Source organism: Psychrobacter pacificensis (assembly GCF_018336615.1).
In the GTDB taxonomy this organism is placed as follows: domain Bacteria; phylum Pseudomonadota; class Gammaproteobacteria; order Pseudomonadales; family Moraxellaceae; genus Psychrobacter; species Psychrobacter pacificensis.
This window is the reverse complement of record NZ_CP048752.1, coordinates 1,038,086-1,153,428: the sequence shown is the minus strand read 5'-3', so window position 1 is coordinate 1,153,428 and position 115,343 is coordinate 1,038,086. Positions and strand designations below refer to the sequence as shown.

At 44.9% G+C, this 115,343-nt stretch carries 100 protein-coding genes and 2 riboswitches; of the genes, 57 read left to right on the top strand and 43 right to left on the bottom strand.

Annotated elements, in window-relative coordinates:
• Positions 1–59: 59 nt before the first annotated feature.
• A complete protein-coding gene (locus GYK50_RS05005; protein WP_071001857.1) occupies positions 60–824 on the top strand; it encodes an IclR family transcriptional regulator in 765 nt (254 codons plus the stop codon).
• 8 nt (positions 825–832) lie between these two features.
• Here the strand turns inward: GYK50_RS05005 and GYK50_RS05000 are convergent, their stop codons facing one another.
• The 3 genes from GYK50_RS05000 to GYK50_RS04990 all read right to left on the bottom strand — a co-directional run bounded on the left by GYK50_RS05000 (position 833) and on the right by GYK50_RS04990 (position 3,767).
• On the bottom strand, positions 833–1,048 hold the full coding sequence (locus tag GYK50_RS05000; protein WP_071001858.1) for a hypothetical protein: 216 nt from the start codon (positions 1,046–1,048) through the stop codon (positions 833–835).
• A gap of 102 nt (positions 1,049–1,150) precedes the next feature.
• A complete protein-coding gene (locus GYK50_RS04995; protein ID WP_093068186.1) occupies positions 1,151–2,368 on the bottom strand; it encodes a CaiB/BaiF CoA transferase family protein in 1,218 nt (405 codons plus the stop codon).
• Positions 2,369–2,582: 214 nt separating this feature from the next.
• Positions 2,583–3,767 (bottom strand): acyl-CoA dehydrogenase, encoded by a 1,185-nt coding sequence (locus tag GYK50_RS04990; RefSeq protein WP_075105926.1) that lies wholly within the window; start codon positions 3,765–3,767, stop codon positions 2,583–2,585.
• A 204-nt stretch (positions 3,768–3,971) separates the two neighbouring features.
• On the opposite strand from GYK50_RS04990, the gene GYK50_RS04985 reads away from it, so the two are divergent.
• Complete coding sequence (locus GYK50_RS04985; RefSeq protein ID WP_223335235.1) at positions 3,972–4,802, top strand: IclR family transcriptional regulator; 831 nt, start codon at positions 3,972–3,974, stop codon at positions 4,800–4,802.
• A gap of 44 nt (positions 4,803–4,846) precedes the next feature.
• On the opposite strand, the gene dld is transcribed toward GYK50_RS04985, so the two are convergent.
• Together dld and GYK50_RS04975 are read right to left on the bottom strand one after the other, a co-directional pair.
• Positions 4,847–6,589, bottom strand: a complete 1,743-nt coding sequence (gene dld / locus GYK50_RS04980; protein ID WP_212564504.1) for a D-lactate dehydrogenase — start codon at positions 6,587–6,589, stop codon at positions 4,847–4,849.
• A 26-nt stretch (positions 6,590–6,615) separates the two neighbouring features.
• Positions 6,616–8,319: an L-lactate permease gene (locus tag GYK50_RS04975; RefSeq protein WP_186474243.1), complete on the bottom strand. Its 1,704-nt coding sequence runs from the start codon at positions 8,317–8,319 to the stop codon at positions 6,616–6,618.
• A 236-nt stretch (positions 8,320–8,555) separates the two neighbouring features.
• On the opposite strand from GYK50_RS04975, the gene GYK50_RS04970 reads away from it, so the two are divergent.
• The gene (locus GYK50_RS04970) at positions 8,556–9,461 is read left to right on the top strand and encodes a LysR family transcriptional regulator (RefSeq protein WP_083328836.1); all 906 of its coding nucleotides are present in this window, start codon (positions 8,556–8,558) and stop codon (positions 9,459–9,461) included.
• 96 nt (positions 9,462–9,557) lie between these two features.
• Here the strand turns inward: GYK50_RS04970 and GYK50_RS04965 are convergent, their stop codons facing one another.
• From GYK50_RS04965 to GYK50_RS04950, 4 genes are read right to left on the bottom strand one after another with little or no spacing between them, the layout of a single operon-like run.
• Positions 9,558–10,253, bottom strand: a complete 696-nt coding sequence (locus tag GYK50_RS04965) for a haloacid dehalogenase type II (RefSeq protein ID WP_071001863.1) — start codon at positions 10,251–10,253, stop codon at positions 9,558–9,560.
• A 57-nt stretch (positions 10,254–10,310) separates the two neighbouring features.
• Positions 10,311–11,294 (bottom strand): Hint domain-containing protein, encoded by a 984-nt coding sequence (locus GYK50_RS04960; RefSeq protein ID WP_212564570.1) that lies wholly within the window; start codon positions 11,292–11,294, stop codon positions 10,311–10,313.
• Between the two features lie 18 nt (positions 11,295–11,312).
• Positions 11,313–12,974, bottom strand: coding sequence for an RNA repair transcriptional activator RtcR (rtcR, locus tag GYK50_RS04955; RefSeq protein WP_071001868.1), 1,662 nt, complete (start codon positions 12,972–12,974; stop codon positions 11,313–11,315).
• Between the two features lie 45 nt (positions 12,975–13,019).
• Entirely contained in the window at positions 13,020–13,907 is an 888-nt protein-coding gene (locus GYK50_RS04950) for an alpha/beta hydrolase family protein (RefSeq protein ID WP_167669370.1), read from the bottom strand.
• Between the two features lie 286 nt (positions 13,908–14,193).
• Between GYK50_RS04950 and GYK50_RS04945 the strand changes: the two genes are divergently transcribed.
• From GYK50_RS04945 to GYK50_RS04920, 6 genes are all read left to right on the top strand, one after another.
• Positions 14,194–15,426 (top strand): RtcB family protein, encoded by a 1,233-nt coding sequence (locus tag GYK50_RS04945; protein WP_212564372.1) that lies wholly within the window; start codon positions 14,194–14,196, stop codon positions 15,424–15,426.
• Positions 15,427–15,501: 75 nt separating this feature from the next.
• Positions 15,502–16,230: a hypothetical protein gene (locus tag GYK50_RS04940; RefSeq protein ID WP_071001871.1), complete on the top strand. Its 729-nt coding sequence runs from the start codon at positions 15,502–15,504 to the stop codon at positions 16,228–16,230.
• 11 nt (positions 16,231–16,241) lie between these two features.
• A complete protein-coding gene (locus GYK50_RS04935; RefSeq protein ID WP_071001872.1) occupies positions 16,242–16,700 on the top strand; it encodes a DIP1984 family protein in 459 nt (152 codons plus the stop codon).
• 343 nt (positions 16,701–17,043) lie between these two features.
• Positions 17,044–18,147, top strand: coding sequence for an RNA 3'-terminal phosphate cyclase (rtcA, locus tag GYK50_RS04930; protein ID WP_212564371.1), 1,104 nt, complete (start codon positions 17,044–17,046; stop codon positions 18,145–18,147).
• Positions 18,148–18,268: 121 nt separating this feature from the next.
• Positions 18,269–20,092, top strand: coding sequence for an FMN-binding glutamate synthase family protein (locus GYK50_RS04925; RefSeq protein ID WP_093068160.1), 1,824 nt, complete (start codon positions 18,269–18,271; stop codon positions 20,090–20,092).
• A gap of 74 nt (positions 20,093–20,166) precedes the next feature.
• The gene (locus GYK50_RS04920) at positions 20,167–20,976 is read left to right on the top strand and encodes a phosphodiester glycosidase family protein (RefSeq protein ID WP_071001875.1); all 810 of its coding nucleotides are present in this window, start codon (positions 20,167–20,169) and stop codon (positions 20,974–20,976) included.
• Positions 20,977–21,132: 156 nt separating this feature from the next.
• Here the strand turns inward: GYK50_RS04920 and GYK50_RS04915 are convergent, their stop codons facing one another.
• From GYK50_RS04915 to GYK50_RS04900, 4 genes are all read right to left on the bottom strand, one after another.
• On the bottom strand, positions 21,133–22,356 hold the full coding sequence (locus GYK50_RS04915; protein WP_071001876.1) for a vWA domain-containing protein: 1,224 nt from the start codon (positions 22,354–22,356) through the stop codon (positions 21,133–21,135).
• Positions 22,357–22,413: 57 nt separating this feature from the next.
• Complete coding sequence (locus GYK50_RS04910; RefSeq protein WP_420070476.1) at positions 22,414–23,262, bottom strand: AAA family ATPase; 849 nt, start codon at positions 23,260–23,262, stop codon at positions 22,414–22,416.
• A gap of 308 nt (positions 23,263–23,570) precedes the next feature.
• The gene (locus tag GYK50_RS04905) at positions 23,571–24,239 is read right to left on the bottom strand and encodes a hypothetical protein (protein ID WP_227674256.1); all 669 of its coding nucleotides are present in this window, start codon (positions 24,237–24,239) and stop codon (positions 23,571–23,573) included.
• 276 nt (positions 24,240–24,515) lie between these two features.
• Positions 24,516–24,836 (bottom strand): YcgL domain-containing protein, encoded by a 321-nt coding sequence (locus tag GYK50_RS04900; RefSeq protein ID WP_071001878.1) that lies wholly within the window; start codon positions 24,834–24,836, stop codon positions 24,516–24,518.
• A 260-nt stretch (positions 24,837–25,096) separates the two neighbouring features.
• Positions 25,097–25,235: riboswitch (glycine riboswitch) on the top strand.
• A 66-nt stretch (positions 25,236–25,301) separates the two neighbouring features.
• A riboswitch (glycine riboswitch) is annotated at positions 25,302–25,446 on the top strand.
• A gap of 165 nt (positions 25,447–25,611) precedes the next feature.
• Here GYK50_RS04900 and gcvT point away from each other — a divergent pair.
• The 4 genes from gcvT to gcvP all read left to right on the top strand — a co-directional run bounded on the left by gcvT (position 25,612) and on the right by gcvP (position 31,344).
• Positions 25,612–26,793 (top strand): glycine cleavage system aminomethyltransferase GcvT, encoded by a 1,182-nt coding sequence (gene gcvT / locus GYK50_RS04895; RefSeq protein ID WP_071001879.1) that lies wholly within the window; start codon positions 25,612–25,614, stop codon positions 26,791–26,793.
• A gap of 117 nt (positions 26,794–26,910) precedes the next feature.
• A complete protein-coding gene (gene gcvH, locus GYK50_RS04890; RefSeq protein WP_071001880.1) occupies positions 26,911–27,291 on the top strand; it encodes a glycine cleavage system protein GcvH in 381 nt (126 codons plus the stop codon).
• A gap of 311 nt (positions 27,292–27,602) precedes the next feature.
• Entirely contained in the window at positions 27,603–28,361 is a 759-nt protein-coding gene (locus GYK50_RS04885; protein ID WP_212564370.1) for a nitroreductase family protein, read from the top strand.
• An 85-nt stretch (positions 28,362–28,446) separates the two neighbouring features.
• A complete protein-coding gene (gene gcvP / locus GYK50_RS04880; protein WP_093068138.1) occupies positions 28,447–31,344 on the top strand; it encodes an aminomethyl-transferring glycine dehydrogenase in 2,898 nt (965 codons plus the stop codon).
• A 113-nt stretch (positions 31,345–31,457) separates the two neighbouring features.
• Here the strand turns inward: gcvP and GYK50_RS04875 are convergent, their stop codons facing one another.
• Positions 31,458–31,841: a hypothetical protein gene (locus tag GYK50_RS04875; protein WP_093068134.1), complete on the bottom strand. Its 384-nt coding sequence runs from the start codon at positions 31,839–31,841 to the stop codon at positions 31,458–31,460.
• 349 nt (positions 31,842–32,190) lie between these two features.
• Between GYK50_RS04875 and GYK50_RS04870 the strand changes: the two genes are divergently transcribed.
• Positions 32,191–32,895, top strand: coding sequence for a lipase family alpha/beta hydrolase (locus GYK50_RS04870; RefSeq protein WP_227674255.1), 705 nt, complete (start codon positions 32,191–32,193; stop codon positions 32,893–32,895).
• A gap of 54 nt (positions 32,896–32,949) precedes the next feature.
• The gene (locus GYK50_RS04865) at positions 32,950–33,108 is read left to right on the top strand and encodes a hypothetical protein (RefSeq protein ID WP_156770969.1); all 159 of its coding nucleotides are present in this window, start codon (positions 32,950–32,952) and stop codon (positions 33,106–33,108) included.
• On the opposite strand, the gene GYK50_RS04860 is transcribed toward GYK50_RS04865, so the two are convergent.
• The 4 genes from GYK50_RS04860 to GYK50_RS04845 form a co-directional block, all read right to left on the bottom strand.
• The gene (locus GYK50_RS04860; RefSeq protein ID WP_227674254.1) at positions 33,101–34,453 is read right to left on the bottom strand and encodes a ribonuclease D; all 1,353 of its coding nucleotides are present in this window, start codon (positions 34,451–34,453) and stop codon (positions 33,101–33,103) included. The two genes, GYK50_RS04865 and GYK50_RS04860, sit on opposite strands and share 8 nt — an antisense overlap.
• A gap of 136 nt (positions 34,454–34,589) precedes the next feature.
• Complete coding sequence (recR, locus tag GYK50_RS04855) at positions 34,590–35,183, bottom strand: recombination mediator RecR (RefSeq protein ID WP_071001884.1); 594 nt, start codon at positions 35,181–35,183, stop codon at positions 34,590–34,592.
• Between the two features lie 118 nt (positions 35,184–35,301).
• Entirely contained in the window at positions 35,302–35,631 is a 330-nt protein-coding gene (locus GYK50_RS04850) for a YbaB/EbfC family nucleoid-associated protein (RefSeq protein ID WP_025651278.1), read from the bottom strand.
• 80 nt (positions 35,632–35,711) lie between these two features.
• Complete coding sequence (locus GYK50_RS04845; RefSeq protein ID WP_071001885.1) at positions 35,712–37,004, bottom strand: O-succinylhomoserine sulfhydrylase; 1,293 nt, start codon at positions 37,002–37,004, stop codon at positions 35,712–35,714.
• A 437-nt stretch (positions 37,005–37,441) separates the two neighbouring features.
• Here GYK50_RS04845 and GYK50_RS04840 point away from each other — a divergent pair, with 437 nt between their 5' ends.
• The 3 genes from GYK50_RS04840 to dusA all read left to right on the top strand — a co-directional run bounded on the left by GYK50_RS04840 (position 37,442) and on the right by dusA (position 41,705).
• Positions 37,442–39,085 carry a phospholipase D family protein gene (locus tag GYK50_RS04840; protein ID WP_071001886.1) on the top strand — a complete coding sequence of 548 codons (1,644 nt, stop codon included), beginning with the start codon at positions 37,442–37,444 and terminating at the stop codon, positions 39,083–39,085.
• A gap of 222 nt (positions 39,086–39,307) precedes the next feature.
• Positions 39,308–40,612 (top strand): MFS transporter, encoded by a 1,305-nt coding sequence (locus GYK50_RS04835; RefSeq protein ID WP_212564369.1) that lies wholly within the window; start codon positions 39,308–39,310, stop codon positions 40,610–40,612.
• Between the two features lie 109 nt (positions 40,613–40,721).
• A complete protein-coding gene (gene dusA / locus GYK50_RS04830; RefSeq protein ID WP_212564368.1) occupies positions 40,722–41,705 on the top strand; it encodes a tRNA dihydrouridine(20/20a) synthase DusA in 984 nt (327 codons plus the stop codon).
• A 66-nt stretch (positions 41,706–41,771) separates the two neighbouring features.
• On the opposite strand, the gene GYK50_RS04825 is transcribed toward dusA, so the two are convergent.
• The 4 genes from GYK50_RS04825 to GYK50_RS04810 form a co-directional block, all read right to left on the bottom strand.
• Positions 41,772–42,560: a CPBP family intramembrane glutamic endopeptidase gene (locus tag GYK50_RS04825; RefSeq protein ID WP_071001889.1), complete on the bottom strand. Its 789-nt coding sequence runs from the start codon at positions 42,558–42,560 to the stop codon at positions 41,772–41,774.
• A 69-nt stretch (positions 42,561–42,629) separates the two neighbouring features.
• Entirely contained in the window at positions 42,630–43,520 is an 891-nt protein-coding gene (locus GYK50_RS04820) for an alpha/beta fold hydrolase (RefSeq protein ID WP_071001890.1), read from the bottom strand.
• Between the two features lie 154 nt (positions 43,521–43,674).
• Complete coding sequence (sppA, locus tag GYK50_RS04815; RefSeq protein WP_071001891.1) at positions 43,675–44,730, bottom strand: signal peptide peptidase SppA; 1,056 nt, start codon at positions 44,728–44,730, stop codon at positions 43,675–43,677.
• A gap of 196 nt (positions 44,731–44,926) precedes the next feature.
• Entirely contained in the window at positions 44,927–47,884 is a 2,958-nt protein-coding gene (locus tag GYK50_RS04810) for a ComEC/Rec2 family competence protein (RefSeq protein ID WP_420070475.1), read from the bottom strand.
• Between the two features lie 298 nt (positions 47,885–48,182).
• On the opposite strand from GYK50_RS04810, the gene GYK50_RS04805 reads away from it, so the two are divergent.
• The gene (locus GYK50_RS04805; protein WP_223335218.1) at positions 48,183–48,758 is read left to right on the top strand and encodes a DUF2062 domain-containing protein; all 576 of its coding nucleotides are present in this window, start codon (positions 48,183–48,185) and stop codon (positions 48,756–48,758) included.
• Positions 48,759–48,826: 68 nt separating this feature from the next.
• Here GYK50_RS04805 and GYK50_RS04800 read toward each other — a convergent pair whose 3' ends face one another.
• The 3 genes from GYK50_RS04800 to GYK50_RS04790 all read right to left on the bottom strand — a co-directional run bounded on the left by GYK50_RS04800 (position 48,827) and on the right by GYK50_RS04790 (position 51,261).
• Positions 48,827–49,132 (bottom strand): hypothetical protein, encoded by a 306-nt coding sequence (locus GYK50_RS04800; RefSeq protein ID WP_058024771.1) that lies wholly within the window; start codon positions 49,130–49,132, stop codon positions 48,827–48,829.
• Between the two features lie 168 nt (positions 49,133–49,300).
• The gene (lolD, locus tag GYK50_RS04795; protein ID WP_093068124.1) at positions 49,301–49,981 is read right to left on the bottom strand and encodes a lipoprotein-releasing ABC transporter ATP-binding protein LolD; all 681 of its coding nucleotides are present in this window, start codon (positions 49,979–49,981) and stop codon (positions 49,301–49,303) included.
• A gap of 44 nt (positions 49,982–50,025) precedes the next feature.
• Positions 50,026–51,261 (bottom strand): lipoprotein-releasing ABC transporter permease subunit, encoded by a 1,236-nt coding sequence (locus GYK50_RS04790; protein ID WP_071001894.1) that lies wholly within the window; start codon positions 51,259–51,261, stop codon positions 50,026–50,028.
• A gap of 449 nt (positions 51,262–51,710) precedes the next feature.
• Between GYK50_RS04790 and GYK50_RS04785 the strand changes: the two genes are divergently transcribed.
• On the top strand, positions 51,711–52,682 hold the full coding sequence (locus tag GYK50_RS04785; protein ID WP_212564367.1) for a hypothetical protein: 972 nt from the start codon (positions 51,711–51,713) through the stop codon (positions 52,680–52,682).
• 141 nt (positions 52,683–52,823) lie between these two features.
• On the opposite strand, the gene GYK50_RS04780 is transcribed toward GYK50_RS04785, so the two are convergent.
• A complete protein-coding gene (locus tag GYK50_RS04780) occupies positions 52,824–53,213 on the bottom strand; it encodes an SCP-2 sterol transfer family protein (RefSeq protein WP_071001896.1) in 390 nt (129 codons plus the stop codon).
• A gap of 855 nt (positions 53,214–54,068) precedes the next feature.
• Between GYK50_RS04780 and ccoN the strand changes: the two genes are divergently transcribed.
• The 6 genes from ccoN to GYK50_RS04750 all read left to right on the top strand — a co-directional run bounded on the left by ccoN (position 54,069) and on the right by GYK50_RS04750 (position 60,128).
• Entirely contained in the window at positions 54,069–55,550 is a 1,482-nt protein-coding gene (ccoN, locus tag GYK50_RS04775; RefSeq protein ID WP_071001897.1) for a cytochrome-c oxidase, cbb3-type subunit I, read from the top strand.
• A 9-nt stretch (positions 55,551–55,559) separates the two neighbouring features.
• Positions 55,560–56,198: a cytochrome-c oxidase, cbb3-type subunit II gene (gene ccoO, locus GYK50_RS04770; protein ID WP_071001898.1), complete on the top strand. Its 639-nt coding sequence runs from the start codon at positions 55,560–55,562 to the stop codon at positions 56,196–56,198.
• Positions 56,198–56,377 (top strand): CcoQ/FixQ family Cbb3-type cytochrome c oxidase assembly chaperone, encoded by a 180-nt coding sequence (locus GYK50_RS04765; RefSeq protein ID WP_058024764.1) that lies wholly within the window; start codon positions 56,198–56,200, stop codon positions 56,375–56,377. The genes ccoO and GYK50_RS04765 overlap by 1 nt, the downstream gene beginning before the upstream one ends.
• Positions 56,377–57,522 carry a cytochrome-c oxidase, cbb3-type subunit III gene (gene ccoP / locus GYK50_RS04760; RefSeq protein WP_071001899.1) on the top strand — a complete coding sequence of 382 codons (1,146 nt, stop codon included), beginning with the start codon at positions 56,377–56,379 and terminating at the stop codon, positions 57,520–57,522. Before GYK50_RS04765 ends, ccoP begins: the two co-directional genes overlap by 1 nt.
• Positions 57,523–57,940: 418 nt before the next feature.
• Positions 57,941–59,353, top strand: a complete 1,413-nt coding sequence (gene ccoG / locus GYK50_RS04755) for a cytochrome c oxidase accessory protein CcoG (protein WP_071001900.1) — start codon at positions 57,941–57,943, stop codon at positions 59,351–59,353.
• Positions 59,354–59,546: 193 nt separating this feature from the next.
• Positions 59,547–60,128, top strand: coding sequence for a FixH family protein (locus GYK50_RS04750; protein WP_058024761.1), 582 nt, complete (start codon positions 59,547–59,549; stop codon positions 60,126–60,128).
• Between the two features lie 104 nt (positions 60,129–60,232).
• Here GYK50_RS04750 and ttcA read toward each other — a convergent pair whose 3' ends face one another.
• The gene (ttcA, locus tag GYK50_RS04745) at positions 60,233–61,375 is read right to left on the bottom strand and encodes a tRNA 2-thiocytidine(32) synthetase TtcA (protein WP_071001901.1); all 1,143 of its coding nucleotides are present in this window, start codon (positions 61,373–61,375) and stop codon (positions 60,233–60,235) included.
• Positions 61,376–61,684: 309 nt separating this feature from the next.
• Between ttcA and queC the strand changes: the two genes are divergently transcribed.
• The 11 genes from queC to GYK50_RS04690 all read left to right on the top strand — a co-directional run bounded on the left by queC (position 61,685) and on the right by GYK50_RS04690 (position 74,110).
• On the top strand, positions 61,685–62,434 hold the full coding sequence (queC, locus tag GYK50_RS04740; protein WP_197496773.1) for a 7-cyano-7-deazaguanine synthase QueC: 750 nt from the start codon (positions 61,685–61,687) through the stop codon (positions 62,432–62,434).
• 275 nt (positions 62,435–62,709) lie between these two features.
• A complete protein-coding gene (locus GYK50_RS04735; RefSeq protein ID WP_071001903.1) occupies positions 62,710–63,039 on the top strand; it encodes a hypothetical protein in 330 nt (109 codons plus the stop codon).
• 187 nt (positions 63,040–63,226) lie between these two features.
• Complete coding sequence (locus GYK50_RS04730) at positions 63,227–63,724, top strand: redoxin domain-containing protein (protein ID WP_212564366.1); 498 nt, start codon at positions 63,227–63,229, stop codon at positions 63,722–63,724.
• Between the two features lie 116 nt (positions 63,725–63,840).
• On the top strand, positions 63,841–65,331 hold the full coding sequence (locus tag GYK50_RS04725) for a dihydrolipoyl dehydrogenase (protein ID WP_071001905.1): 1,491 nt from the start codon (positions 63,841–63,843) through the stop codon (positions 65,329–65,331).
• 147 nt (positions 65,332–65,478) lie between these two features.
• Positions 65,479–66,663, top strand: coding sequence for a mechanosensitive ion channel family protein (locus GYK50_RS04720; protein ID WP_340050056.1), 1,185 nt, complete (start codon positions 65,479–65,481; stop codon positions 66,661–66,663).
• 242 nt (positions 66,664–66,905) lie between these two features.
• On the top strand, positions 66,906–69,200 hold the full coding sequence (gene rlmKL / locus GYK50_RS04715) for a bifunctional 23S rRNA (guanine(2069)-N(7))-methyltransferase RlmK/23S rRNA (guanine(2445)-N(2))-methyltransferase RlmL (RefSeq protein WP_071001907.1): 2,295 nt from the start codon (positions 66,906–66,908) through the stop codon (positions 69,198–69,200).
• 259 nt (positions 69,201–69,459) lie between these two features.
• On the top strand, positions 69,460–70,035 hold the full coding sequence (locus GYK50_RS04710) for a TerD family protein (protein ID WP_058024753.1): 576 nt from the start codon (positions 69,460–69,462) through the stop codon (positions 70,033–70,035).
• A gap of 222 nt (positions 70,036–70,257) precedes the next feature.
• On the top strand, positions 70,258–71,319 hold the full coding sequence (locus GYK50_RS04705) for a DUF475 domain-containing protein (protein WP_071001908.1): 1,062 nt from the start codon (positions 70,258–70,260) through the stop codon (positions 71,317–71,319).
• Positions 71,320–71,905: 586 nt separating this feature from the next.
• Positions 71,906–72,481, top strand: a complete 576-nt coding sequence (locus tag GYK50_RS04700) for a TerD family protein (RefSeq protein ID WP_071001909.1) — start codon at positions 71,906–71,908, stop codon at positions 72,479–72,481.
• Between the two features lie 210 nt (positions 72,482–72,691).
• Positions 72,692–73,444 (top strand): TIGR00266 family protein, encoded by a 753-nt coding sequence (locus GYK50_RS04695; protein ID WP_071001910.1) that lies wholly within the window; start codon positions 72,692–72,694, stop codon positions 73,442–73,444.
• Positions 73,445–73,501: 57 nt separating this feature from the next.
• Complete coding sequence (locus GYK50_RS04690) at positions 73,502–74,110, top strand: TerD family protein (protein WP_071001911.1); 609 nt, start codon at positions 73,502–73,504, stop codon at positions 74,108–74,110.
• Positions 74,111–74,390: 280 nt separating this feature from the next.
• On the opposite strand, the gene GYK50_RS04685 is transcribed toward GYK50_RS04690, so the two are convergent.
• Positions 74,391–75,638, bottom strand: a complete 1,248-nt coding sequence (locus GYK50_RS04685; RefSeq protein WP_212564364.1) for a TerD family protein — start codon at positions 75,636–75,638, stop codon at positions 74,391–74,393.
• Positions 75,639–75,932: 294 nt separating this feature from the next.
• Between GYK50_RS04685 and GYK50_RS04680 the strand changes: the two genes are divergently transcribed.
• The 6 genes from GYK50_RS04680 to GYK50_RS04655 all read left to right on the top strand — a co-directional run bounded on the left by GYK50_RS04680 (position 75,933) and on the right by GYK50_RS04655 (position 83,000).
• The gene (locus tag GYK50_RS04680) at positions 75,933–77,081 is read left to right on the top strand and encodes an ATP-grasp domain-containing protein (RefSeq protein WP_212564363.1); all 1,149 of its coding nucleotides are present in this window, start codon (positions 75,933–75,935) and stop codon (positions 77,079–77,081) included.
• A gap of 63 nt (positions 77,082–77,144) precedes the next feature.
• A complete protein-coding gene (locus GYK50_RS04675) occupies positions 77,145–78,368 on the top strand; it encodes a S1 family peptidase (RefSeq protein ID WP_212564362.1) in 1,224 nt (407 codons plus the stop codon).
• A 44-nt stretch (positions 78,369–78,412) separates the two neighbouring features.
• On the top strand, positions 78,413–79,705 hold the full coding sequence (locus GYK50_RS04670; protein WP_212564361.1) for a phosphoribosyltransferase domain-containing protein: 1,293 nt from the start codon (positions 78,413–78,415) through the stop codon (positions 79,703–79,705).
• Between the two features lie 42 nt (positions 79,706–79,747).
• Positions 79,748–80,566 (top strand): HAD hydrolase family protein, encoded by an 819-nt coding sequence (locus GYK50_RS04665; RefSeq protein WP_186474205.1) that lies wholly within the window; start codon positions 79,748–79,750, stop codon positions 80,564–80,566.
• Positions 80,567–80,668: 102 nt separating this feature from the next.
• Positions 80,669–81,850, top strand: a complete 1,182-nt coding sequence (locus GYK50_RS04660) for a cysteine protease StiP domain-containing protein (protein WP_212564360.1) — start codon at positions 80,669–80,671, stop codon at positions 81,848–81,850.
• Between the two features lie 70 nt (positions 81,851–81,920).
• Positions 81,921–83,000: an HpcH/HpaI aldolase/citrate lyase family protein gene (locus GYK50_RS04655; protein WP_212564359.1), complete on the top strand. Its 1,080-nt coding sequence runs from the start codon at positions 81,921–81,923 to the stop codon at positions 82,998–83,000.
• A gap of 135 nt (positions 83,001–83,135) precedes the next feature.
• On the opposite strand, the gene GYK50_RS04650 is transcribed toward GYK50_RS04655, so the two are convergent.
• Positions 83,136–83,948: an alpha/beta fold hydrolase gene (locus GYK50_RS04650; RefSeq protein ID WP_212564358.1), complete on the bottom strand. Its 813-nt coding sequence runs from the start codon at positions 83,946–83,948 to the stop codon at positions 83,136–83,138.
• A 372-nt stretch (positions 83,949–84,320) separates the two neighbouring features.
• On the opposite strand from GYK50_RS04650, the gene GYK50_RS04645 reads away from it, so the two are divergent.
• Complete coding sequence (locus tag GYK50_RS04645) at positions 84,321–85,118, top strand: enoyl-CoA hydratase/isomerase family protein (RefSeq protein ID WP_093068033.1); 798 nt, start codon at positions 84,321–84,323, stop codon at positions 85,116–85,118.
• A 120-nt stretch (positions 85,119–85,238) separates the two neighbouring features.
• Here the strand turns inward: GYK50_RS04645 and GYK50_RS04640 are convergent, their stop codons facing one another.
• Both GYK50_RS04640 and acnB read right to left on the bottom strand, forming a co-directional pair.
• A complete protein-coding gene (locus GYK50_RS04640) occupies positions 85,239–85,682 on the bottom strand; it encodes a PACE efflux transporter (protein WP_212564357.1) in 444 nt (147 codons plus the stop codon).
• A gap of 243 nt (positions 85,683–85,925) precedes the next feature.
• Positions 85,926–88,529: a bifunctional aconitate hydratase 2/2-methylisocitrate dehydratase gene (gene acnB / locus GYK50_RS04635; protein WP_212564356.1), complete on the bottom strand. Its 2,604-nt coding sequence runs from the start codon at positions 88,527–88,529 to the stop codon at positions 85,926–85,928.
• Between the two features lie 335 nt (positions 88,530–88,864).
• Here acnB and GYK50_RS04630 point away from each other — a divergent pair, with 335 nt between their 5' ends.
• Entirely contained in the window at positions 88,865–89,275 is a 411-nt protein-coding gene (locus GYK50_RS04630; RefSeq protein WP_093068025.1) for a carboxymuconolactone decarboxylase family protein, read from the top strand.
• Positions 89,276–89,392: 117 nt separating this feature from the next.
• On the top strand, positions 89,393–90,436 hold the full coding sequence (gene lipA, locus GYK50_RS04625) for a lipoyl synthase (RefSeq protein ID WP_186474195.1): 1,044 nt from the start codon (positions 89,393–89,395) through the stop codon (positions 90,434–90,436).
• 144 nt (positions 90,437–90,580) lie between these two features.
• Here lipA and GYK50_RS04620 read toward each other — a convergent pair whose 3' ends face one another.
• The 4 genes from GYK50_RS04620 to GYK50_RS04600 all read right to left on the bottom strand — a co-directional run bounded on the left by GYK50_RS04620 (position 90,581) and on the right by GYK50_RS04600 (position 95,857).
• Positions 90,581–92,623: a TRAP transporter permease gene (locus GYK50_RS04620; RefSeq protein ID WP_201587703.1), complete on the bottom strand. Its 2,043-nt coding sequence runs from the start codon at positions 92,621–92,623 to the stop codon at positions 90,581–90,583.
• Complete coding sequence (locus tag GYK50_RS04615; protein ID WP_212564355.1) at positions 92,595–93,155, bottom strand: DUF1850 domain-containing protein; 561 nt, start codon at positions 93,153–93,155, stop codon at positions 92,595–92,597. Before GYK50_RS04615 ends, GYK50_RS04620 begins: the two co-directional genes overlap by 29 nt.
• Positions 93,133–94,152, bottom strand: a complete 1,020-nt coding sequence (locus GYK50_RS04610) for a TAXI family TRAP transporter solute-binding subunit (protein ID WP_212564354.1) — start codon at positions 94,150–94,152, stop codon at positions 93,133–93,135. Before GYK50_RS04610 ends, GYK50_RS04615 begins: the two co-directional genes overlap by 23 nt.
• 565 nt (positions 94,153–94,717) lie before the next feature.
• Positions 94,718–95,857: an alkene reductase gene (locus GYK50_RS04600; protein ID WP_212564353.1), complete on the bottom strand. Its 1,140-nt coding sequence runs from the start codon at positions 95,855–95,857 to the stop codon at positions 94,718–94,720.
• A gap of 164 nt (positions 95,858–96,021) precedes the next feature.
• Between GYK50_RS04600 and GYK50_RS04595 the strand changes: the two genes are divergently transcribed.
• The 7 genes from GYK50_RS04595 (at position 96,022) to GYK50_RS04565 (ending at position 102,954) form a co-directional block, all read left to right on the top strand.
• On the top strand, positions 96,022–96,906 hold the full coding sequence (locus GYK50_RS04595; RefSeq protein ID WP_058025278.1) for a LysR family transcriptional regulator: 885 nt from the start codon (positions 96,022–96,024) through the stop codon (positions 96,904–96,906).
• A gap of 365 nt (positions 96,907–97,271) precedes the next feature.
• Entirely contained in the window at positions 97,272–98,228 is a 957-nt protein-coding gene (locus tag GYK50_RS04590) for an alpha/beta fold hydrolase (protein WP_212564352.1), read from the top strand.
• 247 nt (positions 98,229–98,475) lie between these two features.
• Positions 98,476–99,297 (top strand): 2,3,4,5-tetrahydropyridine-2,6-dicarboxylate N-succinyltransferase, encoded by an 822-nt coding sequence (gene dapD / locus GYK50_RS04585; RefSeq protein WP_071001928.1) that lies wholly within the window; start codon positions 98,476–98,478, stop codon positions 99,295–99,297.
• A 245-nt stretch (positions 99,298–99,542) separates the two neighbouring features.
• Positions 99,543–100,274, top strand: coding sequence for a 7-carboxy-7-deazaguanine synthase QueE (gene queE, locus GYK50_RS04580; RefSeq protein ID WP_212564351.1), 732 nt, complete (start codon positions 99,543–99,545; stop codon positions 100,272–100,274).
• 92 nt (positions 100,275–100,366) lie between these two features.
• Positions 100,367–101,479 (top strand): multidrug resistance efflux transporter family protein, encoded by a 1,113-nt coding sequence (locus tag GYK50_RS04575; protein ID WP_186474188.1) that lies wholly within the window; start codon positions 100,367–100,369, stop codon positions 101,477–101,479.
• Positions 101,480–101,581: 102 nt separating this feature from the next.
• Positions 101,582–102,217: a trimeric intracellular cation channel family protein gene (locus GYK50_RS04570; protein WP_186474187.1), complete on the top strand. Its 636-nt coding sequence runs from the start codon at positions 101,582–101,584 to the stop codon at positions 102,215–102,217.
• 71 nt (positions 102,218–102,288) lie between these two features.
• Positions 102,289–102,954: a trimeric intracellular cation channel family protein gene (locus GYK50_RS04565; protein WP_212564350.1), complete on the top strand. Its 666-nt coding sequence runs from the start codon at positions 102,289–102,291 to the stop codon at positions 102,952–102,954.
• Positions 102,955–103,022: 68 nt separating this feature from the next.
• Here GYK50_RS04565 and recJ read toward each other — a convergent pair whose 3' ends face one another.
• Positions 103,023–104,864, bottom strand: a complete 1,842-nt coding sequence (gene recJ, locus GYK50_RS04560; RefSeq protein ID WP_212564349.1) for a single-stranded-DNA-specific exonuclease RecJ — start codon at positions 104,862–104,864, stop codon at positions 103,023–103,025.
• A 353-nt stretch (positions 104,865–105,217) separates the two neighbouring features.
• On the opposite strand from recJ, the gene GYK50_RS04555 reads away from it, so the two are divergent.
• On the top strand, positions 105,218–105,733 hold the full coding sequence (locus GYK50_RS04555) for a hypothetical protein (protein WP_186474184.1): 516 nt from the start codon (positions 105,218–105,220) through the stop codon (positions 105,731–105,733).
• A gap of 181 nt (positions 105,734–105,914) precedes the next feature.
• On the top strand, positions 105,915–106,304 hold the full coding sequence (locus GYK50_RS04550; protein WP_071001935.1) for a hypothetical protein: 390 nt from the start codon (positions 105,915–105,917) through the stop codon (positions 106,302–106,304).
• A gap of 122 nt (positions 106,305–106,426) precedes the next feature.
• On the opposite strand, the gene GYK50_RS04545 is transcribed toward GYK50_RS04550, so the two are convergent.
• The 3 genes from GYK50_RS04545 to uvrB all read right to left on the bottom strand — a co-directional run bounded on the left by GYK50_RS04545 (position 106,427) and on the right by uvrB (position 109,591).
• Positions 106,427–106,804, bottom strand: coding sequence for a hypothetical protein (locus GYK50_RS04545; RefSeq protein ID WP_071001936.1), 378 nt, complete (start codon positions 106,802–106,804; stop codon positions 106,427–106,429).
• Between the two features lie 222 nt (positions 106,805–107,026).
• Entirely contained in the window at positions 107,027–107,299 is a 273-nt protein-coding gene (locus tag GYK50_RS04540) for a hypothetical protein (RefSeq protein ID WP_237182787.1), read from the bottom strand.
• 180 nt (positions 107,300–107,479) lie between these two features.
• Positions 107,480–109,591 (bottom strand): excinuclease ABC subunit UvrB, encoded by a 2,112-nt coding sequence (gene uvrB / locus GYK50_RS04535; RefSeq protein ID WP_186474183.1) that lies wholly within the window; start codon positions 109,589–109,591, stop codon positions 107,480–107,482.
• Between the two features lie 455 nt (positions 109,592–110,046).
• On the opposite strand from uvrB, the gene dps reads away from it, so the two are divergent.
• On the top strand, positions 110,047–110,529 hold the full coding sequence (dps, locus tag GYK50_RS04530) for a DNA starvation/stationary phase protection protein Dps (RefSeq protein WP_071001938.1): 483 nt from the start codon (positions 110,047–110,049) through the stop codon (positions 110,527–110,529).
• A gap of 189 nt (positions 110,530–110,718) precedes the next feature.
• On the opposite strand, the gene GYK50_RS04525 is transcribed toward dps, so the two are convergent.
• From GYK50_RS04525 to GYK50_RS04510, 4 genes are all read right to left on the bottom strand, one after another.
• Positions 110,719–111,807 carry a cation diffusion facilitator family transporter gene (locus GYK50_RS04525; protein ID WP_083328842.1) on the bottom strand — a complete coding sequence of 363 codons (1,089 nt, stop codon included), beginning with the start codon at positions 111,805–111,807 and terminating at the stop codon, positions 110,719–110,721.
• A gap of 171 nt (positions 111,808–111,978) precedes the next feature.
• Positions 111,979–112,530: an acyl-CoA thioesterase gene (locus GYK50_RS04520; RefSeq protein WP_071001939.1), complete on the bottom strand. Its 552-nt coding sequence runs from the start codon at positions 112,528–112,530 to the stop codon at positions 111,979–111,981.
• Between the two features lie 154 nt (positions 112,531–112,684).
• The gene (locus GYK50_RS04515; protein ID WP_071001940.1) at positions 112,685–113,095 is read right to left on the bottom strand and encodes a DUF2177 family protein; all 411 of its coding nucleotides are present in this window, start codon (positions 113,093–113,095) and stop codon (positions 112,685–112,687) included.
• Between the two features lie 39 nt (positions 113,096–113,134).
• Entirely contained in the window at positions 113,135–114,022 is an 888-nt protein-coding gene (locus GYK50_RS04510) for a LysR family transcriptional regulator (protein ID WP_071001941.1), read from the bottom strand.
• Positions 114,023–114,130: 108 nt separating this feature from the next.
• On the opposite strand from GYK50_RS04510, the gene GYK50_RS04505 reads away from it, so the two are divergent.
• Entirely contained in the window at positions 114,131–115,303 is a 1,173-nt protein-coding gene (locus GYK50_RS04505; RefSeq protein WP_071001942.1) for an MFS transporter, read from the top strand.
• The last annotated feature ends 40 nt before the right edge of the window (positions 115,304–115,343 follow it).

Below are 115,343 nucleotides of genomic sequence, written 5' to 3'. Positions count from 1 at the left end.
GCATTATTTTGATAATTATCTTGTGCTTTTTCATTTTATTTTACTTTTATAGGTTACTTATGAGCTCGACTGCCGTACCTGCCTTAGACAAAACCTTTCAGATTTTGGACTTGATTACCGATAGCGCCCAGCCGCTGACAGCCGCTCATATTGCCAAAGAATTGGGGCTTCCTCGCAGCTCTACGCATAATATTTTGCAGAGCCTACTGTCCAAGCACGTCATTTATAAAGATCCTGAAAGCCGCTTTTATTTGGGCTCATATCTAATGTATTGGGCGGGAAAGTACGAGCAGCAGCAAGGCGTTGTACGATTGTTTAAGGATTTGATCGTGCAGTATCCGGTGCTACTGCAACACACGGTGACGTTGTCAAAACTGGATTTGGGAGAAGTGGTGTTTTTGGCCTGCCATGAATCACCTGCCCCGCTTGGTTTTACCTTTCGTGCAGGCGTGCGCGTGCCTGCGGTATTTTCGGCGACAGGCAAAGCCATGCTATCCACATTGTCGATGGATAGCATAAAGTCACTGTATAAAGAAAAGTTCCCCACACCCATGACCCAACATGGCGTCAAAAACTTTGCGGATTTATCCACTGAGCTTGCGGTGATTCAGGAAAGTCGAGTGTCGCTCGATAATGGGCAGTTGCGTGATGGGATGTACTGCTTGGGCACGTATATTCGTAATGCATCCGGCACGGCGGTCGCTGGCATGGCAGTGAGTTTTCTGCAAGGAGAGTATGAGTCCAAACGGGCTGAGGTCAGTGCGGTATTGATTGAATTGGCCGAACAGATTGAGCGGCATTTGGGCTTTATAGCTGACTCATAATTGATTGCTTATGTGACGTAGTTGCAAGATTCATTATCATGAACGGCTAATATGGGCGCGATACCGATATCGGTGACAGCGGTAACCTCTAAACCCAATGCTGCTGGTTCTTTTAACAATTCCACCATACGCTCTGGTATCTCCAGCGGCTCAAACATCTTGCCATAAGAAAAATAGGGCAACGGTCTATACAGACTTAGGTTTTCATGGCTATATATTTTCATGCTTAACATTCCTTGTTTTACACTACTTGGTTTAGCTTGTTTTGTTTAAAAATTCCATTTTTTAGTATTTATCACTGTAAAGATACTGTGGCAAGCATTGAACTAAACAATGCCGTCCGCCTTTAGCTTGGCGATTATCTCGCTGTCGTAGCCTAAATCAGCAAGCGTACTATCGGTATGCTCGCTCAAACGCGGTGGCGGTGTGCGATAGCTGACAGGGGATGCCGATAATTTGATGGGATTGCCAAGGGCGCGAACGGGGCTGCCTTGCTGAGCGAAACTCACGATCATTTCTCGCGCTTGTGCTTGCGGCATCGCCAAAGCTTCGGCGACGTTGTGAATCGCACCGCAAGGTACGCCGACCTGATCCAAAGCTGCAAGCCAGTAAGCCCGAGGCTGTTTGGCAAATATTTTAGTCAGCTCAGCACAAAGCAGCCCACGATTGGCAACGCGATTAGGATTGGTCGCAAAACGCGTATCAAGATGCCAATCAACTGACAATACGTTGCACAGTTTGGCAAATTGATGATCATTACCGCACGCTAAAATAAAGTGCGCCTCCCCTTTAGCCGCAAATACTTGATAAGGCACAATGTTGGGATGCTGATTGCCCAGTCTTGGTGGAATCTTATCTGAAGCCAAATGATTCATGCCGACATTGGCCAGCATAGACAGCGCACTGTCTAAGAGTGCGACATCGACATGTTGACCGACGCCAGTATGTTGACGCGCCAATAGCGCCGCTTGGATACCAATCGTCAGCTGTAAACCTGCAAATAAATCAATCACTGCGACGCCAACTTTGTGTGGTTCGCCATCACTTGGTCCTGTGATACTCATCAACCCTGACAACCCTTGAATAATATAATCATAACCGGGACGCTTGGCATCTGGTCCTGTCTGCCCAAACCCTGTCAAAGACGCATAAATCAGGCGCGGATTGTCTTGCTTGAGGCTGTCGTAATCTAAACCGTATTTTTTGAGACCACCGACTTTGAAATTCTCTACCAAAATATCACTGTCAGCGATGAGCTGTTTGATTATGGTCTGCCCTGCTGGCGTGGTGATGTCTACCGTGAGTGATTTTTTGTTACGATTGATGGTAGCGTAATAAGCGGAGGTGTCATCGCTGAAGGTTGGCGGTGCCCAGTGGCGCGTCTCATCACCGATATGTGGACGCTCAACTTTGATGACGTCTGCGCCCAGATCGGCGAGCACTTGCGTACAAGAAGGACCTGCCAACACTCTTGATAAATCGAGGACCTTGATACCATGCAATGCACCTTTTGGTATATCCATCATATCAGTTATATCTGCCATGAAATCCCCTTACTCTGTGGCGTATTCTTCGATTTTCTGATTAGAAAATTGCTATTCATCATTTAGTTTTTTGCGTTGTTTAATGACCCACTGTTAAATAAATGGTGAGTAACAACTGAAAAACGTACGCCACTGTCTATACTCTTTACAAAAAGCCAAGCAGCAACGTACGTCATGAAGTACCACTTTGTTAAATATTCTTAGCTAAAAGCAATTAAAAGAACGCCTGAATGCCTGTCTGTGCACGGCCTAAGATAAGCGCATGAATATCATGCGTGCCCTCGTAAGTATTGACGGCTTCCAAGTTCATCACGTGACGGATGATGTGGAACTCATCAGAGATGCCATTACCACCATGCATATCGCGGGCAATACGAGCGATATCGAGCGCTTTACCGCAGTTGTTACGCTTAATCATGGAGATCATCTCAGGTGCAGCGTTGTCTTCATCCATCAAACGACCGACACGTAGCGCGGCCTGTAGACCTAAGCTGATTTCGGTTTGCATATTGGCAAGCTTTAACTGCACCAGTTGAGTGGCAGCAAGCGGACGACCAAACTGCTTGCGATCTAGCGTGTATTGACGCGCCGCTTTCCAGCAAAACTCTGCCGCGCCCATACTGCCCCAAGCGATACCATAACGCGCTTTATTCAAGCAGCCAAACGGCCCTTTTAGACCGCGGATATCTGGGAAAGCATTGGCTTCAGGAACGAACACTTTGTCCATGACGATCTCACCGGTGACCGAAGCACGTAGTGAGAACTTGCCTTCGATTTTCGGCGCAGATAGGCCTTTCATGCCTTTTTCTAAGACAAAACCACGAATCTCGCCTGCATCATCTTTTGCCCAGACCACGAACACATCCGCGATAGGACTGTTGGTAATCCACATTTTATTACCCGTCAGCTCATAACCACCATCAACGGCACGCGCACGTGTCGACATTGAGGCAGGATCAGAACCCGAATCTGGCTCAGTCAGACCAAAGCAGCCGACGTACTCACCTGTGGCAAGTTTTGGCAGATATTTTTCTCTTTGCTCTTCAGTGCCATATGCCCAGATCGGATGCATCACAAGGCTTGACTGCACACTCATCGCTGAGCGGTAGCCTGAGTCGACCGCTTCCACTTCCTTGGCAATCAGACCGTAAGCCACACTCGATAGACCTGCGCAGCCGTAGCCCTCGATGGTCACGCCAAGCAGACCCATCTCACCCATTTGACGCATGATATTACGATCAAAATGCTCATTACGGTTGGCATTGATAATACCGGGCATCAATTCCTTTTGAAAAAATTGACGGGCGCTGTCGGTGACCATGCGCTCTTCTTCAGTGAGCTGGTCGCGTAATAAGAAAGGATCTTCCCAATCAAAGCGTGGGCTGGTCGATGTTGCCATATGTCTCTCCTTGATATCAGTCATCCTGACTGACGAATAGTGGTTGATACATATTTGGTTTAACAAGTTATTGACTTTGTTATTCCGCTATGCGAAACTTTGTTTCATAATATAAAACTATTTAAACAAACTTTCGCCGTCCTGTAAACCTTTATTAAAAAATAGGCATCAAAAGAGATAATCATTAAGGGAAATGGAGATAAAATGACAACATCTACATCGGCAGCTATTTCACTACTCGAACGAATGGATCACCTGATGGGTCAAAGCAAGGATGATAATGACCGACAGTTTGTGACGGCACTAGGTCGTGGATTGGTTATACTGGCTGCCTTTGAACACCATGAGCGCCTTACCCATCAGCAACTATGTCAGATGACCAAACTGCCAAAAGCGACCATTAGTCGCCTGATTCATACCTTGACCACGCTTGGGTTTTTGCGTACTAATGAGCACGGACAGTATCAACTGGGCAGTAGTGCAGTACGTCTCAGTGCGACCGCATGGAGTCGTCATGACATGGTGGCCTATGCTGAGCCACTATTACGGCAGTTCGCTAGCGAAAATGAGGTATCGGTAAATCTAGCGACCGAAGTTGGAGGAGAGATGCGCTATCACGCCTGCTGTCGTAGTCCTGCACGCCTATCGGTCAACTTGCAGGTTGGCTCAGCGGTGCCGGTGGCACGTACTGCCATTGGACGGGCTTTTTATGCAGTAAGCTCTCAAGCGAGACAGGCAATGATTATTAGCAATTTGAAAGAGAATTTATCTGATGAAGATTACATTCACGCACAGTCAGCGCTCACTCAAGCAGCCCAGCACTATGAGCAGTACGGCTATACCGTCTCTGATGGGGAGTTCTCTACTGATATCTTGGCAGTCGCGGTTGGCGTCTATGATGTCGCGACTGGGCAATACGCCTATTCGCTCAATGCCAGTGTACCAAGCGCTAATTGGGAAGCGGACGACTATGCGGCAATCATAGTGCCAAAATTGCAGGCATTGGCGGAGCGGATTGGCGGTGGTGATGCGTAAAAGTAAGCGACTGTCACTTCAAGTTTCATCACCATTATAAATGGCTATAAACAGCACGCGCAGTTGCGTTTGGTTTTTGGCATTTGACCGATACCAGGGTTAAAAGTATTGGTAGGATCTAGGCGCTCATAAAATTGCTGCAAGTCAGGTTCGGCTTCATATAAGTGGCCGACATTATGCTCAGCAGGGTATTTGGCACCGCGCTTGTTTAATAGCTCAAGCATCATCTTTTTGACCTGCTTGGCATCACTGCCCTTTTTTAAAATATAATCTTGATGAAACACATAACAAAAAAAGTGACCGTAATACAGCTTTTTTTCTAAGTGCTGAGTGATGCTCTCAGGCAAATTTTCCAGCCAATCAAGCGTGTTACGCGGGATAGCAATATCGAGCGCCAGTATCTCTCCGGCGGTCTCTTCATGCATGACTTCATAACGTATGGCGGCCCCTGCAGCAGCAAAGCGATGCAAAAAGGCGCTGTCTGACTCAGCTTGCGTGCAGGTAAAATAACTGCCCGTTTCTGAATCTGCAAAAAACGACTCTAAAAAAGACTGCGCCTCATAGATGCCATCATCGCTCATTTTGATAATCAGGTGATGCTCATACTGGTTGCGGTACTCAAGCATGCGCTTGGGCAAATGCTGCGGCAATACTTGGGCGATCATTTGCATGACTTTATCGGTCAAATGATTGGGCACCCATGACCATTTACTCAGTTTGGCATCAATACTGCCTTTGATAGAAAACAGCTTGGGCAAAGCATTGGTACCCAGATGCTTGATGCTCAAAAAGGTGTCTTTGCCGTACTTGGCAGACACATCAAATATATCGCGGTGCATATATTCGCCCACTTCAGGGACGTTTTTAAAGCTCGATAGTATTTGTCGTCTCAGTAGTGCCAACTCCTGCACACTATTGCTACCGACATAAAAGGTTTGCTCTTTGGTTGCGGTGGGATATGTATCCAGACGAACGGCAAAAACGGCCAACTTGCCTGCACAGCCACTGGCTTCATACAGCCTGCGCTTATCCGCATTAAAGCGGCTCGGCGTGTCGGCATTGACATCCTGTATTCGGGCGACATACTCTTTGTCTGAGGCCAGTTTGTTGCTTTGGGATAACTGTGACTTGTCAAAATAGCCGTTTTGTAAATTGGTGAGGATTTCTTCGGGCGTATCGCCCAATTCAACCTCTAAATGATTCACCAATACCAGCTGACCGTGTTCATTAATCTGAGCAAACAGCGACAGCTCCGTGTAAGCAGGGCCTCGTTTGACCAGCGCGCCGCCTGAATTATTGGAGACACCGCCGACGATTGACGCGCCCAAAGTCGATGAGCCAATCACCGAGTGCGGCGCTCGATTGACCGCTTTTAACTCGTTTTGCAGTTGATGCAAAGTCGTACCCGGTAGGCTGATAATTTGCTCATTATCATTGATCAAATACAGCTTATTTATCGCCAGCGTATTGATGACCACCACGGGTCTATCGTAGTCATCACCGCTGGGCGTTGAGCCTTCTGTCAGACCTGTTTTGGCCGCCTGCATGATGATGATACAGTTGCCCTCAACACACACTTCCAGACATTGCCAAATTTCAAGCAGCGTTTGCGGAAACAACACTGCCAGCGCGCTACCGCCGCCTGAGCGCCAGCCCATGCGGTAGTGCTCATTTTTAGCTGGATCTGCCTGTATATTGGCGGCGCCCAGTATTTTGGTCAATTTAACCAACACCTGATCTGATGGTAGCTGGCTTGTATAGGAGGCGGTTGATCGATAACGGTTCATTACTTGCTCTTTTTTTTGCTGTACATTCATAAGGTTAGCGGTCCTTGAAAGCCAAAGAAATAAATGGCTGCCATAACGATGATGCCACTGAACAACACATAATAGATGGTTGGTAAGATGGTGCGTCTCAGCGTCGCACCCTCCATCCCAAGCAGCCCAACGGTTGCTGATGCGGCCACCACATTGTGAATGGCAATCATATTACCCGCCGCGGCGCCAACCGCTTGTGCTGCGATGATGAGTGAGGGCGAGATGTGCAAGCTCATGGCCGCTTCATACTGAAACTGACTGAACATCATGTTTGACACGGTATTCGAGCCTGCGATAAACGCACCTAGGGCACCGATGGTTGAGCTGATCAGCGGAAAGGCGCTGCCAAACGTGCCTGTAAACAACTCAGCACTGGCAACTGGCATACTCGCGACATCGGATAGATTGACCCCAGAGTTGATAAAAATACGCACCATAGGGATGGTAAAAATAAGCACAAACCCAGCGCTTAAGACGGTTTTGCTTGATTCGCTCAAAGCATCACCCAGCGCACGCGTTGGATTTTTAGTTTGTACAAAAGCTGCGATTAAGGCGCTGATTAACAACAGGCCGCCGGGCAAGTATAAAGGACTAAAACCTGCACTGATATCGGCCTCGCCCAAAATCGTATTAAAGTCTAGCGTGGCGCTGCTGAGCAAGTCCTTAAAGCCAGCAAACATTCTCGAACACACCAGTAGCAGCGCCACTAGCAAGTAAGGAAACCATGCCATCAGCGTAGACATGGTCTTGCCTGCTGGGGTCGCCACATCTTCTTTGCTGACCACCAGTTTACCCATCCAATCGCTTGGCCAGCTGCTTTTGGCTTCAAAGTCCCACGTGGTCTTTGGTACCAAAAATCCTTTTTTAGCCGCCTGAATGACAATCGCCACACTGACCAGTCCACCAACCAACGATGGAAATTCAGGACCCAAGAAAATGCCCGTTAAAGCGTAAGGTACAGTGAAGGCCAACCCTGCAAAGATGGCAAAGGGCCAAATGGCTAAGCCTTCTTTCCAGCTTTTATTTTTACCAAAAAAGCGGGTGAGCATCATCACCATCAGCAGCGGCATAAACGTCCCAATCACACCGTGAATAATCGCCACTTGGGTGGTAATCAGTTGTAAAAATTCTTCCCATTGCATGCCTTCTTGCGCCAGCAGCGCACTGATGGCCACGGTATCTAGACCCTTATTCACCCCAATAACAATCGGCGTACCGACCGCCCCGAACGATACGGGCGTGCTTTGGATCATCATCCCCATAAGCACCGCACCCAATGCAGGAAACCCTATCGCGACCAGCAGCGGTGCCGCAATTGCAGCCGGTGTGCCAAAGCCCGATGCACCTTCCAAAAACGTACCAAAACACCATGCAATGATGATGGCTTGCACTCGGCGGTCAGGCGATACGTTGATAAAACCTGCACGAATCACTGCTATAGCGCCCGTGTGTTTTAGAGTATTTAATAAGAACAGCGCACCAAATACGATCCACAATACCGATATCGTAATCACGGTCCCTTGAAGAATAGAGGACGACACGCGGTTAAACGTCATGTCCCAAATAAAAAGTGCGAGCGCGGCAGTCACCGCCAAAATGATCGGCATGGTTTTTTTGGCCGACCATTGTAGACCAATAAGAAATATGCCACTGAGTATGATTGGCAATAGGGCAAGTAACCCATAGACAGTCTGATTCAAAATTCCCTCTCCCTGTTATCGTCTGTGCATCCTTGAACACCACTCTTAAACGCCGCCCTTAAACACAGTCCTTACATACAGCCACTCAATCGCTCAGATTAACAGCCTCATTGTGCTTAGGGTAGAATTCACACACTCTACGCTTTACAAGTGCAAAGATAAACAGCATGATCAGACAAGGTTATTTTCCTTTTTTGCTATAATACGAAATATATTACCCTGATTAGAGAATCGGTATGATTAAAGCTGATGACATGGTTTTGTTTGTTTTGGTAGTCGATGAAGGCTCTTTTTCCAAAGTTGCTGACAAACTGGCGCTGACCAATTCTGTAGTGAGCAAACGTATCGCGCGCCTAGAAGCCAACTTAAATGCACAACTGCTCTACCGAACCACCCGAAAACTCAGCTTGACCGATGCCGGCCGAACGCTGTATCACAAAGCCAAATTGGCTCAGCTTGCCTTTCAAGAAGCGGAAAATGCTGTCACAGGCTACGGCGAAAACATGAAAGGCTATATCCGCGTCACCGCCCCTGTGGTCTCTTCTGACTTACTACTCAGCACGGCTATCGCTGAATTTTGTAAAAAATATCCTGAGATAACCGTAGAGCTATACATCACCAACCGTTTGATTGATTTGGTCGAAGATGGCTTTGATTTGGCCATCCGAACGGCGGAGCTTGAAGACTCCTCCTTGATTGTCAAACGCCTGATAGACAGTCAATGGGTGATTTGCGCCACCCAAAATTACCTCAACAAATATGGTACGCCGCAAACCCCCGCCCAACTGCAAAATCATGATTGCCTGATTTATAAATTTGATAACACCAGTAGCGACTTGTGGCCGTTATATGAGGATGGTGCTGAGCTGCTGTTGCCTGTCTATGGACGCTTTTATAGCAATCATTTAAGCGCTATCAAGCACGCCGCGCTTAGTGATTTGGGCATTGCTTTTTTGCCGCAAGCCTTGGTCTATAACGCGTTACAAGAGCAGCGCCTCACGCAGATTTTGCAGCCCTTCACGCGCAAGCGCATGGGTATGTACGCGGTGTATCCCAAAGCGCGCCAGCCTGACCAAAAGCTCAAACAACTGGTTGCTTATTTGCAAGACGCGCTAAAAGACAAAGAAGCCTACTACTGCTAAAGCACTAGTTTTATAAGCGGCCTCACACCCAACTGTTTTATCAGATATAAAAAAGCCACCTGTTTGGATGGCTTGTTTGATGTTTCTTTTTGGGCGTTATGAGTCGGTGTTTTGCGCAATGATTTGCTGCGCTAATGTGCGTAAGTCATCCGCCATATAATCGGGCGTTGGTACGTTGTTGGCGGGCAATAACGCATTGTGCGGACGCAATAAAAACGCGCCCTGACAGCCTGCTGCCTGCGCGCCTATCGTATCCCACAGATGGCAAGCGACCAAACACAGCTCGGATGTAGGCACAGACAGTGCCTCGGCGACCAGATTGTAAGTCGCAGGTGCGGGTTTAAACTGACGCACCGCCTCAATATGAAATGAGCGCTCAAAAAATTCGCTCAACCCCGCCTTTTCTAGCGGTGGCGGTGACTCGCTGGACTCTGAATTGGTCAAGGTCACCAGTCGAAAGCCTGCCTCCTTAAGCAGCGTCAGCGCGGGCACGACATCGGCATACGCGGGCATCTTGCCCATGCGCGTCTTTAGCTCGTCAATATCGGCATCGGCAATCTCAACGCCATGAATATCAGCAACCATCCGCAGCGCGCCGACCCCAATCTCACCAAACGGCGTATACAGTCCTGATAAGGTCAGGGTTTGCGAGTACAGCACCAGCTGGGCGAACCATTCGCGCAGTATGCTGCCATCATTAAAAAGGCGGCTAAATAAAGGCGTAAGGGTACTGATATCGAGCAAGGTTTCATTAACATCAAAGACGAGAATCGGGCGGGTGTCGGTGGGCATGCGTTTTCCTATTATTATTGTTATTGTGGTTTTGGGTTAGGTTAGCATGGATGATGCCTACGAGTTTGTAGCGTTTACACACACCGCATCGTGTCCAACAAAATATGTATGATGATCTGCCACTTCTATATTATAGACATGATCCTCATAAGGGTTAGGACAGACATCGTTATAGCGTTGCATCTGCTCGTGAATACTGCTCTCTAACAATCCTGTTGCATTACCATATCTTTCAATGTTAGCTAGAGCCTTTTCAAATAACTTTTCATCACCAATACTGTTATCCTTGACTACCCTTCCATCAAAAATTAAAGGCGAATACATTTCTTTTATAAACTTACCAATTGTGTGTGTAGCAGGATCTTTATCTTGACTAAACCTCACATTCAATGTTTTATAAAGCTCAGGGTCTACAATAAAAGGTGCCCTTTCATTAATAACCAACTTGGCATCGGAAGTTTGCATATTAACGGTTTTGATCTCTTCTTTGAACGCTTCTTCTGTATTGGCTAAACTGACAAACTGGTAGCCATCATCCGTAAATCTCACAAACTGAACCAGACCGTCTGTCTCCCATAAGTCATGTTCCTCAATACTTTGAGTATAAGCTGTACCTTCAGGGAAGTTCGGCAAGGTACGCACAGGGATGAACGAGTAATCATCAAGCGCAATCGTATCACCATGAGCAGAGGTTAGATATCCAGCTGGCAAGCGCTCCGCCGATAGCCATTCACCCTCTAAATCTTTAGGCTGGCGAGTTACCCAGAATGGGTGATTGCTGGTGCATAAGATATAATTGCTACCCTTTTCTCCTCGCGCATCAGCGGTCTCATTAAAATACTCAACTTTAAAGATGCGTTTCTTACTGGGTGATTTAAAAGTGCTGAGTACGGGTTTGTACTCTATATCACCACTACCATCTTCAGACTTAGAGGATACAGGCTTTGATAAAATGAGGTCGCCCACTTTGATATCCTGAATCGGCACTAACCCTTTATCCGTATGAACGAGCGTTCCTGCGACAAATCCTGTGTTATTCATATCCTCTCCTTTTTAATATTATCGTTTTAATCCATCAAACCTCAGCCCAAACTTTAGCAGATACTTCCGCAGTCGGTCGCTGTCATTGTTACTTTTTAGCTGGTTTCTGGAGTTGGCATACAGATAGCGCCCTGCCGCCGCTTGGCTGCTGTGCTGATAGCAGACCTCAATCACATACGCCAGCTGCACCGCATCAAACGGGTCGAGCGCGTCTTTGTCGTCGCTTGATAGATGGCGGCTCAGCACCGTATCTGCGTGCGCTTGCTGCTCAGTTAGGCTGGGCGTATCCGCCTTGTCCACTTGATGTTGCGCGCTACTAGGTAATGCCCACAGATGCTTAAGGCGGGTGATTTCTGCCTTAACATCGGGCATACGAATCACTTTGCCCTCGCACAATGTCGTTAAGCGCGTCATACTGGCGCTTAAATCACGAAAGTTGCCCTGCCACGTCGCCTCAGAACTCATGGCAAAGTCTTCAAAGTACGCACGCGCCTCAGGCTCAAAGCGGTACTGGTACTGCTGCTCGCTGCCCAGACGCGCCAGCTCGTAATCAATATTGGCGGGTAAGTCCTCGATACGGTCTTTTAACGACGGTAAAAAAAACGTCCACGTGTTCAGACGCGCAAACAAGTCGGCACGAAATTCGCCGTCCGCGACCGCTTGGCGCAAATCCTTATTCGTCCCTGCCATCAGCTGAAACGACACATCAATGGGCGTATCGCTACCGAGCGGATAAAAGCGCTGCGCCTCAAGCGCAGTCAAGAGCATCGCCTGTTCGTCCAGCCCCAGCTCGCCGATTTCATCCAAAAACAGCAAGCCACCGTCCGCTGATTTGAGTAGCCCCTCACGGCTCGACGCCGCGCCCGTAAACGCGCCTTTGACATGACCAAACAGCACGCTCATTGCCGTATCGCCGCGCAAGGTGGCGCAGTTGACTTCGACGAACGCGCCGAGTGCCTGTTTGTTGTTGGCTTTGTTTTTCTTGAGCGTATAGATTTGCGTTGCCAGTTGCGACTTGCCCGCCCCTGTCGCGCCCATCAATAAAATCGGCGCGTTGGAGCGCGTGGCGACTTTTTCAATATCAGCAATCAGCTGTTGATAGGCGGCGTTTTGGGTAACAAGATTGGCTTGTAAGGTTTGCCAATGCTGGGCTTTTTCGGCCTCAAAACGCGCGCGCAAACTGTCATAACGCGACACGTCCAAATCAATGACTTGATAGCGCCCTTGTGGGTCGTATTGGTCAGGCTTGGGACACGGCGAGGTCTGAATCAAATCGGCAGGCAAAAACCCCGCCTCAACCAGCAAAAACCAGCAAATCTGCGCCACATGCGTCCCTGTGGTCAGATGCAGCAGATAGTCTGTGTCTTCACGAAAGGCGAAGCCTGTGACAAAGTCATACAGCTCAGCATAGACATCGGCAAAATCCCACGGACTCGCCAGCGTCACCCGATGCCCAATGACTTTGGTATTGGCGCTGACCTGCGCCACATCATCAACGATGACGTTGAACAGTCGCTTGTCGCGCTTGCTATAGAGGATATGCAGCTCATCGACCAGCAGGTCATCATGCAGGCACAGGCTGACGCTCGGCCGCCAGCGCTGCCAACGTTTGTCATTAAAGCCGTTGTCCAAGGTCGTACCGAGAAAGCCGATAACGGCGGTTTTATGACATTTAATCATGTTGCTTTTACTCATAATAATGCGCTTGGCTTATTGGTTTTGATGTTACTTTTTGATTGCCCACGACTTCATACTGTCAATAGACAACGGCTCGTCTGCCATAATCTGCTGCGCAAGGTGACGATTCAACGGATACAGCACGCTAAAGTGCTCGTGCCGTGCAATAAACGCACAGTGCAGCATGGGGCTTTTGTTCTTATCACACATCGGCTTTAGGTCGCGATAGTTACCGTCACGCTTGCCCTCAATAATCCACGTCGGCATGCGAATATCATTCGTCCAGTTTGCAGGCGCACGCAAATCCATTTCGCGTTGCTCATCACCAGTAAAGTCAACCTCTTGCAAAAACATCGTCTCTTGCGTAGCGCCAAAGCTAATCACTTCTTTAAACAACTCAGGATGCGTGCTGCTCGCCACCTCACTGACCAATAGCGCGAGCGTGCCGCCCGTACTGTGCCCGCCCAAATAGATACGGCTGCTATCGACATATGGCAGGGTCGCCAAATATTCTGCCGCCGCGATGACATCATCGACTTCACCATAATTCACTTCGATATTGCCCGCATTGTCATTGCCACCGCGCAAGGTGGGAAACATCATGATCACGCCAGCATCACGATATGGGCTGGCGGTTTGGTCATTTTGCCTTGAGCCTTTGCGCCAAAAGTCCGCCAGCGTGTTGGACTCACCGCCCGTTATCCAAACGATAGCAGGATGCTTGTCGCCATCGTTTGGATCGGGCGTGACAAAGGCGGCGAGCGACATGCCGTCACTGTCATAGCGCACGCTGTCAAATAGGGCTGCGGGCGGCTTGGGCAATGGCATTTGCATGGTGGGCGCAACTTGTATCGAGGTCTGATAATTGCCGCGTAGCGATGCCAAAGACGGCGCAGCAAAACAACTGCTGATGCTCACGCCTAGTAAAATCGCCATGCTGAATAAGCGTTTGTTAGAGACAACGTTATGCTTTGTTTTATATTGAACCTTCACCATTACACACAATTCCTTTATAGAATAAAAGCTATATTTATAGAATAAATTATATCTTTATTTACTTGATTAAAGTCCATTTTTTTATAAAAAAAGAATTTAAAATGTTTTTTATTATTCAATATCAAATGCTTATAAAAATAAAAACTATCTTTCCCAAAAACTGGCACACCCTTAGCAGTATATAAAGTACAGACAGAACATTTTTATAAAAAACTAAGGAGACACTATGCAGCCTATCAATCACAATATCATTCAAGACGGTGGCACCCCTATCCGCCTATGGACCAAAGGCGTGCCTGTCGACCCAAGAGCCCACGACCAGCTGATTAAAGCCTCACAGATGCCCTTTATTTATAAGTGGCTCGCGGTGATGCCTGATGTCCATGTCGGTATCGGTGCGACCATCGGTACGGTGCTGCCGACCAAAGAAGCGATTATCCCAGCAGCGGTCGGCGTGGATATCGGCTGCGGCATGATGGCGGTGCAGACCACGCTGTCCGCAGATGATTTGCCCGACAACCTGCACGGTCTGCGCACCGAGCTGGAAAAAGCCATTCCGCATGGACGCAGCAAGACACGCGGTCGCGGCTCGCGCCGTGACGTGGGCGCGTGGGCGAACCCTGATGATACCGTGATGAATGGCTGGGGTACGCTGGTCGATGATTTTAATTATCTGACCCAAAAGCATCCCAAACTAAAAAACACCAACAATCTAAAGCATTTGGGCACTCTGGGTACAGGCAATCACTTTGTTGAGGTGTGCCTTGATGAGACCAATCAGGTGTGGATTATGCTGCATTCAGGCTCACGCGGCGTGGGCAATGCCATCGGGCGCTACTTTATTGAGCTGGCGCGTGAGGACATGCGCAAATGGTTTATTAACCTGCCTGATAAAGATTTGGCGTATTTTGCTGAGGGGACTGAACATTTTGACGATTATTGGTTTGCGGTTGGCTGGGCGCAGCGCTTTGCCTTTAAAAACCGCGAAATCATGATGGAAAAAGCCATCCAAGCGCTACGCACCATCGTGCCAAAACCGTTCGATGCTGCGGTAAAAGCGGTCAACTGTCACCACAACTATGTGGCAAAAGAAGAGCACTACGGCGAGGAAGTCTTTGTCACGCGTAAAGGCGCAGTGCGCGCACGCGTCGGCGAATACGGCATCATCCCAGGGTCGATGGGCGCAAAATCCTTTATCGTCAAAGGTAAAGGCAACGAAGAATCGTTTTGCTCTTGCTCGCATGGCGCAGGTCGCGTGATGTCACGCACTGAGGCGAAAAAAGTCTTTACTATTGATGACCAAATCGCCCAAACCAAAGGCGTAGAATGTCGTAAAGACGCAAACGTGATTGACGAAATCCCAGCGGCGTACAAAAATATTGAAGACGTGATGAGCGCACAAAGTGACTTGGTGGAAGTGGTACATACCTTGCGGCAAGTGGTTTGTGTGAAGGGTTAAACCAAAATATTTAAAAAAATCAGTTAATTATATTACTTTAACCTATATTAATTAATCCAAAAAATAAGGCTAAATATGATTCCCCAGACATTTATTGAAACAGCAGGTGATATTCTAGGTAGCACCGAGAAAGGCTTATCAGGCTCTAAAATTGCTAGTTTATTTGCAGCATACGCAGTTGACTATAACACTGATATTCCTTATACAAGTTATCCCTTTACAGTATCCACACCTAATAAAAGGTATGCCTTAAAGAAAAACTTAAGCTCGTTTAACCCTAAACAACAATTTAAAATCATAAAAGAACTTTGCGAGCATCCGGAAATTAAAGACTTACCTGAAGTTAGAGATCTTAAGATCAAGCTGTTGACACGCTTTAAAGGTTTGAATACTGACATAGACACGGTCAATGAAATTTTAGTAGATGAAACTAGATTTTGGTTAGATGACTATACTAAATCCCTAGAACAATATAACTATGCTTTAGAAAAATATAAAGGAAATATATTTGAGAGAAACTTGTTAGATGACCTTCGACTATCGTTAGAGCTATTAGTAAAAGAAATACTAGGAAATTCCAAGTCTTTAGAAAATCAGCTTACTGATATTGGTACATTTATTAAGAGGAATAATGGCTCCCGAGAACTAGTAAATATGTTTGTAAAGCTAATTGATTATTTTACTAAGTATCAAAACGATTACGTCAAACATGACTCTCAAGTTATCGAAGAAGAAGTTGAGTTTATCCTTGAAATAACCTCTTCATTTATGAAACATTTCATTAGAATGAAAAATAGAATTTAAGGAAAACTAAAATGAAACTCGCAGAAGCCCTACTTATCCGCAGTGATATGCAAAAAAAGCTGGCGCAAATCAAAGGACGCATTCGCAGCAATGTAAAAGTCCAAGATGGCGATACGCCAAGCGAAGACCCCAATCAGCTATTGATGGACGCAAGCCAGCTGATTACCGAGCTGTCCGCGCTTATCGCCCGTATCCAGCGTACCAACGCGGTGGCGCTGACGGACAACAATCAATCGATGCTGGCGCTGCTCGTTGAGCGCGACACCCTTGAGATGCGCCACAAGCTATTGACCGAGTCGATAGCCGCGACCGAAACCGAGGTCGATCGCTATAGCCCGCGTGAGATTAAATGGCAAGTGATGGTCTCGGTCGGCGCATTGCAAAAGCAGGCGGACGATATTGCCATGAAGCTACGTCAGCTTAACATTGTCATTCAAGCCAACAACTGGCAAATTGACCTTGTGGACTAGGCGCTTACCTAGCTCATTAAACCTTTTTTAGCTTTGTCTGTCTGATAATGGACAGACCACCCTTTTGAAATCGACTGGGCGAGTGTCAGACCCCGCGACCCACAGCAGGGGGTTGAAAATATACTGTCGTGGCTGCTACGCGTTGTGGGCAGGCGCATTTTTTACCACTTATGCCCCGCACATGGCACTTGGCACAATGCACCATTTAGACCTTACCACCAGACACTGACAGTCGGTTTCAATCTTATTTTAAATGCGACCCGAAAAGTATTGGGAAGCATTTTATTATGCCCATTAACGACACTACCAATCAATAGTCTTACAAATCATAAAGACATTTATCATGCCAGCATCAACACGTAAAGCCCTAAAAATCAACGGCAGCACAGGCGAAGGCGGTGGACAAATCATTCGTACGGCACTGTCATTATCGATGCTCACAGGCACACCGATTGAAATCACCAATATTCGTGCTGGACGCGCCAAACCCGGATTGATGCGTCAGCATTTGATGTGTGTACAAGCGTCACAACAGATATCAAACGCTAGCGTATCGGGCGCTCATTTAGGTAGTATGGCGTTCACCTTTACGCCAAGCACCGTGCAAGCGGGCGATTATACCTTCGATATCGGCTCGGCAGGCAGTACCAGTCTGGTGTTACAGACGCTACTGCCTGCCCTACTCTTTGCCAATGCTGACTCAAGCAACAAGTCCACCGTTACCATCATAGGCGGCACGCACAATCCGTTAGCGCCAACCACCGACTTTTTGCAGCACGCCTTTGTGCCGCTACTTGCCAAGCTCGGCATGCAGGTCGAGATTGAGTGCGTGCAAGCGGGCTTTGCCCCTATCGGCGGCGGCGCGATTAAAGCAACTGTTGCGCCATTTGTGCGCCGTGCTAATGCTTCACGATTAGACCTCACGGAACGCGGTAAGCTTGTCAGCACGGAGCTGGTCGCAAGCGTGCTCAATCTAGAATACGATATCTGCCTGCGTGAGCTTGCCAGCGCCAAAGCCGCGTTGATTGAAGCGGGTATGGATGAGGCGCTTATCACAACACGCGGTAATAAATTATACGGCATTGGTGAAGGCAATACCTGCTATGCAAAAGTCACTCACGAGAGTATTAGTATCCAAAATCACAAAGAATATCACTCTGAAATATTTACATTACTAGGAGAAAAACGCAGCTCAGCAGAAAAGATAGGTGGTCGTTTGTCAGGCTTAGTAAAGCGTTATTTGTTTGACACCGATGCGCTGATTGATGAATATTTGACCGATCAGCTGCTATTACTGTTAGCCTTAGCAGGCGGCGGTGCGTTTAGCGCGCGGGTTATTAGCGAGCATAGCAAAACCCAAGCATGGCTCATTGAGCAGTTTTTACCCGTTGCGATCACGTTTGATGCTATAGAGGATGAGCAAATATTAGTCAGAATCACCTGCTAAAATTTGCCAGCATTAGTATACTGTTACCCAATGATACCGACTTGGCGATAGCATCAGTGTATGATGTACGCGACAAATTTGAACGTATTATCTATATTTACAGTGACTGTTGAGCCTCGTTATGCCTGAATCCCGTACCAATCTGAACCCTGAACCCAAAACCAGCTCGCCGTATTTTGTCGGGCTGCTGCTGCGCTATAGCACACTGGGTGCAGCCATTTGTCTATTATTAGCCGGATTGCTGCTGATGCACGGTTGGCTAATTGTGATTGGAGGTTTTGGCGTAGGACTCGGTATTTATGATCTGATTCAGTCCAAGCATTCAGTGCTAAAAAACTACCCGATAGCAGGACATATACGCTACGTACTAGAGGATTTTCGTCCTGAGATTCGTCAGTATTTGCTTGAAGATGACAAAGAGCAGGTGCCATTTTCACGCCAGCAGCGCGCGCTAGTGTATCAGCGGGCAAAGAACGTCAGCGATACCAATGCGTTTGGTACGCTAGACAATCTTTATACTCATGGTAAAGAATGGTTTTTGCAATCCGCCGTTAGCCAGCCGTTAGAAAACAAAGACTTTCGTATCACTGTTGGCGGCGAGCGTTGTAAGCAGCCGCATGATATGTCGGTATTCAACATCTCCGCGATGAGTTTTGGCAGTCTGTCCGCAAACGCCATTATGGCACTCAATCAAGGCGCAAAAATAGGCGGATTTACACATGATACGGGCGAAGGCGCGATCAGCCCTTATCATCGTAAGTTCGGTGGTGATCTGATTTGGGAGTTAGGTACAGGGTATTTTGGCTGCCGTGATGCCGAAGGCAATTTTGACCCACAGTCTTTCGCCGAAAAAGCTGTCGATCCACAAGTCAAAATGATCGAGATCAAGCTGTCGCAAGGTGCCAAACCGGGTAAAGGCGGCGTGTTGCCATCGAGCAAAATCACTCAAGAGATTGCCGATACTCGCCAAGTGCCGACGGGTCAAGACTGTATTTCGCCCGCTTCGCACACCGCGTTTAGTACACCGCGTGAGCTTGTCGCCTTTTGGCAGCAGCTACGCGAATTATCTGGTGGCAAGCCTGTTGGCTTCAAGCTATGCGTGGGTCAGCCTTGGCAGTTTATGGCGATTGTCAAAGCCATGATCGAGACGGACAACTATCCTGATTTTATTGTTATTGATGGTGCCGAAGGCGGTACAGGTGCGGCGCCTGTTGAGTTTATGGACAATGTCGGCATGCCGATGGTCGAAGGGTTTTTGCTTGTTCACAATACTTTGGTCGGTGCAGGCATTCGTGACAAGATCAGACTTGGCGTCAGTGGCAAGATTGTCTCAGGGTTTGATATTGCACGGATGATTGCGCTAGGTGCCGATTGGTGTAACTCGGCGCGTGGCTTTATGTTTGCGGTTGGTTGTATTCAGTCGCGCTCTTGCCATACCAATACGTGCCCAACGGGCGTCGCTACCCAAGACCCTTACCGTCAAAAGGCGCTCGATGTCCCTAGCAAAGCAGAGCGTGTGGCAAGCTTCCATAAAAACACACTCAAATCATTGGCCAGTATCGTCGGCGCGGTGGGCTTACAGCATCCGAGTCAGCTACAACCTTATCATATCGCCCGCCGTCTAGATGACGGGCAGATTAAGCTACTGTCTAAGTTTTTCTACTTTACGGATAAGGGCGCATTACTTGATAATAGCGCGCGTGCGGATATTTTCAATCAAATGTGGGTGATGGCCAATCCTGATAGTTTCTTAGCCAATAATGATGCGCTCATTGCTTATAACAAAGACTCTCGTGATAAAGGTAAAGAGACTGGCGCACCAACCGAACATCGCGCTGGATACAGCTCCCCCTACAGCACCGATCATACGATCACAACCGATGGCGGGCAGCTCATCGGCAATGTGAATAACACCTTCCGTGACTATCCGCCCAGTAGCGACTAAAAGCGAGTACCCAAGATTTATATATGAATCAGTAGCAAACCACAAATACCACTATGTTAAAAGACGTGTGATTGATGCCAACCTCCATTTTGACCTTATTGTTATCATTGATAGTGCTTGCGCTTGGCCTTAGCGCTTGCCAGCAGACCAATACTGAGACTGTCAATAGCGACACAGACAACTGGTCATGTCAGACAAAAGACTCGCCATTTACTTATAGCGTGTGCCGCGTGGATGCAAGTGGATTAACAAGCGATCGTTATTCACTGCAGCTGTTTTGGCAAGCCTCTAATGACCAATCACTACTAACCTTTGATACGTTGCTATCTACTTTACCAAAGACTGAAACTCTAAACTTTGCCATGAATGCAGGAATGTACAACGAAAACTATGCACCAATTGGTTACACCGTCATCAAAGGCAAAGAAGTCAAATCGCTCAATCTAAAAGAAGGTGGTGGCAATTTTCATTTATTACCCAATGGCGTTATGTGGTGGGACAAAACTGGTCACGTACAAATCACCGAAAGCCACGCTTTAGATGAACAGATAAACAATGGCAACGCACAGCCTTGGTATGCGACGCAATCTGGTCCTATGCTAGTCATCAATGATGAGATACATCCCGAGTTCAATCCTGATAGTACCTCCATCAAACTGCGTAATGGTGCAGGCATTTGTGACGATGGCAGCATACAATTCGTCAATACAGATGAGCCTGTGACGTTTTATCAGTTTGCGACTCTATTCAAAGACGAGTTAGATTGTCCAAATGCGCTGTTTTTGGATGGCGGCATTGCCTCAGCACTGTATGCACCCAGTATCGATAAGCAAGACAAAAAAGAGATGGGCGTAATGATTGGACTGGTTGAAAACAAAAGCTAGCATCTATCGTCACCATAGCATTTGTCACTAATATGCCTTCTCAAAATTGGCACTACTTAACATAAAAAAGCATTTAAATTAACATAAAAAAGCACTTAAAACGATCACATCGTCTTAAGTGCTTTTTTCATATTACTCGTCCAATGTAGACTAATACTACCGCGCCATGTACTGGGTCATTTCCTCAACACCATGCAAGGTCATCGGATACATCTTATCTTCGAATAGCTTTTTGATCTCAACGATGGTTTGCGTGTACTGCCAATAGCTTGGGGTTTCAGGATTGAGCCACGCCACTTTATCAAAATGATCAAGTACACGCCTTAGCCATACAATACCGGCTTCATTGTTCATATACTCGACACTACCGCCCACGGTCATCAGCTCATAGGGCGACATCGATGCATCACCGACGAAGATGACGCGATACTCGCGCCCATATTTATTGAGTAGCTCAAACGTTGGCATCAGTGCGCTATGGCGACGATTATTGTCTTTCCATACATAGTCATATAGGCAGTTATGAAAATAAAAGAACTCTAATGTTTTAAATTCATTCTTTGCCGCAGAGAACAATTTCTCAAGTGCTTCAACATGGATATCCATACTACCGCCTACGTCAAATAGCATTAATACTTTGACACGGTTGCGGCGCTCGGCTTGCATATGTATGTCAAGCACGCCCTTTTTGGCAGTACGTTTAATGGTCTCATGAATATCGAGCTCGTCAGCGCTGCCTGTGCGCGCAAACTGACGTAGGTTGCGTAGTGCCATTTGGATTTGGCGGGTACCAAGTTGATTATCATCATCAAGATTGCGATATTTACGCTGCTCCCAGACTTTCGCCGCGCTACGTTTACGCGATTCACCGCCGACGCGCACCCCTTCTGGATGGTCGCCATAAGCACCAAATGGCGAGGTGCCACCTGTCCCCACCCATTTACTACCACCTTGGTGACGCTCTTTTTGCTCTTGTAACCGCTCCTCTAACGCTTTCATCAGCTCCTCAAGCGAGCCGTATTTTTTGAGCAGGCGTCTTTGCTCTTCGGTTAAGTTTTTTGGATCGAGCTTTAGATCGAGCCATTCTTTAGGCACATCGGTCAGCTTAGCCAACAGCGCATCCATATCAAGGCTATCCACCCCTTCAAAATAGTCTGCCATTGCCCGATCAAATTTATCAAAATGGCGCTCGTCTTTGACCATGCACAGCCGAATCAGCCGATACATATCCTCACGGCTCGCAAAAGTCGCCAGTGCTGGATCTTCAGGATGCGGCTGCATCATCAGGCCCTTATCTAACGCGGCATTAAGATCAAGCAGCTCACGCGTACTGACTGGTACGCCGTAAGTCCGCAAGGTATAGAATAGTTTTATGAACATAAGAGACGCACCACTGATTGACGTAAAACAAAAAAAGCACTGAACACTTAGACGCGCTTAACGACGCATCATATTGGCAAAACGCTGTAGTAAATTCACATCGGCTTCGTTTTTCAGCAATGCACCGTATAATGGCGGAATGGATTTTTCGCCGCGTAAGTTTTCTTCTAACTCATCCTGCGCCATGTCATCAGCGAGCAATAACGTCAACCAATCGACCAATTCAGACGTTGATGGTGGTTTTTTAAGGCCTTGGATATTGCGCAGCTTGTAGAATATATCCAACGCGTCGTTGATCAATTTTTCCTGAATATCGGGGAAATGCACCTCTATGATTTGGCGCATGGTTTGCTCTTCTGGAAAGTCGATGTAATGGAAGAAGCAACGACGCAAAAACGCATCGGGCAGCTCTTTTTCATTGTTTGATGTAATGATTACTACTGGACGCTGCGCGGCGGTAATGGTCTCGCCCGTCTCATACACATAAAACGACATCTTATCGAGCTCATGCAGCAAGTCATTAGGGAACTCGATATCGGCTTTATCGATCTCATCGATTAGTAGTACGCTGCGCTCGGTGCTAGTGAAGGCATCCCACAGCTTGCCCGGCTTGATGTAATTGCCAATCTCATAAACCTTGTCATCACCCAACTGCGAGTCACGTAGGCGCGATACCGCATCGTACTCGTATAAACCCTGCTCGGCTTTAGTCGTCGACTTGATGTGCCACGTAATCAGTGGCATCCCTAGACTCTCAGCAACCTCTTCGGCAAGTAAGGTTTTGCCCGTACCAGGTTCACCTTTGATAAGGAGCGGCTTTTGTAATGTCATGGCCGCATTCACTGCCAGTTGTAAATCGTCTGTGGCGATATAATTTTGAGTGCCGGTAAAGGTTTGCTTGTTCATAATCAGGTCTCGATTGTTGTTATAGATAAATTGTTATGAATATATGGTTATAAATAAGTAGAACTAAAAATTTGATAATGAATAAAAGATAAATTAGATTAGCACAGCCTGAGGCATTGCCAAAATACTCATGCGTTCGCCTTTGTGAGCAATGGTTGGGTGCCTCTCATAATTCTCAATAATTCATAAGGTTGCCAGACGATTTGGCATAAAAAAAGACACGCATGGGTGTCTTTTTTTATCATTACTCGATTACTTTACTGGCTCGCCTGCTTATTTATTACACCGTACAAACAGACTTCAGCGTTTTAGCGATTGTCAGCATCAGTATTCTTAGACAAGCCATTCTGTTTTTTTAAGTCAACATGACTTTTAGTATTACTGCTCTCAGGCTTAGCGGCTAGGGCCGTATCATCAGACTGCTCAGTCAACGTAGAACCTTCTGCCAAATAACTGCCGGTCGTCAGTTGCATTGTCGCTTGCGTATCCTCTGCCGTACGGCTGCGGGCTTTGTCCAAGCTCGATGCGAATGCGCCGCGTATCAGCTGCCACATAAAACCGATAAACAAACCGATGACCAGTACCACCAATATTGGCAGCATATTGGCAATCGCGCCTGCAAAGTCCTTCATCATAACAGCGTAGACGACGCTGATACTGGCTGGTGCAATTTCACTAGAGTCACCAAGCGCTGTGCCGGGTGCCAATAACACTGCAAACAGTATCATCCAACTCATACCGCCCAGTGGTTTTGGCAATATGCGAGCGACTAGCAACCATAACACCAATACCAAAATGGAACCACCAAGATACGCATACATTGGCAAATCGGCGGGCGGTACATCTTTCACCATTTGGCCCCACCAAATAGCAATCTCACCGAGAATGTCACTAATAGATTCTAATGGTAAGCTGTGCAAAATATTTTTTAACCAATCCATACGTGTTTCACTACCTGCGTTTATCACCGTTGACACGTTATGTGCCTAGCAGTGTATGGTGCGTTCTGTCGTACCAAAATAAGATCAAATACAGTATCGATGCACACATCATGTGCGTTTCTATCTGTATTTTTTTATGTGGATGTCATGGGGTGTCAGTTTATCACGACTTTCTACCCAAATGCATGTGACCAAATGTGTCATGAGTGTTTTGTCCATGGCATTGTAAAGACCATTCTCTCAATCATCTTGCCACAACCGTCTTATCAATAAGCGTACCAATCGTCAATGTTATCTAGTGGTAAAATGTATCTAGTCGTAGATATTGTCCTGCGCTTCACGAGCGCGTAGCTCTGCTTGGCGGCGCATGACATCTTGCGGTGGCATCTGCACAAAATAACCTTGGGACGCTAGCTTTGCCAGTACTTCTTCTTTATCAACACGCGCCAGAGTGGGCGTCGCCGCCAAATCAAGATGCATGACAAACTGGCTACGGCCCAACCCTGCACGAAAGTCCTTTGGCAGTACGCCAAGCCAATCTTTGATCTCATCGGTATCATCAGGATATTCAGGGCGCGCAATATATACATACATGTCGTCATGTTTGGGAAATTTATAAATATCGCAATGCATAAAAACCACCTATCAGAAACTATGGTCGTAGGTTAGCATATTTCAGGCAAACACCAGTAGTCGCTTTGCGTGTTGCTATGGTAATTTTTGCGCCCATACATCATTTTATTGATTCTCAAAACGGCTGATAGAGATAAAAAACACTATCTTGCTAAGCGTCTTTGGTGAGCAAATGTCCTAATGAGCACACATTTTTGCCAAATTTATTTGTTTTAATGGCGGTGATGACTTGTAAAAGCGCTTTGAACCTTTCATAATAAAAGCGTTTTTCAGGAGAGAGTCTGTCGGCACAGATTTTGTATCAAACCCTATTGGTGATACAAACTGACAACTGCCATACGACCACCGAAGGCGCATCCACCCTGCCAATCGCTCAGGTAAAAGGACTGAAAAACACATGTCACTGTTGTTTGGTAGTGTTTGCTAGCATCACGCTCATAGCGCACTACTTTATCAAACGTCAGACATAACAAATCTGGAGAGTGGTAAGAACGGACGACGTCTTACCCACCGAAGGGGAGAAAATACGCAATCATTCATTGGAGCTTTATATAATTGCTCACAAATGAGGCGTGTTGAAAATCTCAGGTCACAGGACAGATAGGGCTTTAGCTTAAACCGACGTTCAGCGTCTGTTTGGCCTACGTCTTTATCTTTGCTTTCTGTGTCACCCTTTGATGTAATATTGCGCCTTGCAATATTGCTTCTCGCTACTTTTACGTTGCACACCACTCTACTCTATCGAGTACGACTGATGTACACATAAGGATTTGTTATGACTGATACCCACTCTCAAGACTCTAGCAACACCCAAACCCCTAAGCGCACCCCTTTTTACCAGTCTCATCTTGATAGTGAGGGCAAATTGGTCGATTTTTCTGGTTGGGAATTGCCAATTCATTACGGTTCACAAATCGAAGAGCACGACGCGGTACGGACAGATGCCGGTATGTTTGATGTCTCACATATGGTTGTCACAGATATCAAAGGCGCAGATACTAAAGCATGGCTCCAAAAACTACTCGCAAATGATGTCAACAAACTCACTACCGCTGGTAAAGCGCTGTACTCTGGCATGCTCAATGAGCAAGGCGGCGTCATCGATGATTTGATCGTCTATCTGATGAATGCAGAGGAAACTGAGTACCGTATCGTCTCCAATGCAGCCACTCGTGACAAAGACTTAGCACAGTTTAATAAAGTCGCTGAAGGCTTTGATATTGCGATTACCGAGCGTCCTGAGCTTGCCATGCTCGCCGTTCAAGGGCCAAATGCTATTGAGAAACTGGCTCAAGCCAAACCAAACTGGGCAGATACCTTAGCTGGGCTAAAACCTTTCGTTGGCGCTGACTTGACCGATATCGAAGGCACCGATTGGTTTGTGGCTCGTACTGGCTATACTGGTGAAGATGGCGTCGAAGTCATTATGCATGCCGATGATGCCCCTGCTTTTTTTGAGCAGCTAAAAACAAATGGCATCAAACCTGCCGGTCTTGGCGCACGTGATACCTTGCGTATGGAAGCGGGCATGAACCTATATGGCCATGACATGGATGAGAATGTTAGCCCTTATGAGTGCAATATGGGCTGGACGCTTGCACTAAAAGACGATCGCGCCTTTGTCGGTCGTGACGCTTTGGTCAGCAAACGCAAGCAGGCAAAAGAAGACAACACCGCTATGAAGCAAGTAGGTCTGCTATTGACCACGCGCGGCGTATTGCGTGAAGGCATGACAGTGACTATCAATCAGGGCACTAACAATGAGCAAACTGGCCTTATCACCAGCGGTACATTCTCCCCTAGCCTAAAAAACTCCATTGCGATTGCTCGCGTGCCTGCCAGCTTATCAGAAGATGATCACGTACAGGTCGATCTACGCGGCAAAGGTAAATTCGTCGATGTACGCGTATTAAAGCTGCCTTTTGTCCGTAACGGCAAGCAACAGTTTGACTCGTAGGTCTTATAAATCTTATTATTAGAGCGCATTGTCGTTTTAGACATAATGATAAAAACGACGACACGCCCAGCCTCCATTATTTTTGTTAATTAACCTCTATCATTTAGGAGAGAGACCATGAGCAACATCCCAGCAGAGCTAAAATATATTGCAAGTCACGAGTGGCTGCGCCTAGAAGACGACGGTACGATCACTGTTGGTATCACTGACCATGCTCAAGACCTATTGGGTGATGTGGTGTTTGTTGAGCTACCAGAAGTGGGCGATATTATCGCTGTTGACGACGAAATCTCAGTTGTTGAATCAGTAAAAGCCGCCTCTGACGTATACGCGCCTATCTCAGGCGAAGTCATCGCTATCAACGAAGCACTAGAAGATGATCCTGAAATCATCAACTCTGACCCATATGGTGAAGGCTGGTTCTTTAAAGTGAAGCCTGACAACATCGCTGACTATGAAGCACTGATGACCGCTGACGAGTACGAAAGCGAATTATAATAACCACCTCTGTATAGCAGAAAGACAGTAGCCAAACCAAAATAGCAGCCAAACTTGTAGATACTGGCAAAAGCGGGTATCTACATCTCCTATTTGATACCCCTTTCTTATCAGCAAGGTTGATTCATAGATGACGCCTTTGATAACAAAGCAGCTTTATATATAGACCACCAAAAACCATTATCGTCCGATGTTATTGCTCTCAAGCGTTATCTCATTGACTCGTATTGATCACCTCTTCGAATTCCAATGAATACGTGCTATCAATAACGACGCAAACTGATAACCCAATTCTCAGCATGGATCCTAATATGAATACCAACACCGATAATAAAGACCCCATCGCCACACCAAACCATACACCGCAGCTACAAGCCTTTCGCGATATCGTAGAATCACGCCGTTCCGTGCGCCGTTTTACTGACACGCCCATCCCTGACGACGTACTGGCAGACTGTCTGCGTTTGGCCATGCTAGCACCAAACTCTAGCAACCTACAGCCGTGGGAGTTTTATGTTATCGATGATGCTGATAATCGCAAACGCGCCATCAAAAACTGTATGAACCAAAACGCGGCAAAAACATCGGCGCGCTTAATCGCTATCGTTGCTCGCACCGACATCTGGCATGAGCATGCTCAGCAAATATTGCGCGAATACCCTGATCAGCCAGTCCCTAAGAAAGTGAAAGACTACTACAACAAAGTCGTCACGCTGGACTTTTTGCGCGGTCCTGCCAATGTGATATCCGCTGCCAAATGGGGCGCCACGCAAGTGGTCAGACGCGTCAAAGGCCCTCTCAAATCGCCTTACTATACCTTTGAGGATACCAAAAACTGGGCAACCAATAACACCGCGCTTGCTGCCGAAAACCTAATGTTGGCACTACGTGCTCATGGTTTTGATAGCTGTCCTATGGGCGGCTTTGATGAGCCTGCCATGAAAGCGTTGCTCAATCTTAGCGACGACCATCATATCGTTATGATGATTGGCGCAGGCGAGCGTGCTGACAATGGCGTTTACAACACCCAATTCCGCTTTGACCAAAAACAGTTTGTGCATTACGTATAACGTACCGCTCACAGTGTTTCCTTAACTGCTCACAATGTTTTCTTAATTGCTATTTTGTTTATTACTCCCTTAACCAAGGATTGTCATGACTATCTCTCAAAACCCATCGTTTGATACCTTTCAAGGATTGTTCAACGAAGCTGAATTTGTCTATCGCCACTTAGGTTCGAACGAAACCAAGCAAGCTGACCTACTCAGCGCTGTTGGTTATAAAGATATGCAAAGCTTTATCAATGACACTGTGCCTGAGCCGGTACGTTTGCACAAAGAATTGGATTTGCCAGTGGCAATGAGTGAGCATGCGGCACTTGCCAAACTACGCACGATGGCAGATGACATCACCGTCAATAAGAGCTATATCGGTCAAGGCTACTCTCCGGTTCGTATGCCTGCCGTCATTCAGCGTAACGTCCTTGAAAATCCAGGCTGGTATACCGCTTATACCCCTTACCAAGCAGAAATCGCTCAAGGTCGTTTGGAGGCATTGCTGAACTTCCAACAAGTTTGTATCGATTTGACTGGTCTTGAATTAGCTGGTGCGTCACTGCTTGATGAAGCAACGGCAGCAGCAGAAGCCATGGCGATGTCAAAGCGTGTAAGTAAAAGCAAGTCAACGCAGTACTTCGTCGATGAGCGCGTCTATCCACAAACGCTAGATGTCATCAATACTCGTGCGAAATACTTTGGTTGGGACGTGGTCGTGGGTGATTTTGAAACGGCCAAATCAGGCGACTATTTCGGTGCGCTATTCCAGTATGTTGGCGTAGAAGGCGACGTTAAAGACTTAACAGACGTCATCGCGGCCGTAAAAGAAAACAAGACTTACGTCAGTGTCGTCAGTGATATCATGAGCTTGGTGTTATTAAAATCACCAGCCGATATGGGTGCGGACGTAGCACTAGGTAGCACACAGCGTTTCGGTATTCCAATGGGCTTTGGTGGCCCACATGCTGCTTACTTTGCATTCTCTGATAAAGCAAAACGCTCAGCACCTGGTCGTATCATTGGCGTATCTAAAGACGCACAAGGCAATACCGCATTACGTATGGCGCTACAGACGCGTGAGCAGCATATCCGCCGCGAAAAAGCCAACTCAAACATCTGTACTTCGCAGGTATTGCTCGCCAATCTCGCTGGTATGTATGCCGTCTATCATGGCCCAAGTGGCGTGAAGCGTATTGCGACTCGTATCCATGCGTTTGCCACCGCCTTTGCTGATGCCATCACAGCAGCGAATGACAGCAGCTTAAGCGTGGTACACGATCAATTCTTCGATACAGTCGTGGTTGATTGCGGCTCAGAGAAGCTAGCTACGCAAATCTTTAAAAATGCAGACAACGTTGGCTACAACTTATGGCGTCTAAGCGACACCAAATTGAGCGTTGCCTTTAGTGAAACCAGTGATCAGCAAGATTTTGGCGTATTGACTCAGTTATTCGTCAACAAGTCACACGATCTACCTGAAACCGCTCGCATCTCACTTGACAGCGCACACCTGCGTACGGATGACATCTTGACTCATCCAGTATTCAACTCGCATCATACCGAGCATGAAATGCTACGCTACCTAAAGTCGCTTGAAGACAAAGATCTAGCGATGAACCGCAGCATGATTTCACTAGGCAGCTGCACCATGAAGTTGAATGCCACCAGTGAGATGCTACCGATTACTTGGCCTGAGTTTGCCAATGTGCATCCATTCGCACCGCGTGACCAAGTCACAGGCTATATTGCGATGATCGATAGCTTACAAGATCAATTAAAAGCCATCACTGGTTTTGATGATGTCTCTATGCAGCCAAACTCTGGCGCTTCTGGTGAATATGCTGGTCTGCTCGCGATTCGCCGTTATCATGAGTCATTGGGCGAAACCGATCGCGATGTGTGCCTCATTCCAATGTCAGCGCACGGTACCAACCCTGCTACTGCCATGATGATGGGTATGAAAGTCGTCGTGGTCAAAACCGATGAAAACGGCAACGTTGATATTGAGGATTTAACCGCCAAGTGTGAAGAGCACAGCGAGCGTTTGGGCGCTTTAATGATCACGTACCCATCGACTCATGGCGTGTTTGAAGAAGGCATCCGTCATATCTGTGATTTGACTCACAAGCACGGTGGTCAGGTCTATATGGATGGCGCCAACATGAATGCTCAGGTAGGCATGATGCAGCCTGCAGACGTTGGTGCTGATGTACTACATATGAACCTGCACAAAACCTTCTGTATCCCGCATGGCGGCGGCGGTCCAGGTATGGGTCCTATCGGTATGAAGGCGCATTTGGCACCATTCATGGCAAACCATACGCTAAGCCCTGTGCATAACGCGCAAAAAGACTGCTCAGCGGTATCGGCTGCGCCTTATGGTTCAGCGAGCATCTTACCTATCTCATGGATGTATATCACTATGATGGGCCGCGATGGCCTACTAAAAGCAACCGAGCTTGCCCTGCTAAACGCTAACTATGTAGCCGCCCAGCTAAAAGACCACTACCCTGTATTATATACAGGTAAAAACGGCCGCGTGGCTCACGAATGTATCATCGATATTCGTCCGTTAAAAGAAGAGACTGGCATCACTGAAAGCGATATTGCTAAGCGCTTGATGGATTACGGTTTTCACTCACCAACGATGAGCTTCCCAGTCGCAGGCACACTGATGATTGAGCCCACAGAGTCTGAGTCTGTCGAGGAGTTGGATCGTTTTATCAGTGCGCTGAAATCTATCAAAGCTGAAGCGATGAAAGCAAAAGCGGGCGAAGACAACTGGACGCTAGAAGACAACCCATTGGTCAATGCACCGCATACGGCTGCTATGATTACTAATGAAGAATGGACGCATCCATACAGCCGTGAGACTGCTGCGTTCCCACTGCCTTACATCCGTGCAAACAAGTTCTGGCCAAGTGTGGCACGCGTCGATGATGCGTACGGTGACAAGAACCTTATGTGTTCTTGCCCAAGTATCGAAAACTATATGTAATGATCATTTTCGATAACTGCTCGTTTATTTTATAAAAAACCGCCAAATCAGTCGCTGATTTGGCGGTTTTGTTTTATGCATGCATTGTTAAATTTTGACACTATCAATGAGACTTAACCGCCCAACCATCCTTTATTCAAGCCACAGTCTATCCAGTTCACTTTTATCTGATCTGTAATATTAGCATTGGGATAAGTAAACGCCGCACCACCAAGATAAAGCGCATCGCCGACCTTATAGGACTTACCTTCAAATAACATAATCTCTTTATCCGCCTCCCACGAAAAGAAAGTATTCGCTAATACTAATAAAAGAGTATTGTCCTGTGTCATTACTTCTTCATTATCTCTAGTTAAAGCAAGATAGTTATTAATAACTGTCAAATATCCCGCTGTCATCGCTGTAAATCGACCATCATATTTAGTTGGGGACCAAGTAGCAATTTGTAGAGGTGTCTTAGCTGGTATAGGTTCGCTTACTACTATCATTTCTGGCATCTCCACCTTAACAATTAGTGCTCTATCTACTCTATATAGTCAATCCTAAATAAAACAGATACATTATATATCAAGGTGGAACTGGTCTAAATTCTCCTTTCGTGCTGTGCCTACGCTGCTCGATGCTGCGTAAAATTTATCCCAGTCCCACTGTATCGTTTTTATACTGAATTCACTATAAGTAGTACAACCTGACAGCGAAAAAATAGCTAATATTGAAATTAAAAATTTAGATAATTTGACAACCCTTACCCCTAAAGCGCTAATATAAGATGTCTGTCTATCCGCTCATTTTTATAAACAAGCGTCGATAAAAAAATCTTATAATGCTACTCATTTGGATATTGTTATGCAACAAAAAGACATGGCACAAAAAGCGCCTAAACGAAAAAACCTTGTGATTTTGATACATGGTTTGCATCAAACGACTTGGATGATGCGTCCATTAGCGAAGCGTTTACAAGCGCAAGGTTTTGCCACCCATCAATACAGCTATCGCAGCATGCGCGACGGTATCAAAACCAACAGCCAGCGACTACATGAGTGGCTGAGTGCCAACCACAACCCTGATCAGCCAATAGATTTGGTCGGTCATAGCTTGGGTGGATTGATTATTCGTGATTTTTTGGCCAATTATCCCAAGTGGCAAATTGGGCGCTGCGTCACGCTGGGCACGCCGCATGTGGGAAGTGTTTGCGCGGATTACGTATGGCGTTTGAGCCCTTTAATTGTAGGACGATCTTATGCTGATGCGCTCGATGGTACAGCGACGTCCTGTCCTGAACATATTCATATAGGCGTGATTGCAGGCGATAAACCGCGCGGCTTAGGACAACCTTTTTTGCAATATCATAATCGCAAACTGAATAAAGAAAGCGAATCAGCAGCCACAGAAAACTGTGCTCATGATGGTACAGTTTACGTCAGCGAAACACGTCTTGACTGCGCCAACGACCATATCGTACTGCCTGTGACCCATACAGGCATGCTGGTCGATAAAGAAGTGGCTCGGCAAGTGATTTACTTTTTAGAAAATGGTGAGTTTGAACGCTAGGGCATATTTTTAATACCTAAAATGCTCTAGATGACAGCGAATAATGGAATAGATATGACCGAGCAAAAGTATAAGCAAGATTGTCAAAACGGCCATTTATCGATAGAGAGAAAATTGATGCTGCCATTGATTGATTTAAAAAAAATTGATTTAAAAAACAAGCAATGTGAAATTAGGCATCAATTTTTTGAGTTGGCTGTATTTGCTATCTAATACCCATCCCTTGCTGCAATTCAGTTTTATGCTTGCTGATCACTGGAATCAACGTCTGGACGACCCAGTCATTGCGCCAACCTTTGAGACCTTGTGGCAGTTCGCTGAGATTTTTATCAAGAGCAATCACTTCATACAACTGTCCTAGCCATTTTTTGCGCATTAAAACGCTGCTAGGCATGCCGATAGCCTTAGCGTGATCATCAATCGCTTGCTGCACTGCTTTTGACAGGATTTTGTTTTTTGAGCGATATGGCGGCACAAGACAAGCTGGATGCTCGGCAGGTGGTAGGTTTTTGGCGTTTCTTATTATCTTAAGCAGCTCTTCACCATAGAGACGCAGCATACTACGGTGCATCGTCGTTTTGTGCGCCAGCTCACGCATGCTGTTTGGTTTTTCAGTGACGATCTCGCGTACCGCTTGCTTTTTGATGATAAACGTACGCGGCTGATTGGTCGCACGTGCCAGCTCTTCTCGCCACGTCGCAATCCCTTTGAGTATCGCCATTTGCTGTGAGTTATAGCGATAATCTGCCATCGTCAGATACATCGCTTCATCTTCGACGTGCTGCAAGTCATACAAATCACTGGCGTAGAGCTGACAATCCGCCCAGACGTAATCGTATAGGCCTTGTGCCTTAAGCGCATGTTCGATACTGAGATACAGCGCTGGCAAATAACGCACATCATCGATGGCATATTGCTCTTGCTCGTCTGTCAACGGGCGCTGGAGCCAATCAGACTGACTGTGCTCTTTATCGATATGCATATCTAGCTGATCTGCCAATGCCTGCTGATAGCCCATTTGTAATTGACCGGTTAAATAAGACAACGCAATTTGCGTATCAAAAATATTGGTCAATGGTGGACAACCAGATAGCAGATAAAAAATGCCTAAATCTTCGCCGCAAGCATGCCAGATGGCCACATCGACTTGGCGCAAGGCCTCCCACAGCTCAGACAGTTGCAACTCAGGCGCATCTAGTAAATACACGTGATTACCCGTATTTAACTGTACGAGTGCCAAACGCGGATAGTAAGTGTCGCGTTTGATAAACTCAGTATCTAGTGCGACGCGGCCACAAGTTGCCAAGGCATTGATCACCTCAGCCAATTGGTGCTGCTCACGCACCCATGTGACATCAACAGCATCAGCGACATCCAACAGTGCATCGATATCAATTGCATCAACATCCAGTGCATCATCATTTGATTCCGAAGGTGTCGCCACTGATGTCATCTCAGTATTAGCTGCTTTTTGTGATGAGTTATCAGTAATCTCAGAAGGGTTTGATTTGACTGAAGGGTTTGATTTGACTGAAGCGTTTGAAACGTTGTTGGACACGGGCAGATACCTGCATAAATAGGAGAAAATAAAACGCGATACTGCGTCTTAATAAAATGAAAAAGGAGAACAATAATAAAGCAATTATAACAATTTCACGAAATGAAATGGGTAAGACTTTGATGTCAGCAAAACCTTATAAAAAAGAGCGGTTTTGCATGGCTTGACCCAGCGTCATACTATCTAGATACTCAAGCTCGCCGCCCATCGGTATCCCTTGTGCCAAACGTGTGACTTTATTGACATGACGACTGACGGCCTCGCTAATAAAATGTGCGGTGGTCTGGCCTTCAACCGTCGTACCTGTTGCCAGTATAATCTCTTCAACAGGCTCTTGTTTGACTCGCCATACCAGCTGATCAATATTTAAGTCATCTGCACTGATTCCATCAATCGGGGATAAGTGTCCGCCAAGCACAAAATAGCGACCACGATACCCTGCCGTTTGCTCGATTGCCATCACATCTGCTGCTGTCTCGACCACACACAGCAGCCCATCATCACGTCTAGGGTCTTGGCATAGAGGACACACCGCTTCATCACTAAAGCTATGACAGCGCTGACATTCAACGATATCGCGCATGGCTTCATCTAGTGCTTGGGCAAGCGCCATGCCTTGCGGACGTTTTTTACTAAGCAAATGTAGCGCCATTCGTTGGGCACTTTTTTGACCGACGCCTGGCAATATACGCAGCTGTTTGACCAGCTGATCAAATTTGGCTGTAAGCAAAGTGGCTTTCCTTTAGTTGACTTTATTTAACTAAATTTATAAATCGTAGCTATAAAAATGGGGTCGTATCGTGCCGATAACAACCCCATTTTTGTGTTCAGTCTAAAGTATTTAATGCTTAGAACATACCTTGCATACCTGGTGGCAGACCCATACCTGAGGTCGCGCCAGCCATGGTTTCTTCGTATAGCTCATCCGCTTGACGCACCGCATCATTGATAGCGGCAGCGATAAGATCTTCGATCATATCTGGCTCATCTTCTAGCAGACTTGGATCGATGGTCAAACGCTTGACCACATGGCGACCAGTCATGGTGACTTTAACCAGACCACTGCCCGCTTCTGCTTGAACTTCTTTGTTCGCAAGCTCTTTCTTAGCATTTTCAACGTTTGCTTCTACTTTCTTTTGCATCGTTTGTGCTTGTTGCATCAATGCTTGAATGTTCATAGCTGCCTCTTTGTCTTATAATAATAAATGGGATACTTTAAAGTGTAAAATAAAATACTGACGGCATTATACCGCTATCTTTACAAACTGTCTAAACCACGCGCCAAATCTTTGATAATATCTTCGACATCTTCCAAACCGACTGATAGACGAATCAGACCGTCTTTCACGCCAGCTTCAGCACGCGCCTCAGGGGTTAGGCGAAAATGCGTGGTCGTCGCAGGATGCGTAATCGTGGTTTTTGCATCGCCCAAGTTGTTGGTGATAGAGACCATTTGAGTCGAGTCAATCACATGCCAAGCCGCTTCTTTCGTATCGCGGCTGTCAGATGCTTTGACTTCAAAACCCATGATAGCACCGTAACCGTCTTTCATATGATGCTGGCGTGTGGCGAGCTCATGTGCAGGATGGTCACTTAGGCCGGAGAAATGTACGGTACTGACATTAGGATGATTGACCAAAAATTCTGCGACTTGATTGGCATTGTTACAATGCGCTTGCATTCGGAGTTTTAGCGTTTCAAGCCCCTTGGTAAATACCCAAGCATTAAACGGGCTCATGCTGATACCGCCTGAGCGCACTACGGTAAACGCTTCTTGCATGAGTTTGTCACTACCAACCAACGCCCCGCCAAGTACTCGGCCCTGACCGTCTAAGTACTTGGTCGCAGAGTGAATAACGACATCGGCACCCAAATCTAGAGGGCGCTGCAATGCTGGCGTGGCAAAGCAGTTATCAACGACCAGTAGTATGTCATTGGCTTTGCAAAGCGTGCTCAAATAACCGATATCGCAAATCTGCGCCAGTGGATTACTTGGGCTTTCACAATAGATCACTTTGGTGTTTGGTTGAACGGCATTGGCCCATGCCTCATTGTCAAAGCAATCAACATAGCTAACTTCAACGCCAAACTTGGCCATATAGTTATTAAACAGCCCAATAGACGAGCCAAATAACTGATTGGCAGCGAGCAGATGGTCACCCGCTTTTAGATATGCCAAGCACATGGTCAGGATTGCACCCATACCAGAGGCCGTTGCAACCGCACGTTCACCGTTTTCTAGCGCGGCGAGACGACGCTCAAAAGTACGGACGCTTGGGTTGGTATGACGAGAGTAAACGTTTCCTGTCTTTGTACCGTCAAAATGTGCCGCAGCATCAGCGGCTGATTGATAAACATAAGAGCTGGTCGTAAAAATCGGCTCTGAATGCTCGCCCTCATCGGTACGATGCTGACCTGCGCGCACGGCGATAGTTTGCATACCGTAATCTAATCCTAAATCTAAGGCATCGTTACGCCAGTTTGGATCTAACCCATCGTTTGAGTTTTTTTGGTTCAAATTATTCTCATCTTTCGTTTGCGACTGACTCATAGACGTTCCGTTGCTTTGTTTTGGTTGGTATAAAAGGACTGCTTATTTTTTTGATTATTAAGCAAATTCATCAGCGTTATCATAACATGCCGACTTATTCCACACATCTGGTTTCAGATAACTTCTAATTATTAATTTTGCCTATTAAAATAACTGGATGTTCAATATGACAGCCATTATGCAGACTTAACCGCTTAACCGACAATAAATCACGATAAACTCAATCGTCAAACCTAACAAAAATAACGTATTTATAATAGGCAGATATGCTAACAGCTGCTAAGCTTAGCGACGATTTGAATTTTGGCGTTGGTGATATTTTTATAGACCGTCCAATCAATGCTATCATCCTTAAAAATAGATGAACAATTTCAGTAAATTACTTATCCATGCATTTTATTTATCAGTATATTTAGGCTCATCAAGGTAAATTCGTTATGTCGATGTTCAGTATAGAACCAAGCAGCTTATCGTTGAGTCTGACACTTGGGCTGACTTTAGGTCTGAGCGCTTGCCAGAGCCTACCCAAACAGCCACATCTACCTGAGAGCCAAGCGTTATCAGCGCGAGTCAATGCTTTATACCAACAAGAAGACAGCCCAAAGATTGAGCAAAATACAGCGACTACAACCAACAATACTGATCTAGTGACCGCCATCACAGCACAAAATGAGATTCATCCTGATCTGTCAGGCTATCATCCGATCGTCACTGGGGCAAATGCGTTTGCCGCCCGTAGTATCTTAACAGGTATGGCCACGCGCAATATCGATGCGCAGTATTATATTTGGCATAATGATCAGGCTGGCCAACTGCTATTAAAAGACTTGTGGGAAGCGGCTGAGCGCGGTGTGATCGTGCGTTTGTTGTTGGATGATTTTAATAACAGTGCAAAGTTTGATCAGCACCTATTACGTTTTGCGAGCCACCCTAATATCGCGGTGCGTATCATCAACCCATTAATGCACCGTAAGTTTTCAACATTGAACTACGTCACAGGTTTGCCGCGTATCAATCGCCGTATGCACAATAAAAGCATGACGTTTGATAAACAGATTACCGTTATCGGCGGACGTAATATCGGTAATGAGTACATGAGTAACGATCAAAGCAGCCAGTTTGCGGATTTGGATGTTTTACTGATTGGTAAAGTCGTCGCAGACATTGATAATAGCTTTGCCAGTTACTGGTCATCGCCACTGTCGTTTGACATCGAAACTTTAGCCAAGTTCGACGATGACGTCACGCCTGATTTTTTGAAGGCATTAGACAAGCTGGGTATAGATGAGGAAAATAACGAAGGCAGTAGCTTGACGGTTTATAAAGCCGCCATCAAAGACTCGACGATAGACACTGATCTGATCAACAAGCGTGTACCATTTCGTTGGACAGACATGCAGTTTTTGAGTGACGATGTTGGCAAGCTGTCCAAAAGCGTCTCATCTGAGACCAACTTGGTGCATCAACTGCGTACGTTACTCGGTAGCCCAACCAAAAAACTGACCATCATCTCGTCTTATTTTGTCCCGACCAAAGATGGGGTCGATACTTTGGTGAAGCTCGCCAAATCTGGCGTTGATATCAAAATATTAACCAACTCATTTGATGCGACCGACGTGACCGCTGTTCATTCTGGTTATAGTCAATGGCGCCCTAGCCTGCTGCGGTCAGGCGTAAAAATATACGAGCTAAAATCAACGGCAGCTGAAGAAAAACGTGACAATAAACTCTGGCGTGCACGCAGTCAGTCATCAACCAGCCTACATGCAAAAACGTTTGCGGTAGACGACTATCAAGTGTTTATCGGTTCCTACAACGTTGACCCTCGCTCTGCCAATATCAATACTGAGATGGGCGTCATCATCAATGATGATGAGTTGGCAAGACAGCTGCACGGGGCGCTGAGTGATGATTTACTAAACCAAGCTTATGAAGTTAAGCTGCTAGACAACGGTAGCTTGGAGTGGCACACCATGGAAGATGGCAAAGAAGTCGTTTACGAGTCAGAGCCACGGGTCGATATGAGTGATCATATCTGGCTTACTATTATGTCTTGGTTACCCATTGACTGGCTACTGTAATATGTAAACTCTTTTCTAAATAGTCCCTAAAATTGCAGGATGTGCAGTTTTGCTTTTGTTAAAAGCCAAATCCTGTAATCAAAGTTCTTATTACCATACACAAAATTACTGTTCCGGCGAATCATTGTTTATATACTTTGATTTGCCGGTTTTTATCATGGCCGATTATCTAAACGATGATCGTCTTAATGACCACTTTACTCCGTGGATGCGTGATCTATTATGCCGACTCGTTCTCAATACGCCCTGATGTCTAAAAAAGACAAAAATACAGTCATATTCGTAAGCTTTATCAGCGCTGTAATCTTTTTTGATTTCTTGATTTATTTGTACATTGCAGACATTGTCTCAGCTGCTATTTTTCCCGCTAATAACGATCCTACAGTTGCTAAGCTGCAAGGAATGGGGCTGTTTGTCATTGGTTACTTGGCTCGGCCATTTGGTGGTATTCTGTTCGGGCGTTATGGTGATCTCAAAGGTCGAAAGCCGACCTTTTTTCTGAGCATAATCGTTACGGCAGGTAGCTTGCTCGCAATGGCGTGTCTACCTACTTATGCGCAGTGGGGTGCGCTTGCACCTGCGTTATTCATATTGCTGAGAATCATACAAGGTATGGCATTTGGTCTTTACGTACCGCTATCTTGGGTATTTGTGGCGGAGCATGTGCCTCGGCAGTATTTGTCAGTGGCTTGTAGCTACGTTACGGCTAGCTTTTTGGTAGGTGTACTGTTCTCTAATGCGTTTTTTCTGTGGCTGACTGACTTTATGACCACCGTACAGCTGACTGATTATGGCTGGCGTTTGCCGTTTTTTGTTGGCGCCTTACTAACCTGTCTGCCATTGTTGGTATGGCGATTGATTAAAGAGACTCCGTTTTTCTTGGCGTTAGATAAGCCAAAAACTGGTAAGAATCTAGGTAGACCATTTACGGTATTATTCAAGCGCTGCAAACACTCTATCTTTGTCAGTATGGTACTGACTATAGTGATATCTAGTATCATCTCTGTCATTGTCCTACTACTGCCAGAACTAATAGAAATCAACTTTACTTTAGACAGTGATTTGTTTAGCTTTTCTCATAGCTTGGGGATCGTATTTATGGTTCTTGGCTGTGTCTTTTATGGCATGATCTCGACCCATGAGAACTTTGGTAAAATTTTGGTCATTGGTTCTGTTTTACTTATCGCTCAAACACTGGCGTTCTTTTATCATCTGCAGGCGGGTGGCGACTATATCTTAATCATGTATGTATTGCTAGGGTTCTGTGCCGGTATCGTGGGCATGATCCCTGCCATTTTAGTGCAGCTATTTCCGACCAATGTACGTCTCACCGGCATTTCTTTTTGTTATAATATTACCTACGGTATCGTGGGTGTGCTGATACCTTTTGGTCTTGGTTACGCCACGACACTCATCAGTTTCTCGCCAGCGCTATATATTGCCTTTGTGGGCTCTATCGGTATTATTATGGGGCTTTATTTCTATAATTTGCCTGAATTCAAAAAGATTGATCATGTTATTTTATAAATAATAGATCAGTCACTAATTCGAACGATGTTTAAAACTAAGGTGCAATGAGATATCTCATTGCACCTTATCCATTTGTTTAAGACACAGATATTAAGGCTTGATAACCATGGTTGATATGACCAACAAACGCCTCTCCGTTGCGCCAATGATTGATTGGACAACGACAGACTATCGTTACTTTGCGCGACTATTTAACCCGCACACGTACCTGTATACCGAAATGATTAGCACCGGTGCATTGATACACGGTAACCGCGCACGGCACCTACGCTTTGACACACTTGAGCATCCACTGGTATTGCAGCTTGGCGGAGCAGATATTAGTGAGATGACACAATGCGCCGAATTTGCTCAGCAATACGGCTATGATGAAGTCAATATCAATGTTGGTTGCCCTTCTGATCGTGTGCAACACAACAAGATAGGTGCCTGTCTAATGGCAGAGCCAAAAACGGTGGCTGACTTGGTCAAGCACATGCAAGCTGCAGTCGATATCCCCGTGACGGTCAAACACCGTATCGGTATCGATGATTTTGACAGTTACGAGTTTATGATGGATTTTGTGCAGACCGTTGCGGCTGCTGGCTGTACGCGTTTTATCGTTCATGCACGTACCGCGTGGCTACAAGGGCTGAGTCCTAAGCAAAACCGCGAGATACCACCGCTACGCTACGAGGATGTCTATCGTCTAAAACAAGACTTTCCTGAGCTTGATATTGAGATCAATGGCGGTATTGATACCATTGAAGACATAAAAATGCATTTGCAACATATCGATGGCGTGATGATTGGTCGGGCGTTTTATCACAATCCGTATCTATTAGCAGAAGCCAATAGCTTATGGAACGAGGCAGCACCCGAAACAATACCTAAGCGCTCAGAGATTTTAGAGCAGCTCTACCCTTATCTACAAGAACAAATCGCCAAAGGCGAAGCACTACCCACGATGACACGGCATTATCTAGGATTGTTTCAAGGATTGATGGGTGCACGCAAATGGCGGCAAGCATTGAGCGGCAAACCTCAGCTCACGCTCGATGACATTAAACGAGCAGCCGATGAAGTATTATTGTTAAATCCTGACGCATAGCTAAATGCTGATATAACTGGCTTGATAGAATTCACATGCTAGCCATTGTCGTGGCTAGCATGTTATCTACGCCGCTTGCGCAAGATACTGCCACATTGCTGCGCCATTATTAACGATATGTAGTACGATTGGCAGTAATAGCGACCCTGACTTGATACGTGCATAACAAAATATGAATGCCAAAACCACAATAGTACTGATTTCATAAATGCCATACTGCACATGGATAGTGGCAAATATCAAACTGGTCACGATACTTGCTACTATCGCACCGTGCTGCACAGAGTATGACGGTGCGGTGAACTGCTCTTTGATGGCTGACCATAATATGCCACGAAAGATCACTTCTTCGTAAATAGGTGCAACGACGACCATTGCAAAGACCAGCAGCCACACTGAACTAACAGACTGATATAGAGGGTCGACAAATACCAGCGGCGTCATATCCAGCATATAAGTCAGCGCCTGACTGACTATCATAAATATCAACAGCAATCCTAGCATGCCCATACCTACCGTAAATGAAAACGGCTTTAATGCTAAATACTGTCGCCATTCCCCGCCTTTTATACGAATAATGAGAACACTGGTTGTCATCAGCAGCACACAGCCTATGAGTATTGATAAGCTCACGACTGTTCCATCGTTACTGCCAAAAAAGAAGATATCGCCCATCGAAGCATTTTTGGTCGCAGGTAATACCAGCTTGCCAGCGATATAGACGCCTACCAATTGACTGATAAAAAACGCAAGCACCATCCCTACCGTCAGCATAAATGTACCAACGCGTGAAAATAATGGCGGACGCTCAGACGAGGTTGCGATATCCGGTAAAGCTGTCACGTTTTTTGGCATATATATGTCACTTAAAAAATACGCTGTCAGCTTGTATTAGACACAAGCCTACATAACGATACGTTGCTTTTATTTTGATAGTTGCCGCTTAATCAGTTCTAGTACCTGCTGCGATACAGACTCTGGGTGCTCAAGTGGGAACATATGCCCCCCTTCATGAGTCTCATAAGGTATGCCCAAGCGCGACTTTATCTGTTGGGGAAACCGACGTTTCAAAAAGATACTGTCTTGACCGATAATCAAGGTAACAGGCACTTTGGGGCCACGATTGGGCGTCAGCCAATACCAAGAAGGATTGGTACGAAACACTTCTACTTCATTAGCTTTAGGAATGGCCAGTGTCACTTTACCATCCGCGCGCTCATGCAAGCCATGATCGATATAGCCTTGGAAGCTGCGCTCATCAAAGTTTTTGAAAAATCCTTTGTGCCGCATTTTTTCGTACGCATCTGCTCGGCTGTCCCACACATCACGGCGATGCTTAGAGATACCCGCTGGTGACAATTTATCCATCAAACGCTTACTCGTAAGAGGCAATTTATCTACTGTCTTTGCCAAATGCCATAACAAGCTAACTTTGCCATAAATCCAAGGCGGATCCATGAGCACTGCTTGAGCAAACAGCTTAGGCTCACGGTACACTGCTTGCAAGGTACACATGGCGCCAAGTGAGTGCCCCACGCCCACCACCTGACTGACGCTATGCTTTTCGCAGGCAGTTTTTACGCTATCGATCACCTGCTGCGTCAGACTGCGCCAATGATTATCCACGGGATAATCCGGCGTATCACCCAACATGGCAATATATTCAATCGTAAAAAATGCGGACAATCCTGCAAAAAACGGCTCATACACAGCACTTGGCATGCCATTGGCATGGGCAAAATGTAATACAGGCTTTTTTGTTATCTTGGAGACAGGTAGCGCAGCAAAGGTCTGCAAATTGATTTCATCACTCATAACAGGCTCTCGTGGGATGGTTTATATATTATTTTTAATAATTCAACTGTATTTCATATTAAGGTAGTTTTTAGCACTATATACAATTAAGGCTGAGCATAATTATATGCTCAGCCTCAACAATCATACACAGTATATCTAAAATATTAAACGCTTAACGCATTTTTGCATTGCCTTCTTCTTGGGGCAAAAACCCATCAAGGCTCATGCTAGAGCCAATGCCTGCACCCAATTGTACCGCAAAGCGATCCATAAACATTTGGAACGGATCGGTTGGGCTATAGCTGATGATCGTATCAAGATCCAATTGTTTACTGAGGCTTGTGATACTGCCCGTTTTGTCTGCCAAACCTAACTCGATAGATTGCTCACCGGTCCAAAACAGTCCTGAAAACAGTTTGTTTTGTTCAGGATTTTTCAAGCGATCACCGCGGCCTTCTTTGACGGCATTGATGAAATGCTTGTGCGTATTAGCAAGCACACCTTCGACATGTTTTTCTTCGTAGTCAGTCAATGGGCGCGACAAACTCAAGATGTCTTTGTACTCACCCGCAGTGATAGTACGATCTTCTACGCCGACCTTGTCCATTAGGCCCTTGACATTGTAACTTGGCATAATGACACCGATAGAACCAACCAAGCTCGATGGATTAACATAGATCTCATCTGCGGCAGAGGCGATATAATAAGCACCTGAAGCACCAATATCACCGATAACAGCATAAAGCTTTTTATCTGGGTATTCTTTACGCAGATCCATCATAGTCTGCCAAATTTCATCAGACTGTACCGGTGAGCCACCAGGTGAGTTAATATCTAACGCCACCGCTTTAGAGTTACTATTTGCAAAAGCGTCTGTCAATGCCTCATTGACATCGTAAGCGTTGGCCACGTCATCATTACTGATCACACCTTGCAGCTCAACCACTGCCAAATGCGGCGAGCTAGTATCAACGGCATCCATACCTGTTGGCGAACCACTACATCCGCGACCTATGGTCAAAAATATCAATAATATATAACCAAAGGTCAACAGTTTAAAGAAAATACTCCAGCGACGAGCACGGCGCTGCTCAACCACACTAGCTAATAAGGTGTTTTCCAGTACTTTCCACTCTTGTCCGCTCGGCGCGTTTGGTTGCTGCATTGGCGTTGGCTGATTTGCCGAATTATCAGGACGTTTGTTTGGGTCTGGTGGCCAGTTGGGCATATAACTTCCTAAGTCAGAAACAATCTAAAACAATAAAAAGATGATACTGATAATGACCGCAAAAGATAAATATCTTATCGTCACATCACTTATCGGTATGAATAAGCTGGTAAGTATGGTGGTATTTCGATAATGGTTCAATAGTATAACTGTGAAATATCACCATATTGTAACACTGCGAGTATAAGCAATATTTTTAAGGACTCATCGCTTCTGCGTCAACACCGTTGTCCATTATATTCAGCGATAAAGACGCTTCTAAAGGTTTGTCATCGTAGGTGATAATATCATTGATGCTTTGACGACTTATGACATCAGTTGTCATCTGTGATGCACTATGACCAAGCCATGTGATATTTTTAAACCTCATGCTGTCGTTATTCGAATCAGCTGAACATAATAATGACCACATCTGCCAAACGCGTGGATGGGTATCAGTGTCTAAAACAAGCCGTGATAGAGACGAGTTTTTGTGATCCGTATCTAACTGGTTATCTGCTATTTTCGTTTGAGAGTTTACAGATAATGACTTTAGCGGATCGGCTGCGTTGTATCTTAGAACTTGTATAGGTACGCTGCTATCAATCGCAATTGTACAGTCCCACACGCTAGTATCACCTATCTCGCTCCAGCCTGTCATTGCTTGGATGGATAAATCACCACTAGCCACCTGCCATGTTTTGCCTTGCTCGCATCCTTGCGCACTGATATTCGTCTTACCTTTAGACTGAGCTGCTATTTTAGAGGCTTGCTGGAATGCAGACCAACGCTCGGAGCGTCCCGCTTGCCAATATTGACTGACAGGTAGCTGCTGATTTAACTGCGCAACTGCCAGCGGTAATAACTCAGAATTTTTGGCGCTAACGACCATATTTTGCTCACTGGCATTCAACGTGTCAGTCAGTACAGTGCTACTGCTCTGCACTATGATGCCTTCTAGTTTATCAACTGACAAACTGCCCAGTTGCTGCTCTAAAGATACAGATAGTTTATCCGCTGTGAGATTGCTTGGCATGGTCTGTGTTGCGGTTGGTCTATGATCGGCCAAAAATAGCCAGCTGGTATTGTCTTTCGCAAGTGAAGATCTATCCTTACTGTTACTAACGCTTTGGTTATGTAAAGGGAATTGTAGCAAGGCTGCACTGATATAGGGATCACCCGTTGGCAAAATATATAACGTCGGTACTGTTACAAGTGACTGCTGATTGGCATACACCGTCATCATTAACAGCGTCAGTGGAGGCAGTGCCAACCAGCGACTGAGCAGCCCTCTTGGCAAAAGCCAAGGTACTATACTTAACAACACCATGAGCAATATCGCCATATTAACTGGCGTATACAACCATGCGTCTGTTAATGCTGGTAATGATGTCAGCCAACCAATCAACTCATGTAGATTGCCGACGATGGCACTTACTAAAGACCAAATGCTGTCAGCTATCGTGGGTGATAACAGGTAAAAAAGCCCTGCTAACAGATTGAGCGGTACAATCACCCACCCAAACAGCCCAATCGCAAATAAATTGACAATAAGTCCCCACAATGATGCTTTACCAAATAAGAGCAGCGTAATAGGCAATAACGTCAGAAACAACCAAAACTGTAGCTTGAACATACGCCGTCCAGCTCGCAGAGCATGATAGAGCACTCTATTGCCCTTACTCCTATGCTCGTCGTACGATGATCTCAAAGCCTCTGTAGTACGCTGATACGAGGTATCTTCGTATTTGAGCAACAGCGCCACTGCGATGAAGGACAACCAATACCCTGCCTGCCACAATACATACGGATCTTGCCATGCCATCAAGACAGCTAATGCCAACAACACACGCATGGTACTGATAGGTAGCAATATCAATCTTACCAAGCCGATAGCCAGTAGCATCCACGCCGTACGTGCAGCAGGCACATCAAAACCTGTAAATAGTGCATAGATAAAAGCAGCACCAATCATTACCCACCAACGCACTTGCCAGCGTGGCATATAGCGATAAACCACTGGGCACAGTCGATTGACTAGCAACACAACGGCGCCGCCCAATACAATGGCTAAAAACAGTACATGTGTCCCTGATATTGCAAGCAAATGCGAGATACCCGCCAGTTGATATAGGTCCTTGGTGTCGCGATTGATCAAGCTACGGTCACCTGTGAGCAAACTCAATGTGACAGCTCTGGCCTGCTGCTCTGCTGTGGTTTGTGCAGGCCAATCTCTATAGAAATGATCTCTTAATTGCCAACGTCCTATATCAATACGAGTACGAAATCGCTGGAAATAAGAGTCAGACGTCGATGCTTGTTGTAAAGCTTCATCGTTATTGCTTTTGCTGACAGAGAGCGGACTAACTGCCAGTATATTTGCCACACCATCAATGTGTCGACCTCGCAACCAGCGATAACCATCAAAACCAGACGGGTTGCTTATTGCTTGCTTGGAGGTAGACAATGGTACCAGTGCCAAGCTCATAAATAGCTCATCGCCTGGCTGCAAATCATTTAAATTTGAGAACGAGTCATTATTTGATGTGTTTTTTGGATAGGCATTGAGCAATACTCGGTATTCGATATGATTATTGGGTTTTTTTTCAAAATTGTCACTATAGCTTTTATTTAGGCTATTATTTTCTTCCTTCGAATAATTCCTTGTACTATCTGCCAAATCTTGGGGAGTCAACTCAGCGACTAATGGCATTAAATGTTTGACCACTGCTACTTGTCGATAGCCGCTATCTGTACTGGCATCATATACACTGTCACTTATCCCTTCGATACGAACGAGTGCTTGTACACGTATAGAGTCAGTAATTTTGGTCGTTTCGGCTTGCTGATGTGCAACTAGCGCTTGTAGCGCGCTACCCACGACCAACGCAATGGCTAATAGACCAAATAAGAAGTATTTGCTAAAAAGTGACAATTTAACATCATTAGGTGAGCTGACAGAACGCGTTTTATTGGTACTTTGAGTATTTACTGAAGGGCTATTAAGTTGAGTAGCACTAAGCAGAATAATAGCAAATATGACAAGCAACCAAAGCAAACCTGTGGCGCTGACCACATTCAATAAAGGCATGTCGATCGGCATCGCCACATTATCTGCAACTGCCAACACACCCATCATAGCAATAATTACCAGGCTACCAACTAACCAATACACCCGCACTCCTTGCTTGATGAGCAAAATATTATAATGCAGCTAACGCCAGTTATTGATGATAATAAGGCGCCAGAGTAGCCATTTTTATCGACATTTTAGAAGCGACTGAAGCATCGTATCTGTGAGGCAATAGCATTTATATTTATATTACCCTATACTGATGAGGCATATTAAAATGATGGCTTTCTACCATCACCACTCTATGTATTCTCATCGGTATTTTTTATCCATAATATTACTTTATACCAGCCCATCAATACAATTGAGCGGACTGTCGTTAACGATTAAAGGCGATACTGTGCCCCACAAACGTCTAAAAGACCTGCTTCCTACACCGGAAAAAATCCTAGAAAGTCGCACCCTAAAACTGTTCGCCCCGCATTTGGCAGATCCTCGGTTATGGCACTTCAACCGTCATAGCTTAAATAAAGCAGTCTATATTGGCGTGCTTAGCGCATTTTTTCCACTGCCAGGACAGATGTTGCTGGCTTTGATTGGCTCACTTATTTTTCGAGCCAATGTACCTATGGCTCTCGGTCTAACGTGGATTACCAATCCAGTCACCAGCTTGCCTATCTTTTATGCTGGGTATTATATCGGTGCAAAAATCATTGATGCACCAGTGATCAGTTTGCGCTTTATCGGCAGAATGATTGCTGATTTTAGCTTATGGGCATTATCAGATGGCGCCAACCCTTTTATTACTTATAAGGGCACTGTATCGCTTACAGCATTTTGTATAGGGCTAACGATTTTAGCGATTATAACCAGCATCGTTTGTGGACTTGCTTTTAAAGCGATTTGGCGTTACAAGACGGTCGTGAGTTGGCAAAAACGTCAGCAAAAACCTGATGATAAATCGCCTAAATATTAATACCGTTTAACATCATTAAACGGTATTAATATTAAACAGTACAACGTCAGCGTCTGAAGCAAGAGCTATCACTCTTCTTTGGTTCTTTCTATGGCATCTATAAGCTTATCCGTAAAATCTTTATCCATAGAGACGATCTCAATAACCTCGTCGTTTTTACAGAGCGTATAACGCTTACCTGTCGCGCTGTCTTGAACCTTTAAATCATAGTCAACCCCAGCCAAAGTGATCGCATCAAACACGGGTGTGATAAGATCCTTTTGTTCTTGTCTATCGATGGTGTCAAACAAGGTTGGATCGATATAAGGCTTTAACGGCTCATCGCCTTCTTCAGCACTGCCAAAAGCGGCGATTGGATTGTCATCTTTGTTCATTATTCGGAGACCTATAAAATAGACATAGCAGCTAGTTAATCAAGCTTCTATATCTTTTGCTATGAGATATTTACTTGATAATACAACAATATATTTCGTTAGGACAACCCTTATAAGTGCTAATTTATGACACTTATATTCATCTGAAAATCTCAACATATATAGACGTTAATACTGTTCCCAATGACCATTACGTAGCAATAATTGACGATCAGCAAGCGCCGCCAAGTTGCGATCATGTGTCACCATCAAAAGTGCTGTTTGCATAGTGCTTTGTAGCTCTGATAGCAATCCAAAGACACTTTGCGCATTGTCATAATCCAAGTTACCAGTTGGCTCATCCGCCAAGATAAGCGAAGGCTTGGTAACTAGTGCGCGCGCAATCGCCACGCGCTGACGCTCACCACCTGATAGCTCACCCGGTCTGTGCATCAACCGATGATTTAGACCGACGTTTTCGAGAATCTCAATCGCTTGCTTGCGAGCGTCAGTTGTTGATACTTCTGGACGCATCAGTAAAGGCATCGCAACATTCTCGACTGCGGTAAACTCTGCTAGCAAATGGTGAAACTGATAAATGAAACCCAAATGCTTGTTGCGCATCGCGCCGCGTTCGGTCTCATTCATGCTATTTAATAACTGACCATGTAACCAGACTTCACCACTCGTGGGCGTGTCTAAACCACCAAGCAAATGTAGCAAGGTACTTTTTCCTGAACCACTGGTCCCGACAATAGCAATGCGCTCACCAGCATGAACTGTCAGATCAAGGCCCGTCAATACTTGCGTACTAACGGCTCCCTCATCATATATTTTATTGATATTGGTCGCCTTTAAAATGGCAGACATAGCGCTTCCTTTATTTTATTTATGTCGATATTTATGCGATTGAATTACTCATAACGTAGTGTCTGGGCAGGCTGAATTTTAGCCGCTCGGCGTGCTGGATAAATCGTTGCCAAAAAGCTCAATATAAATGAGGCACCTGTAATGAATACCACGTCGAGTAAACGCAACTCTGACGGCAAATAATTCACAAAATAAGCATCAAACAGATTCAAATTAAAGACTTGATTAATAAAGCCTAAAATATCACTGACGGTGAGTGCGAATATCACACCCAATATCGTACCAGCAACGGTACCGATCACACCGATGACCACGCCTTGTACCATAAAGACTTGGGTAATCAAACGAGGAGACGCACCAAAGGTCTTTAGAATGGCAATATCTGCTTTTTTGTCAGTGACGAGCATCACAAGACTTGAGACAATGTTGAAAGCGGCAACTAAGATGATTAAAAATAGTAGCAAACCAACCATGGCTTTTTCCATCTGAATTGCACCAAATAGATTGCCGTGCGTCTGCGTCCAATCATTGGGGAACAACTGCTGAGGAGAAATAGCAGCGGCTTTTTCTGCGGCAATCGGCGCAGTAAAGATATCATTGAGCTTCATGCGCACGCCTTGCGCCCCTTCTGGCAGACGCAGCAGTTTTGCTGCATCACCCATCGGGATGAACGCCATCAGACTGTCTACCTCTGGGCTGATGGTAAAAATACCTGTCAAAGTAAAGCGCTTAAACCGCGGTATCACACCGGCTGGCGATGGCGAGGCTTCTGGCAGCACTAGAGTTACTTTGTCCCCTATCTGTAAACCCAGAGACTGCACCATCTCTTCACCCAATACGATGCTAAAGTCACCACTTTGCAAGGTATCAATACTGCCCTCGACCATATGATCATTAATGATAGAGACGTTTTTTTCGTATTCAGGCTCGACGCCAGTCACCATAATCCCGGCGACCTGACCGTTTGATGTCAGCATCCCTTGCAATTGGATAAAGGGGGCGACATCTGATACTTCTGGATCTTCCTTAATCTTATCAGCGAGCTGCTCCCAATCACCGATAATCTCAGTTGAGACCACGGTGGCTTGCGGCACCATGCCCAAAATACGGGTTTTTAATTCTCGATCAAAACCATTCATGACCGATAGCACCGTAATCAATACGGCAACCCCAAGCGTCAGACCAATCATTGAAATCAGGGATATAAAGGAGATAAAGCCATTACTACGCTCTGCTCGGGTATATCGTAAGCCGATAAATAACGCTAAAGGACGAAACATATTCAAACTCTTTATCTTATCTACGTGCGACTTTATATAGGTTGCATCACGAGCAGTAGTAAATGCATCATACAGCTGCTACTACTCACATATAAATCAAACACAAAACAGGAGATCAGACGAGCCGAGGACAGCCGTCAAAAGGGAGCTAGTTTGACACAATTTAGCCAATATGTGCCAGTCATTAGCCGATACTAAGAGTATTTTTTACCAAAAAACTGGGTTTTGTTATTATTTTTTATAGAGGCCTTGCTATTAGATGTTTCAATACCTATATATTATATGCTAAAGACAATTGTCATTAACCCTCATTGTGGTTTGTTCACTCTTTGCTGGTAATGTCGCTGACATCATAAACCAGTTATTTGAAATACTGAATGGTACGTAAGTAACCGTCGCACTACAGTATTAGACACAAACCCCACGCTGACTTAATTTTGAGTATTTTCATGACCATAAATTATCAATATAAAAACATTCAAACTCCCACCAAGATCACACTGACCGATGAGCAGTCTGCAGGTCATGGCGATCATTGGCGTATTTTGACCGATGATATGAGCAATGATGTGCCAGAGTGGCTACAAAAAATGATTGAAGTGGCGGCAATGCCTAAAGGCCTGAACAACAACGTCAGTGCAAAAGACAGCTGTTTGTTGTTATCAGAAGACAAGCCCTGCCATATCAATCAAGTACTTGCAATGAAAGACGGTAAGCCTGAGCGCTTCATCAATGCTTATCCTTGTGTTGATAGTCCTTATGGGCTTGACTGTAAAATCGAGCGCGTCATTGTTAATGACAACTCACACGATGCGGTATTACGCTTACGCACGGCTGATGGCAGCATTATTTATGCGTTTGATCAGCTCTATACCACCAACCGTCACTTATATCAGCGCGATACGTCTTATTTCGTTAACTTTAGCGCATGGGCGCACGAGATTAAGCTCAGTGAGCAAAACGAAGTCATCATGGTAGAAGACCAAGAATCTATCCGCTATCACCGTGCGTTTAACGATATCGTCGCGGCTAATGACGGAAAAATTCCAGACGATCTGCAAGCGCAAATCAGTGAATGGAAACCTGAAACCGAAGAACAAATGGCACCGGTCGAAATCAACTTAGGACACATGTGTGCTTATTTATTTGGCGATACTTTAGGGCAAGAAGATGAGGCTTGGTGTCAAGGTCAAGTGCTTGGCAAACAAGAAACGATATTTAACGATAAATCTGTCATTTTGTTTGATGTAGTGACATTACGTGAGCAGGATGCAGATCCCTTTGTCGTACGTATTGGTGCGCTTAATACGCCAGAGACCGCCAGCATTAAAGTGCATGACTATGTACAAGCCAATGTCTGGTTGCAGGCAGCGATATATAAAGAGAATCAGCAAGCGTCGGCGCAGTCTAAAGCCAGCTAGTTACTGAATATAACAGCCTATTGTATTACGTGTTATGCCTAGTTTTTTACACAATAAAAAGCCCCTAAATAAATAGGGGCTTTTGTATATCTGAGTGAATCGTATATCAATGGCTTGAGTACAAACCACTCTATATAAGATCTACGCCATCGTCGTCATTGATTTGATACGCTTATACAACTCTTTTTGCTCAGCGCTTGGACGAGCAGTCTGTACTGCCATCAATTGTGACATATCCCCTTCAACGCGAATTTTACCGCTCATGAAAGCACCCATAATTTGATTGGTGTCAAAATCAGTGATGATAGACTGTAGAATGCTACGATCTAATAATAAAGTCGTCGTGCCGTTACTATTTAGACCACGATGTAATAAACCATCGGCAAAGTTGGCTTCGATGTCTTTGTCAGTATCAGATACTTTTAGGTTAACAATCATATTAGCAAGTGCTGGTGGTAGGTTTAACTCACCTGCTTCACTGCCCATTTTCTCCACTTGCTCAAACCATTCATCTGTCAAAAAAACTGCCATATTATTATCCTTAATGGGTGTTTTGTTGGGTTAACGCTGCTATTTTACGCATTAACCTGACTAGCAAATTATTAAAATGCTTGTTATTAATAGACCACAAGTATGCGGACATTAAATATGTTCAGGCTCATTATAAGGGGCGACTTGATGAGAAGTAAAACCTATTTTTGCCGCTAGTGGTACGATTGTTACAAAATTCCTTTCGAATATCACAATTATATTTAGCAACGTTTGTCTTAGTTTGATGCAAACACGCATCTAGAATAGTGACGAAATTGTGTATAAAATAAGCAAGTAGCGCAATAATAATAAGTTGCTCGCTATCATTTATACCAAAGAGTTTGTATTTTGCCGCATAGTTCTGATGATATTTGATTAGGATTGCGTTACAATACCCTTAAACAGAGTCGGGAGTTTTAACCAAACATTACATAAACATGTTTTTTGTCAGCCGCCGCTAGCATACATCTATGGTCAGTGCGTTTTTATAGCCCTATAGATATGGGTATCTATCTTCATTAGTACAGATTTTTTCGTAATAATTAAGATATATATTTAGCCTCATAAGATGTTTGATGCTCAAAAACGGCGCGTCTTTTTATTTATCTTGATGATGTATTAACAATCGTACTATCGATTGGCTGTAAACAAGGTGCACGAAGCGCCTCATTTTATCCATCAGTATCAACTGACATAAAATCAAAGCCTAAATTGATAGTTAATAAGATTATGGTGATAAAAGGTCAAAAAACATTATGTACCGTAGCTATTGTAGGTTTATAAGTTTTTATAATATCTATAATGCGGACTGTTGGTTAATTCTGTTGATAATTCGGGCTGTAAAGGAATCATCCAATGAGTTTACAAAACACAGCAGTCGCCCCAGTTGACCGTGAGTATGAAATTACTATCGTAAGATTTTTTACGATCATGGCTGTCGTTTGGGGCATCGTCGGCATGAGTCTTGGTGTGTTCATTGCTTCACAGTTAGCATGGCCATCACTCAACTTTGACATTCCATGGCTGACCTTTAGTCATTTAAGACCACTGCACACCAATGCGGTGATTTTTGCGTTCGGTGGCTGTGCCTTGTTCGCAACGTCTTACTATATCGTTCAGCGTACCTGCAAGACGCGCTTATTTGCGCCATATTTGGCTTGGTTTACCTTTTGGGGTTGGCAAGCAGTGATTGTTTCTGCTGTTATTACCCTTCCTCTAGGTTTGACGTCAAGTAAAGAGTACGCTGAGCTTGAGTGGCCTATCGATATCTTAATTGCTTTGGTATGGATCTCTTATGCCATCGTATTTTTTGGTACACTCATCAAACGCAAAACCTCACATATTTATGTGGCTAACTGGTTCTTTGCCGCCTTCATTATTACGATTGCACTACTACACATCGTAAACAGCATGGCTATTCCTGTTAGTGCGTTCAAATCTTACTCGCTATTTGGCGGTGCAACTGATGCCATGGTCCAGTGGTGGTACGGGCATAACGCGGTAGGTTTTTACTTAACGGCAGCTTTCCTTGGCATGATGTATTACTTCGTTCCAGTACAGATTGGTCGTCCTATCTACTCTTATCGCTTGTCTATCGTTCACTTTTGGGCATTGATTGCTTCCTATATGTGGGCTGGTGGTCACCATTTGCATTATTCAGCGCTTCCTGATTGGACGCAGTCATTGGCAATGGTATTCTCCATCATTCTATTTGCACCCTCTTGGGGTGGTATGATTAACGGTGTACTCACGCTATCAGGTAGTTGGGATAAGCTACGTACCGATCCGATCATTCGCTTTATGATTGTGGCGTTGTCGTTCTACGCGATGTCGACGTTCGAAGGCCCAATGATGTCAATCAAGACAGTAAATGCTTTATCGCATAACACTGACTGGACAGTTGGTCACGTACACTCAGGCGCACTTGGCTGGGTTGGTATGATTACGATTGGTTCGCTATATGTGCTGTTACCACGTGTCTATAACAAACCCAAAATGTACTCTATCAGCTTAATCACCACGCATTTTTGGCTGGCGACTGCAGGAACGATTTTCTATATCGTGTCTATGTGGATCTCAGGTATCGGCCAAGGCATGATGTGGCTTGCTACTAACCCAGACGGTACTTTGGTATATAGCTTCGTTGATACTGTTGAATTCTCGCATTTCCCATATATTGGCCGAGCTTTTGGTGGCTTCTTATATGTATCGGGTATGTTTGTTATGGCTTATAACTGCTATAAAACACTCAAAATGCCAGAAGGTAAGCCTGTAGATGTCGCTGATCCAACGGATCATGAACCTAGTGTCGAAAAACCTTCGACAGCTAACGTATAAGGAGCGATCATGGCTGGTACACCGCATGAAATTATTGAAAAAAATACAGGCTTGTTAGTCATTGGCATCGTCATTGCTATCAGTTTTGCAACGCTAGTTGAAATCGTGCCTTTGATTTATAACAACGACAGTCCTGAAGAAGGCGGTTTGAACAAGCCCCTTCCCGCTATGGAGCCTTGGACTGCGCTTGAATTTGAAGGTCGTGATATTTATATCCGTGAAGGATGTCACGTTTGTCATACGCAAATGGTTCGCCCACTACGTGCAGAAGTTGAACGTTATGGACCATACTCACGTGCCGCTGAGTCTACGTGGGATCACCCGTTTTTATGGGGATCGAAACGTACTGGACCAGACTTAGCACGTGTTGGTGGCCGTTATTCTGAAGATTGGCAAAAGCAGCATCTAATCAATCCACGTTCGCTAGTGCCTGAGTCAGTCATGCCAGGTTTCCCGTGGTTGGCCGAGAACGAAGTCGATGGTGAGAACATTCAAGCTAAAATGCGTCTATTCCGTGATCGCTTCGGTGTGCCTTATACTGAAGAAGATATCGAAGGTGCTCCAGATGCCGTACTTGGCGCCACTGAGCTTGATGCTTTGGTTGCCTATCTACAGCAGTTAGGTACCGCAATGGAAGGACAGCGCTAATGGGTATTGGTGAATTACAAACAATTGCGACCGTTTCTGCCTTTATTGCCTTCGTAGGCGTTGCATGGTGGGCGTATTCGCCAAAAAACAAAAAACGCTTCGAAGAAGATGCACAACTTGCGCTTGATGACGAGGATATTAGATCTCTGTCTGAAGAGCAGCGCAATAAGGATAAATGATGACATTTTTTTGGAGTTCTTGGATTACGCTAATCAGTTTTGGTTGTTGGGCGTTCATTCTTGGCGTTCTGCTGTTTGTATTAAAATACAAGCCAGAGGTTGAAGAAGACGGTACCACTGGTCATGAATACGATGGTATCCGAGAATACGATAAACCACTTCCTAAATGGTGGTTAGTGATATTTTTTGGCTCAATCGTCTGGGGCGTGGTTTACTGGGTGTTTTTCCCAGCCATGCTTCCGGGAAACTGGAACGGTCTTGCAACCATAAAAGTCGATGGTGAAGATGTACCATGGACTTCTAAAAACGAGCTGTTCAGTGAGCTTGAGAGCAACAACAAAGTATTTACAGATAACTTTGAAAAGAATATCTTGGTTAAAGCAGATGCAGCAGGCGCAACCGCGACACTAGCGACGCTAAACGAGCTACAAGCGACCATGCGTCGCAGTGACAATCCACCAGCGGATCTACAGGCACAAATCGATGAGAAGGTCACAGAACTTGCGCCTTATGTCGAAAAACTGTCTGAAAATCCAAATGCTTTAAAAGTTGGTAGCCGTTTGTTCTTACAGAACTGTGCAGTATGTCATGGCTCGAATGCTAAGGGTGCCCCAGGCTATCCTAATTTGACTGACAATGATTGGTTGTATGGTGGTAAAGCCGGTAACATCTTGACCACGCTACACAATGGTCGTGTTGGTGGTATGGCAGCATGGCGTGATCAGCTTGGTGAAGACGGCATACGTGCGGTCGCTGAATATGTCTTATCACTATCAGGCAACCAAAATGACTATGATCTTGATCAAACGAAAGTTGCTCAAGGTAAAGTTATTTTTCATGAGCCGACCAACTGCGTTCTTTGTCATGGACCAGATGGTAAAGGTATGATTTCAGCTGGCGCACCGAATTTGACGGATAATATCTGGTTATATGGTGGTGATCGCGAGACCATTCGTGAAACGCTACGTTATGGCCGCGCAGGTGTAATGCCTCAGTGGGAAACGAAGCTAGGTAATGAGCGTATCATGCTACTTGCCGCTTACGTCTACTCACTATCGGACAAAACTGGCAAAGCACCTGAAACTGCGATGGCAAATACTGCAGCGACTCAGCCAGTAGCGACCAAAGAAGCTACTGCTAACTAAGACACTATTGCCGTACTGTACATGGATGAGATTTAATAAAGGGAGGACTGTCAGTACAGTTCTCCTTTTTTCGTTTATTTTTGCAGAATTTACCTAATAGTCGCTATCACAGATACTTCTCAGTAGACATTATTATGATCTATAGTGATTGCTTTTTACGATTATTACCCCATTGTTAGTATGGAGAATGTTAGAATAGCTGTTTTCCAAATGGCTAACGAGCCAGACTGATGATGTCTTAGCTCGATCTAATTACCCACTTATAATCAATTATTTAGTAAGTGTACTAGAGGACTTTTATTCAAGTCGCTATCCATTATTTACTGACATTGATAACATCATACATTCATATACTTCACGACGAGAGGTATTTGTTCATCATGCCAGCAGACTGATTCTTTTTTAAAGAGGCACGTTTATGTCAGCACAGCAATCATCCAATAAAATTCCCGTACGACAAGTCGATCTTGATGCCACCAAGCATCGGGTACATCCGAGGTTTGTGACAGGGTTTTATCAAAATATTCGTGTCATCACGATGTATGCCCTTTTGGCCGCTTTTTTAATTTTACCGTGGCTGCGTTATAATGGCAGACAAGCAATATGGTTTGATGTTCCCTCACAGCATTACTATATTTTTGGTTTGACTTTTTTGACTCAAGATTTTTATTTTATTGCCGCATTTGCCATTATTGCAGCGTTTACTTTGTTTATGGTGACTGTATATGCTGGCCGCGTTTGGTGTGGTTATGCTTGTCCACAAACCATCTGGACGCATCTCTACCAGTACGTTGAAAAATGGGTCATTGGTGATCGCAATAAGCGCATGAAGTTTGATAAATCGCCTATGAGCGCGAGTAAAGTGTTCAAGCGAACGGTAGTCTATGCGATTTGGTTTGTACTTTCTGTGATTACAGCAGCAACCTTTGTCAGTTATGTGGCAGGTACAGATTCGCTTTATCATAGCTGGCAGACCGTGGGACTGATTCCTTTTCCTGACTGGCCAACATGGGTATGGATATCGATGTTTATCTTTACCTTTGCCACTTATGCCAATGCAGGTTATATGCGTGAGCAGATGTGTGTACAGATTTGTCCTTATGGCCGCTTCCAAAGTGTGATGTTTGATAAAGATACGCTGATTGTCTCTTACGACTATGAGCGTGGTGAGCCACGCGGCGCGCGTAAAAAAGGCACACACCCTGAAGAGCTGGGTGACTGTATCGAATGTACCATGTGTGTGCAGGTCTGCCCCACTGGTATCGATATTCGTGATGGCTTGCAAGTTGCCTGTATTCAGTGCGCCGCCTGTATTGATGCCTGCAACGAAATCATGGACAAAGTCGGCTATCCACGCGGGCTGATTCGTTATACAACCGAGCGTCAGCTGGTCGAAAAAGAACCGAGCCGTGTATTTCGTCCACGATTATTTGCTTATTTGGCGCTATTGGCAGTGCTATGTGGCGGGGTTATCTATGCGTTGACAGACCGCGTGCCGCTAGAGATTGATATCCGCCGTGATCGTAACCAGTTATCATCTATCAATACCCAAGGCATGATTGAGAACAGCTATATCGTCAAGCTAACCAACAAAACCCAAGAGCCACACAATTATAAAATAACGCTCGCACCGCAAGAGGGTCTGAGTTTAGAGCTGCGCTTCAACGATGTACCCTTAGAAGCAGGCGAAAGCTTCGATATGCCTGTCAGTATTTACGGTGACCCTGATGTGATTGAATTTGGTCAAACGCCAGTGACGTTAAATGTGACCAGTGAAGACGGTAAGTACAAAGTCAGTAAGCAAAACGTCTTTACGACTCAAGGTCAGTAATTCATCACTGAACTGATTATTTAGTTTCCTTTATGTCATTCGGTAGTCAGCGACTTTGAGAGTCAAAGGCTATCGGGTGAATGATTTATGGTTAAACTGGCAGCAGGTAGCCGTCAAATTGTCCGTTGATACCATTTGTCGATATCTGATAAGCAGATCTTTGATAAATAAGTATCTGATGAATAGGTATTTTATGTCTAATCCAGCACCGAATTTTAAACATCAAGATACTCAGCCATGGTACAAGAATTACATGGTTATGATTTTTGTGATTGGCATGCCAGCTGCGGTCGTGATCGCTTGTATCTGGTTTGTCTACTACTCTTACCAGATCCGCGACAGCGTGGTACGTGACGACTGGTATATGGATGGCAAGACGCTCTATCACGACGTATCACGTGACAAGCTTGCTTATGACTTGGACTTGCATGGCAAAATGCAATTTGCGGATAATGGCGATGTTGTGTTTTATCTCAATTATCCTGAGCAAAGTGTGCAGTCAGGCAAGCTATTGAACGGCCAGCCACTTACTTATCCCGATACGCTTAATCTTTCAATCTCGCATGCCACCGATATCAAAAAAGACCGTGACGTCGTGCTAAAGCATGTTGAAGGCAATAAATACAGCGCCCAAGTAAATCTTGATTCGGTAAAAGCCAAATATTACCTGCAAGTGAATAACGATGGCAAGGACGATTGGCGTATGCAAGATGTCGCCAAGCTTCCGCGCTCAGAGGTTAGCTTTAAACCTTTACCTGTCTTTGCTAAAAGTTAATATTATTAAGCTATGCCCTAATATCTACATTTAAAAAACCAGCCTTTTCTTTATGAATGGCTGGTTTTTTATGGGTTACTCGATCAGTATTCGCTCATGAGATGCTAAATAAGTGGGTTAATTGTTGGAATTTTCTGAGGTGTAGTTCTACTTGTTACAGCATTGTCTGATTCTGTTGCATACGGCTTATCGCTAGCAAACTTAGGATTGAACGTTTGCGTCTTTGGTGATACCGGCAAACCAATCTCAGCCAGACTGTCGGTCTGCCCTGATTGAATATTATCCCCTTCAAACAAACGCTCGTCGTTATCACGATCAAGACTGAGTGTCTCAAAGTCAAACAACTCACGATCCGCTAACTGTGATGGCGCTACGTTTTGCATTGCCTTAAAGATAGACGCCAAACGCTGCGGATGAGCGTCATCCCATTCGCGTAGCATGTCATTGATAATGGCACGTTGTAGATTGGTCTGGCTGCCACACAGATTACAAGGAATAATCGGGAATTCTTTTAATTTGGCATACTCGATGATGTCTTTTTCTTCGACATACGCCAATGGACGAATCAGCAGGTTTTGCTTGTCATCACTCAGCAGTTTAGGCGGCATTGATTTGAGCGCGCCGCCATGAAATAAATTCAAGAAGAAAGTCGCCAGCATGTCATCGCGATGATGACCCAAGGCGATTTTGGTCGCACCAATCTGCTTAGCAAAACCATACAACGAACCACGGCGCAGACGTGAACACGCTGAGCAATAGGTCTTGCCTTCTGGCACCACACTTTTGACAATACTATACGTGTCTTTTTCCAAGATATAATGGGCAATGCCCTGCTCGTTTAGATAAGCAGGCAGAATATCTTCAGGATAGCCGGGCTGCTTTTGGTCAAGATTGACTGCGACGATATCGAAATGAATGGGGGCGATACGTTTTAGTAGGAGCAAAATATCCAGCAAGGTATAGCTGTCTTTACCGCCCGAGACACAGACCATCACCACATCACCGTCTTCAATCATATTAAAATCACGAATGGCCCAAGAGACTTGGCGACGAAGCTTCTTTTGTAGCTTACGAAAAGCCGCAGATTCAGTAGGCGATTGTGAGTCAGTAGACTGTTCATCAACGATATCTTCATTGCTACCCTCTTCAGCATCAGCCTCTAAAACATAACGATTAAAGTCTGATTCATTAGATATATCGTCAGAGTGAGAAGGGATGTTTGGCGTAAATAAGGTTGCTGCGGTCATAAGTTACTCAATATCTTTATAAGGATGATTTTACTATAAAGTAGTTTGCGATAAAGCAAGATCAATGAGGTAGGGTTATCGATGCTTTAAAAGCGGCAATTATAACAAATATTGCTAACAGATTGAAAAGATGACAGTAATACGCACTTTATTTTTATTGCAATACTGCTTAGCATGGCTTTGTCACTTTAGTGATACGTGATTGGTCGCTTCGTGGTTCTGTAATAGCCGTATTTTTGCTAAAATAGCCGTTTTCGTAAACCAATAATAGATAACACTATGACTAACGTTACTTTGCAGAATCCCTCAATGAATCAAGCGTCCAACAGCAACGATACTCCTCACAAAAACCAAAATGCCGTGGTGCTTTTATCAGGTGGTCTCGATTCGGTGACGTGTTTGTATTGGGCAAAGGCGCGCTATGCCTCGGTGACAGCGGTTAGCTTTGACTATGGGCAACGTCATAATAGTGAGCTTGTTGCAGCAAAGACTATCGCTGAGACAGCAGGCGTCAACCACAGAATTATCGACATTGATATCGCCCAGCTTGGTGGCTCATCACTCACCGATCACAGCATGATTGTACCAGACGGCGATACCGACAAATTCCCTAGCAAGAAGCACGATGAGATCGATAACGATGCCATTCCGAATACTTATGTGCCTGCGCGCAATACGATCTTTTTGTCTTATGCGCTAGCCGTCGCTGAAGTGACTGATGCCAATCATATCGTCATTGGGGTCAGCTCAGTCGATTACTCTGGCTATCCCGATTGCCGTCCAGAGTATATCGAAGCATTTGAGCACATGGCCAATCTGGCGACAAAAGCGGGCGTTACCGGTCATCGCTTGTCTATCCAAACCCCACTACAAAAGCTGTCCAAAGCTCAAACTATTGAGCTTGGTCTATCATTGGGCGTTGATTATGGACAAACGATTTCTTGTTATCGTGCCGATGCAAACGGACTTGCTTGCGGCGTTTGTGATAGCTGTGCGCTACGTCGCCAAGGCTTTGCTCAAGCTGGCGTCACTGACCCTACTCATTACCAAGCTGGATAGAGATACTGACTTTTTATCAAACAGCGGCATCAATCAACATTAGCGAAACATTCGCTTGCATTAACACAGCACGTCGACATTGTATTTTAATCAATATACTTGCTATGGTATGGACAATCATTTTTGCCAATTGAATAGATTACATGTGATATAGGTTACATGAGATATCACCAATGATTCAGTCACTCACATATCAGTGATCCAGCTGTCTGTTGATTATAAAATCACATTGAATACCATAGTCAAAAATTGACACTACCTGTAAGAGGATATTTATGAAGTTATTGCCATTACTCCCCCTAGCCTTAGCGGCCGCGTTCGCAATGCCGCAGGCGAATGCTACTGATATTAAGCAAAGTAATATCAACTCATGCGTCGATGGCGCAGTTAAATATAAAGTCGCTAGTAAAAGTGATGCGACAAAGTTATGTAAGTGCACTATCGGTGTGCGTAGCAACATGACGATTGGTCAGATGTGGGAGATCGAAAGCTACGCAAAAGACAAAAAAGACCCTTCAAGCTTGCCTTATGTCAAAACCATGCAAAAAGACCTGCAGCAGTGCACAGTCGGCTTAGACTTGAAGCAGCCGCAAAAGCCTGCTTAATTACTATTCGTTTGATATACAAAAGACTGGCCATTGCCAGTCTTTTTTGTTACCAATGGATAAGCAAAGTGTAAAACTGATTATTTATTGCTACCAATCTGCCTATAATAAGAAGACGATAAATAAAACCCTATCTAAACCATCAAAAAAACCAATATACATAACCAAAATCAATAAGGATTTTACCATGGCAAAACCAACAACAGAAACGATCAACCTACCCGACTTTCCAGTGACCATCGTACGCAAACTTGCCGGAAACTTTATCCATGCTGAGATTAGTCTCAAAGAGATGGTTGCCAATACCGACAAAGGTCTTATTCTCTATTTTTATCCTAAAGACAATACACCAGGCTGTACCACACAAGCGACGGAGTTCACGGCGCATATCCACGACTTTGACGACTTAGGCTATGACATCGTTGGCGTCTCTCGTGACAGCGTTGACTCACATGAGAAGTTCATCGATAAATACGACTTACAGATCCCACTTGTCAGTGACACTGATGAAAAACTATGCCAGTATTTTGAAGTCATTAAAGAGAAAAACATGTACGGCAATATTACTTTGGGACTGGTGAGATCAGCATTTGTATTTGATAAAGAAGGCAAGCTGACCCACGCACAGCGTAACCTACGTGCCAAAGATTACACCAGTCGTCTACTCAGCATATTGGCACCATAACCTGATCGTTATAACAGAGTACATTTTTGCCGCAAAAACGATAAAACGCGCGAATATAAGGCTCTGAGTCACCGGTCAACACATACGCTTATAATCCCTTCTTACTAGAGAATCATATGAATAAACAGTCTGGTACTACTACTGATAAGGCACCGCAAAAAATCACGCGCAACGTCTCTGTTGCCGTTATCGGTGCAGGCACGGCTGGTCAAAATGCCTTTCGCCAAGCAAGTAAAACTAAAGACGATGTCGTCATTATCAACGAAGGGTTTTGGACCACTACCTGTGTCGCTGTCGGCTGTATGCCTAGCAAACTGCTGATTGCAGCCGCTGATCGTGCACATGATACCAATCATTCGGCTGAGTTTGGGGTTCATGCAACTGCGCAAATAGATGGCAAGCAAGTGATGCAGCGCGTGCGTGATGAGCGCAGTCATTTTGCAAGCTACATAAAAAAACAAGTAGATAGCTGGCCTGATCACAAAAAAATCGATGGGCGTGCTCATATCAATGAGCAAGGGTTAATCGAGGTTAATGATGAGCTCATTGCCGCAGAGCAAATCATTGTGGCAACTGGCAGCTCACCTTTTATACCTGACGGTTGGGCTGACAAACTGGGTGACACGATGCTCACCTCTGATAACGTGTTTGAGCTTACAGACTTACCCAACTCTATGGCCGTCGTCGGTGCTGGCGCCATTGGTCTAGAACTTGCACAAGCATTTACGCGCTTGGGCGTAGAGGTTACGCTACTCAACCGAGTCAAACAAGTTGCTGGTCTCAAGGATAATGACATCAACCAAAAAGCCATCGAGTGCTTAAGTCATGAGCTTACCATGCACTTGGGAAGCAAGATTACTGATGTGGGTCAAAAAGTAAATAAAGACACTCAAACTGCGTTTATTGAATATGAAGACAGTGCTGGTGAGTCAAGACAATGGCAAGGCGACTGTGTCTTGGTCGCGACTGGTCGCCGCAACAACATCAAGCAGTTGGGTGTCGAACACTTAGGCGTTGAGCTTGATGACAAAAACCGCCCGAAAAACTTGAGTAAAAAAACAGGGCAAATTGGCGATTCAGATATCTATATCGTTGGAGACGCCAATGCTCACATTCCTCTACTGCATGTAGCGAGTGATGAGGGCTATAGTGCTGGCAACATGGTCTGTGAAAATACCGAAGATGCTTATATTCGCCCGCCCGCCACCCCATTTTCTATCGTATTTTGTTCACCGCAAATCGTCAATGTCGGAATGTCTCTACCCGAGATTCAAGAAGACCCTGAGCTGGAATTTGTGATTGGTCGCGTCAGTTTTGACAACCAAGGGCGCAGCCGTGTGATGGGCGTTAATTGTGGTCTGCTACATATCTATGCCTGCAAAAAAACCGACAGAATATTAGGCGCGAGCATGGTGGGCCCTGATGCTGAGTATATCGGTCATATATTAGCCACAGCGATTACCAATGACTTGAGCATTAAAGAGATGCTTGACACGCCTTTTTATCATCCTACGATATTAGAAGGACTGCGTACAGCACTCCGTGATGTGCAGGACAAAATGGAGATACCCTATCAATCTCAAGACGCGCAAGAAGACAATTTTTAATTTACAGTTAGGCCTTGCTCTAAAAAATAGAGTTAGGCTTAGTCATCACTCATGCTATATTTGATTGACTAGACAACTTGAGGTGACGCTTAACCAGACACCTTATTTATCAAACCTTGTATAAACACACCCTGCATGGACGAAAAAATGCCAATCGCTAGTGTTACCGACTTTTTTAAAGAAATCATTCGTGACCTGCATACTAGCCTCTACCTTGCGCTTGGCGGCTCTATCGATGAAGAGACACTCAACTGGTCTTCTCAAGCAGTAGAGCTTGCTAGCACTGGCATAAAGATCCTAATACTGCTTGCGGTATTGGGATTTTTTTATTGGTTGGCCAATTATATTCTTAGACAAAGTAAAACTAAGATTCGCTTAAACGATCGCCGTACCAAGATTGCCCGCTCAACGCTACGTTACGTTTGGATTGTCGCCAGTCTGATAGCGATCATGAGTCAAATAAATTTTGAACCAGAAACCATCAAGGCGACAGCAAAAGCAAGTACGTGGGCTGGTATCTACTACGTACTGTGGGCGTCGTCTGGTCAGATTATTCATAAAGTCCTACAGCATTATGGACTCAATGCCTCGATAGAGCAGCTGCTCAAAAATATCTTGTCGGTGCTCCTATTGGTACTTGGGCTTGCCAGCGTGATGGCACAATTTGGTTTTGATATCGTATCGTTAGTTGCAGGTTTGGGTATTGTCGGCTTAGCTGTCGGTTTCGCTGCTCAATCGACGCTTGCCAACTTTATCGCCGGTATCACTATTTTGCTGGAGCAGTCGTTTCAAGTTGGGGACTGGATTCATATCAATGATAATGAGGGACGCGTGGTGCTTATTGCCTTGCGCACTACCCATATCCTAACTCGAGACAATATTACTGTTATTATTCCAAACTCTAATGTCGCCTCCTCAGAAGTGATTAACTTAACCTCCAAAAACTTTATACGTTTTGATATTCGCGTGCGTATTGCCTTCGAAAATGATATTGAGCTTGCACGCAAAGAGATTTTGCAAGTACTCAGCAATACCGATGCAGTACTCAATCGTCCTGAGACCTCAGCGACCGTGGCCGAAATCGGAGAGTATGGCGTATTTTTTATCGTGCGTTTTTGGGTCAAGCCAGCAGCCGTGGCACGTATACCCAAAATCAAAGAAGTGCTACAAGAAGAGATAAAAATTGCCTTTGATGCGGCCAATATCTCAACGCCTTATCCACATATGCGCCTGCTCATGCCAAAAGACGTCGACTACCCTATCGCGACTAAACCTTTTGCAACCACCACTCAAGTTGTATCAGGAAAGGGATCATTGGCAAAGAATAAGTAGCTGACTTATGTTCATGTATTTAGTAGACTTCTTGCATAAGTCATCGTCAGCCCTTGTAACTCCGTCAGTGGAAGTCAATGAACTGGTACTTTTGCAAGAGATCTAGTTATCGCACCTTAAACCTATCGCACCTTAAACATAGCCACTTTGAACCATCCTACCGTGAATTATGGTAAAATTACTGGTTAAAACATCTATTTTATTATTTGCCTCTTTTGTCAATTTAGCCCACAGGTACCCGTATGACCGAACAAACCGCAGCTGCACCCTCTTCCACATTGTCGCTTGATCTTATCATTACTTGTGCCGATGGGCTTGAGGCACCGCTGCAGACTGAGCTGACAAGTTTCGGTATTGATAGCGAAATCAAGAGTACTGGTCGTCTTGCCGTCACGGGTGATTTACGCGACTTGTATACCATCTGCCTTTGGTCACGTGTGGCTTCGCGGGTATTGATGCTCATCAAACGCAAAAACATCAATGCAGAATACGATATTGCAGAGCAGCTATATGGTTTGGCAAAATCCGTCAATTGGACTGAGCAGTTTAGCTTAGAGCAAACCTTTGCCATCCGTCTGTCTGTCGATAAGCGCGTTGCCGTCAGCCAGCAGTTTGCCATGTTACGGGTCAAAGACGCCATTGCGGACACCTTCAACGAAGTGTACGACAGCCGTCCGAATGTCGATAGCAAAAACCCAGATTTTTCTATCTTTGCGACCGTCAATGACAAACAGGCCGAGCTGTATTTAGATTTATCAGGGACCAGTTTGCATCGCCGTGGTTATCGCGTGGCTATGACAGAAGCCCCATTAAAAGAAAACTTGGCAGCTGCCCTACTCTATAGCGCTGGTTGGCACAAGAAAAACGAAGCAGGCGATGCACCTTACTATAATGCGTTAATAGACCCAATGTGTGGCTCTGGTACCTTCCTTATCGAAGCTCTACTCATGCACTGTGATTATGCTGTAGGTATCGACAAAGCGGCCAATCAATTTGGCTTCTATGAGTGGCAGCATCATGACGAGACGCTATGGCAGGAGATGATTGAGGATGCACAGACACGTTTTCGCGAAGCATTAGAGATTGCCAATGAGCAACCAGATACGCTGCCGCTTGTGTTGGGTTTTGATGCTGATAATGGCGCGATTATCGCAACCGAAAAAAACCTCATCGCGGCAGGACTTCAAGATTTGCTTCCGCTACTAGACATCGAACAGCGTGCGCTTGATCAACTTGGTAGCGCCCTAAAACCGCTCGTGGATGACGGTCGCTTGAGTAATCCTTTAATCATTACCAACCCGCCTTATGGTGAGCGTTTGGGTGATGAAGAAATGATTAAGCCACTGTATCAAGCCATTGGCCTGATTATACAAGACAGCTTCGCTGGCAGCGGTATCGATCCAATGCTTGGCATATTGGCCGCTCGTGTCGAGCAAGTAGATATCCTACCGATTAAAGAACCAAAAACGTTACGCTGTCATAATGGCGCGATCACCGTCTATTTCCGCTACGGAACGCTTATCGCTGGACAGACAGGCAATCTTGTCAGCCGTTTTGAAAAGCGTGAGATCGACGTAGAAGACGGACAAGACTTTATTAATCGTCTACAAAAAAATCTAAGCAAACTCAAAAAACTGGCCAAAAAAGACAATGTCAGTAACATTCGTGTCTACGATGCCGACTTGCCTGACTTTAAGGTTGCTATCGATTTATACGGCGATTATGCCCACGTGCAAGAGTATGCACCGCCTAAGACTATTCCACCTGAAACAGCCAAAAAACGCTTTAATCTCGCACTGATGGGTATCCGTGAAGTGTTTGATATTAACCGTGAGCAAATCTTTATCAAAACGCGTGCCCGTCAGTCTGGCAATGATCAGTATAGTAAACAGAGCACCACAGAAAAACGCGGCAAGTTTCATGTCGCCCGCGAAGATGGGGCGTATTTTTATGTCAACTTTACCGACTATCTCGATACGGGGCTTTTCATTGATCACCGTAATATGCGCGCACGGATCAAAAGCAACAGCCACGGCAAATCTGTACTTAACCTGTTTGCTTATACTTGTACCGCCAGTGTGCATGCAGCGCTTGCTGGTGCCAAAAAAGTCACGAGCGTTGATTTGTCACAGAACTACCTAGATTGGGGCAAACAAAACTTTGCCTTGAACGGTCTAGACGTCAGCCGCAATAAATATCAGTTCGTTGCTGCCGATATTTTTGAGTGGATCAAGGACAATACCGAGCAGTTTGATATTATCTTTATTGATCCACCGACGTTCTCAAACTCGAAGAAGTTCCAAGGCACCTTTGATGTGCAGCGTGATCATGCAGCTCTGATCAATCGGGCCATGAACCGCTTAACCTCTGATGGCGTCTTGTATTTTTCTAATAACTTCACTCGCTTTGAGCTAGATGAGCAGTTAGTCGAGCGCTACGATATTATTCATATCACCCAAAAGACGATCGGCTTTGATTTTAATATCAAAAAACCTATTCATCAAAGCTTTGAGATTCGTCATCGTCAGAGTCTATAGATAAGCATTTATGAGTGAGCAATGCTGCTATACTGGCAAATGCCATGAACAAGGTAGCTATAATGAGTAACGTAACTGCCTGAAACTTAAGTTTTTTGCCCAATGTATATAAAATATAACCATGACCCAATCGGCTTTGATTGGGTCATTTTTTGTTGTTATGATAGAGCATTACTAGGCGATGGATTTGCGCAGTGATAGCGTAAGCATCGCCTTTTATGTCATTAAATCTCTAACGTCTAATAATAAGGATAACACTATGGCTCTATCACTTAACAAAGGCGGTAACTTATCGCTAACGAAAACTGATCCAAATTTGACCAAGCTACTAATCGGTCTAGGCTGGGATGAGCGCGCCACCTCTGGTGCTGAGTTCGATCTTGATGCCAGCGTATTTTTGCTAAATGGTGCAGGTAAAGTGCGCGGCGACCATGATTTTATCTTCTATAATCAGCTGAAATCTGATAATGGCGCGGTCGAGCACACAGGTGACAACCGTACTGGCGAAGGCGATGGTGATGATGAAGTTATCAAAGTAAACTTAACCCAAGTACCTGCTGACGTTGATAAAGTAGTCGTGACGGTGACTATCCATGACGCTGCTACTCGCAACCAAAACTTCGGTCAGGTAGCCAATGCCTTTATCCGCGTTGTTAACGAAGAAACCGGTACTGAAGTGGTACGTTTTGATCTAGCAGAAGATTACTCTGTTGAGACAGCCATGGTATTCGGTGAAGTATATCGCCATAACGGTGAATGGAAGTTCCGCGCGGTAGGTCAAGGTTATTCAGGTGGCTTACAGGCGATGTGTCATCAGTACGGCGTTGATATCTAGAGCCTTATTTTTATTGGCATTTGGGCTATCAGCCATTCCGATTATCACGTCCAAGATATCAAGCGAGCATCGTTGCAAATAGTCACAATTTTTAATGCCCCAATGACTAGTAATGCTTTACGTTTCGTTTAAAATTATGCATAAAAAGTGGTTAGCAATAACCACTTTTTTGCGGCTTGTGTCTATAATAGACCAGCTTTACGCAACCAGATAGGATGTGTCATGAGACATTTTTATTTAGATATTATCTTCACAATCATTGCCTTAGCAATAGCGGCATGGTGGGGATATTCACATGGCGGTATGGGTGGGATGATAACCACGCTATCGATTACCGCTATTTTGGCCGTCATGGAGATTTCGTTATCTTTTGATAACGCGGTGGTCAACGCTTCAGTCCTTAAGGGCTGGGACGAATTTTGGAAAAAGATATTTTTAACCGTGGGTATTTTAATTGCGGTATTCGGTATGCGCTTGGTCTTCCCTATTGTCATCGTTGCGGTTACCGCTGACCTTGGTATGATGCAAGTGATCGATTTGGCCTTGAACAATCCTCAAGAATACTCAGCCAGATTGATGGCGCACCATGCTGAAATCTCAGCCTTTGGTGGTATTTTCTTACTATTGGTTTTCTTGAACTTTATTTTTGATGACAAAGATGTCCATTGGTTTGACTGGCTTGAGAGCCGTTTGGTCAAGCTAGGCAAAGTCGATGCGATGAGCGTATTTGTTGCGCTTATCGTCTTAATGATTGCGGTATCATGGGCCAGTGCAGAGCAGTCAAGTGCTGTGCTCATTGCTGGCGTTTGGGGCATTCTAGTATACCTTGGTGTACAGGTTGTCTCTGGTATGCTAGAAGGTGATCTCGAAGAAGACTTAGAAAACGAAGGAAGTGGCGCAGCCGCAACCAGCGCTATCATGAAAGGCGGTATCATTGGTTTCTTATACTTAGAAATCCTCGATGCTTCATTCAGTTTCGATGGTGTGATTGGCGCATTTGCCATTACCAATGATGTCATTGTTATCATGCTTGGTCTTGCCATTGGTGCGATGTTCGTACGTTCGATGACTATCTTCTTGGTAGACAAAGGCACGCTTGATGAGTTTATTTATCTTGAGCATGGCGCACATTACGCCATCGGTGCCTTAGCCATCATTATGCTGTTGTCAGTGAAGTTCCATGTACCAGAAATTATTACTGGTCTTATCGGTATTGCCTTTATTGGTTTTGCATTATGGGCGTCGCTGAAACATCGTAAAGCGGAAGCAGCAAGGCTTAATTAGCACCTGTTGTTCGCATGATGCTGTATAGCTTTGAGCAGGTCGTATCATCAGATATGGCCTGCTTTTTTGCGTTATAATGGCAGGCAAACAGGCTGGTCGGTTTTTGCCGAATAAAACCTTTATCTAAATACTTTTATTAATGGATTATTCAGTACAATATTACGTTTAAATTTTATTGAGTTGTCAAGCTTATAGCGGGTCGTACCAACATATCTGGTACGACCCGCTTTTTTTGGTTATGTCTTTGCAACCTAGGGTAGGTTTCTCTTCATTCTATGGCTTAATCCAAAGGAAACAGTCATTAAATAATTTACCTTTGCATAACAATACGTTAACCACTATTGCTAAGATGATTAAAAAGTATCAAAAATGCAGGGTTATTATGTCGCTTAGTAAGCATATAGTAAGCGCACAAAATACGCCTTGCTTAGTGAGCAAACGCTTAGTATAGTAAAACGTAATGATATGCAGGACGTGGTATACAACTAGGTTCTTTACCAGTTGTCCTTTCACATCAGTCACTGCACAACCTTTAATTTATTTTTTCGACCCAATCCACTTAATTATTAATCCAAAGGGTATTTGTATGGCTATTAGCTTAACAAAAGGCGGCAACGTAAACTTATCAAAAGAAGCACCAGGTTTAACCAACATCACAGTTGGTTTAGGCTGGGATCCACGCGCAACTGACGGTCAAGAGTTTGACTTGGACGCTATTGCCTTCTTAATCAACGAAGCAGGCAAAGTCCGTAACGATCAAGATTTTATCTTTTTTAATAATCTAAAGTCAGACAATGGCGCCGTTGAGCACACTGGTGATAACCGTACTGGCGAAGGCGATGGCGATGACGAAAAAATCAAAATAAATCTTGCGAGCATCCCAGCTGATGTAAACAAAGTTGCCATTTGTGCCATCATCTATGAAGGCCAAGCACGTAACCAAAACTTCGGTCAAGTTGGCGATGCTTATATCCGTGTTGTAAACGATAATGGTCAATCTGAAATCGCCCGTTACGACCTATCAGAAGATGGCAGCACTGAAACAGCTATGATCTTTGGTGAGCTATATCGCCACAGCGGCGATTGGAAATTCCGTGCCGTCGGTCAAGGTTTCAGCGGTGGTCTTGGACCATTAGCAGCGTCTTACGGCGTAAACGTGTAACGTTAAATTGACGTAAATATCTAGCGAGCCAAGCGTTGCTATCAGTTTTCTGATAGCAACTCCTATGAGCCATCAAGTGTGCCCTTTTAACGCATTTGATGGCTTTAAATTTAATAGGCTCATCAATATAAAAACGCTAAAACACATAGGTCTATCCCCCCCCACATTAAGAGCACCTATCAAAGATATTAGAATAAGGATTTGCACCCCATGGCCGCAACATTCAGTTTAATCGGTACTATTGAGCCTTTTTTGCATTGTAATCTCAAAAAAGGTGATTCAATTTATTGTGAAGCCAATGCAATGGTAATGATGGAGTCTAACCTTGAGCTAAAAGGTAAGCTACAAGGTGGACTGATGCAATCGCTTATGCGCCGCTTTGCCAATGATGAATCGTTATTTCAACAGCAGATTGAAGCAGTCCATGGCGAAGGCGACTGTTTGCTTGCCCCCACACTAGATGGCGATATGCAAATCATCGAGGTGGGATCACAGCAATATACCTTGAGTGATGGTGCTTTTGTCGCGGCGCAAACTGGCGTTGATATCAGAGCCAATATTCAGCGTAATCTAGGCGGCGCGGTATTCGGTGATAATGGTGGCTTTATGGTCATGCAGACGCAAGGAAAAGGTCAGGTTGTGGTATCTGGTTTTGGCTCATTGTTTGAGATTGAGGTCACCCCAGACAAAGATGTCATTATTGATAATGGTCATGTGGTTTGCTGGGATTCGAACCTCGACTATAAGCTGTCTGTCTCGACCAGCAAGAAAAAAGGCATCATGAGCAATATCATCAATTCCGTCACCAGTGGCGAGGGTATGGTTCTGAACTTTTCAGGAAGCGGTAAAGTCATTATTTGCTCGCGCAATCGCGACAGCTATCAAGGTTGGCTGCAGAGTGTCTTAGGAACGAGCTCAGGCGGTCGCGGCGGCGGCGGTGGTTTTTTAGATAATATCTTATAGCGTTTTTTAGAACTATGTTTAAGCAGTTTTACTCACAATTATTATAAGGATACTCACATGGCAGTTAGTCTACAAAAGGGACAGAAAATCTCCCTAAGCAAAGAAGCAGGCGGCGAGCTGACTCAAGTCAAATTAGGTCTAGGTTGGGATGTCGCTCAAAATCCACAAGACAAAAAAGGTGGCTTTTTAGGTAAATTATTCGGCGGTGGTAGCGGCGGCGATTCTATCGATTTGGATGCTTCGTGCATTATGTTTGACGCAAACAAACAAGCGGTCGATGCTATCTGGTTCAGTCAGCTTAAATCAAAAGATGGCAGTATCGTCCATACAGGCGACAACCGTACTGGCGACGGCGATGGCGATGATGAAGTCATCGACGTTGATCTCTCAAGAGTCCCAGCCAACGTGACTTCATTAGTGTTTACGGTCAATAGCTTTACCGGCCAGACGTTTGAGACGGTAGAAAACGCGTTTTGCCGTATCGTTAATGCCAATAACAACAGCGAAGTAGCTCGCTACAACTTATCGGCACAAGGTGGACATACTGCTATGGTGATGGCAAAAGTCTATCGGCATAACAATGAATGGAAAATGCACGCTATTGGCGAGACTGCGTCTGGTCGCACTTTCCATGATTTAATGCCTGCAATTACGCCGCACGCATAACTGAGTTGAGCCTTTAACTGGAGTATTACTAATCCAGTTGAATAATTTATTTCAAAAAAGAGCGGCCCATCTATCAATAGATGGGCCGCTCTTTTTATCAATGGGCTTTTACACTATAGTCAATCCTAAATAAAACAGATACATTATATATTAAGGTGGAACTGGTCTAAATTTTCCTTGCGTGCTGTACCTACGCTGCTCGATGCTGCGAAAAATTTATCCCAGTCCCGCTGTATCGTTTTTATACTGAATTCACTATAAAAGAGTATTATTAACGCTGTTATTTACGACCACGCTTCCAGCTAAACCCCCAGTTAAAGGCCTTATCCATTTCCTGATGCCCTTTAAAATACTGATTGATACGCTCGACATTGATACTGCCTTGCTGATTGACCAAACGCGCGATGGCACACATCGGCAAGTTACTAGCCCCTTCTGTTAAACGGGTCTCAATCGGTGACTGATCGGGTACATGAATGGTCACGACGCCATCGGTTTTTTCCCAGTTTGGCGCGCCCTCATAAATAAAGGCAAAGATAAATACCTCCTCAATCTGTGACCACTGCTTACCATTGATATCAAGCCACTCACCGCCACTCACCTGCCCCGTTCTATCATCGGCTCGCAGGCATACATAAGGCGCTGATTGCAGGCTACCAAAGCGATTACCCAGTGCTTGAATCAGGGTTTTTTCGCCGTTTTTTAGATGAATCATCGCGCCAACATCTAGATCTATACCGCTTGATTGATGCTGTTTGAACAGATCACCCAATAGGCCTTTCTTGGGTGCTGACTTATTACTCTCTGGACGTTGGTTCCAGTCTAAGTTCACTGAGATTTTGCCAAAATCATCGCGCTTTTTCAGATTGATGCTGGACTGATTTTTGGTTAAAGTGATTTTGTTTAGGTTGACCGACGGGGTCGCAGGAATCGGTGGCGGAGTACTCGCTTGAGAGGTATTGTCTGCTTTTTGCGTATTAATCAGCTGAGCCTGATTTTGCGTTGTATTTTGGGGTGCTGGCGCATCATCAGCAATCTCAACGCCAAAGTGCTCCGACAACGGTTTTAGGCCGCCATTAAATCCTTGCGCGATAAAGCGAAACTTCCAGTTGCCTTGTCTGCGATAACACTCCGCCAAAATAATGGCTTTTTCATTACGCCCAGCACTGCTCAGCTGACAAGTCATCAATACCTGACTGCCTTGTAGTACCTGAATATCGACATCGCCGACTTGTGCCAGCGTTTGCTCGCTAGAGAATGCCAAAGCAATCTTGTCGATATTGGCAGGCTGCGCGGGCAAATTGATATCAAAAAATCCGTCACTGTCGTGACCACGAAAACTAACATTGCCATCATCGCTACGTTTCTGACCATAAAATATCATGTCACCATCGCCGCGTACTTTGCCATCAGTCGTCAGACGATAAGCGGCGCAATCAATGGCGTTTTGGCTTAAGATGCGGACACTAATATTATCAGTTGGTAATGGCGCATTAGCACCTGCGATCAGTTGCTGAGGTTGATTCATCATACGTCCTTTAGATTCTTTATTATGTTGTCGTCATTGTCATTGGCATGCGAACTATCGTCATATAGTAGCATGAATAATAGAAGAATTTTAAACCGACCAACCGCTTTACAAAAGGCAAAACCCCCTCTTACAAATCCTTTTGGCTATTTCATCAGGGGCATTTATAACCTGTGCCATTTGTATATAATATATGCTGCTGAATGATCAAATTTTGACTATACTGCCGCCAGTTTTCAATAACCGTATCCACTCATCCAACTCCCTACATATGATAATAACGCTGAGAGAATTATGACTAACCTTGCTAACGATAGCGTCCACTCCACATCAATAGCTGCTTGGTTAGCTGAAGGTCAATCCAGCCAGCGCGATATGTTAGAGAGTTTGCAGAACTTAAAAAGCAAATCTAGCACCCCTTTTAATATTATTGCCTCACACCGTCATAACCGACCTGAGATTTTTGAATTTGCTGATAGGGTCTATCGCGAACCATATCCAGAAAAAGCAGCCATAGAGGATGAGGCACAAGAGACAACTGAGCCTGTTATACCTCGCTGGCAATTCGTCTTGGAACACGCCAAAGAGCACAACGTCAAAGTATTATTAACGGGGCGCAATGGGGTCGATTATGAAGCGCATCGTGAGGTATTTGAGGCCGCTGGTATTCGTTTGCTTACAGGCGCAACCAGCGTAGCAGCATTAGAGTCAATCGAGGATAAGTTTGCCTTTATGCAGCAATGTCACCAACACAATATCCCTGTCGCTGATGCTTGGCGCTTTGATAATGTGACAGAGCTGGAAGCATTACTTGCCGAACACGGTCATCAGCCCCTATGTGTCAAACCAGTTGTTGGTATTTTTGCTCAAGGGTTTTGGCGCTTGGACTCAGGTAAAGAACCTGATGAACACTACGATAGTTTTGAGCATTTGTACTTTACCGAAGAGAAAAAAATCAATACCGCGCAGTTTATGCACGCTTATAAAAACAGTCTAATGGTACGTGAGCGCCCTATTCCTATGCTGCTTATGCCTTATCTATCAGGGCAGGAATACTCTATCGATGTGGTCTGCGAATACGGTGAAGTATTGGCCGCTGTCACGCGCTATAAAACCGGCAAAATCCAGCATATCGGCTATGAGCAATCCGTCATGGATGTGGTGACCCCATTGATTAAAGCCTTTGGCTGTGACGGTATCGTCAGTGTGCAGACCAAAGCTGATGATGACGGTCAGCACCGTGTGCTTGAGATCAATAGCCGCCCGTCTGGTGGTATTGGTTACACGACGCATAGCGGTGTGGATTTGACACAGGTCGGATTTGGCTATTGGCTTGGTCTAGCTGATAAGCCAACACTGGCTGATATCATGCAACAAATAATACCCTGTCAAGTACGCTCCATTATGGTAGGCGTAAAAATCGAAGATACTGTTTCTGAATAAACCATAAGCCAGTAACATAGATGGCGACTGACCACCTAACGCATACTTAATAAGAGGTAGAAGATGACAGCACAGACCACACTCGTGTTAGGCGCTAATGCTGTTATCGCAGACGTGCGCTGCTCGGTCGCATTTTCTAGCACTTCTCCGCTTAAGTTTGGACAGCAGCTTGGGCTACTTTGGTTGCCATTAGATGCCAATCGTCAGGCTGTTTGTAGCCCTGCTTATTTACATGAGCCCAAAGACTGGGCAACGATAGATGATGCCAATAACCCAAGCAAATGGCAGCTTAATCTACCCAAATTGTTTGAGCAACAAGGTGTGCATTTTTTACAGCTGATTGCTTATGCTTACGATGAGCCTAGCCTGAACTTGCCTGCGGTTGAGCTAAGCAATGTTTGCTTAACACTGAATGATGGCGCACTTCGCTACGACTTTACAGCGCGCGAACGCCACGTCAAAGCTGCGATTATACTAGAGATATATCAGCGGAATGGACAGTTTAAATGTTGGGCGCTTGGCGAAGCTTCGACCCAAGGTTTGACGAGTCTTGAGCAGCGAGTACAAGTCAGTCTTGATGTTCGTCCACCCAACACACATGCACGTATCCAAGCAGCACAGCAACAGCAAGCCTGCCCTCACAATGAAATGCGTCCGCCTCGTCACGTGCAGGCAGGTGAGACATGGACAGGGACGGCATTTGCCATTGATCCGCACCACTTGCTCACCTGCTATCATGTGATTGAGTCAGCTCAAATGATTGGCATACGTCAGCAAGGTCAGCCTGATGGCGAGGCACAAGTCGTGCTCAGTGATTTCGGTAGCGACTCCGCTATTATCAGAGTCAGTGACCCCCTGCCCAGCCATATACCATTGGCACAGCAAAGCAGTGACATATTGGGTGAGACCATTACTACATTAGGATTTCCATTATCAGGGCTAAGCAGTCAACTACAAGTCACACAAGGCTGTATCTCAGGGCTAACGGGCTTAAACGATGATATTCGTTACCTTCAGTTTACCGCGCCCATTCAGCCTGGCTCTAGTGGTAGTCCTTTACTACTACCAACTGGTGAGGTCGTCGGCATGGTGACTGCCAGTCTCGTTCATGAAAACGCCCAAAACATGAACTATGCGGTGAAATTTCAGTTATTATCTGCGCTTCTTGCGAGCGCTGGTATCAGTTTGGAGAGTAAGGCTGATTCATCAAGCGCCATACCGTTGACGACACCGCAACTGAGCAAACAAAGTCGCAGTGCATTATGGCTGGTTGGCTGTCAGGGTTAAGAAGTCTATACCTATATAACTATTACAGGTACAAAGGAATTTGAATGTTAAATAAGCAACACAGCAAGAGCATCACCCTACCTCGCGGCACCCTTGATCTGACCTATCAGACCAACTCAATGGCTAACAAAAATAGCCTGAAACAAAACGACAGTTATCAATTAGAAGATCTGCTTGGTTTTGCTCAGCGTATTAATCCAAAACGGGCGTTTTTGTTTGTCTCCAAAGTATTGGGCCGTCATATCCCCGTGGCACCCAGCACGATGCGAGATGCGTTTACTGACTTGGCCAATTTAGTTCCTAGCGATTTGCCCAAGCCAATTTTAGTTATTGGTATGGCAGAGACCGCTGTTGGTCTATCCGCTGGCGTGCATCAAGCACTACAAACACGTTATCCAAATGCGTTATTGCTAAACTCTACGCGTCACACGCAGCATAGTGACAATAACTCCGAAGCGTTACTAACAACGTTTAATGAAGATCACAGTCATGCCAGCCAGCATTTAATTTATCAAAGTACAGATAGCGTCACGCAAGAGCAGCTACTCGCTAGCAAAACGCTGATTATGGTCGATGATGAAGCATCAACAGGCAATACTTGTGTCAATGTCGTCACGGCCTTACGTGAGGCAGGGCTCACTCAGCTAGAGCAAGTACATCTAACGACTTTGGTTGATTGGTCATTGGATCAAGAAAATACAAACCAGCAGACAGATGACATTATGCCTGCGCGTATGGCAGATCGCTTAACTGGTATTGAGTTTCATCGCCATCACTTACTGTCAGGCGCATGGCAATGGACAGACGCGCCCAACCCAGAGCCTATCACCATGCCATCGGTTGATACCACTGCCGCTGGTAGTCAAGCGCTTGGATTTACAGGTAACTGGGGACGTTTTCCCACATTAAATAGCACAGATGGCTTTAATAACTATCTTTCGAGCTTTCAGGCTGCATTTGCAAGCTTCCATAATCAAGACAGCTTTGATGTCACTCAATTGCCCAAAAAAATATTGGTGTTGGGTAGCAATGAGTTTGTTTGGTTGCCGTTTTTGTTGGCGGAATGGCTTGAGACAACATCTCAAAGCCTCAAAGCTGACACAAATGCTATCGTGAAATTTAGTGCATTAACTCGCTCACCGATTGCGCTTGGCGGCGCCATTACTACGATGCTGAGCTTTCATGATAATTATGGGCTTGGCATGACCAACTTTGCTTATAATGTTGACCCTGACGAGTGGGAGTTGATTGTGTTGTGTGTGGAGACAGCTGCTGATAGCGTCGATGCGATGTGGCGCGGTTTGAATAATGTGTTGGTGGTAAGTCCGACAATTTAAACCATTCTTTAACTTTCATACTTACTGTTTATGGACGACGTCATGACTATCCCATTTTTCAAGCCCAGCGCCGATATTATCAAACCCTATGCCTTAATGGATTTGGACGATACACTTTTTCAAACCCAGCGCAAGATTGATGCTTGGCAAGTCCCGACTGCAGAGCCAGAATACTTGGTTTGTGCGACGGTCAATAAGCAAAACGAGCCACTAAGCTTTATGAGTCAGCGCCAAGCGACTTTTTTTAATTGGCTACTCAATAGCACTGAATTAATCGTAGTAACAGCACGTGACCGCAGTGAGATCAAACGCGTGAAACTACCATTCGACAGTTGGCAAGTATTGACCCATGGTGCCATTATTTTAACGGCTGATGGGCAGTTACTAAGCGCGTGGCAGCAACATATGCATAGCAAGCTTGCACCGTTGCAAGATAAGTTAAACCAACTAAGCGAGCTGTTTGCTAGTCATAGCAAAAGTGAGCAGAGTCATTTGGTATTTACGCCGCATGTCGATAGCTTTAATAATGGGTCTGTAAATGAAGAATTAACGATTTATCTAGCGATCAAACACGCGCAAAAAGACCATCAAGCATTAGTTGAACTGGCCAAAAAACTGCCCACGTTAATACGCGATTTTGAGCAAGATTTTTATGTGCATGTGAATGCCAATAATCTAGCGATATTACCGCACGCGGTACACAAGCGCCATGCTGTACAGTTTTTATTAGACAATCATTTAGACCATCAGCGTCCCAGTTTTGGTTTTGGTGATAGCTTGGCAGATTTGCCTTTTTTGCAGCTGCTTGACTGGTACGGTATGCCAAGCCGCGGTCAGATGCATGAGCAGTATCCGTCTTAGCCATCTGTCTAATTATTTGGGCTAGAACATCAGCCCAGAAAATTAGCCAAAAAACAGACACAGAACCTCTCTTTTATCATCACGAGTGCTATTATTCATACTATGACTTTACCTAACATACAGACCAACAGAGCCAATCTAAACAATTACGGCTCAGGTAGCTACCTTGCCAGCGATGTGACCGTCCTGCTCGATATCGTCGATAAAGACGCTGTTGCTGATGTGCCCGTCAGTCAAAAAGAGGCACTCATTCAAAGTGGGCAACGTCACTACTCTGATATGTTGACCTTGGAGCAAGCGCCTACCGCGATGCATGAAGAGCTATACCAACAGGCACTAGCGCAAGGTGGCAAGAGAGCCGCAACTGATATTGCACGCTTAGCGCATACCCTACATCATGTCTTTTGTCATGATGTCAGTGACGAGCATCCGCTAGTCTTGATTAGCTTGGTACGGGCAGGTCTGCCGATTGGTGTGCTATTGCAGCGTGCGTTATCTGACACAGATAGCAGCTATCATTTGCCAAGTATACATTATGGTATCAGCATCATTCGTGATCGTGGGCTGGATCCTGTAGCGCTACAAATGCTGCTTGACGCTTACCCAAACAGTCCGATTGTATTTGTCGATGGCTGGACAGGTAAAGGCGCGATTTATAAAGAGCTGGCTCGTAGCTTAGACGTATTTAGCGACACGGCTCATGCCAACTTTGCCAATATTTTTCATCAAGGTGCTGATGTCATTCCGCTACTGACTCTTGCCGATCCAGCGGGCGTTGCTTGGCTCGCGGCGAGCGCGGAAGATTGGTTAATTCCATCGGGTTTGTTAAATAGTACCGTATCAGGACTGATTTCACGCAGCCTATACACCGAGCCGTCATCTGGTCTCCATCGCAGTGTCTTTTACGAGGATTTGATAGACGCAGATCATAGCGTGGCATTTATCGATCATGTTGATGCAGCCAGACGCTCACTGAGCACACTTCCAAAGCGTTTGTCAACCTATCAGCAGCCGCGCTACCAGACGGCAGCGTTAATAGATGCGCTCGCCACGGACTATGACATTACCAATCGCAACCGTATTAAGCCGACTATCGCCGAGGCAACACGCGCTATCTTGCGCCGCGATCCCGAGCGTATATTGCTCGCGACCGCGGCGCATCCCGATACCATACTACTGCGTCATTTATGTGCGCAGCGAGGCATCACTATTGAGGTATTAGGTGATAAAATATACCCTTATCAAGCCATCACTCTGATCAAGCAACGCTCCAAAGACAGTTAATGCTTTTGGCTTGAGCACCACTAGCGCGATTGAACGCTTGCCCTTTATCCCTCTATTTATGATGCCAACTATGTCAGATATAACAAACAACGAGTCAGCGACTTACCTTGACACTCAGTCCTATGATACCCAGTCTTATGTGCATCTGATTACTGAGCGTCATGCGATGGTCAGACCGCACACGCACCACCCCTACCAGCTGGGTGCTAGCCTATATATGCCTGCCACTCGCCAAGATATCTGGCAAGTCATCAAGCGCGACAAGCTACCAACGATCAATAGTATTATTATCTGTTTAGAAGATGCCGTTAGTAATGAAGATGTGGAGTTGGCACTTGAGCGTTTGCGCACGCTACTGGGTACGTGGGCTGAGCATGTCAATAGCATCAATGATCCATCGCGAGCTGCTGCTATTCATACTCAGCATCCAACACGTCCACTGGTTTTTATACGTCCGCGTAGCCCAATGATGCTACAGCAATTGGCTGATTATGCGCATATTGATCTCATTGATGGTTTTGTCATGCCAAAAGTCGATATGTATAGCTTATCCAATTGGCGCATGGCTTGTCAGAACCTCAGCGTTGATCATCTGCTGATGCCGACACTTGAAACCGCTGCATTATTCAATCCGCATCATAATCAAGAGCTGGCGATTGCCTTTAAAGAAGCGTTTAGTCAGCCAGTATTTGCGCTACGTATCGGGGGTAATGACTTATTTGCCGCATTGCGCCTGCGTCGTCCAAAGAATAGCATTGTCTATGATACGCCTATCGGCACCCTTGCCTATCAGCTGCTTGGCTGCTTCGTACCGCATGGTTTTTATCTGACAGCGCCAGTATTTGAGTACTTGGACCAGCCAACCCTCTTTATGCAGGAGCTAAATCATGATGTCAGTTTGGGGCTGGTCGGTAAAACGGTCATTCACCCGAGCCAAATTGCACTGGTGCAGCAAGCCTACTGCGTGCCACTCAGTACATTAGATGAAGCACAAGCGATCCTGCACTCTGAGGCCAAGGCGGTGTTTAAGTACAACAACACCATGCTAGAACCTGCGACCCACCGGGCATGGGCAACCGAAGTTGTCAATCGTGCAGAAGCATTTGGCACCATTGATGATGGCCACAGCCAATATAGCTCACGAATGTAATCGTTAACTATGTGATACTTCAATACGATGCAAAAAGCCGCTACCTTTTATTAATAGCGGCTTTTTTTTGTACATCTTTATAGACTACTGCTTAAACAACCTAACAATACAAAACCTTCCTTTAACCGCTAAACATTACACGCAGTTTTCCAAAAACTGACTGAGCACTCGGTTCACTTGATCAGGCTCTTCCACTGTTGAGGTATGACCTGCGCCTTTAATAATGGCAAGCTTCGACCCAGCGATAGCAAAATGCATACGCTCAGACTTTTCATAAGGCGTCGCTGCATCCTCATCACCGACTACAATCAATGTCGGTGTCGTGATATTACCCAATTGCTCATAAGTGCCAGTGCGATCGATGACACCCATTGTTGCCTTAACGACACCGCCCTTACGATTGCTTTGCAGCATCGTCAGCCACTGTTTGCGATCAGATTTGCGCAGCTTATCGGCCAAAAAGGTACTGCCAAACATAATCGGCATGACTTTTTTGCTCACACGCTTCATCCCAAGCCAGCGAATGGCTTTGACTAACTTACGATACTGCGGGACATTTTTTGGATCTTCAGGGTCGGCTGATGTCTCAAGCAGCGTGAGTGATAATAGCAACTCCGGTCGTTTGAGCGCGATACGCTGAGCAACGAACCCGCCCATGGATAATCCAACGAAATGACATTTATCAATACCCAGTGCGTCAAGTAACCCTAGCGTATCTTCGGTCAATGTCTCCATATCATAGCCAGATTTGGTAATCTGTGACTGACCCTGCCCTCGAAAATCAAACGCAATGCAGCGATAGTCCGTTTGAAAATATTCTACTTGCTTGTCATACATCTGCGAGCTCCACAGCAGACCATGGGCAAACACGATAACGGGTTTTTGCGTGTCATTGGGCGCGCTGTCTTCATAATAGATATCGACATGGTTGACTTTTATTGTTGGCATAATCACTTCCTTGTTTGGTGAAAACTTTGATTAATCAGTTGGGCTGCGCATGACCTAACGCGCTACCTGCATAGTAGCATAATCTATTAATAAGTCAGGAACTCACCTTTTTATGAACCATGGGTATTATCTGTATCTTATTCATACACTCTTTTTGTTCATACAGGCATGGCAGTCTATACGAGCAGCTCAAAGAGCTAACCGCCATGTAGATGTGTCTTAAGCGCCCACAAAACCTGCTTTTATAATGCGCGCAAGCTGCTATAGTAATCAACATTACGTTATTTGTTATCACCAATTTGTACCACTATTTTTTATACCTAGGCACAAAACAACCATTTAAAACTGTTATTGAAAATAAGGAAATCTCAAATGTCACAGTCTATCGTTGATTATCAAGTGAATAATCACATTGCCACCATTACGTTTAACGATCCAAAAAGCTTAAATGCGTTTGGCACGCCACTAAAAAACAACGTGTTAATAGCGCTAGATAAAGCAGCGGCTGATGATCAAGTACGAGTCATTATCTTGCAAGGCGCTGGTGGTAATTTTTCAAGTGGCGGTGATATCAAAGAGATGTTATCTGAAGGATTGGATAAGGACATTATTTCAAACAAACTAAAGGGCATGGTAGAAGGCGCAGGCGAAGTCAGCTTAAAGCTACGTAATGTCCATAAACCCATCATTGCCAAATTAGAAGGTGCCGTAGCAGGGGCTGGCATGAACTTAGCGCTTACCTGTGATTTTCGTATCGCAGCGGATAATGCAAAGTTTGTCCAAGCCTTTGTCAATATTGGTTTAGTGCCAGATGCAGGCGGTATTTATTTATTGAATCAATTGGTTGGTACAGCAAAAGCCACTGAGCTTGTGATGCTGGGTGATAAGCTAAAAGCAGAAGATATGGCACGCTTAAATCTGGTCAATCAAGTGGTTAGTGCAGAAGAGCTAGACGCCACCGTTCAAGCATTGGCTCTAAGATTGAGCCAGCTTCCAGGTAAAGCCCTAGCCTCTATGAAACATATGTTCAATGTGCACGCGTTTATGGGTTTGAACGAGGCATTAGATATGGAAGTGGAGCAGCAGACCATGATGGCAAAAACCGATGACTTTATCGAAGGCGTCAGCGCCTTTATTGAAAAGCGTAAACCAGTTTATCAAGGTAAATGATTGAGTAGTAAGCGGGTTGATTTGACGGCTAAATTTATTCATAACTAAATAACTCGCTATTTATAGTATCAAAAAAAAGGGCTGCCAATATGGTAGCCCTCTTTTCGTTTATGTCTGCGGTTAAGAAGCAGATACTGACTTATAGTGATACGGTAAGGTAAATATCTTGTCAAAAATAAAGGTGAATACGAAATTATAAATTAAGAAAAACACTAGCAAGGCAGCTTCCATCATAAACGCTTGGAATAAGCCAACGTGATACCAAATCATATATAGCGGTAAGCAAATCAAAACCAAACCGACTTCAAAACCAAACGCATGAGCACTACGTATCCATAACGTACGACACGCAATATGCCTGCGACGCTCCCATGCTTCAAAAGCAGTATTATATAGAAAGTTCCAAATAACGGCTGCTAGAGAGACCATCATCGCAACGGGCAATGATTCTGACGCCTTGCTATTGCTCAGCTTCATCAATACAAAGGTAGAGGAGATAATTGCGACAATCTCGAACACAGTTACGTAGACAATACGACGTCTAAACGGTGATAATGTAATCATCAACCAAAACTCCAAAGCACCTATTCTTAAACAAAGAAGTACGTATCAAAGTATCGGTCCGTCCCGAGATAGAAAAGATAAAAAAGAGGTAAGCGAAGTGCAGAGCCACGGTTTCCGCCTGCCCTTATATTATACAGAAGATAGTGAGAGAAATCAGCTGGTGCCTTCATAACAAAAACCCCGCATCATGACGATACGGGGTTTTGTTTACTTAAAAACGGCTAACTCAATTTTTAACCAAAATTAGGTCAACTGAGCAACGTTGATTTTGTCTGCTTCTTCCGTATAGTCTTCCATACGGTCGAAGTTCATGTATTGATACACTTCATCACCCATGCTGTTGAGCATGCCAGCATACTGCTGATACTCGTCGTTAGTCGGCAATTTACCAAGTACGGCGGCGACTGCGGCAAGCTCTGCAGATGCTAGGTATACGTTCGCGCCTTGACCCAGACGGTTCGGGAAGTTACGAGTTGATGTTGATACCGCAGTAGACTTCGGTGCGATACGTGCTTGGTTACCCATACATAGTGAACAACCTGGCATTTCAGTACGAGCGCCGGCTTGTGCGTAGACGTTGTAGTAACCTTCTTCCATCAACTGGCGTGCATCCATCTTAGTAGGCGGTGCAATCCATAGACGAGTCTTGAGGCTACCTGCTGGTACGTCTTGTAGCAATTTACCAGCGGCACGGAAGTGACCGATGTTGGTCATGCACGAACCAATGAATACTTCATCAATGGTATCGCCTGCCACGTCTGCCAAGGTCTTGGCATCATCTGGATCGTTCGGGCAGCAAAGGATAGGCTCTTTGATCTCGCTCATATCGATAGTGATGTCGATAGCATATTCAGCATCATCATCCGCACGCATGAGGCTTGGGTTTGCAAGCCACTCTTGCATGGCTTCGATACGGCGGCTGATGGTACGCGCATCGCCATAGCCTTCTGAAATCATCCACTTAAGCAGCGTGATGTTTGAGTTTAGGTACTCAGTTACTGAATCTTCAGACAAGGTAATGGTACAGCCAGCCGCACTACGCTCCGCAGACGCATCAGACAGCTCGAACGCTTGCTCAGCGGTCAAATCTTCTAGACCTTCGATCTCAAGGATACGACCGTTGAACTCGTTGATTTTACCTTTCTTATCAACCGTCAAGTAGCCTTCTTTGATCGCTTGATAAGGAATCGCATGTACGAGGTCACGCAAGGTGATACCAGGCTGACGCTCACCAACGAAACGAACACGGACAGACTCAGGCATATCAAGTGGCATCACACCAGTCGCCGCTGCGAAAGCAACCAGACCAGAGCCTGCTGGGAACGAGATGCCCATTGGGAAGCGAGTATGTGAGTCACCACCAGTACCAACGGTATCTGGCAGTAGCATACGGTTAAGCCACGAGTGAATGATACCATCACCTGGACGTAAGCTGACGCCACCACGGTTCATGATAAAGTCAGGTAGTGTGTGCTGAGTCTCAACGTCAACTGGTTTTGGATAAGCCGCAGTATGACAGAATGACTGCATCACGAGATCCGCTTGGAAACCCAAACATGCCAAGTCTTTTAGCTCGTCACGTGTCATTGGGCCAGTCGTATCCTGAGAGCCGACCGTAGTCATCTTAGGCTCACAGTACATACCTGGACGTACGCCTTCTAGGCCACACGCTTTACCAACCATTTTTTGCGCTAGCGTAAAGCCTTTACCCGTATCGGCTGGCTCTTCTGGCTTAGCAAACACGTCTGAGTGACCAAGACCCATGTATTCACGCGCACGGTTGGTCAAACCACGACCAACGATCAATGGAATACGGCCACCAGCACGCACTTCATCAAGCAATGTTGGCGAGCTTAGCGTAAACGTTGATAGCACTTCATCAGAGTCATGCTTGGTGATTTTGCCGTCATGTGGGTAGATGTCAAATACATCACCCATATTTAGGTTATCAACCGCGACCTTTTCGATTGGCAATGCGCCAGAATCTTCCATCGTGTTGAAGAAAATCGGAGCGATGTTGTTACCGAGTACTAGACCGCCACCACGTTTGTTTGGCACGTTAGGAATGTCTTCACCCATCAGCCATAGCACTGAGTTGGTCGCAGACTTACGGCTAGAGCCGGTACCGACAACGTCACCAACGTATGCAAGTGGGTGGCCTTTTTCTTTTAGCTCATCAATAAGTTTCATTGGACCACGCACGCCCTCTTCGTCAGCAGTAATGCCGTCACGAGAGTTTTTGTGCATGGCTAATGAATGCAATGGGATATCAGGACGGCTCCATGCGTCTTGCGCTGGTGACAAGTCATCCGTGTTGGTCTCGCCAGTAACTTTGAACGTCGTGTAAGTGGTTTTCTTTGGTACTTCAGGGCGATTCAAGAACCATTCTGCGTCAGCCCAAGATTGAACGACTTCTTTAGCAATGGTGTTGCCCGCTTCGGCTTTTTCAGTCACGTCATTGAACGCGTCAAATACGAGCAAAGTTTTCTTTAATGCTTCAGCAGCGTCTTGTGCGACTTCGCTGTCATCTAGTGCCGCAACCAATGGCTGTACATTGTAGCCACCTTGCATCGTACCTAGGATTTCAACCGCTTTTTGCTTGCTGATCAATGGTGATGACGTCTCACCTTTTAAGATAGCTGCCAAAAATGCCGCTTTGACGTAGGCTGCTTGGTCTACACCAGCAGGGATACGGTTTTCTAGCAAGTTCATCAAAAATGCATCTTCGCCTGCTGGCGGGTTCTTTAGTAATTCAACCAACTCTGCTACTTGTTTTTCGTTCAATGGTAGCGGAACCGTTCCTAGCTCAGCACGTTCTTCGACATGTTTACGATAAGCTTCTAACACAATAGTCGTCCTCGTCAGTTGGGATTTAGCACATTACGTGGGTAGTCAGCATGACCGCCTGCGTCTATATACTATAGAAAATAATTATCCGTGCAATCATAGCTTAAAACGCTCTAAATGTTAATGGCTGAGCCTTCAAAAGGCTCATAGTAAGGCCATATCCAACATTTATTATAAAAATAGTCCCATCAATAATATGATTGCACGCCTTATAATCGCTCGTATTTACGTACCTGCACTGATTGATAAAAACTTGCTTTATGAGTGCGCAGACACCATATGACTGTTATACGCTTTTATCAGACATTTCTATAAGACATCAAAGGACAGCCAATATGGATAGCAACACTAACTATGATAATGGCCTCAAGGTACGCACAGAAGTGATGGGTGAAGCACATGTCAAACGCTCGCTTGATACGGCGACTGGATTTACTCAGCCGCTGCAAGACTGGATTATAGAGCACGCGTGGGGCAGCACATGGCAAGATGAGTCAGTACTACCACGCAAATATCGCTCACTGATTACCATTGCTTTTTTAATTGCGCAAAAAAGCCCAAATGAGTTAAAAGGACATATCAGAGGCGCTATTAATAATGGCGCTAGCGTCGCTGAGATTCGCGAAGTGCTGATGCATAGCCTCCCATACTGCGGCGCACCTGCCACGCAAGAAGCGTTTCGCGCGGCTATCAAAGTGTTTAATGAGATGGGTATAGATATTGACAACTTAAACAAAAAGCCATAGCACAAAAGGTTGAATAATAAACCCTGAGCGCAATATCTGTTATAATAAAGACACCTATAAAGCATGCTGATAATTCCATAAACCCTTATACTATAAAGGGTTAAGAGATCATTGATTATGACTACTGCCGTACAAACCCATATTCCTGCGCCAAGAGTAAAACCAAAAAAAGCCATTCAAGGCGAAAAACTACGTGGCTACGATAAAGTCGCGCGCATCCCAATTAAAGTAATCCCGACAGTCGAAGCGAAGAAAAAGCCGGATTGGATTCGAGTAAAAATGTCCTCACCTGCCGAGGTGGCGCGTATCAAAGCCAAACTACGCGAACAAAAGCTCTATACTGTTTGTGAAGAAGCCGCTTGCCCGAATCTTGCGCAGTGCTTTGGTGACGGCACCGCCACCTTTATGATTATGGGTGATATCTGTACTCGCCGCTGTCCGTTCTGTGATGTCGGTCATGGTCGCCCGAACGAGCTTGATAAAGATGAGCCGCGCCACACTGCTGAAACCATTCAAGGCTTGGGTCTTAAATACGCCGTGATTACGTCTGTCGATCGTGATGATCTAAAAGATGGCGGTGCTGGACATTTTGTAGAAGTGCTAAACGAGTCAAGAGCGCTTAGCCCAAATTGTTTGATCGAGATCCTTGTACCCGATTTCCGTGGTCGTATGGATATTGCATTGGACTTACTGACAGAGACTGCGCCAGATGTGTTTAACCACAATATTGAAACCGTGCCACGTCTATACAAAGCCTTCCGTCCAGGTTCTGATTATCAGCATTCACTCGACTTGCTTAAGATTTATAAAGAACGTCGCCCTGATATCGCGACCAAATGCGGCTTTATGGTTGGCCTCGGCGAGACCGAAGAAGAGGTCTATGCGCTACTTGATGATCTAAAAGCGCATGACGTCGATATGATCACGATTGGTCAGTATCTACAGCCTAGTAAGAACCATGCACCTGTTGACCGTTATGTCCATCCAGACGAGTTCCAACGCTATATGGACTACGGCAAAAAGATTGGCTTCTTTAGCATTTGGGCAGGCCCAATGGTACGCTCAAGCTACTTTGCCGATCGTCAGTACTATGGCGAAGATTGCCCAGCACCTATCCGCAGCAAAAAAGCATTAGAAGCGGAAGGCAAACTTGGCTGCTAATTTAGCCATACGGTGATATAAAACCGCCGCTAACCACTGTTGCTACACGCTATCGTTAATACAGTTGTTAAAACACAAAAAGGGTGAATAACAAATCTGTTATTCACCCTTTTTTATGACTTACTCTAATATCAGTGGCTAAAACTAAACACTCACTGTCGGCGTTGGTGCCGCACTTGTCTTTATATTGAATACCGCAATACTAAGTACAATCACACCGCCTACGATACCTGTCATCAACTCAGGATAAATCAATAACAAGGCACCAATCGCTAAGATGATACGGGTTATGGTATTCATCTCACCTCTGAAGTACCCCTCAAGCGCTGAGCTTAATGCAATCACACCTGTCACTGAGGTCACAACGACTGTGATAATATCCAAAATAGGCGGTAGCGGGAAGTCTTTCGCCGTAACTGCCAGACCAGTTGGATCTATCATGAGCATCGTCGGACTATAAATAAACATAAACGGTACGATAAATCCGGCAAGTGCCAGTTTGAGCGACAAGAACCCTGTTTTCATCGGGTCGCCACCAGAGATACCCGCACCAGCAAAAGCTGCTAGACACACAGGCGGGGTAATATTGGCAAAGATACCAAAGTAGAAGACAAACATATGCGCTGACAAGATTGGAATATCAAACCCTGCCAATGCCGGGGCTGCCATGGTCGCGGTAATGATATAGGCAGGAATAGAAGGTAGCCCCATGCCCAAGACCATTGAAGCTAACATCGTCAAAATAAGCGTAAAGAACAACGACCCTGCGCCTAAGGTCACGATAGAAGATGTCATTACCGTACCAAAGCTGGTCAGACTGACCACGCCAATGATAATACCGACGACTGCACAAGCCGCCATAACCGCGAGCGACTGGCGCGCACCGTCTTCTAATGCACCTAAAATATCAGAGAAGCTCATACGTGTTTCAGCACGTAGCATACTGATTACCACGGTAAAACCAATCGTATAAGCAGCTGCATATCCCACAGGTACATTTCTGATTAATAAGAAAATCAAGAAGACAATCGGTAATAGCATGTGACCGCGAGCTTTTAACACTTCTTTTACCGCGGGTAAGCTCTCTTTGGCGATACCTTTTAGGTCACGACGTCCAGCGCGGAAGTGCACTTGTGCAATGACCCCTAAGTAGTACAATATCGCAGGCAACAAAGCGGCAAGCGCAATCGTACTATACGGCAGACCAGTGGTCTCCGCCATAATGAACGCACTGGCTCCCATAATCGGTGGCAAAATCTGTCCGCCAACCGAGGCACTGGCCTCAACCGCGCCTGCAAAATCTTTATGATAACCAACCTTTTTCATCAATGGAATGGTAAAGGCACCCGTACTTACCACGTTTGATAATGCAGAACCATTGATACTGCCCATAAAGCCACTAGAAATCACCGCGACTTTTGCAGGTCCTCCTTTTTTGTGACCTGCGATGGCTAATGCCAAATCATTAAACAGCTGTCCCATTCCTGAGCGTGCCAAGAATGCACCAAAGAGAATGAACAAAAAGATAAAGGTCACTGACGCGCCAATCGCAACAGAATACAGACCTTCGGTTTTTAGAAACAATTGACCAAAAATATCGCCCATATCATAAGGGCGAGTCAGCAATCTATCAGGCATGAAATCCATGTGACTAACAAACGGATAGGCCAAAAATATCCCTGCCAATATTGGCAAAATCCAACCGGTGATACGGCGACTGCCTTCTAGCACACAGACCACAGTGATCAGTGAAAATATCACATCAAGCGGATTAGCCATACCGCCACGCGAGGTCACAATATCCTGATACTCGTAGATCAAGTAGCTCATACCAGATAAAGACAATAAAAACCAAATCCAGTCATACCAAGCGACGCGACTGCGGCTGCTATTTTTACTGGCGGGGAAAATCAAGAAAATTAAGGCAAAACCAACACCGACGTGTACAGAGCGCTGTAGCAATGCAGGCATCGGGTTAAAGGTAATATAAAGATGAAAAAGTGAATAGAGTATACAAATACCAGCAATGAAATACTTTACTGGCCCTTGCGTAATATGACGTGTGATTGACTCTCGGTCATATTTTTCCAGTACTGCTTTGTTGATCGCATCTGCATCAGCATCTTTATCAACATTGGCATCTGGCGTGGTATTCACGCTACCGTGATCCGTCACTTGGGAGTTCATGACACAAGTCCTTTTTAAATCTATCAATTAAACCATACGTCTTAGGCATGATCACCACTTCAGAATAATCCGGCACCCACTGATGAATCAAAAAACGGTGACCAGTATAATCGATCTCGCCTTTGGTCAGTCTAGAGACTACCCAATTTAGGCTAGGTAGTTTTTCATTGATTTGGTAACCCAGATAGCCAAGTTTTTGTATGGGGGCCAGGGGTTCGGTCGAAGGCGTACCAGCACCAAATGCTTCAAAGTATGTGGTGGTGAGGAGTAGCATAGCCTCTTCTGTGCTGCTTTTTTCTATGCGTTGGTACTGCTCTTCCCACCACTGCTTTTCTACAGAATGTATCCAGCGCAGCTGAAAGTCAGGGTCAGTGAAATAACATACCTTGTCGTCGCTACCCGCTATCGCAACACGCACTTCGACCACAGACTGACGCGCGACACCTATCCATAGGGTCAAAAAAACCAGCGCTGCAATACATGCTGCGCCAGTCGATAACCATAATAAATTATTTGGCGGCTTGTTCGTCATAGTACTTTTTAGCGCCAGGATGAATTGGAGCGACCATACCTTCACTAGCCGTCTCTAGACTGATATCGTTGGCTGCTTGGTGTGCCGTTTTTAGACCGTCCAAGTTATCAAACAACGCTTTGGTCAGTTTATAACCATCGGCTTCAGAAAGATCAGAGTTCACCAATAATGCATTCATGATTGCGGCAGTTGGAATCGCAGCATCATTGCCATACGTTCCAGCAGGGATTTCAAAGGTTTTGAAGTAAGGCTTGGTTGCAATGATTTCTTTTAGCTTGTCTTGGTCGATAGAAACCAACTGCAAATCCACGCCTTGCTCAAGCTCCATAAGCGATGAGTTTGGCAGACCACTACTAAAGAATGCGGCTTCGATTTTGCCCGCTTTCATGCCATCAGCAGCTTCAGCAAAACCCAAATAATCGACAGTGATGTCATCATAAGTGATACCAAACCCTTCTAGTAGGGTTCGCGCATTGACTTCGGTACCAGAGCCTTGATCACCAACTGCGATGCGCTTGCCCCTTAAATCTTCGATGGTTTTGATACCCGTGTCTTTTGTCGTCACGATTTGTACGACGTTAGGATACAAAACGGCAATTTGCTGGATGTTGTCAATAGGCTTATCGAAGTTGTTTTTGCCTTCGACCGCGTCCGTGACCACGTCACTGAGTGCCAAGACCATGTCCACTTTGCCTTGGGTCAATAGATTGACGTTTTCGACCGATGCGCCTGTGGTTTGTGTCTTTGAGTTGACCCCAAAGTTTTTGACATAGACTTCGGACAATGCAGTGCCGATGATGTTATAAGGGCCAGACGCACCGCCTGTGGCAATGGTTAGGAACTTAGTATCGAGTGTATCGGTAGCCGCATCAGCTGACGTACTATCCGCAGCAGCCGTCTCATTGCCTTCTGAGCTTGGCGATGAGCAGGCGGTTAAGCCTAGCATGGCGCTTAATATCGCTGAAAAAAGTAAGGGAGATTTTAGAGAAGTGAGCATTGAGTTCATCCTTGAAATAATCTATTTAATACAATAAACGGCATTAATATATAGGTATTAATCCGTTACACCTGAGTAATAATATAGCAATTTTTGTGATAAATAAACCAAAGACTGTTTTCTCTTTTGCTTTCAATGCCTTATATTTCAGGCTTTTTGAGAAAATACTTGCATCTTTTATCATAGCCAAAACTTATATTGTTTCGCTATGTGAAACTTAGTTTCAACTTTATTTAACCAAATTTCGATGCTGTTGTAAACCTTTATCACGGTTTATGTGCATGCATTACGCTGTATATAGTCAATCCACTATAAAAGCGTTACAGCGTTAACCTCGCTTGAAGTATGACATAGATATTAAGTTCTAGTAATATAGGTTTCAGTCTTGTCCAGTGTTCATCTTTGAGCATGGTGCGAGGCATAGCGAACGATATCTTTTTTGCCATCAATTTATACCCAATGTTTAACACTACTAAGATTATCTACGCCATTTTCGATTATTTTCATAATCCAGTATTCACTTTATAAAAAAATAAGGCCACGAATGGCCTTATTTTTTTAATAGCTACTTTTGATAATAAGGATAATCGCTATAGCCTATTTCCGTGCCACCATACATTGTGGCTGGATCTACCTCATTGAGCGGCCAATGATGAGCTATGCGCTCTGGTAAATCAGGATTAGCAATAAAAGGACGACCAAAAGCAAATAAATCACCATAACCTTTAGATAACATATTGAGCGATTTCTCTACAGTGTATTTTCCTGCATAAATAATACGTCCTGAAAACTCAGCTCTAACCGCTTGATAAAAGGGCTCTGGTAAATCAGGTGCATTATCCCAATCAGCTTCTGCAATGGACAAATAAGCGATGCCCGCTTTCTCAAGTACTTTAACCGCTTCAATATAAGTATGATGAGGATCTGATTCTACCAGCCCTAAGTACACACGATCCTCACCGGTACTAGCAAACAAAGGCGCAAAACGGACGCCTAAACGATCAGCACCGACCACATCACTGACAGCAGCAACCACTTCTTTTAGGAACCGCAAACGATTCTCTAGCGAGCCACCATACTGGTCATCACGTTTATTGCTATGCTCAGAGATAAACTGGTTCACTAAATAACCATTGGCACAGTGCAGTTCTACCCCATCAAAACCCGCTTCTAAGGCGTTGCGAGCGGCTTGAGCGTACATCGTTATCAACTCGCTCACCTCTTCTGTTCTCAGTGCCCGCGGCTCACTTGGATCAGCTAAAGCACCTTCGCCTGGACCTGTTTCAATGAATACTTTGACATTATCAGCAGTAATAGCAGAGGGCGCTACAGGCTGATTTTGGTTGGGTTGTAAGCTAGTATGAGACACACGGCCAACGTGCCATAGCTGAGCAAAAATAATACCGCCCTTGGCATGTACCGCTTGCGTGATTTTTTTCCAGCCTTCAATTTGTGCTTGCGTATGAATACCTGGCGTCCATGCATAACCTTGGCCTCTGGCTTCGATCTGTGTCCCCTCCGTCACCATAAAGCCTGCAGAAGCACGCTGGGCATAATAACTTGCCATTAAATCATTAGGAATATTGCCAGGTTGCGTGCTACGAGAGCGCGTCAATGGTGGCATCACAATACGATTTTTAAGCGTATAAGGCCCAAGTTTTACAGGCGAAAACAGTGCACTGGTATTAGGAATAGTTTGTTTCATAACATTCTCTTTTATAGCAAACAGATAGGCTTATTACTTGAAATTTATCCGTTGTTTTAAGGTTTGATTGATCACTTAAGTAATATGAGTAATCATAAAGTTTTAGAGGTACAATTAGAAACAACGTTTTCTTGTTGAAGATACAATTATTAATGGTACAGATGATGAATGGTATAAATCGGCTTGATATCAAACAGCTCAGAGTGCTACAGGCATTGCTTGATCTAAAGAACCTATCAAAAGTTGCACGCAAAATGGGCTTAACCCAACAAGCTATCAGTGAGCAGCTGCGTAAGCTACGTGATCTATTTGATGATCGTCTGTTTATCCGTCAAGGAAATAGCATGGTGCCCACACCAAAAGCACTATCGATGCAGCAACCTATTAACGATATATTAAGACAGTTAGAGGTGCTCTTGGAGCCGGATGTGTTTACGCCGCAAACCTATAAAGGTGTTTTTACGATTAGTGTGACCGATTATGCGACGCAGGCATTATTACCGCAGTTGTTTAATCTAACGCGCCGTGAAGCGCCTAACTTAAAATTGATAGTGCGAGATTTTGCCTCAGACAACATCAATCAGCTTATTGCGGCAGGCGAACTTGATTTACTGCTTACCTTTCCAGAGTTTATCCCTGATAATTTATCTTATGTCACTTTGTTTGAAGAACAACATTTATGCATTACAGGTTATAAAAACGAGTTCGCAACAAAGGTGTTAACACTGGCACAAATTGCAGCACACCCGCAGCTGGTGGTATCGCCTTCGCGTGCCAACTTGCGCGGTTCTCATGATCAGTGGTTTGCCGAAAAAGGGCTTAAGCGAAACATTGTGATGTCAGTGCCTAGCTTTTCAGCTGTGCCAGATATTTTGCATACCACTGACATGATTGCTTTTTATCCCGCGCGACTACTGCCAAACAGTAAAGTTAAAGCGCTTAAAGTAGAAGCCCTACCGCCTACCTTTAAGATAATAGCCGCTTGGCATCCACGTACCAATGACAGTGGCATTCACCGTTGGCTAATCGAGCAATTACGAGATTTATAATGGGTAGGAGTAGTTAGTATAGCCAATCCCACTTAAAAATGGCGTAGAGAATATTGATCACATTCATTTTTGTCGTTAAATGGTGCTAGCAAATATAGATTTCATTACCCTGTCACGTGACACAAAAAAATAAGGTAAAATGGTCGACCAATCAGCGCCTAGTAAAATAAAATCATAACGACGCCACCTAACTGATCGACATTTTTGAAATAACGATCCATAAAAAATATATAGTTGATCCAATTTAAGAGCGGTACAAGGCAACCGAGTGCAGATGTATCTGTCATAATTCAAGCAAGGTTAACGCTGTAACGCTTTTATAGTGGATTGACTATAGACCATTAAAACCTGTCAAGGAAGCTTATATGAGTAACACTCTCGATACCAGTAATGATAACATTCTCTCCTCCGACAACACTCACTACTTGCACCACAACTTTTTTGAGCCAAGTGACAAAAATATTGCCATCAGCGCGACGCTATTGATTGTGCATGGGATGGCAGAGCACAGTGGTCGCTATGCAGATTTTGCACAGTTCTTGGCGGACAATGGCATCGCTGTCGCAACCTATGATCATCTTGGTCATGGTCAAACCATCAAAACCAAAGCAGATTTAGGGTTTTTTGGTGAAGAGCATCCCGTGCAGTCGCTGCTAAAAGATGTGATTGTCATGGCAGATAGCCTAAAAGCACGTCACCCCGATGTACCGCATTTTGTGATGGGCCACTCCATGGGCTCGTTTATCGTGCGTAACGTACTTAAGCATCATGCGCATAATTTCACTGGAGCGATATTGATGGGTTCAGCGGACGTCAATCCATTGACCAAAGTTTTGCTACCTATCAATAAAGTATTGGCAAAAGTAGCGCCTAGACAGCCAAACACCGTCCTTGCCAATACCATGAATAAGGTATTGAACAGTCAACTAAAGGATCGCACCGCATCCTCACAGTTTGCTTGGTTGAGTGAAAATACTGCAAATATTGAAGCCTATGAAGCTGATCCAAAGACTGGTTTTGACTTTACCAATAATGGCTTTATGACATTATTTACTTTGATGGATACTGGACTAAATAAAGGCTGGGCTACCACCATTGCCAAAAACTTCCCAATGCTATTTATCAGCGGTGAAGATGATCCTATTGGTAACATGGGACGCGGTATTCGCCGCGTGGTCAAACGCCTACATAAACAAAAATTTAACCATGTTGACATTCAACTGTATCCCAATATGCGCCATGAAGTATTGCACGAAACAGACAATCAAACGGTTTATCAAGATATTTTGGCATGGATAAAAAGTACCACACCAGACACTTAAAGTACGATAAACAATTCATCTTGAGCAGTCTTGTGAGCGCTTCTTCTCTAGCACTGCCACAATGAAATACTGAACTTGTTTGCTAAAAGTGGTCAAATTAGCGACAATATGGCAAGCAAGTTTTTTGGCCCAGTTATCTTGTACAATCGTCCATATTTCACAAGTATTGTATTTTAAGCCAGTCCGCCCAAGTTATGTCACTATAAATACGAGTCACCTCTCCCTTTTACTTATTTTAGGAATCTTTATGTCATTACAACAAACCATCGAACAAGCTTTTGAAAACCGCAACGAATACAGCCCAAGCAACATGCCACAAGACGTGCGTGACGCGATTGAGCAAGTACTTGAGCAGCTAGATAATGGCAGCCTACGCGTTGCCGAAAAGAAAGATGGCGAATGGGTCGTCAATCAGTGGGCCAAAAAAGCAGTACTACTATCGTTCCGCCTGAACGACAACTACGTTCAAGCAGCGGGCGAGCATGTGCAGTTCTATGACAAAGTGCCAACGAAATTTGCTAACTGGACTGAAGCACAGTTCAAAGAAGCAGGCGTCCGTGTGGTACCACCAGCCGTTGCTCGCAAAGGTTCATATATCGCAGCGGGTGCGGTATTGATGCCATCATACGTCAACATTGGCGCGTACGTCGATCAAGGCGCGATGGTTGATACGTGGGCGACCGTTGGCTCATGTGCGCAAATCGGCAAAAACGTGCATTTATCAGGCGGCGTTGGTATTGGCGGTGTTTTAGAGCCATTACAAGCCAACCCAACCATCATCGAAGACAACTGCTTTATCGGTGCGCGCTCTGAAATCGTTGAAGGCGTGATCGTCGAAGAAGGCGCTGTCATCTCTATGGGTGTCTATATCGGTCAATCGACGCGTATCTATGACCGTGAAACTGGTGAGATCCATCGCGGCCGTGTACCAGCAGGCTCTGTTGTCGTACCAGGCAGCTTGCCATCAGAAGACGGCACTCACAGCTTGTACGCTGCAATCATCGTGAAAAAGGTAGACGCGCAAACGCGTGCTAAAACCGCTGTGAATGAGCTATTACGTTTAGACTAGTATTTTTAATATTTATAGCCTCGTACCCGAACGGTACGGACGTCGATAAATCATAGTTACTAAAGACGCTGAAGAAAACTTCAGCGTCTTTTTTGCACCCTAATGCAGAGCGTTGCGTTATAATCCGTTTTTTGGTTTTGTTTTATCCAAACGTAAAACGACAAATACCACAGCCTGCCTTCTTCTTTATTACGATTGATAACCGCTCCATCGCCTTATCAACCTTTAACTGTATTTGACATATTATGAGTGAATCACTATTGCGCACCGCCGCTATCCCCGTCACTGACCCTGAAGCGGGGTTACGTTTGACTGAGATTTTCTATTCCCTACAAGGTGAGGCCCTGACTTCTGGCTTGCCGACGATATTTGTACGTCTAACGGGCTGTCCGCTGCGCTGCGTCTACTGTGATACCGAATATGCCTTTACGGGCGGCGAGCGTCAGTCATTAGAAACCATCATAGACACGATCAAAAGCTATCCATGTAAGCGCATTTGCCTGACTGGCGGTGAGCCATTAGCACAGCCAAATGCGATTGAGTTGATGAAACGCTTGCTCAGCGATGGCTATGAGATATCTCTTGAGACAGCGGGCGCGCTCTCGGTGCAAAATGTACCACCAGCCGTCAGCAAAGTGATGGATCTCAAAACACCAAGCTCAGGCGAAGTAGACAAAAACTTATGGTCAAATCTCGATCATCTCACCGAGCACGATCAGATCAAGTTTGTCATCATGAACCGCACAGATTATGACTGGGCAAAAGAAAAACTAGTCGAGTATAAGTTAAATGAATTGGTCGGTACCGTTTGGTTTTCGCCGATGTTCAACGTGGCAGATGATGTCGATGAAGCGCTCAGCCCTGAGGTACCTGTGTTGGCAAGAGAGCTTGCTGAGTGGATGCTGGCAGATGCCTTGCCCGTTCGTTTTCAGCTGCAACTACACAAAATTATTTGGGCAGATGCCAAAGGCAAATAAAAAGACAAACCATACGCTAGTCACTGATAGAACATCCATTTAGAACAATAAATATAAATACAAATACAGGCACGTACTTTCAAGGAGGAAACATGATTCGGCTGATCTTGCTAGGACTACTGTCAGGTGCGTTTTTTAGCTCAACCTTTGTATTAAATGAGCTGATGAGCGCTGCTGGTGGGCATTGGTTTTGGTCAGCGAGCTTGCGCTACGTATTTGTGCTACTACTACTGACGGCAATGATTGCTGTTCAACACGGTATGGGACGCATCGAAGAGCTTTGGGCGATTTTTCGTCAACATATAGGTTTCTGGTGCATTACTGGTAGTATTGGCTTCGGCGTGTTTTATACTGGCATCTGTTATGCAGGTGATCACGCCAGTGGTTGGGTTGTGGCGGCGACCTTTATGTTTACCGTCGTGACCAGTTTGCTTGTCTTACTGGCATTCGGACAACGCTTTGATAAAAAATTCATTTTTTATGCCCTGATTGTCTTCGTAGGCGTGGTACTGGTCAACGTCAGTGAAGGTTTGCACGCGCCTAGTGATGCCAATGCCATACCACTGACGCAAATGCTACTGTATGGCGCGCTGCCAGCACTGATCGCGGCGTTTAGCTATCCTATTGGCAATCAGTTGGTTTGGCAGGCCTCTTACAATGCGAAACAGCATAAAGCTAGACACCAAGATAGGCATCAAGATAGTGAGCACCACTCGCAGCCGATGCGTGCAGAAACAGCGCTATTGGCCAGTGCCCACAATGCTACTGATACGCATAGCGCTGACCGTGATACTGCGAACAACTCCACACTGCAAACCCTGATCAGACGTATTCCTGTTATCGAGACGGATCTGTTACAAAATGCCTTTAACAAAGTGTGGTTGATGACCGTCGGGAGTTTCCCGTTCTGGGTTGTCTTAGGGTTGGTAGTACGCCCTAAGTTACCTGGCAGCGCGCAGGTGTTTAACACGCTACTGGTCGCCTTGTTATCAGGGGTGGCCGCGACCAGTCTGTTTTTATATGCGCGTGAGCACGCGGTGACCTCAAGTGAGGTCGCGGGCGTTGACTCGACCCAAGCCAGTGAAATCATTTTTGCTTTGATTGGTGGTATGATCCTGCTGGGAAATCCACTACCCTCAGCCTTAGGTCTGGTCGGTATTGTACTGATTATCATTGGCTTGATACTGTTTGCAAAAGATGGCTAAATGACGCTCTAACGATGCGCTGAGTTTTTTACATCAGCCAAAAATTCATTATTCAAAACAAAAACTCCATCATTTTGATGTTCAATATTTGGCAATATAACCATGGTTAATGATTTAATTTTTCCTGATATTCTATTATATTTATTGGACATGGTGGGTATCATCGCCTGCGCGATTGCAGGGACATTGCTCGCTCAGCACAAAGGCTTTGATATTGCTGGTTGTATATTGGTCTCGATGGTCAACGCGATTGGCGGCGGTACGCTACGTGACATGGCACTAGATCGTCACCCACTATTTTGGATGACGGATCTCAACTATGTGATCGTCATTACCGTGACATCCCTTATATTACAAATATTCTTTCATCTATATCACAAGATCGACAATGCGCTTAAGCTTTTCGATGCCATTGGTCTCGCGGCATTTAGCGTGATTGGCTTTAAGGTCGCATTGACCCAAGGTATGTCACCTCTTATTGCTATCATGATGGGCGTCTGGACAGCCATTATTGGTGGGATGCTCCGTGATATTATCTGTAATGAGATACCGCTCGTATTGCAGCGTGAGATTTATATCACGGCCAGTATCGCAGGATCTGTAACGTATTTATGCCTACAGTATGTCGGTGTCAGCGCTGGCATCAATGAGTTTATTATGCTCTTTGTCATCTTTGCCGTGCGTATGCTGGCGCTCAGATTCGACTGGCATTTGCCCTCTATCCGTTTGATTGCTTAAATAGCTGATCAAAAATGCAATGCTTTTTGTACATAAAAGCTGACAATCATCAAAAATAGTGAGAATGGCTTATGTTGGCTATCGTATTAGATCCTGCTGTCCTAATCACGACTTTTGATCCGCGCTCTTTGATCTATTTTTTTGATATGATTGGGATTATCGCCTGTAGCGTTTCAGGGACGATACTAGCCAAGCATAAGAACTTTGATGTCTTTGGTTGCTTGCTGGTGTCTATTGTCACAGCCATCGGTGGCGGCACCGTACGCGATGTGATTTTGGATCGTCATCCGCTGTTTTGGATGGTAGATATGAGCTATCTGACGCTCATTACGATCTCTTCCCTAGCCATGCAGATATTTTTTCATCCAAACTCAAGACGAGTAGACAAGTTCCTCAAACTGTCCGATACCATCGGTCTATCTGCCTTTACGCTCATCGGTATCAAAGTCGCTGATAGTATGGGTACCAATGTGCCAGTGGCACTGTTATTGGGCGTGATCACCATCATCGTTGGTGGCATCATTCGCGATATGATTTGTAATGAGATTCCACTGGTATTGCAGCAAGAGATTTATATCACTGCGGCGTTAACTGGGGGTATTCTATACTTTGCTCTAAAGAACTTAGGCGTTGCTGATTGGGTTGCTGATGTTTCTGCGATGAGTACGATTTTTACCTTGCGTATGCTGGCTATTCGTTATGATTGGCAGTTCCCCACTCTTGAGTGGAAGTACTGATGTTAAGTCAAAAAGTAGCAAATAGTATCAGTACACTCAAACTTGACTGTACTGATAGCATTTAAGCCTTAACCCTGCTCTACCACAGCCAAGTCTTTTACCATCAGCTGTAAGCTTTGTTTGCCATTCCATTCATTGATATCTAGCTGAAATAGTAAATGCACTTTTTTGGCACGGTAATCCCAAGCCTCATTATCAAAGTTAAAACAGATTGCCTCGATTGGATATTGGACGTCTGGATAACGCAGCGATAGTTTAAGATGCTTGTCTTTTAATATCTTAAAACTCAATACCTCAAACACACCGTCAAATATCGGCGGTGCAAATCCATGACCCCAAATGCTAGCATCTGCTAAATGTTCAGCAAACCACAAGCTAAAATCTCCCGCTTGCAAAGGTCCATCAGTGAATTTCTGCTCTGCAAACACGTCATCATCCATTTGTGCCATCACCTCATTAAAGGCGTCGACAAATGGCTCAAAATTACGACGCTTTAGGGTCAGACCTGCTGCCATCGCGTGACCACCAAAATGACTGATGAGATCAGGCTGACGCTCGGCGACTTGCTCAATCGCATCACGAATATGCACGCCAGCAATTGACCGTGCTGATCCCTTAATCGCATCGTCTTCACCAGTCTGCTCTGTATCTGCTGGCGCAAAAACAATGCTAGGTAGGTAATGACTCTCTTTTAAACGTCCAGCGACAATACCAATCACGCCTTGATGCCAATCATCCTGATACAGAACGATACTACGAGTGTCTGTATGGCTTGTCTTATGAGTAGTGGCAAATTGAGTATTAACTTCTTGAGTAATGAGGTCATCGCCACTGTCGCTTGTATTTTCATCGACCTCAATATCAGTTTCAGTAGCCAATGTCTGTACAATACTATCTGCCTGCGCACGCAGCTCGCCTTCTACATGACGGCGTGTACGGTTTAGTTGCTCAAGCTCTTGCGCCAAACGCTGGGCGGTGCTCCAGTCTTCGGTCAATAGGCACTCAATCCCGATACGCATATTATCCATACGTCCAGCCGCATTGATACGTGGCCCTAACACAAAGCCAAAATCCTGTGCGTGTAATTGCTTGGGGTCACGGCCTGCTTGCTCAAGTAGCGCCAATATACCCATACAACAGCGACCTTGACGAATAGCAGATAGCCCGTGATGTACTAAGATACGATTGTTTTTATCGAGTACGCCGACATCTGCGATCGTACCAAGCGCTACCAAATCTAAATACTGACTAACCTGTACCGTAGACTTGCCAGCGTCGCGGCGCAGCTTTGCCAATCGTCCGAGCACATAAAACGCGACCCCTACCCCGACCAGTGCTTTACTGGTGAAATTGCAATCAAGCTGATTGGGATTGACGACGGCTTCAGCAGGTGGTGTCTCTTTGGTCGTGAGATGATGGTCCGTGATAATTACCGTAATACCATCTGCTTGGGCGCGCGCCACACCTTCATGACTGGAGATACCGTTATCGACCGTCACTATCACGTCCGGCTGATAGGTTTCGATGCCCAATTCGACAATCTCTGGCGTTAGCCCATAACCATATTTAAAACGATCGGGCACCAAAAAATCGACGACTGCCCCCATCTTTGTGAGTGCGCGCATCATCAGCGCGGTACTGGTTGCGCCATCACAGTCAAAGTCACCAACGATAAGGATACGCTGACCGTCATCAATAGCGATGTCCAATAGACGCACGGCTTCAGTGATACCGTGCAGCATGTCAGCAGGCAACAGACCAGATAAACCAGTCTCCAGCTCATCAGGTGCAGTGATACCTCGGCCTGCATATAAGCGAGCAAGCGTCAATGATTGGGCGGCAAGTGGTTGCAACGCGGCGGGCAACTCGTCAATGCGAGTGCTGGTATTACGGGGGGTTAAATTTAGCATGAGCGTATTTTACTGCCTTTAAGGCAGGGTCACAACGACAATTTATATTGTCGCTGTGTAGCCATTTATATTGTACTTATTCACAAAATACATCACCTCAATCTGTCGCTTAGTAGAATCCATCACGGCTTAGTAGTTCATCTCATCCAGCTTGTTACTGGCAACTAAGCTCCTACTCCTCATATGATCTCTTACTTACAAAAAGGATGCATAGTGACCGTACTTTTCTGCATTTTGCTACAAAGCAATGATTGTATGGCGCCTATAAATTCATAGAATAGTAAACAACTGAGAGACTTGCTAATTATTGACGGTTACATCATCAATATTTTAACTATTTATAAGGATACTTTATGAAAACCACACCAGCTGCTGAAAAACTACCAAATACGATCGATCCTAGCTTAGATCTTGATAAAGTCAAAAAAGAATGCCTCGACATGGTAAAAAAACGCGCCAGAATATCTGCTGGTGTTGCCATCGTGCCTGTACCGTTCTTTGATGTGGCGGTTGATGCTGGTATGCTGACGCAATTGCTCCCTGAGATCAGCGAACGTTTTGGTTTGATTGAAGACCGTCAGTCAGCAATCGATCTTCAGTCACGCGAAGTGCATTGGAGTGCTGTCAAAGATCGCACTGTAGATTTTGCAGGATTGATGGCAACGCGTGGTATCGTTAAGAAAACCATTCAAGGCTTTGGTGGTCGTATCGCCGCCAAACAAGTCACCAAATTTGTCCCATTAGGCGGTCAACTGGTTGCTGCGACCATGGGTTATACGATTTTTAAGAAAATCGCTACTGACCATATCAACGAATGCTATAAGCTTGCAAAAGACATTCAGCAAAAACAACATGGTAAAAATGTCTAATAAACATTAGGCAACGCCATATCCATATATCCATAAGGCCAGCTATGAGATTTTTTAGCTGGCTTTTTTGTGAGTAAGCGCATTGTAGACTGTCTCAGGCGACGGGTTAATGATGCCATTACTATATTTTACTGATAATATAGCACTTTAGAGATTATCAAATACCTTAAAGGATTCACTTATGAAAAAACTTTTGGCATCGACCGTTATGCTGGCTACTGTCGCGCTAGCAGGCTGCACCACGACGGGTGCTACAAATGACGGCACAGGCACAGCAATTGGTACCGCAAATGAGATTGGCATGAATGTCTTTAAAGCGGCGATCGACAACCAATGCCGTAGCCAAATTGAAAAACAAACCGCTTGGCGTGTTGCAAGTGTCGCCATGACGGAAGCGCAGCAAGAGTCTGTTAAAAGTAACGTTTGTGGTTGCGTGAGTGAGCAAGCCCCGCAGCAAGTGACCATCGTTGAATTGGGTAATGCCGCTATCGATTCTCAGTATCGCGCTCAACTGGTCACTAGAGTTGTCGCCAAATCGCTTCAAAGCTGCTATGCCAGTTTTGTCAAATAGAGCACAATATTAATAAATAAAAAACGTCACGAAAAAAGGGGTACGCTACCAATAGCACTCCCCTTTTTTTGACGCTTTATACTATCTACCTACTTACTACCTACTTACGTTATCGCATTTGCCTAAAATTTGTTTGAATCAGCTGGGTTTTGGGATAGAGCAGCTGTAAAAGGCAATGTCTGGCTGCGCCGGAAATACTTAGAGGAGCCATCAATAATTTTATCCACCTCTTTTACTAATTCGGTAATAACATCATCATAAACACCATGATACAGCTCTTTTTCAAATGCGGTAAAAGGATGCTTGCGTGACGCTGAACCAACCTCAGTTACCCCTTCCTTGCTATAAAAAATATCTACACGCCCATCACTATTTAACACACAGTTTAGTTGACCACCTTCAAGCTCCATCTCTACCCGCTCAGGCATAAAAATATAATCGTCCACGTTGATAAGCTTTTTTTCTACTTCCCGCTTAAAAAACGACTTGATATCAAACATAAGTACTTCCCTAACTTTATAATTATAAAATACAAGAGCATGCCTACTTCTATTGCTGTAATAAAGCTTTTATGTATATGCTGAGTAGATCATGCTTTATGCGGCTATTCTATAAGATAGAGAGCGATTTTTTAAGGTGCGATATGTAAAACTGCGTTTGATGTTGGTAAAAATAAAGAGCTTGCCTCAAGTCTTATCATGACACTATCCTATTTATAGTGATTAAACCCAGCTTTGTTCACGAAATGATTTGAGCACCTCAACGAATACTGCCATCTCATCAGGTCTGCCAAGCGTTAGACGATTGAAACCTGTGATGGGCGCAAACTCGCGACCAACCGCAATACCATGCTCGTGCATTCTGTTGACATAGGTTTGTACGTCCCCCTTTACCTCATGAAATATAAAGCTGGCTTGTGAGGGTAGATATTGGTAAGCACCATAAACAATACGCCTAAATTGTGTCGATTCCAAAAACTCCGCTGCATATGGCAAACTACCGAACCCATCATGAGTCAATGCTTTGGAATGCTGTATGAATTATAAGATTGATACCGATATGGTAAGTGGCACTGGGTTCTATTCCAATCTTTGTCAGCGCCCTCTTATCGAATAGACCAAAAAAATGAGGTGCTCAGTGCGCACCCCATTTTTTATATTATTTAATACAGACAATCAGCTCAAATGTGCTTTAAGCTCCAGCACTTTATCGCGGGTCTTCGCCGCCTCTTCAAATTTCAAATCACGCGACATTTGCTGCATTTGCTTCTCAAGACGTTTGATTTCTTTGGCCAATAAATCAGGACTACGCAAGATATTGATATCGACATCAGGCAAATTGCTCTTGACTGGGATAGCCTGATTGTCATTGGCATCTAGGCTTTCGCCTGTATCAATCTTATCAGTGATGCTACGGCGCGCGCCTTTTGGCGTAATATTATGCTCAAGGTTAAAAGCAATCTGTTTGTCGCGGCGACGTTCTGTCTCATCTATCGCCTTTTGCATACTTGGAGTAATGCTATCTGCATAGAGAATGGCCTTGCCGTTCAAATGACGTGCTGCACGACCAATGGTCTGAATAAGTGAACGCTCAGAACGCAAAAACCCTTCTTTATCTGCGTCGAATATCGCCACCAATGAGACCTCAGGCATATCCAAACCTTCGCGCAGCAAGTTAATGCCGACCAACACATCATACTTACCAGTACGTAGCTCATGAATGATCTCCATACGCTCTACCGTGTCGATATCTGAATGCAGATAAGCGACCTTGACACCATATTCTTTTAGATAGCTGGTCAAGTCCTCTGACATGCGCTTAGTCAGGGTGGTAATCAATACGCGCTCGTCTTTTTCACGGCGTTTGGTAATCTCAGACAGCACATCATCGACCTGTGTCAAGACCGGACGTATCTCGATCTCAGGATCAATCAGACCCGTTGGACGTACAACCTGCTCTACCACCTGCTCACTATGTTCAAGCTCATACAGCGCTGGCGTGGCACTGACATAAATGGTTTTGGGCTTAATGCGCTCCCATTCTTCAAACTTCATCGGGCGGTTGTTCATCGCACTTGGCAGACGAAAGCCATAGTTGACCAAGTTCTCTTTGCGTGATCTATCCCCTTTATACATTGCACCGATCTGAGAGACGGTCACGTGTGACTCGTCGATGAACAGCAGAGCATCTTCTGGAATGTAATCAAACAACGTCGGCGGCGCTTCCCCTGATGGACGACCAGAGAGATGCTGTGAGTAGTTTTCGATACCATTACAGTAGCCAAGCTGCTGAATCATCTCAAGATCATACTGGGTACGCTCTTTGAGACGCTGTGCTTCAATCAGCTTGTTGTTTTCGCGAAAATACTCCAAACGCGACTCAAGCTCAGCGCGTATGGTTTCACTGGCCGCTTCTAACTTATTGCGCGGCGTCACATAATGTGATTTTGGATAAATGGTAATACGCGGCACACTACGTACGGTCTTGCCCGTTAACGGATCAAACCACGTGATTTTCTCCACTTCATTGTCAAACAAATGCACACGTACCGCCAGTTGCTCAGACTCAGCAGGATAGATATCTAGCAGTTCACCACGCAAACGATAAGTACCACGGCCAAAATCTAACTCGTTACGGGTGTATTGCATTTCAACCAAACGCTTAATAGTTGCGGTACGGTCTATCTGATCACCAACCACCACATGCAATAGCATTTTTAAATAACTTTCTGGATCACCCAAGCCATAAATACACGATACCGATGCAACGATAATCGCATCACGACGCTCAAGTAGTGCACGAGTGGCAGACAAACGCATCTGATCAATGTGATCATTGATGGCGCTGTCCTTTTCGATAAAGGTATCGCTAGCAGCGACATAGGCCTCTGGCTGATAGTAGTCATAATAACTGACAAAATACTCAACCGCATTGTTTGGGAAAAACGACTTAAACTCGCCATATAGCTGCGCGGCAAGGGTCTTATTATGCGCCATGATGATGGTTGGGCGCTGACATTCAGAGATGACCTTAGCCATGGTATAAGTTTTACCAGAGCCCGTCACACCTAGCAATAGCTGTTCATCCATACCAGAGTCAATACCTTTGACCAGCTTTTCGATGGCTTGCGGCTGATCGCCTGCTGGCTCAAAATCGGTGACCATCTCAAAGGCACGGCTGGATATTTTCGTTCCAGACGCATTGACACCACTGATTTCAGCTTCGCCTTGGAGCTGAGCGGCCAATTGGTTTAACTGACGCGATGAGCGCGGTTCAGGCATTCTCATAGTAATTTTCTTCTTATTAAAGTTTATAACAATATGGAGTCTGAGCAGCGGTTTTTAAAGGCTTTTTAACGGATAATGACGAGTCTTATCTTATACATATTGCCATATCGCGCTACACAAAATATAAGTCTGTAAAGATACTATTTATCGATAAATAAACCTGCCGTTGTTATAAAAAACGCACATAGACTTTGATAAATTTACAAAGATTTTCACGGTTAACAAACCCGTTACACGACCACCTAACAAAGCCTAACACTGAGGGGTTCCAACATCGATTCAAGCTGCTATTATCGATCATGAATTAACAAGCAGGTGACTTATCAGCCGGCAGATAGAGATATTTCTGATATTTATTTTGGATTGATTGTCATCAGGTAAGAGTAAAAGACTAATAACAATACATTGAGATTTTCATTCAATATAATAATTTTAAATAAATAACGGAGTAAAATATGAGAGAACGTTACGCAAGTGGAATTTCAGACGATACCGCAAAAAAAATGATTGATTTGCTAAATGCTAACTTAGCAAACGTGATTGATCTAACCCTAGATGGCAAACAGTGTCATTGGAACCTACAAGGTACTGGTTTCATCGGTGTGCATCAGTTGTTAGACGAAACGTCAGATCGTATCCTTGAAGTATCAGATACTATTGCTGAGCGTATTGTGATTTTGGGTGGTCAACCAAACGGTCTGGCAAGTCGTGTGGTAAAAGAGTCTATTCTAGATGACTACCCAACTGATATTACTGAAGTAGATCAACACGTACGCGAGCTAACTAGCCGCTACAAAAAAGTAGCAGAGACATTAAGAGAAGCTATTGCTACTGCTGGCGACGCTGGTGATGAAGATACCGCTGACCTATTCACTGAAGCTAGTCGCATCGTCGATAAAGATGCTTGGTTCATCGGTGCGAATGCGCCAAAGAAATAAGTATCCGTGAATTAATGGGTATTTTAGACTCATAATTGCGAATAAAAAAAGCCGTCATTATTGACGGCTTTTTTGTGCCTTACACTTTTTTGTGTCTTACACAATGAATGACGTATCGAATATTTAACAATCTACCTGCTGCCAATAAATCCGTCCACTGTATTCTCTTTTATTGACTTGCTTTATAGCTCAAATATCTTCTAATTTCAGAATATCAGCATTCGGTGCCGATAGTGTCAAAATTGCCTCTTGGAATACAGGGTTATCTCGGAACAAGTTTTCAATCTCCTCAAACTTTTGAGCGACATGTTCTTCTTTCTGATTGCCTGCGATATCCACTGCGGCGACCATAAAGATCTTTTTAGGACCAACCCACTCTAGGTGTAGATAGGACACACTATCGATATCTGGATGATTGAGCAGTTCGCTCAACACATACTCGTGCATACGGTCAGTGACTCTATACCCCACCAAAAAATCACGGTTACGGCTAATCAAAAATATCGCGACCACCCCCAGTAATAAGCCTACAATGATAGAACCAAGCGCATCCCAATAAGCCTCTCCAGTATAGGCATGCATGCCCATAGCGGCGGCGGCAACCACCAAGCCAATAACGGCAGCTAAATCCTCAAAAAACACACCACGCAAAGTCGGATTAGAGGTATCTACCACATAGCCAAGCGCACTCACATCTAATGCTTCGCCGTGCTTTTTACTCTGTCTATAAGCCTGAACCAGCGAAAACCCCTCAAGCACAAAGGCGACTGCTAAAACGATAAAAGCAATCGTATAATTGGTCTCAGATTCAGTAGCGTTCCACTCCTTAATACCCGTATAAATAGACACAATCGAGCCTGCCGTAAATACACCAAAAGCAGCAATCATTGACCAGACATAGGATTCTTTGCCATAGCCTAATGGATGGCTCTTATCAGCAGGTTTAACAGATTTTTTTTCGGCGACAATGAGCAACGTACCATTGCACGCATCCGCCCATGAATGAGCTGCTTCAGCAATCATGGAAGCAGATCCTGTCAAAAAGGCAGCCACGGTTTTTGCAATCGCGATAATGACATTGGCACCAACGGCAATCAACACCGTAATGAGCGAGCCTGAGTGCTCATCGTTGGTTTCAGGACTTTGGTTAAGGGTATGCTTTAATTTAGGATCATTGAAGGTTGTCAGGTTGCCACCTCCACGCGCACGATGACTCGGCACTTTAGAAGAAGCTGACGAATGATGTTGGGGATTACCAACGGATGGCTTTAGACTCATACTAAACTCACTGGAATAACATGTTGATAGTGAATATATTCACCATGGACGAATGGCTTGAAATACCTATCAGCTTAAAGTAAGCGCTTTACAATATCAGTGTCTTTTTAGTGAGTCGTTGTAGCGTAAGGCCGTTATATCATCAACATCTGATAACCAGATCTAGTGACTCTATTTGGCAATATCTTCAGGCTCGCCAAAATTTTGATTCAAGCTTTCAATATCACAACTGGGACGATGTGCGCTTTCCATACGCAGTTTTTTTCGCTCTATCGCTGCATCTGCTCGGCATTGCTGTAATTTATTTTTGATGACAAGCGGAGGGACAGGAGTTGGCTTGCCATTATCATCGATAGCAACCATTGTAAAATAGCAGCTATTGGTATGGCGCACGGTACGAGCACGCACATCTTCTGCCTCAACACGAATGCCAATCTCCATTGAGGTATTTCCCACATGATTGACACTGGCTGCAAAGGTTACTAATTCGCCCACATAAATAGGCTCACGAAACATAACTTGGTCCACGGACAATGTCACGACATAGCTACCACTATAACGACTGGCACAAGCGTAAGCGACCTGATCGAGCATCTTTAGCAAATCACCGCCATGGACATTACCGATAAAATTTGCCATATCAGGCGTCATCAATATCGACATATATAGTTCATGATTCAGTGGGGCTTTTTTGGCAGTCGAGCTGGTATTGTATTGCGGCATAACGTTCCTTAAATGGTTTGACACTTATTTGTTGTGCCTACCATTTATACAGTAGGACACCAAATAGCGCAAACAGCCCTATGTCTCTAATCGGTCTAGGTTATGTAAATCAAAGCTATATAGGGCCAGCTTTTATGAATAAGGGCGATCTTGGTTAGCTCAACCAATGAAAACGATAAGCCAGCCAAGCGACAATCGCGCTGACTGACCCCGTTAAAACACCGCCCCATACAAAGTCAACGAGCGCTGTATCTAGCGTAAAGCCCTTATATAGTGCCAAGTTAGTAAAGTCATATGTACCGTAGGCCATTAGACCAATCAAACCACCAAGTAAGAAAATATGACCAACTGATGCACCTGCTTTGATTTGTGGATATAGAATCAATATGCAGAGTGCCAAGATATAAAACATATAAAAGATACCAGCTGCCATCATGTTAGGCTCATCCGCCAATAGATGACCGATGCGCGACTCATAAAAAGCCCCTTTCATGGTCGTCAGCCAAACAGCATCCACTCCTAGAAAGATAACCACCGCGGCAAGATAAATAAAAACGTAACCCATGATAATACCCCTTATAAAATGAATAAAAACGGATAAAACTTATAATGTCAGTCGTGGCTGAATAAAATCTAAAAATGCTAAAATACGCGATGATACGGCACTGTTTTTGTAATAGACCGCCTGTATGGATTCGCGATTGTTTGGTGTTACTATAGCCTCAGGCAACACCTCAACCAATCGTCCAGATTTCAAATCGTCACCAATCATAAAATTTGACAGTAAAGCGATACCTTGATGATTTAAACACAGCTGACGCAAAGTCTCGCCGCTACTGCCAGTCATATGAAAGTTCAGTTTCACTGGTGTTTTTAGTGGCCAGCTATTTAGCTTTGACGCATCGTTAAAGCCAATTAATTTATGAGTGCTTAAATCATTAATATGAGCTACTTCATTATGCTGATATAAATATTCAGGACTGACTACTAGCCGCAGCTGACTTTTACCCAATAGACGCGCATGCAAGTTTGAGTCTTTTAAATCGCCAATTCTGATAGCCAGATCCGTCTTATGCTCAAGCAAGTCGATGATATTGTCATGCGAGGTCAAATCAAGCGTAATATGCGGATACTGCTGCACAAACTCACCAACCAAAGGCGTCAGCTGATGCAATACAAACGGACTCGCAGCGTCAATTCGTAGATGCCCACTCGGCGCTTGTTTTAACAGCTTAATTGCCTCTTCACCGGTATATAACGTATTTAAACTCTCACGCGCATATCTAATAAAGACATGTCCTTCCTCCGTCAGCTCTAAGCGCCGTGTCGTTCTATTTAATAGCGTGCATTGCAGCGTATCTTCGAGTCTGGACACCGCACGAGACACTTTAGCGACTTGCTGATTCAGCAAGTTGGCAGCGCCAGTAAAACTGCCCGTATCCACTACGGTCAAAAATATCTCTATATCTTCTGTTTTAGCATGTCCCATCATCATGATGACCTTTACAAAATTAACAAAGGTATTTTGTCATTTGTGCTGTTTTTTGCAAACTATAAATCGGTCAAACTACGCGCATTATTTAATTATTAGGATGTCGTTATTCCACTCGCTTTATGGGCGCTTACTCTAAGCGCATTTGCAATTGGGACAACCGAATTTGTCATTGTTGGATTGGTACCAACTATTGCCACCGATTTGGGCGTGAGCTTGCCTTCAGCAGGGTTGCTCGTCAGCCTATATGCCGTTGGTGTCGCTATCGGTGCCCCTATCCTTACTGCACTCACTGGTCGCTGGAATCGTAAAATAGTACTGATGAGCCTAATGGGTCTGTTTGTCATCGGCAACTTGCTGGCTTGGCAAGCACCCAGTTATGAAACCTTAATACTTGCCCGTATCTTGACTGGTCTGGCACATGGTGTGTTTTTCTCTATTGGTTCCATGATAGCTACTAGCCTTGTCAGTAAAGAAAAAGAAGCCAGTGCAATTGCCATTATGTTTGCCGGACTCACTGTGGCGCTCGTCACTGGCGTCCCCCTTGGTACATGGATTGGACAGCATTTCGGTTGGCGCGCTACGTTTTTGGTCGTCTCAGCACTGGGTTTAATCGCTTTAATTGGTAGCGCGATATTAGTACCAAAAAACCTAAAAAAATCTATCCCTGCAACCTTCAAAGAGCAATTACAAGTCATTGTAAAACCGCAATTACTACTGGTCTATTTAATGACTATTCTCGGCTATGGCGGTACGTTTACGGCATTTACCTACCTAGCACCTATCTTAGAACAACAAACCAAATTTGCGCCATCAGCCATCGGTATTATCATGCTCGTATATGGCGTGTCCGTTGCTATCGGTAATATCTGGGGCGGCAAACTTGCAGATAAACGTGGCCCTATTAGTGCGCTTAGCATTATATTTAGCGCCTTAAGCATTATTCTTTTATTATTCACCTTTACTATGCAATCCAAGATCGCTGCTGTACTCACTATTTTGGTATGGGGTGCGTTTGCCTTTGGTAATGTACCGGGCCTACAAATCTACGTGGTCAAACAAGCTGAAAAATATACACCGAACGCTGTCGATGTCGCTTCTGGATTGAACATTGCTGCATTTAATATCGGTATTGCACTGGGCTCAGTCATCGGTGGTAGCGTGGTTGAAAATATGTCACTGCAAGATACAGCTTGGATCGGTGCTGTTATCTCTTTAATGGCATTAGCGGTAACACGCTATTCAGGTCTACTTGATAAGCGTGCCCTGCAAACATCATAGAACCTTTCAATGTAAAACTTTTCAATATACAACCTCTCAA

Excerpts from the sequence above, each read along its gene's own strand:
- GYK50_RS04525 (WP_083328842.1), bottom strand. The coding sequence starts at position 111,807 with ATGAGTCTAAAGCCATCCGTTGGTAATCCCCAACATCATTCGTCAGCT.
- gcvH (WP_071001880.1), top strand. The coding sequence starts at position 26,911 with ATGAGCAACATCCCAGCAGAGCTAAAATATATTGCAAGTCACGAGTGG.
- GYK50_RS04520 (WP_071001939.1), bottom strand. The coding sequence starts at position 112,530 with ATGCCGCAATACAATACCAGCTCGACTGCCAAAAAAGCCCCACTGAAT.
- GYK50_RS04565 (WP_212564350.1), top strand. The coding sequence starts at position 102,289 with ATGTTGGCTATCGTATTAGATCCTGCTGTCCTAATCACGACTTTTGAT.
- GYK50_RS04780 (WP_071001896.1), bottom strand. The coding sequence starts at position 53,213 with ATGGCAGTTTTTTTGACAGATGAATGGTTTGAGCAAGTGGAGAAAATG.
- GYK50_RS04685 (WP_212564364.1), bottom strand. The coding sequence starts at position 75,638 with ATGAATCAACCTCAGCAACTGATCGCAGGTGCTAATGCGCCATTACCA.
- GYK50_RS04670 (WP_212564361.1), top strand. The coding sequence starts at position 78,413 with ATGTTAAATAAGCAACACAGCAAGAGCATCACCCTACCTCGCGGCACC.
- GYK50_RS04825 (WP_071001889.1), bottom strand. The coding sequence starts at position 42,560 with ATGCCAAAAAACGTGACAGCTTTACCGGATATCGCAACCTCGTCTGAG.
- GYK50_RS04840 (WP_071001886.1), top strand. The coding sequence starts at position 37,442 with ATGTCGATGTTCAGTATAGAACCAAGCAGCTTATCGTTGAGTCTGACA.
- GYK50_RS04660 (WP_212564360.1), top strand. The coding sequence starts at position 80,669 with ATGACTTTACCTAACATACAGACCAACAGAGCCAATCTAAACAATTAC.
- uvrB (WP_186474183.1), bottom strand. The coding sequence starts at position 109,591 with ATGAGAATGCCTGAACCGCGCTCATCGCGTCAGTTAAACCAATTGGCC.
- GYK50_RS04845 (WP_071001885.1), bottom strand. The coding sequence starts at position 37,004 with ATGAGTCAGTCGCAAACGAAAGATGAGAATAATTTGAACCAAAAAAAC.
- rlmKL (WP_071001907.1), top strand. The coding sequence starts at position 66,906 with ATGACCGAACAAACCGCAGCTGCACCCTCTTCCACATTGTCGCTTGAT.
- GYK50_RS04935 (WP_071001872.1), top strand. The coding sequence starts at position 16,242 with ATGAAACTCGCAGAAGCCCTACTTATCCGCAGTGATATGCAAAAAAAG.
- GYK50_RS04725 (WP_071001905.1), top strand. The coding sequence starts at position 63,841 with ATGAATAAACAGTCTGGTACTACTACTGATAAGGCACCGCAAAAAATC.
- GYK50_RS04645 (WP_093068033.1), top strand. The coding sequence starts at position 84,321 with ATGTCACAGTCTATCGTTGATTATCAAGTGAATAATCACATTGCCACC.
- GYK50_RS04985 (WP_223335235.1), top strand. The coding sequence starts at position 3,972 with ATGACAACATCTACATCGGCAGCTATTTCACTACTCGAACGAATGGAT.
- GYK50_RS04675 (WP_212564362.1), top strand. The coding sequence starts at position 77,145 with ATGACAGCACAGACCACACTCGTGTTAGGCGCTAATGCTGTTATCGCA.
- GYK50_RS04800 (WP_058024771.1), bottom strand. The coding sequence starts at position 49,132 with ATGAACAAAGATGACAATCCAATCGCCGCTTTTGGCAGTGCTGAAGAA.
- GYK50_RS04960 (WP_212564570.1), bottom strand. The coding sequence starts at position 11,294 with ATGAATAACACAGGATTTGTCGCAGGAACGCTCGTTCATACGGATAAA.
- ttcA (WP_071001901.1), bottom strand. The coding sequence starts at position 61,375 with ATGACCGCAGCAACCTTATTTACGCCAAACATCCCTTCTCACTCTGAC.
- GYK50_RS04575 (WP_186474188.1), top strand. The coding sequence starts at position 100,367 with ATGATTCGGCTGATCTTGCTAGGACTACTGTCAGGTGCGTTTTTTAGC.
- GYK50_RS04875 (WP_093068134.1), bottom strand. The coding sequence starts at position 31,841 with ATGCCAGAAATGATAGTAGTAAGCGAACCTATACCAGCTAAGACACCT.
- dapD (WP_071001928.1), top strand. The coding sequence starts at position 98,476 with ATGTCATTACAACAAACCATCGAACAAGCTTTTGAAAACCGCAACGAA.
- GYK50_RS04865 (WP_156770969.1), top strand. The coding sequence starts at position 32,950 with ATGACCGAGCAAAAGTATAAGCAAGATTGTCAAAACGGCCATTTATCG.
- GYK50_RS04965 (WP_071001863.1), bottom strand. The coding sequence starts at position 10,253 with ATGCCCACCGACACCCGCCCGATTCTCGTCTTTGATGTTAATGAAACC.
- GYK50_RS04570 (WP_186474187.1), top strand. The coding sequence starts at position 101,582 with ATGGTTAATGATTTAATTTTTCCTGATATTCTATTATATTTATTGGAC.
- GYK50_RS04915 (WP_071001876.1), bottom strand. The coding sequence starts at position 22,356 with ATGTTCATAAAACTATTCTATACCTTGCGGACTTACGGCGTACCAGTC.
- GYK50_RS04695 (WP_071001910.1), top strand. The coding sequence starts at position 72,692 with ATGGCCGCAACATTCAGTTTAATCGGTACTATTGAGCCTTTTTTGCAT.
- GYK50_RS04950 (WP_167669370.1), bottom strand. The coding sequence starts at position 13,907 with ATGGCGATTTTACTAGGCGTGAGCATCAGCAGTTGTTTTGCTGCGCCG.
- GYK50_RS04555 (WP_186474184.1), top strand. The coding sequence starts at position 105,218 with ATGAAAACCACACCAGCTGCTGAAAAACTACCAAATACGATCGATCCT.
- ccoG (WP_071001900.1), top strand. The coding sequence starts at position 57,941 with ATGTCAGCACAGCAATCATCCAATAAAATTCCCGTACGACAAGTCGAT.
- dld (WP_212564504.1), bottom strand. The coding sequence starts at position 6,589 with ATGAACCGTTATCGATCAACCGCCTCCTATACAAGCCAGCTACCATCA.
- GYK50_RS04710 (WP_058024753.1), top strand. The coding sequence starts at position 69,460 with ATGGCTCTATCACTTAACAAAGGCGGTAACTTATCGCTAACGAAAACT.
- GYK50_RS05005 (WP_071001857.1), top strand. The coding sequence starts at position 60 with ATGAGCTCGACTGCCGTACCTGCCTTAGACAAAACCTTTCAGATTTTG.
- GYK50_RS04620 (WP_201587703.1), bottom strand. The coding sequence starts at position 92,623 with ATGAACTCCCAAGTGACGGATCACGGTAGCGTGAATACCACGCCAGAT.
- GYK50_RS04750 (WP_058024761.1), top strand. The coding sequence starts at position 59,547 with ATGTCTAATCCAGCACCGAATTTTAAACATCAAGATACTCAGCCATGG.
- GYK50_RS04925 (WP_093068160.1), top strand. The coding sequence starts at position 18,269 with ATGCCTGAATCCCGTACCAATCTGAACCCTGAACCCAAAACCAGCTCG.
- GYK50_RS04705 (WP_071001908.1), top strand. The coding sequence starts at position 70,258 with ATGAGACATTTTTATTTAGATATTATCTTCACAATCATTGCCTTAGCA.
- rtcA (WP_212564371.1), top strand. The coding sequence starts at position 17,044 with ATGCCAGCATCAACACGTAAAGCCCTAAAAATCAACGGCAGCACAGGC.
- GYK50_RS04765 (WP_058024764.1), top strand. The coding sequence starts at position 56,198 with ATGGGTATTGGTGAATTACAAACAATTGCGACCGTTTCTGCCTTTATT.
- GYK50_RS04940 (WP_071001871.1), top strand. The coding sequence starts at position 15,502 with ATGATTCCCCAGACATTTATTGAAACAGCAGGTGATATTCTAGGTAGC.
- GYK50_RS04650 (WP_212564358.1), bottom strand. The coding sequence starts at position 83,948 with ATGCCAACAATAAAAGTCAACCATGTCGATATCTATTATGAAGACAGC.
- recJ (WP_212564349.1), bottom strand. The coding sequence starts at position 104,864 with ATGCTAAATTTAACCCCCCGTAATACCAGCACTCGCATTGACGAGTTG.
- GYK50_RS04945 (WP_212564372.1), top strand. The coding sequence starts at position 14,194 with ATGCAGCCTATCAATCACAATATCATTCAAGACGGTGGCACCCCTATC.
- GYK50_RS04920 (WP_071001875.1), top strand. The coding sequence starts at position 20,167 with ATGCCAACCTCCATTTTGACCTTATTGTTATCATTGATAGTGCTTGCG.
- queC (WP_197496773.1), top strand. The coding sequence starts at position 61,685 with ATGAATCAAGCGTCCAACAGCAACGATACTCCTCACAAAAACCAAAAT.
- GYK50_RS04590 (WP_212564352.1), top strand. The coding sequence starts at position 97,272 with ATGAGTAACACTCTCGATACCAGTAATGATAACATTCTCTCCTCCGAC.
- GYK50_RS04700 (WP_071001909.1), top strand. The coding sequence starts at position 71,906 with ATGGCTATTAGCTTAACAAAAGGCGGCAACGTAAACTTATCAAAAGAA.
- GYK50_RS04835 (WP_212564369.1), top strand. The coding sequence starts at position 39,308 with ATGCCGACTCGTTCTCAATACGCCCTGATGTCTAAAAAAGACAAAAAT.
- GYK50_RS04595 (WP_058025278.1), top strand. The coding sequence starts at position 96,022 with ATGAATGGTATAAATCGGCTTGATATCAAACAGCTCAGAGTGCTACAG.
- GYK50_RS04995 (WP_093068186.1), bottom strand. The coding sequence starts at position 2,368 with ATGGCAGATATAACTGATATGATGGATATACCAAAAGGTGCATTGCAT.
- GYK50_RS04545 (WP_071001936.1), bottom strand. The coding sequence starts at position 106,804 with ATGTTTGATATCAAGTCGTTTTTTAAGCGGGAAGTAGAAAAAAAGCTT.
- GYK50_RS04730 (WP_212564366.1), top strand. The coding sequence starts at position 63,227 with ATGGCAAAACCAACAACAGAAACGATCAACCTACCCGACTTTCCAGTG.
- rtcR (WP_071001868.1), bottom strand. The coding sequence starts at position 12,974 with ATGATTAAATGTCATAAAACCGCCGTTATCGGCTTTCTCGGTACGACC.
- GYK50_RS04910 (WP_420070476.1), bottom strand. The coding sequence starts at position 23,262 with ATGAACAAGCAAACCTTTACCGGCACTCAAAATTATATCGCCACAGAC.
- ccoO (WP_071001898.1), top strand. The coding sequence starts at position 55,560 with ATGGCTGGTACACCGCATGAAATTATTGAAAAAAATACAGGCTTGTTA.
- ccoN (WP_071001897.1), top strand. The coding sequence starts at position 54,069 with ATGAGTTTACAAAACACAGCAGTCGCCCCAGTTGACCGTGAGTATGAA.
- GYK50_RS04615 (WP_212564355.1), bottom strand. The coding sequence starts at position 93,155 with ATGACGAACAAGCCGCCAAATAATTTATTATGGTTATCGACTGGCGCA.
- dps (WP_071001938.1), top strand. The coding sequence starts at position 110,047 with ATGAGAGAACGTTACGCAAGTGGAATTTCAGACGATACCGCAAAAAAA.
- GYK50_RS04720 (WP_340050056.1), top strand. The coding sequence starts at position 65,479 with ATGCCAATCGCTAGTGTTACCGACTTTTTTAAAGAAATCATTCGTGAC.
- GYK50_RS04990 (WP_075105926.1), bottom strand. The coding sequence starts at position 3,767 with ATGGCAACATCGACCAGCCCACGCTTTGATTGGGAAGATCCTTTCTTA.
- gcvT (WP_071001879.1), top strand. The coding sequence starts at position 25,612 with ATGACTGATACCCACTCTCAAGACTCTAGCAACACCCAAACCCCTAAG.
- GYK50_RS04665 (WP_186474205.1), top strand. The coding sequence starts at position 79,748 with ATGACTATCCCATTTTTCAAGCCCAGCGCCGATATTATCAAACCCTAT.
- GYK50_RS04690 (WP_071001911.1), top strand. The coding sequence starts at position 73,502 with ATGGCAGTTAGTCTACAAAAGGGACAGAAAATCTCCCTAAGCAAAGAA.
- GYK50_RS04790 (WP_071001894.1), bottom strand. The coding sequence starts at position 51,261 with ATGTTTCGTCCTTTAGCGTTATTTATCGGCTTACGATATACCCGAGCA.
- GYK50_RS04885 (WP_212564370.1), top strand. The coding sequence starts at position 27,603 with ATGAATACCAACACCGATAATAAAGACCCCATCGCCACACCAAACCAT.
- lolD (WP_093068124.1), bottom strand. The coding sequence starts at position 49,981 with ATGTCTGCCATTTTAAAGGCGACCAATATCAATAAAATATATGATGAG.
- sppA (WP_071001891.1), bottom strand. The coding sequence starts at position 44,730 with ATGCCCAACTGGCCACCAGACCCAAACAAACGTCCTGATAATTCGGCA.
- GYK50_RS04515 (WP_071001940.1), bottom strand. The coding sequence starts at position 113,095 with ATGGGTTACGTTTTTATTTATCTTGCCGCGGTGGTTATCTTTCTAGGA.
- ccoP (WP_071001899.1), top strand. The coding sequence starts at position 56,377 with ATGACATTTTTTTGGAGTTCTTGGATTACGCTAATCAGTTTTGGTTGT.
- GYK50_RS04785 (WP_212564367.1), top strand. The coding sequence starts at position 51,711 with ATGACCATAAATTATCAATATAAAAACATTCAAACTCCCACCAAGATC.
- GYK50_RS04600 (WP_212564353.1), bottom strand. The coding sequence starts at position 95,857 with ATGAAACAAACTATTCCTAATACCAGTGCACTGTTTTCGCCTGTAAAA.
- lipA (WP_186474195.1), top strand. The coding sequence starts at position 89,393 with ATGACTACTGCCGTACAAACCCATATTCCTGCGCCAAGAGTAAAACCA.
- queE (WP_212564351.1), top strand. The coding sequence starts at position 99,543 with ATGAGTGAATCACTATTGCGCACCGCCGCTATCCCCGTCACTGACCCT.
- GYK50_RS04655 (WP_212564359.1), top strand. The coding sequence starts at position 81,921 with ATGTCAGATATAACAAACAACGAGTCAGCGACTTACCTTGACACTCAG.
- dusA (WP_212564368.1), top strand. The coding sequence starts at position 40,722 with ATGGTTGATATGACCAACAAACGCCTCTCCGTTGCGCCAATGATTGAT.
- GYK50_RS05000 (WP_071001858.1), bottom strand. The coding sequence starts at position 1,048 with ATGAAAATATATAGCCATGAAAACCTAAGTCTGTATAGACCGTTGCCC.
- GYK50_RS04550 (WP_071001935.1), top strand. The coding sequence starts at position 105,915 with ATGAAAAAACTTTTGGCATCGACCGTTATGCTGGCTACTGTCGCGCTA.
- GYK50_RS04820 (WP_071001890.1), bottom strand. The coding sequence starts at position 43,520 with ATGAGTGATGAAATCAATTTGCAGACCTTTGCTGCGCTACCTGTCTCC.
- GYK50_RS04850 (WP_025651278.1), bottom strand. The coding sequence starts at position 35,631 with ATGAACATTCAAGCATTGATGCAACAAGCACAAACGATGCAAAAGAAA.
- GYK50_RS04735 (WP_071001903.1), top strand. The coding sequence starts at position 62,710 with ATGAAGTTATTGCCATTACTCCCCCTAGCCTTAGCGGCCGCGTTCGCA.
- GYK50_RS04970 (WP_083328836.1), top strand. The coding sequence starts at position 8,556 with ATGATTAAAGCTGATGACATGGTTTTGTTTGTTTTGGTAGTCGATGAA.
- GYK50_RS04630 (WP_093068025.1), top strand. The coding sequence starts at position 88,865 with ATGGATAGCAACACTAACTATGATAATGGCCTCAAGGTACGCACAGAA.
- gcvP (WP_093068138.1), top strand. The coding sequence starts at position 28,447 with ATGACTATCTCTCAAAACCCATCGTTTGATACCTTTCAAGGATTGTTC.
- GYK50_RS04870 (WP_227674255.1), top strand. The coding sequence starts at position 32,191 with ATGCAACAAAAAGACATGGCACAAAAAGCGCCTAAACGAAAAAACCTT.
- GYK50_RS04610 (WP_212564354.1), bottom strand. The coding sequence starts at position 94,152 with ATGCTCACTTCTCTAAAATCTCCCTTACTTTTTTCAGCGATATTAAGC.
- GYK50_RS04900 (WP_071001878.1), bottom strand. The coding sequence starts at position 24,836 with ATGCATTGCGATATTTATAAATTTCCCAAACATGACGACATGTATGTA.
- GYK50_RS04510 (WP_071001941.1), bottom strand. The coding sequence starts at position 114,022 with ATGATGGGACATGCTAAAACAGAAGATATAGAGATATTTTTGACCGTA.
- GYK50_RS04640 (WP_212564357.1), bottom strand. The coding sequence starts at position 85,682 with ATGATTACATTATCACCGTTTAGACGTCGTATTGTCTACGTAACTGTG.
- GYK50_RS04680 (WP_212564363.1), top strand. The coding sequence starts at position 75,933 with ATGACTAACCTTGCTAACGATAGCGTCCACTCCACATCAATAGCTGCT.